Origin of the sequence: Marinomonas arctica (assembly GCF_003259225.1) — a bacterium.
Taxonomy (GTDB): Bacteria; Pseudomonadota; Gammaproteobacteria; order Pseudomonadales; family Marinomonadaceae; genus Marinomonas; species Marinomonas arctica.
In genome coordinates this window covers 1-104,119 of record NZ_QHJF01000028.1, presented here as the reverse complement: position 1 = coordinate 104,119, position 104,119 = coordinate 1, and the positions used below count along the sequence as shown (strand labels likewise).

General features: G+C 45.5%; 107 protein-coding genes and 2 tRNA genes. 31 read left to right on the top strand and 78 right to left on the bottom strand.

Going from position 1 to position 104,119, the window contains the following annotated elements:
* Window positions 1-49: 49 nt before the first annotated feature.
* Both DK187_RS16195 and DK187_RS16190 read right to left on the bottom strand, forming a co-directional pair.
* Window positions 50-829, bottom strand: a complete 780-nt coding sequence (locus DK187_RS16195) for a bacteriophage abortive infection AbiH family protein (RefSeq protein ID WP_111608369.1) — start codon at window positions 827-829, stop codon at window positions 50-52.
* Between the two features lie 60 nt (window positions 830-889).
* Window positions 890-1,273 (bottom strand): septal ring lytic transglycosylase RlpA family protein, encoded by a 384-nt coding sequence (locus DK187_RS16190; RefSeq protein ID WP_111608368.1) that lies wholly within the window; start codon window positions 1,271-1,273, stop codon window positions 890-892.
* Between the two features lie 252 nt (window positions 1,274-1,525).
* On the opposite strand from DK187_RS16190, the gene DK187_RS16185 reads away from it, so the two are divergent.
* On the top strand, window positions 1,526-2,605 hold the full coding sequence (locus DK187_RS16185) for an AbrB family transcriptional regulator (protein ID WP_111608367.1): 1,080 nt from the start codon (window positions 1,526-1,528) through the stop codon (window positions 2,603-2,605).
* A 46-nt stretch (window positions 2,606-2,651) separates the two neighbouring features.
* Here the strand turns inward: DK187_RS16185 and cdd are convergent, their stop codons facing one another.
* The 11 genes from cdd to radC form a co-directional block, all read right to left on the bottom strand.
* Window positions 2,652-3,068: a cytidine deaminase gene (gene cdd / locus DK187_RS16180; RefSeq protein WP_111608366.1), complete on the bottom strand. Its 417-nt coding sequence runs from the start codon at window positions 3,066-3,068 to the stop codon at window positions 2,652-2,654.
* Between the two features lies 1 nt (window position 3,069).
* The gene (locus DK187_RS16175; protein ID WP_111608365.1) at window positions 3,070-4,038 is read right to left on the bottom strand and encodes an ABC transporter permease; all 969 of its coding nucleotides are present in this window, start codon (window positions 4,036-4,038) and stop codon (window positions 3,070-3,072) included.
* Between the two features lie 9 nt (window positions 4,039-4,047).
* Complete coding sequence (locus DK187_RS16170; RefSeq protein WP_111608364.1) at window positions 4,048-5,145, bottom strand: ABC transporter permease; 1,098 nt, start codon at window positions 5,143-5,145, stop codon at window positions 4,048-4,050.
* On the bottom strand, window positions 5,142-6,698 hold the full coding sequence (locus tag DK187_RS16165; protein WP_111608363.1) for an ABC transporter ATP-binding protein: 1,557 nt from the start codon (window positions 6,696-6,698) through the stop codon (window positions 5,142-5,144). The genes DK187_RS16170 and DK187_RS16165 overlap by 4 nt, the downstream gene beginning before the upstream one ends.
* Window positions 6,699-6,791: 93 nt before the next feature.
* Window positions 6,792-7,784 carry a BMP family lipoprotein gene (locus tag DK187_RS16160; protein WP_111608362.1) on the bottom strand — a complete coding sequence of 331 codons (993 nt, stop codon included), beginning with the start codon at window positions 7,782-7,784 and terminating at the stop codon, window positions 6,792-6,794.
* A 253-nt stretch (window positions 7,785-8,037) separates the two neighbouring features.
* The gene (mutM, locus tag DK187_RS16155; protein WP_111608361.1) at window positions 8,038-8,856 is read right to left on the bottom strand and encodes a bifunctional DNA-formamidopyrimidine glycosylase/DNA-(apurinic or apyrimidinic site) lyase; all 819 of its coding nucleotides are present in this window, start codon (window positions 8,854-8,856) and stop codon (window positions 8,038-8,040) included.
* Between the two features lie 175 nt (window positions 8,857-9,031).
* Window positions 9,032-9,202 (bottom strand): 50S ribosomal protein L33, encoded by a 171-nt coding sequence (gene rpmG, locus DK187_RS16150; protein WP_011978459.1) that lies wholly within the window; start codon window positions 9,200-9,202, stop codon window positions 9,032-9,034.
* Between the two features lie 11 nt (window positions 9,203-9,213).
* On the bottom strand, window positions 9,214-9,450 hold the full coding sequence (gene rpmB, locus DK187_RS16145; RefSeq protein WP_072838851.1) for a 50S ribosomal protein L28: 237 nt from the start codon (window positions 9,448-9,450) through the stop codon (window positions 9,214-9,216).
* Between the two features lie 176 nt (window positions 9,451-9,626).
* Window positions 9,627-10,943, bottom strand: a complete 1,317-nt coding sequence (locus DK187_RS16140; protein ID WP_111608360.1) for a type II toxin-antitoxin system HipA family toxin — start codon at window positions 10,941-10,943, stop codon at window positions 9,627-9,629.
* A complete protein-coding gene (locus tag DK187_RS16135; RefSeq protein ID WP_111608359.1) occupies window positions 10,937-11,263 on the bottom strand; it encodes a helix-turn-helix transcriptional regulator in 327 nt (108 codons plus the stop codon). Before DK187_RS16135 ends, DK187_RS16140 begins: the two co-directional genes overlap by 7 nt.
* Window positions 11,264-11,438: 175 nt before the next feature.
* Window positions 11,439-12,113, bottom strand: coding sequence for a RadC family protein (radC, locus tag DK187_RS16130; RefSeq protein WP_111608358.1), 675 nt, complete (start codon window positions 12,111-12,113; stop codon window positions 11,439-11,441).
* Between the two features lie 106 nt (window positions 12,114-12,219).
* Here radC and coaBC point away from each other — a divergent pair, with 106 nt between their 5' ends.
* The 4 genes from coaBC to slmA all read left to right on the top strand — a co-directional run bounded on the left by coaBC (window position 12,220) and on the right by slmA (window position 15,840).
* Window positions 12,220-13,437: a bifunctional phosphopantothenoylcysteine decarboxylase/phosphopantothenate--cysteine ligase CoaBC gene (gene coaBC / locus DK187_RS16125; protein WP_111608376.1), complete on the top strand. Its 1,218-nt coding sequence runs from the start codon at window positions 12,220-12,222 to the stop codon at window positions 13,435-13,437.
* 45 nt (window positions 13,438-13,482) lie between these two features.
* The gene (dut, locus tag DK187_RS16120; RefSeq protein ID WP_011978451.1) at window positions 13,483-13,941 is read left to right on the top strand and encodes a dUTP diphosphatase; all 459 of its coding nucleotides are present in this window, start codon (window positions 13,483-13,485) and stop codon (window positions 13,939-13,941) included.
* 320 nt (window positions 13,942-14,261) lie between these two features.
* The gene (argB, locus tag DK187_RS16115) at window positions 14,262-15,170 is read left to right on the top strand and encodes an acetylglutamate kinase (protein ID WP_111608357.1); all 909 of its coding nucleotides are present in this window, start codon (window positions 14,262-14,264) and stop codon (window positions 15,168-15,170) included.
* A gap of 76 nt (window positions 15,171-15,246) precedes the next feature.
* The gene (slmA, locus tag DK187_RS16110) at window positions 15,247-15,840 is read left to right on the top strand and encodes a nucleoid occlusion factor SlmA (RefSeq protein WP_111608356.1); all 594 of its coding nucleotides are present in this window, start codon (window positions 15,247-15,249) and stop codon (window positions 15,838-15,840) included.
* Between the two features lie 43 nt (window positions 15,841-15,883).
* On the opposite strand, the gene pyrE is transcribed toward slmA, so the two are convergent.
* Window positions 15,884-16,531 carry an orotate phosphoribosyltransferase gene (pyrE, locus tag DK187_RS16105; protein ID WP_111608375.1) on the bottom strand — a complete coding sequence of 216 codons (648 nt, stop codon included), beginning with the start codon at window positions 16,529-16,531 and terminating at the stop codon, window positions 15,884-15,886.
* A 117-nt stretch (window positions 16,532-16,648) separates the two neighbouring features.
* Here pyrE and DK187_RS16100 point away from each other — a divergent pair, with 117 nt between their 5' ends.
* Complete coding sequence (locus DK187_RS16100) at window positions 16,649-17,425, top strand: exodeoxyribonuclease III (RefSeq protein WP_111608355.1); 777 nt, start codon at window positions 16,649-16,651, stop codon at window positions 17,423-17,425.
* A 101-nt stretch (window positions 17,426-17,526) separates the two neighbouring features.
* Here DK187_RS16100 and DK187_RS16095 read toward each other — a convergent pair whose 3' ends face one another.
* On the bottom strand, window positions 17,527-18,447 hold the full coding sequence (locus DK187_RS16095; RefSeq protein WP_111608354.1) for a D-hexose-6-phosphate mutarotase: 921 nt from the start codon (window positions 18,445-18,447) through the stop codon (window positions 17,527-17,529).
* Between the two features lie 206 nt (window positions 18,448-18,653).
* On the opposite strand from DK187_RS16095, the gene DK187_RS16090 reads away from it, so the two are divergent.
* Window positions 18,654-19,142, top strand: coding sequence for an ATP-dependent zinc protease family protein (locus DK187_RS16090; RefSeq protein WP_111608353.1), 489 nt, complete (start codon window positions 18,654-18,656; stop codon window positions 19,140-19,142).
* Window positions 19,143-19,230: 88 nt separating this feature from the next.
* On the opposite strand, the gene DK187_RS16085 is transcribed toward DK187_RS16090, so the two are convergent.
* The 5 genes from DK187_RS16085 to DK187_RS16065 all read right to left on the bottom strand — a co-directional run bounded on the left by DK187_RS16085 (window position 19,231) and on the right by DK187_RS16065 (window position 24,150).
* On the bottom strand, window positions 19,231-19,896 hold the full coding sequence (locus DK187_RS16085; RefSeq protein ID WP_111608352.1) for a methylamine utilization protein: 666 nt from the start codon (window positions 19,894-19,896) through the stop codon (window positions 19,231-19,233).
* On the bottom strand, window positions 19,886-20,776 hold the full coding sequence (locus tag DK187_RS16080; RefSeq protein WP_111608351.1) for a DUF4394 domain-containing protein: 891 nt from the start codon (window positions 20,774-20,776) through the stop codon (window positions 19,886-19,888). Before DK187_RS16080 ends, DK187_RS16085 begins: the two co-directional genes overlap by 11 nt.
* Window positions 20,777-20,805: 29 nt before the next feature.
* Window positions 20,806-21,768 (bottom strand): sensor domain-containing diguanylate cyclase, encoded by a 963-nt coding sequence (locus DK187_RS16075; RefSeq protein ID WP_111608350.1) that lies wholly within the window; start codon window positions 21,766-21,768, stop codon window positions 20,806-20,808.
* A 4-nt stretch (window positions 21,769-21,772) separates the two neighbouring features.
* Window positions 21,773-22,801, bottom strand: coding sequence for a response regulator (locus tag DK187_RS16070; protein WP_111608349.1), 1,029 nt, complete (start codon window positions 22,799-22,801; stop codon window positions 21,773-21,775).
* 164 nt (window positions 22,802-22,965) lie between these two features.
* Window positions 22,966-24,150 (bottom strand): GAK system CofD-like protein, encoded by a 1,185-nt coding sequence (locus tag DK187_RS16065; RefSeq protein ID WP_111608348.1) that lies wholly within the window; start codon window positions 24,148-24,150, stop codon window positions 22,966-22,968.
* 152 nt (window positions 24,151-24,302) lie between these two features.
* Between DK187_RS16065 and DK187_RS16060 the strand changes: the two genes are divergently transcribed.
* The gene (locus DK187_RS16060) at window positions 24,303-25,070 is read left to right on the top strand and encodes an IclR family transcriptional regulator (protein ID WP_111608347.1); all 768 of its coding nucleotides are present in this window, start codon (window positions 24,303-24,305) and stop codon (window positions 25,068-25,070) included.
* A gap of 24 nt (window positions 25,071-25,094) precedes the next feature.
* Window positions 25,095-26,000, top strand: a complete 906-nt coding sequence (locus DK187_RS16055; protein ID WP_111608346.1) for a DUF808 domain-containing protein — start codon at window positions 25,095-25,097, stop codon at window positions 25,998-26,000.
* Window positions 26,001-26,006: 6 nt separating this feature from the next.
* On the opposite strand, the gene DK187_RS16050 is transcribed toward DK187_RS16055, so the two are convergent.
* The 7 genes from DK187_RS16050 to ugpB all read right to left on the bottom strand — a co-directional run bounded on the left by DK187_RS16050 (window position 26,007) and on the right by ugpB (window position 32,579).
* Entirely contained in the window at window positions 26,007-26,825 is an 819-nt protein-coding gene (locus tag DK187_RS16050) for an HAD-IIB family hydrolase (RefSeq protein WP_111608345.1), read from the bottom strand.
* 7 nt (window positions 26,826-26,832) lie between these two features.
* Window positions 26,833-27,591 (bottom strand): DeoR/GlpR family DNA-binding transcription regulator, encoded by a 759-nt coding sequence (locus DK187_RS16045; protein ID WP_111608344.1) that lies wholly within the window; start codon window positions 27,589-27,591, stop codon window positions 26,833-26,835.
* 28 nt (window positions 27,592-27,619) lie between these two features.
* On the bottom strand, window positions 27,620-28,378 hold the full coding sequence (locus DK187_RS16040; RefSeq protein WP_111608343.1) for a glycerophosphoryl diester phosphodiesterase: 759 nt from the start codon (window positions 28,376-28,378) through the stop codon (window positions 27,620-27,622).
* 7 nt (window positions 28,379-28,385) lie between these two features.
* On the bottom strand, window positions 28,386-29,453 hold the full coding sequence (gene ugpC / locus DK187_RS16035) for a sn-glycerol-3-phosphate ABC transporter ATP-binding protein UgpC (protein WP_111608342.1): 1,068 nt from the start codon (window positions 29,451-29,453) through the stop codon (window positions 28,386-28,388).
* Window positions 29,454-29,455: 2 nt separating this feature from the next.
* Window positions 29,456-30,304: a sn-glycerol-3-phosphate ABC transporter permease UgpE gene (gene ugpE / locus DK187_RS16030; protein WP_111608341.1), complete on the bottom strand. Its 849-nt coding sequence runs from the start codon at window positions 30,302-30,304 to the stop codon at window positions 29,456-29,458.
* Window positions 30,301-31,179, bottom strand: a complete 879-nt coding sequence (ugpA, locus tag DK187_RS16025; RefSeq protein WP_111608340.1) for a sn-glycerol-3-phosphate ABC transporter permease UgpA — start codon at window positions 31,177-31,179, stop codon at window positions 30,301-30,303. The genes ugpE and ugpA overlap by 4 nt, the downstream gene beginning before the upstream one ends.
* A 98-nt stretch (window positions 31,180-31,277) precedes the next feature.
* Window positions 31,278-32,579, bottom strand: coding sequence for a sn-glycerol-3-phosphate ABC transporter substrate-binding protein UgpB (gene ugpB, locus DK187_RS16020; protein WP_111608339.1), 1,302 nt, complete (start codon window positions 32,577-32,579; stop codon window positions 31,278-31,280).
* A gap of 871 nt (window positions 32,580-33,450) precedes the next feature.
* On the opposite strand from ugpB, the gene DK187_RS16010 reads away from it, so the two are divergent.
* From DK187_RS16010 to DK187_RS16000, 4 genes are all read left to right on the top strand, one after another.
* The gene (locus tag DK187_RS16010) at window positions 33,451-34,164 is read left to right on the top strand and encodes a sterol desaturase family protein (protein ID WP_111608337.1); all 714 of its coding nucleotides are present in this window, start codon (window positions 33,451-33,453) and stop codon (window positions 34,162-34,164) included.
* Window positions 34,165-34,173: 9 nt separating this feature from the next.
* On the top strand, window positions 34,174-34,479 hold the full coding sequence (locus DK187_RS16005) for a helix-turn-helix domain-containing protein (RefSeq protein WP_111608336.1): 306 nt from the start codon (window positions 34,174-34,176) through the stop codon (window positions 34,477-34,479).
* A 98-nt stretch (window positions 34,480-34,577) separates the two neighbouring features.
* Window positions 34,578-34,742: a hypothetical protein gene (locus DK187_RS21135; protein WP_162623537.1), complete on the top strand. Its 165-nt coding sequence runs from the start codon at window positions 34,578-34,580 to the stop codon at window positions 34,740-34,742.
* A gap of 68 nt (window positions 34,743-34,810) precedes the next feature.
* Window positions 34,811-35,083: a hypothetical protein gene (locus DK187_RS16000; protein WP_111608335.1), complete on the top strand. Its 273-nt coding sequence runs from the start codon at window positions 34,811-34,813 to the stop codon at window positions 35,081-35,083.
* A 588-nt stretch (window positions 35,084-35,671) separates the two neighbouring features.
* Here the strand turns inward: DK187_RS16000 and DK187_RS15995 are convergent.
* Together DK187_RS15995 and DK187_RS15990 are read right to left on the bottom strand one after the other, a co-directional pair.
* Window positions 35,672-35,747 (bottom strand) — tRNA-Phe (locus tag DK187_RS15995).
* Between the two features lie 86 nt (window positions 35,748-35,833).
* A tRNA-Phe gene (locus tag DK187_RS15990) sits at window positions 35,834-35,909 on the bottom strand.
* Between the two features lie 120 nt (window positions 35,910-36,029).
* Between DK187_RS15990 and trmL the strand changes: the two genes are divergently transcribed.
* Both trmL and DK187_RS15980 read left to right on the top strand, forming a co-directional pair.
* Window positions 36,030-36,503 (top strand): tRNA (uridine(34)/cytosine(34)/5-carboxymethylaminomethyluridine(34)-2'-O)-methyltransferase TrmL, encoded by a 474-nt coding sequence (gene trmL / locus DK187_RS15985; RefSeq protein ID WP_111608334.1) that lies wholly within the window; start codon window positions 36,030-36,032, stop codon window positions 36,501-36,503.
* Between the two features lie 12 nt (window positions 36,504-36,515).
* The gene (locus DK187_RS15980) at window positions 36,516-37,619 is read left to right on the top strand and encodes an ion channel (RefSeq protein ID WP_111608333.1); all 1,104 of its coding nucleotides are present in this window, start codon (window positions 36,516-36,518) and stop codon (window positions 37,617-37,619) included.
* 23 nt (window positions 37,620-37,642) lie between these two features.
* Here the strand turns inward: DK187_RS15980 and DK187_RS15975 are convergent, their stop codons facing one another.
* The 12 genes from DK187_RS15975 to DK187_RS15920 all read right to left on the bottom strand — a co-directional run bounded on the left by DK187_RS15975 (window position 37,643) and on the right by DK187_RS15920 (window position 48,064).
* A complete protein-coding gene (locus DK187_RS15975) occupies window positions 37,643-39,379 on the bottom strand; it encodes a potassium/proton antiporter (protein ID WP_111608332.1) in 1,737 nt (578 codons plus the stop codon).
* A gap of 19 nt (window positions 39,380-39,398) precedes the next feature.
* On the bottom strand, window positions 39,399-39,650 hold the full coding sequence (locus tag DK187_RS15970; protein WP_111608331.1) for a YfhL family 4Fe-4S dicluster ferredoxin: 252 nt from the start codon (window positions 39,648-39,650) through the stop codon (window positions 39,399-39,401).
* Between the two features lie 67 nt (window positions 39,651-39,717).
* Window positions 39,718-40,203, bottom strand: coding sequence for a pantetheine-phosphate adenylyltransferase (gene coaD / locus DK187_RS15965; RefSeq protein ID WP_111608330.1), 486 nt, complete (start codon window positions 40,201-40,203; stop codon window positions 39,718-39,720).
* A gap of 170 nt (window positions 40,204-40,373) precedes the next feature.
* Window positions 40,374-40,916 (bottom strand): YggT family protein, encoded by a 543-nt coding sequence (locus tag DK187_RS15960; RefSeq protein ID WP_111608329.1) that lies wholly within the window; start codon window positions 40,914-40,916, stop codon window positions 40,374-40,376.
* Window positions 40,917-40,932: 16 nt separating this feature from the next.
* Window positions 40,933-41,760, bottom strand: a complete 828-nt coding sequence (proC, locus tag DK187_RS15955; RefSeq protein ID WP_111608328.1) for a pyrroline-5-carboxylate reductase — start codon at window positions 41,758-41,760, stop codon at window positions 40,933-40,935.
* 71 nt (window positions 41,761-41,831) lie between these two features.
* Window positions 41,832-42,560 carry a YggS family pyridoxal phosphate-dependent enzyme gene (locus tag DK187_RS15950; RefSeq protein ID WP_269808142.1) on the bottom strand — a complete coding sequence of 243 codons (729 nt, stop codon included), beginning with the start codon at window positions 42,558-42,560 and terminating at the stop codon, window positions 41,832-41,834.
* 156 nt (window positions 42,561-42,716) lie between these two features.
* A complete protein-coding gene (locus DK187_RS15945; RefSeq protein ID WP_223232289.1) occupies window positions 42,717-43,823 on the bottom strand; it encodes a GGDEF domain-containing protein in 1,107 nt (368 codons plus the stop codon).
* Window positions 43,824-43,939: 116 nt separating this feature from the next.
* Window positions 43,940-45,217, bottom strand: a complete 1,278-nt coding sequence (locus DK187_RS15940) for a dihydroorotase (protein ID WP_111608327.1) — start codon at window positions 45,215-45,217, stop codon at window positions 43,940-43,942.
* 1 nt (window position 45,218) lies between these two features.
* A complete protein-coding gene (locus DK187_RS15935) occupies window positions 45,219-46,223 on the bottom strand; it encodes an aspartate carbamoyltransferase catalytic subunit (RefSeq protein WP_111608326.1) in 1,005 nt (334 codons plus the stop codon).
* A gap of 237 nt (window positions 46,224-46,460) precedes the next feature.
* A complete protein-coding gene (pyrR, locus tag DK187_RS15930) occupies window positions 46,461-46,958 on the bottom strand; it encodes a bifunctional pyr operon transcriptional regulator/uracil phosphoribosyltransferase PyrR (RefSeq protein ID WP_111608325.1) in 498 nt (165 codons plus the stop codon).
* 75 nt (window positions 46,959-47,033) lie between these two features.
* A complete protein-coding gene (gene ruvX / locus DK187_RS15925) occupies window positions 47,034-47,492 on the bottom strand; it encodes a Holliday junction resolvase RuvX (protein WP_111608324.1) in 459 nt (152 codons plus the stop codon).
* Window positions 47,492-48,064: a YqgE/AlgH family protein gene (locus tag DK187_RS15920; protein ID WP_223232288.1), complete on the bottom strand. Its 573-nt coding sequence runs from the start codon at window positions 48,062-48,064 to the stop codon at window positions 47,492-47,494. The genes ruvX and DK187_RS15920 overlap by 1 nt, the downstream gene beginning before the upstream one ends.
* A 277-nt stretch (window positions 48,065-48,341) precedes the next feature.
* Here DK187_RS15920 and DK187_RS21125 point away from each other — a divergent pair, with 277 nt between their 5' ends.
* Window positions 48,342-48,497, top strand: a complete 156-nt coding sequence (locus DK187_RS21125) for a hypothetical protein (RefSeq protein ID WP_162623535.1) — start codon at window positions 48,342-48,344, stop codon at window positions 48,495-48,497.
* Between the two features lie 132 nt (window positions 48,498-48,629).
* Complete coding sequence (locus tag DK187_RS15915; RefSeq protein WP_111608323.1) at window positions 48,630-49,475, top strand: isopenicillin N synthase family dioxygenase; 846 nt, start codon at window positions 48,630-48,632, stop codon at window positions 49,473-49,475.
* Between the two features lie 101 nt (window positions 49,476-49,576).
* On the opposite strand, the gene DK187_RS15910 is transcribed toward DK187_RS15915, so the two are convergent.
* Both DK187_RS15910 and DK187_RS15905 read right to left on the bottom strand, forming a co-directional pair.
* Window positions 49,577-50,515 carry an AEC family transporter gene (locus DK187_RS15910; protein WP_111608322.1) on the bottom strand — a complete coding sequence of 313 codons (939 nt, stop codon included), beginning with the start codon at window positions 50,513-50,515 and terminating at the stop codon, window positions 49,577-49,579.
* A gap of 151 nt (window positions 50,516-50,666) precedes the next feature.
* A complete protein-coding gene (locus DK187_RS15905; RefSeq protein WP_111608321.1) occupies window positions 50,667-51,383 on the bottom strand; it encodes a GntR family transcriptional regulator in 717 nt (238 codons plus the stop codon).
* A gap of 192 nt (window positions 51,384-51,575) precedes the next feature.
* Between DK187_RS15905 and DK187_RS15900 the strand changes: the two genes are divergently transcribed.
* The 4 genes from DK187_RS15900 (at window position 51,576) to DK187_RS15885 (ending at window position 56,305) form a co-directional block, all read left to right on the top strand.
* Window positions 51,576-52,610 carry a TRAP transporter substrate-binding protein gene (locus DK187_RS15900; RefSeq protein WP_111608320.1) on the top strand — a complete coding sequence of 345 codons (1,035 nt, stop codon included), beginning with the start codon at window positions 51,576-51,578 and terminating at the stop codon, window positions 52,608-52,610.
* Between the two features lie 114 nt (window positions 52,611-52,724).
* Window positions 52,725-54,803, top strand: a complete 2,079-nt coding sequence (locus DK187_RS15895) for a TRAP transporter large permease subunit (protein WP_111608319.1) — start codon at window positions 52,725-52,727, stop codon at window positions 54,801-54,803.
* A 15-nt stretch (window positions 54,804-54,818) separates the two neighbouring features.
* The gene (locus DK187_RS15890; RefSeq protein ID WP_110574851.1) at window positions 54,819-54,941 is read left to right on the top strand and encodes a dihydroxy-acid dehydratase; all 123 of its coding nucleotides are present in this window, start codon (window positions 54,819-54,821) and stop codon (window positions 54,939-54,941) included.
* A 92-nt stretch (window positions 54,942-55,033) separates the two neighbouring features.
* On the top strand, window positions 55,034-56,305 hold the full coding sequence (locus DK187_RS15885) for a glucarate dehydratase family protein (RefSeq protein ID WP_111608318.1): 1,272 nt from the start codon (window positions 55,034-55,036) through the stop codon (window positions 56,303-56,305).
* Window positions 56,306-56,418: 113 nt separating this feature from the next.
* Here DK187_RS15885 and DK187_RS15880 read toward each other — a convergent pair whose 3' ends face one another.
* From DK187_RS15880 to DK187_RS15825, 12 genes are all read right to left on the bottom strand, one after another.
* Window positions 56,419-56,634 (bottom strand): NAD(P)-dependent oxidoreductase, encoded by a 216-nt coding sequence (locus DK187_RS15880; protein ID WP_111608317.1) that lies wholly within the window; start codon window positions 56,632-56,634, stop codon window positions 56,419-56,421.
* A 5-nt stretch (window positions 56,635-56,639) separates the two neighbouring features.
* Complete coding sequence (locus DK187_RS15875) at window positions 56,640-56,924, bottom strand: hypothetical protein (protein WP_111608316.1); 285 nt, start codon at window positions 56,922-56,924, stop codon at window positions 56,640-56,642.
* A gap of 22 nt (window positions 56,925-56,946) precedes the next feature.
* Window positions 56,947-57,885 carry an AEC family transporter gene (locus tag DK187_RS15870; RefSeq protein WP_111608315.1) on the bottom strand — a complete coding sequence of 313 codons (939 nt, stop codon included), beginning with the start codon at window positions 57,883-57,885 and terminating at the stop codon, window positions 56,947-56,949.
* Between the two features lie 89 nt (window positions 57,886-57,974).
* Window positions 57,975-59,561 carry an aldehyde dehydrogenase (NADP(+)) gene (locus DK187_RS15865; protein WP_111608314.1) on the bottom strand — a complete coding sequence of 529 codons (1,587 nt, stop codon included), beginning with the start codon at window positions 59,559-59,561 and terminating at the stop codon, window positions 57,975-57,977.
* A 56-nt stretch (window positions 59,562-59,617) separates the two neighbouring features.
* Entirely contained in the window at window positions 59,618-60,364 is a 747-nt protein-coding gene (locus DK187_RS15860; RefSeq protein WP_223232287.1) for a FadR/GntR family transcriptional regulator, read from the bottom strand.
* 68 nt (window positions 60,365-60,432) lie between these two features.
* Window positions 60,433-61,758, bottom strand: a complete 1,326-nt coding sequence (locus tag DK187_RS15855) for an enolase C-terminal domain-like protein (protein ID WP_111608312.1) — start codon at window positions 61,756-61,758, stop codon at window positions 60,433-60,435.
* A gap of 67 nt (window positions 61,759-61,825) precedes the next feature.
* Window positions 61,826-62,737 (bottom strand): 5-dehydro-4-deoxyglucarate dehydratase, encoded by a 912-nt coding sequence (locus DK187_RS15850; RefSeq protein WP_111608311.1) that lies wholly within the window; start codon window positions 62,735-62,737, stop codon window positions 61,826-61,828.
* 128 nt (window positions 62,738-62,865) lie between these two features.
* Complete coding sequence (garD, locus tag DK187_RS15845; RefSeq protein ID WP_111608310.1) at window positions 62,866-64,437, bottom strand: galactarate dehydratase; 1,572 nt, start codon at window positions 64,435-64,437, stop codon at window positions 62,866-62,868.
* Window positions 64,434-65,936: a tripartite tricarboxylate transporter permease gene (locus DK187_RS15840; RefSeq protein WP_111608309.1), complete on the bottom strand. Its 1,503-nt coding sequence runs from the start codon at window positions 65,934-65,936 to the stop codon at window positions 64,434-64,436. Before DK187_RS15840 ends, garD begins: the two co-directional genes overlap by 4 nt.
* An 18-nt stretch (window positions 65,937-65,954) precedes the next feature.
* Window positions 65,955-66,392, bottom strand: coding sequence for a tripartite tricarboxylate transporter TctB family protein (locus DK187_RS15835; RefSeq protein ID WP_111608308.1), 438 nt, complete (start codon window positions 66,390-66,392; stop codon window positions 65,955-65,957).
* Between the two features lie 69 nt (window positions 66,393-66,461).
* Window positions 66,462-67,511, bottom strand: coding sequence for a type 2 periplasmic-binding domain-containing protein (locus DK187_RS15830; RefSeq protein WP_111608307.1), 1,050 nt, complete (start codon window positions 67,509-67,511; stop codon window positions 66,462-66,464).
* 223 nt (window positions 67,512-67,734) lie between these two features.
* The gene (locus DK187_RS15825) at window positions 67,735-68,946 is read right to left on the bottom strand and encodes a Gfo/Idh/MocA family protein (protein ID WP_111608306.1); all 1,212 of its coding nucleotides are present in this window, start codon (window positions 68,944-68,946) and stop codon (window positions 67,735-67,737) included.
* Window positions 68,947-69,049: 103 nt separating this feature from the next.
* On the opposite strand from DK187_RS15825, the gene DK187_RS15820 reads away from it, so the two are divergent.
* Window positions 69,050-69,940 carry a LysR family transcriptional regulator gene (locus tag DK187_RS15820; protein ID WP_111608305.1) on the top strand — a complete coding sequence of 297 codons (891 nt, stop codon included), beginning with the start codon at window positions 69,050-69,052 and terminating at the stop codon, window positions 69,938-69,940.
* Between the two features lie 94 nt (window positions 69,941-70,034).
* On the opposite strand, the gene DK187_RS15815 is transcribed toward DK187_RS15820, so the two are convergent.
* Window positions 70,035-71,105: a TRAP transporter substrate-binding protein gene (locus tag DK187_RS15815; protein ID WP_111608304.1), complete on the bottom strand. Its 1,071-nt coding sequence runs from the start codon at window positions 71,103-71,105 to the stop codon at window positions 70,035-70,037.
* A 240-nt stretch (window positions 71,106-71,345) separates the two neighbouring features.
* Here DK187_RS15815 and DK187_RS15810 point away from each other — a divergent pair, with 240 nt between their 5' ends.
* The gene (locus DK187_RS15810; protein ID WP_111608303.1) at window positions 71,346-72,083 is read left to right on the top strand and encodes a GntR family transcriptional regulator; all 738 of its coding nucleotides are present in this window, start codon (window positions 71,346-71,348) and stop codon (window positions 72,081-72,083) included.
* 65 nt (window positions 72,084-72,148) lie between these two features.
* On the opposite strand, the gene DK187_RS15805 is transcribed toward DK187_RS15810, so the two are convergent.
* From DK187_RS15805 to araD, 5 genes are read right to left on the bottom strand one after another with little or no spacing between them, the layout of a single operon-like run.
* Window positions 72,149-72,901, bottom strand: coding sequence for a TSUP family transporter (locus DK187_RS15805; RefSeq protein ID WP_111608302.1), 753 nt, complete (start codon window positions 72,899-72,901; stop codon window positions 72,149-72,151).
* A gap of 60 nt (window positions 72,902-72,961) precedes the next feature.
* Window positions 72,962-74,248, bottom strand: coding sequence for a TRAP transporter large permease (locus DK187_RS15800; RefSeq protein ID WP_111608301.1), 1,287 nt, complete (start codon window positions 74,246-74,248; stop codon window positions 72,962-72,964).
* A gap of 3 nt (window positions 74,249-74,251) precedes the next feature.
* Window positions 74,252-74,800, bottom strand: coding sequence for a TRAP transporter small permease (locus DK187_RS15795; RefSeq protein WP_111608300.1), 549 nt, complete (start codon window positions 74,798-74,800; stop codon window positions 74,252-74,254).
* Between the two features lie 10 nt (window positions 74,801-74,810).
* Complete coding sequence (locus DK187_RS15790; RefSeq protein WP_111608299.1) at window positions 74,811-75,578, bottom strand: HpcH/HpaI aldolase family protein; 768 nt, start codon at window positions 75,576-75,578, stop codon at window positions 74,811-74,813.
* Window positions 75,579-77,300 (bottom strand): L-arabinonate dehydratase, encoded by a 1,722-nt coding sequence (gene araD / locus DK187_RS15785; RefSeq protein WP_111608298.1) that lies wholly within the window; start codon window positions 77,298-77,300, stop codon window positions 75,579-75,581.
* 196 nt (window positions 77,301-77,496) lie between these two features.
* Between araD and DK187_RS15780 the strand changes: the two genes are divergently transcribed.
* Window positions 77,497-78,957 (top strand): NAD-dependent succinate-semialdehyde dehydrogenase, encoded by a 1,461-nt coding sequence (locus DK187_RS15780; RefSeq protein ID WP_111608297.1) that lies wholly within the window; start codon window positions 77,497-77,499, stop codon window positions 78,955-78,957.
* Window positions 78,958-79,036: 79 nt separating this feature from the next.
* Window positions 79,037-79,801: an SDR family NAD(P)-dependent oxidoreductase gene (locus DK187_RS15775; protein ID WP_111608296.1), complete on the top strand. Its 765-nt coding sequence runs from the start codon at window positions 79,037-79,039 to the stop codon at window positions 79,799-79,801.
* 83 nt (window positions 79,802-79,884) lie between these two features.
* Here the strand turns inward: DK187_RS15775 and DK187_RS15770 are convergent, their stop codons facing one another.
* Complete coding sequence (locus DK187_RS15770) at window positions 79,885-80,961, bottom strand: lactonase family protein (protein ID WP_162623534.1); 1,077 nt, start codon at window positions 80,959-80,961, stop codon at window positions 79,885-79,887.
* Between the two features lie 265 nt (window positions 80,962-81,226).
* Here DK187_RS15770 and DK187_RS15765 point away from each other — a divergent pair, with 265 nt between their 5' ends.
* Window positions 81,227-81,895: a DsbA family oxidoreductase gene (locus DK187_RS15765; protein WP_111608294.1), complete on the top strand. Its 669-nt coding sequence runs from the start codon at window positions 81,227-81,229 to the stop codon at window positions 81,893-81,895.
* A gap of 69 nt (window positions 81,896-81,964) precedes the next feature.
* On the opposite strand, the gene DK187_RS15760 is transcribed toward DK187_RS15765, so the two are convergent.
* From DK187_RS15760 to ligA, 6 genes are all read right to left on the bottom strand, one after another.
* Window positions 81,965-83,269 carry a TRAP transporter large permease gene (locus tag DK187_RS15760; RefSeq protein WP_111608293.1) on the bottom strand — a complete coding sequence of 435 codons (1,305 nt, stop codon included), beginning with the start codon at window positions 83,267-83,269 and terminating at the stop codon, window positions 81,965-81,967.
* On the bottom strand, window positions 83,266-83,787 hold the full coding sequence (locus DK187_RS15755) for a TRAP transporter small permease (protein ID WP_111608292.1): 522 nt from the start codon (window positions 83,785-83,787) through the stop codon (window positions 83,266-83,268). Before DK187_RS15755 ends, DK187_RS15760 begins: the two co-directional genes overlap by 4 nt.
* A 3-nt stretch (window positions 83,788-83,790) precedes the next feature.
* Window positions 83,791-84,771, bottom strand: a complete 981-nt coding sequence (locus DK187_RS15750) for a TRAP transporter substrate-binding protein (RefSeq protein ID WP_111608291.1) — start codon at window positions 84,769-84,771, stop codon at window positions 83,791-83,793.
* A gap of 162 nt (window positions 84,772-84,933) precedes the next feature.
* Complete coding sequence (locus DK187_RS21255) at window positions 84,934-86,103, bottom strand: alpha/beta fold hydrolase (protein WP_204355636.1); 1,170 nt, start codon at window positions 86,101-86,103, stop codon at window positions 84,934-84,936.
* A 2-nt stretch (window positions 86,104-86,105) separates the two neighbouring features.
* Window positions 86,106-86,972, bottom strand: coding sequence for a class III extradiol dioxygenase subunit beta (locus DK187_RS15740; RefSeq protein ID WP_111608290.1), 867 nt, complete (start codon window positions 86,970-86,972; stop codon window positions 86,106-86,108).
* Window positions 86,972-87,394: a protocatechuate 4,5-dioxygenase subunit alpha gene (ligA, locus tag DK187_RS15735; protein ID WP_111608289.1), complete on the bottom strand. Its 423-nt coding sequence runs from the start codon at window positions 87,392-87,394 to the stop codon at window positions 86,972-86,974. Before ligA ends, DK187_RS15740 begins: the two co-directional genes overlap by 1 nt.
* A gap of 190 nt (window positions 87,395-87,584) precedes the next feature.
* Here ligA and DK187_RS15730 point away from each other — a divergent pair, with 190 nt between their 5' ends.
* Window positions 87,585-88,817 carry a LysR family transcriptional regulator gene (locus DK187_RS15730; protein WP_111608288.1) on the top strand — a complete coding sequence of 411 codons (1,233 nt, stop codon included), beginning with the start codon at window positions 87,585-87,587 and terminating at the stop codon, window positions 88,815-88,817.
* 28 nt (window positions 88,818-88,845) lie between these two features.
* On the opposite strand, the gene DK187_RS15725 is transcribed toward DK187_RS15730, so the two are convergent.
* The gene (locus DK187_RS15725; RefSeq protein ID WP_111608287.1) at window positions 88,846-90,306 is read right to left on the bottom strand and encodes a benzaldehyde dehydrogenase; all 1,461 of its coding nucleotides are present in this window, start codon (window positions 90,304-90,306) and stop codon (window positions 88,846-88,848) included.
* Window positions 90,307-90,615: 309 nt separating this feature from the next.
* On the opposite strand from DK187_RS15725, the gene DK187_RS15720 reads away from it, so the two are divergent.
* Window positions 90,616-92,397 carry a sigma-54-dependent Fis family transcriptional regulator gene (locus tag DK187_RS15720; protein WP_111608286.1) on the top strand — a complete coding sequence of 594 codons (1,782 nt, stop codon included), beginning with the start codon at window positions 90,616-90,618 and terminating at the stop codon, window positions 92,395-92,397.
* Between the two features lie 80 nt (window positions 92,398-92,477).
* On the opposite strand, the gene DK187_RS15715 is transcribed toward DK187_RS15720, so the two are convergent.
* The 5 genes from DK187_RS15715 to DK187_RS15695 all read right to left on the bottom strand — a co-directional run bounded on the left by DK187_RS15715 (window position 92,478) and on the right by DK187_RS15695 (window position 96,972).
* A complete protein-coding gene (locus DK187_RS15715; protein WP_111608285.1) occupies window positions 92,478-93,425 on the bottom strand; it encodes a SphA family protein in 948 nt (315 codons plus the stop codon).
* Between the two features lie 59 nt (window positions 93,426-93,484).
* The gene (locus DK187_RS15710; RefSeq protein WP_111608284.1) at window positions 93,485-94,252 is read right to left on the bottom strand and encodes a coniferyl-alcohol dehydrogenase; all 768 of its coding nucleotides are present in this window, start codon (window positions 94,250-94,252) and stop codon (window positions 93,485-93,487) included.
* A gap of 335 nt (window positions 94,253-94,587) precedes the next feature.
* On the bottom strand, window positions 94,588-95,181 hold the full coding sequence (locus tag DK187_RS15705; RefSeq protein WP_111608371.1) for a Crp/Fnr family transcriptional regulator: 594 nt from the start codon (window positions 95,179-95,181) through the stop codon (window positions 94,588-94,590).
* Window positions 95,156-96,130: a DMT family transporter gene (locus DK187_RS15700; RefSeq protein ID WP_111608283.1), complete on the bottom strand. Its 975-nt coding sequence runs from the start codon at window positions 96,128-96,130 to the stop codon at window positions 95,156-95,158. Before DK187_RS15700 ends, DK187_RS15705 begins: the two co-directional genes overlap by 26 nt.
* Window positions 96,127-96,972 carry an arylamine N-acetyltransferase family protein gene (locus DK187_RS15695; protein ID WP_111608282.1) on the bottom strand — a complete coding sequence of 282 codons (846 nt, stop codon included), beginning with the start codon at window positions 96,970-96,972 and terminating at the stop codon, window positions 96,127-96,129. Before DK187_RS15695 ends, DK187_RS15700 begins: the two co-directional genes overlap by 4 nt.
* A 484-nt stretch (window positions 96,973-97,456) precedes the next feature.
* Between DK187_RS15695 and DK187_RS15690 the strand changes: the two genes are divergently transcribed.
* Complete coding sequence (locus DK187_RS15690) at window positions 97,457-98,452, top strand: Abi family protein (RefSeq protein ID WP_111608281.1); 996 nt, start codon at window positions 97,457-97,459, stop codon at window positions 98,450-98,452.
* A gap of 173 nt (window positions 98,453-98,625) precedes the next feature.
* Here DK187_RS15690 and DK187_RS15685 read toward each other — a convergent pair whose 3' ends face one another.
* The 3 genes from DK187_RS15685 to DK187_RS15675 all read right to left on the bottom strand — a co-directional run bounded on the left by DK187_RS15685 (window position 98,626) and on the right by DK187_RS15675 (window position 101,691).
* On the bottom strand, window positions 98,626-99,129 hold the full coding sequence (locus DK187_RS15685) for a GNAT family N-acetyltransferase (protein WP_111608280.1): 504 nt from the start codon (window positions 99,127-99,129) through the stop codon (window positions 98,626-98,628).
* Window positions 99,130-99,301: 172 nt separating this feature from the next.
* A complete protein-coding gene (gene zigA / locus DK187_RS15680; RefSeq protein ID WP_223232286.1) occupies window positions 99,302-100,519 on the bottom strand; it encodes a zinc metallochaperone GTPase ZigA in 1,218 nt (405 codons plus the stop codon).
* 299 nt (window positions 100,520-100,818) lie between these two features.
* Entirely contained in the window at window positions 100,819-101,691 is an 873-nt protein-coding gene (locus tag DK187_RS15675; RefSeq protein WP_111608279.1) for a DUF4394 domain-containing protein, read from the bottom strand.
* Between the two features lie 280 nt (window positions 101,692-101,971).
* Here DK187_RS15675 and DK187_RS15670 point away from each other — a divergent pair, with 280 nt between their 5' ends.
* Window positions 101,972-102,214 (top strand): type II toxin-antitoxin system ParD family antitoxin, encoded by a 243-nt coding sequence (locus DK187_RS15670; protein ID WP_111608278.1) that lies wholly within the window; start codon window positions 101,972-101,974, stop codon window positions 102,212-102,214.
* The gene (locus DK187_RS15665; RefSeq protein WP_111608277.1) at window positions 102,211-102,510 is read left to right on the top strand and encodes a type II toxin-antitoxin system RelE/ParE family toxin; all 300 of its coding nucleotides are present in this window, start codon (window positions 102,211-102,213) and stop codon (window positions 102,508-102,510) included. Before DK187_RS15670 ends, DK187_RS15665 begins: the two co-directional genes overlap by 4 nt.
* Before the next feature lie 99 nt (window positions 102,511-102,609).
* Here DK187_RS15665 and DK187_RS15660 read toward each other — a convergent pair whose 3' ends face one another.
* Window positions 102,610-103,716, bottom strand: coding sequence for a TIR domain-containing protein (locus DK187_RS15660; RefSeq protein ID WP_111608276.1), 1,107 nt, complete (start codon window positions 103,714-103,716; stop codon window positions 102,610-102,612).
* Window positions 103,717-104,119: the final 403 nt, after the last annotated feature.

Sequence of the window (104,119 nt, the reverse complement as noted above, 5' to 3'; positions counted from 1 at the left end):
TTAAATCCAGAGCAACACAAAGACGCTGCTTAATTATTTTAGGCGACAACTACCTTGAAAGACGCCGGTACGGGAAATCAATATCACTTAGTGAGTGGCCAAAAATAATAACTCTATCTACATCACGTAATGAGTCAAAAAAATCCTGATGCAATGAGATACAATCCTGAGTGTTTTTTAAACTTCTATTATAGTATTTATAAGCATCTTCAACTGCACGTTCATAATTTTCTGAAGAGGCATCACAAAATGCAAAAAGCTGGTCCTTTGTATAATTAGAAGTATCTATTTTCTCAGGCTCGTAATCAGAAAATTCACATCCATGACCTATAATGATTGAGGTTGGATTATTATTGAGAGCACCATGTATATAACAAATATTAGAGGGAGAAACATCGTAGATACGTTCTAAAGTATTTGTATAATTAAAGTTAAGAAAACGACTATTAGAATCAATACTTAAAAGACTCTGCTTTTCAACATCTACTTTTTCAGCAATTGATAGATAAGCAGCAAGCTCTTGAACTAAGCCTTGGGTCAGATTATCTATCTCTATTTCGACTTCATTATTAAATTGATCTTCATGCGGATCGTCATCACCATAATCTCTCTTATGCTCGATTAATTCATCAACACTAAACTCAGACAAAGATTCTTCCAGTTTGCACCAACGGTCATCATAATTCTTGATATCGATTTCAAAATAATTTTCAAAAGCGTCAGAGAATGCAGAAAATCTATCTTTGGTAAAAACTTTAAAACCTGAAAAAGAAGTCGGCAAACGATGATATAGATCAAATCCATTACCAATGATATAAAGAGTAGCCATGATTTTCTAAACTCTAAAAAGATATCTAACATTCAACACGAAATGTACCAAAAAGACAATTTAACGCAGTACTTCTATCTCCACCTCAATCACGCCTAGGTTTGTATTACCAATACGCTGAAAAGCCGATTTGCTCAGATCAATAATCCGGCCACGAACAAAGGGCCCACGGTCATTGACTCGCACGACGACGCTTTTGCCATTATCAACATTAGTGACTTTAACTTTAGAGCCAAACGGCAAACGCTTATGGGCGGCCGTCATGGCTTTTTGATCAAATGGCTCTCCGCTTGCGGTTTTACGTCCTTGGTACTTCATGGCGTAATAACTGGCTTTACCGCTTTCTTCGAATCCGGCTGAATCGGAACGACTGATTGGGCCACTTGCACACGCGGTCAACACAAGAGACAAGATTACCCAACATAAGGTACTGATTATTCGCATCGTTTTATCGTTTCCTTTAAGCCACTTTGATGTTTACACACCATGATAACAGATAGCTCTCCCCAACAAACTCAAACTGAATAAAACCTTGGTCAGCGTCTTGTCAGATATTTGCGCTATGTTTCTTTTCCTCGGCTAAACGTACCAACATAAACTGAGAGTATGGTTAACATAACCAGAGACACCAATAATACCCGCTCATTTAAGGTATGCTTTGCGCCATTAAAACCACGATTTTTTTGATTTATACACATGGCTTCATCTTTTTTATCGCTTATCACCACCCCTTCTCGCTGGACGACACCGTGGCGACTCACGGTATTGCTCGTTGCCTCGTTTGTGTTGGTGGTGATATTCGAACTCTTTCGGCTACCGGCTGCATTACTGCTTGGCCCCATGATTACCGCCATTATTTTAGCCACCAGCGGTGCAGGCATGAAGCTACCGAAGCCCATGTTTTTAATGGCACAAGGCGTTTTAGGGATGATGATTGCAAACAGCTTACCATTAACTGTCTTCGCAAAAATTGCTCAAGAATGGCCACTGTTTCTCATCGGTACAGTTTCGACGATTGTCGCGTCTAGCTTTTTAGGCTGGCTATTGAGTAGAACTGGTTTGTTGCCTGGTACCACAGCCATTTGGGGCTCGTCTCCCGGTGCGGCATCGGCAATGACCATTATGTCGGAATCCTATGGCGCAGATATGCGACTGGTCGCCTTTATGCAGTATTTGCGCGTGGCCTGTTGCGCCATTGCTGCCACCGTCGTCGCCAGCGTGTTTCATGTGGATAATTTGGCTATCGAACCCGTAGATTGGCTAGGCGTGTCATCATGGTCGGCCTTTGGCATCACCTTAGCTATTATTCTAGCAGCCTGCGTGGCTGGTGTGATATTACGCTTACCCAGTGGTCCCATGTTGATTGCGTTAACGGTTGGCTTAATCATTAAATTTACTGGCATTCTGCCCATTGTGTTACCTAATTGGTGCTTAGCCATCAGTTTTGCGGTGTTAGGCTGGTCAATCGGCTTTCGCTTTACTCGACAAGCCTTGCAACACGCATGGCATGTGTTTCCACATGTATTAGGCGCCATCATTGCGCTCATTGCGATCAATGCTTGCTTAGCCATGCTGTTGATTACTTTTGCAGATATCGATCCTCTCACGGCTTTCCTCGCCACCAGTCCAGGTGGTGCGGATTCCGTTGCCATCATCGCCGCATCCACCAGCGCCGACGTTTCTTTCGTTATGGCCATGCAAGTAGCGCGTTTTTTATTGGTACTCATTGCTGGTCCTATGCTCGCCCGCTGGCTTTCAAGCCATAAAACTGCCTAAAACAAAAAAACCACCCGAAGGTGGTTTTTAAAATAACGATTGAACACTAACTGGCCTGTTCCAGATTTTCTGGGCCAAATGAAAAAGGCAATAATTCATTCATAGTGAGGGATTTTCTCACGCCTTCTGCACCACAAATATGGATTTTAGTATCCACAGAAGAGAACTCACGAATTTTCTGGCGACAACCACCACAGGGCGTCACCAAACCATCGCCTTTGCCAATGACGTAAATATCTTGAATCTGCGTTTCACCATCAAGCACCATGGCCGCAATCGCGCCAGCTTCAGCGCAAGTGCCCTCTGGGTAAGCCGCATTCTCAACATTACAACCAGAATAAAACTTACCTGTCTTAGTTAAAATCGCCGCACCAACAGAAAAGCATGAGTAAGGCACGTACGCCTTACTCATGGCATTTTTTGCCAGCTCTAACAAGGTTTCATTGTATTTTGCAGTAGACATATCAAGCCCGCTCTTTCACATAGGGTCGACCAATTGCCTTGGGCCCTATGGCTTTACCAATAAAACCAGCAAGCAACAAGACAGTTAACACATAAGGCAAGACTTCAATGGCTTGGACTGGCACTTGACCAATACCCGGAATCTCCACACCTTGCATACGCACAGCAACCGCGTCTAAGAAACCAAACAATAAACACGCAAGCAATACTGGGACTGGACGCCATTTACCGAAGATCAACGCGGCTAAAGCCATATAACCTTTACCTGCACTCATGTCCTTTAAGAAACCCGCGTTGTGGGCCGTCGACAAATACGCACCGGCAAGGCCACACAAAATGCCACAAATAATCAAAGCACGATAACGAATAAAAGATACCGAAATCCCCGCCGTATCCACCGCATGAGGATTCTCCCCTACGGCACGCAAACGCAAACCGAAACGCGTCTTATAAATCACCCAATAAGTAACAGGTACCATAGCAAACGCTAAGTAAACCAAGATGTTATGACCGCTGAGCAAATTCGAATAAATCGCACCAATCACCGGTACATCTTGTAAAGCGTCGGCAAAAGGAAAAGTGATGTCTAAGAAACGTGCGTCTCCAGATAACGCAGGGGTTTGCCCTCCCATCCCAAACCAGTGCATAGACAAGGTCACCGTCAAACCCGCTACGATGGTATTAATCGCCACACCCGACACAATGTGATCACCACGGTGTGTGATACAAGCAAAGCCATGAATCATTGCCAAAGAAACCGATGCTAATATACCAAAGCACAGGCCAATCCAAGCTGAACCAAACACCGCAGCGCCTGCAGCGGCAGCAAACGCACTGCCAAGAATTTTACCTTCCAAGCCAATGTCTACAATGCCCGCACGCTCTGAGTACAGTCCCGCCAACGCTGCCAAAATCAGCGGTGTAGAGACACGCATCGTCGCGTCTAACATGAGTATTAATGTTTCAAACATAATCTTCCCCTACGCGACCGCTCTGCGAATAAAAAAGCCTTCAATACGATCTTTAAACATATGTTCAAGCGCACCAGAGAACAAAATCACCAAACCTTGAATCACCACAACAATTTCAGGTGTGATCGTTGGGATTTCAAAAGCAAGCTCAGCGCCACCTTGGTACAGGGCACCAAATAGAATCGCAGCCAAAATAATACCAATTGGATGATTGCGCCCCATCAAGGCCACTGCGATACCAGCAAAACCATAACCCGCCGTAAAGTTAAGCAATAGATTATGATTTACCCCCATGATTTCGTTAAGACCCACGAAGCCAGCCAAACCGCCCGAAATCAACATCGCCCAAATGGTAACTTTTGCCGTATCAATGCCCGCATAACGAGCTGCGGTTGGATTCGTTCCTAATGTACGCAGTTGATAGCCCCAACGCGTATGCCAAATCAATCCCCATACAAACACACAGCACAAAAGCGCCCAAATAAAAGCAAGGTTCAATGGCGAGTCACCAATATCAATGCCCAACGGCGAAAAGAGTTCGTGCAAATAAGGCAACCAAGCATTTTCTTCGAACGTTCGGCTATTAGGTGCCATACGACCATCTTCTTTCAACCAATTGACGATGAGATACACCATTAGCGAAGACGCAATAAAGTTAAACATGATCGTGGTAATAACAATGTGACTACCGCGACGCGCTTGTAAGTAGGCTGGAATATAACCCCACGCAGCGCCAAACACAGCCGCACCAATAACAGCCAAAGGCGCAATCACATAAAAGGGCATGGTGTGGTCCAGTGATAAACAGATAAGACCCACCCCTAAACCACCAATATAGGCTTGACCTTCCCCACCAATATTGAACAACCCGCCTTTAAAAGCCACCGATACAGCCAAGCCGGTAAAGATAAGATTCGTTGCGTAGTACAAGGTATAGCCGATCCCTTCGTTATAACCCAACGCACCATAAATGAGGTAGCCTGCAGCTTCGATAGGGTTCTCACCAATGGCGAGAATCACCAAACCTGAAACCAGAAACGCCAACAAGATATTTAAGATAGGAATAAGGGCTATATTTACCCAAGCCGGAACTTTTGCCTGACTCATACGGACACCCCTTCTTGTTCTTTGTTGTGGGCATTGGCCATCATTAAGCCGAGAGTTCGTTCATCAGCGTCTTTTGCATCAAGCTCGCCAACAACCGCACCATCAAACATCACAATGATGCGATCACTTAGTGCCATAATTTCATCCAATTCAACAGATACCAGCAAAATGGCTTTGCCGGCATCACGTAATTTAACAATTTGTTCGTGAATATTTTCTATCGCCCCGATGTCAACACCGCGTGTCGGCTGACCAATCAACAACACATCAGGATTTTGCTCAACTTCTCGCGCGATAACGATTTTTTGCTGGTTACCCCCAGAAAAATTCGCCGTTTTCAAATGCGGGTTAGGCGGACGCACGTCCCAAGCGGCCATACGCTCATTGCATTCATCTAACATGGCTTTGCGATTCATCAATACCTTGCCGTTGTACACAGGCGAGTTGTGATATCCCAAGATAGCCGCTTCATACGCTTCAAAGCCTGTTACCAAGCCCATTTTATGGCGATCTTCTGGTACATGGGCCATTTTCAAATCACGCATTTGTGCGGCATTTTTGGGGGCTTTTGCACTGATCACTTGACCGGCAAAATGAATTTCCCCTTCGTCCATTGGCGTAATACCAGACAGGACATTTAACAGTTCACTCTGTCCATTTCCCGACACGCCAGCAATTCCCAGAATCTCACCGGCACGCAGTTCTAAACTAACCTCTTTTAAACGCTTCACCCCCTGACTGTCCAACTGCGATAAATGGTGAGCAGACAACAGCACATCACTGGGTTTTGCTTCGTCTTTATTAACCGTTAAACGTACTTTTTTACCCACCATAAGCTCAGCAAGTTCTTCCTTGCTGGTATGGAGCGTTTCACGGTGAGCCACCATTTCACCTTGGCGCATCACGGATACGTTATCAGTGGAAGCCATTATCTCACGGAGTTTGTGAGTGATGAGTAAAACCGTTACGCCCTGATCTTTTAGGGCTTTCAAAATACGGAACAAGTGATCCGCTTCTTGTGGTGTTAATACGCCCGTTGGCTCGTCTAAAATCAGAATGCGTGCGCCACGGTAAAGGGCTTTCAAAATTTCGACTCGCTGCTGTAGACCAACAGGCAGCTCCTCAACAATGGCATCAACATCAATGTCCAAGCTGTATTCTTTCGCGAGACGTTGCAGCTCAACTCTTGCTGCCGCTACACCGCCTTTTAATAGCGCGCCACCTTCAGCGCCTAGCATTACATTCTCAAGAACACTAAAGTTCTCGACCAACATAAAATGCTGATGCACCATACCTATGCCAGCATTGATGGCATCTTGGGAACTGCGAATATCAACACGCTTACCATCTACCTCAATATGACCCGTATCGGCTTCATAAAAGCCATAAATGATACTCATCAAAGTGGATTTACCAGCACCGTTTTCACCAATAATGCCGTGAATCGTGCCTGCTGGAACTTGTAAGCAAATGTCTTTATTAGCCTGAACGGCTCCAAAACGTTTACTAATGTCTCGCAATTCAATTGCGTGTGGCATGGTTTTATTCGTCATATCTAAAAGGAATTCATCTGCTTATGAGTAAAAAAGCTAAGGTAAAAAAAACAGTTGCCCGCTCTAAAGCTGACAACTGTTTTTTCATGCAACTTAGTAGTTACAAGTATTATCAGACATGTAATCGTGAACCTTAATGTCACCACTGATAATCTTAGCGCGAATATCATTCATCTTGGTTTTCATGTCAGCGGTAATCAAGCTGGCATTATTTTCATCTTGAGCCCAGTCAACACCACCGTCAGCCAAGCCTAATACCACCATACCTGGCTTCCAAGTACCTGCGGCCGAATCTTGATAAGTCTTGTACGCGGCTTCATCCACGCGTTTTACCATGGAAGTCAGCATGGTACCAGGCTGTACATGGTTTTGGTTTGAGTCAACACCAATCGCTAATTTGCCTTCGTCTTTCGCAGCTTGGTAAACACCGATACCCGTACCACCGGCTGCGGCGAAGACGACATCCGCGCCTTGAGAGAACTGGCTCTTAGCAAGTTCAGAACCTTTCGTTGGGTCGTTGAACGCTGCGCCAGTTGAGCCTGTCATATTCTGTAAAACCGTTGCGCTAGGGGAAGCGTATTTCACGCCTTGCTCATAACCACAACCAAACTTACGAATAAGAGGAATGTCCATACCACCAACAAAGCCTACCGTATTGGTTTTAGACGCCATAGAAGCAAGCGCTCCTACCAAGAACGACCCTTCATGCTCTTTAAAAACAACAGACTGAACGTTTGGCAGATCAATCACACCATCGATGATGGTGAAATTAATTTCTGGAAAATCTTTCGCTACTTTCTCGACCGCAGACGTCATGTTAAAACCAACCGTTACGATTGGAGAATAACCACGCTTAGCAAGACGGCGCAAACCTTGCTCTACTTGAGCTTCGTTTTTCGGTTCAAATTCTCGCACTTGAATACCGGTATCGGCGGTATATTTTTTAACGCCGTTATAAACGCCTTCGTTAAAAGATTTATCGTATTTACCCGCTTGATCATAAACCACCGCAGGTTCTGTTGCCGCGTGAGCCATGCTTGATGAGATGGCTAGCGCCGTCACTGATGCAAGAAAGACAGCTTTCATTCCAATTCCTCTTATGTGTGTAATTTAATCTAGGCATAATTTAACCTAGGTGCAATGTAACCTAGATACTATAAACCTTGCCTAACTGGTCAAAAATAAACCCATTAGCAGAATACCGCAATGTAATCTGCACAATTTAAGCAACATTTTTACCTATACTGCCCATCACAAAGCCATTTATTGAAGGACAATATATTCAACAATAACCATTAGCAATTCTCATGCCGCTCCCCATGCAAAAATAAACAAATGGTCAAGATTGGCAATTAGCGCAAAATACCGTACTACGCTGGGCCTGACGAATCTCTTTGAGAGGCGCCTCACAAACTAGACAAGGCTTTTCTGCTCGGCCATAAACGGCCAATTCCTGCTTAAAATAGCCTGGTTTGCCATCACCACCAACAAAGTCTTTTAAGGTAGTACCGCCCTGTTTAATGGCAGCCGCCAGCACCACTTTAATGCATTCAACCAAACGCGCCAAACGCGCTTTACTGATCTTACCCGCCAAACGATCAGGACGAATACCTGCCTTAAAAAGTGCCTCGTTTGCATAAATATTACCTACCCCCACCACGACTTTACTATCCATGATAAAGGTTTTGATGGGGACTTTACGGCCCTTTGCACGAGCATAGAGCATATCGACATTAAAAAGATCGGACAGAGGTTCTGGCCCTAGGTGTTTAATCAACTCGTGCTCGTTCCAATCATCCTTTGTCCACAGAATGGCACCAAAGCGACGAGGGTCCGTGTATCTTAACCAGACATCATCATCGGCAAAGCAAAAATCCACATGATCATGAAACAAGGGTGGCGTCTCTGTAGGCACAAAATACAAGCTGCCTGACATACCCAAATGAACAATCAGGGTACCTTTTGACGTATGAATACCAATGTATTTACCACGGCGTGAAAGGTGAGTAATTTCCTCGCCGACCATGTCTGAGCTTAGTTCTGGTGTGATCAACCAGCGTAATTTAGGCTGACGAATATCCACTCTCGCAAGCGTGCGCCCTATTAACTTGGGCTCGATGCCACGTAACGTGGTTTCTACTTCCGGTAATTCAGGCATAAATAATCTCCAGCAAAACCTCAAAAAAGGTCATCTCACCATCTCATGGGGTTCTGTATCATGTAAATACACAAGCAATACTGACCAAACGAACACAGTGTTTCTACTACTATCTTTATACTAGATATAAAAAAACCGACTCAATGAGTCGGTTCCTTTTGACAAAGATCGAAAATTATTTAATTTTCGCTTCTTTGTACATAACGTGTTTACGTACAACTGGATCAAACTTTTTCATTTCAAGTTTGTCAGGAGTATTTCGCTTGTTCTTGTCAGTTGTGTAAAAGTGACCAGTACCAGCAGAAGATACCATGCGAATTAGATCGCGAGCGCCTTTAGAAGCCATGATTCAGATCCTTATACTTTTTCGCCGTTAGCGCGCATTTCAACAAGAACTGTTTCAATGCCCTTTTTATCGATAATACGCATACCTTTAGAAGATACACGTAAACGGATGTAACGGTTTTCACCTTCGACCCAAAAACGGTGCCAATGAAGGTTAGGAAGAAAACGACGCTTAGTACGGCGTTTTGAGTGGGAAACGTTATTACCTGTAACAGGACGCTTCCCAGTAACTTGACATACGCGAGACATAATTAAATACCTTTTGCTATCCAGAAAGATTATTGGAAGTGTTTCACTTCCTCAGGCGGAGCATGATTCCTTATGAATCAAAAAAATCCCATACCGAGGATATAGCGGCGCGCATTTTCCCATAACCCAATCCATTGAGCAATTCTTTTGTTAAAAAAATGATCAGTTCACATAATCTAAAGGCTAAGTCTTAAGTTAGATTGGATTTCCTCTCTAAGAGACCGAGGTACATTCCACTCTTGGGCTAAAGATCGCCATTGAGATACGCACGCAATCGTTTCATCAATGACGTTATCGATTTTGCGCTTACTGAATAAAGGACTCAGCTTCTGTAAGCTATAAAAATCCGCTCTAGTAAAGCCATCTCTTTTCCCATTCAAACTCATCCAATGACTACTGACCCATTTACTTCCGGGTTTGTAGCTGTAGGCTAAATCGTAGGCTGGCGCTAACGACCACCTATCATTTTTCAGAATAAAAGCAAAATTCTTGGCATGATCATCATGGTTTCTAGCAATGATGTTAAATGCCATGCGCTTTAATATCTGCTGGGCATCAGTTGCAGGCAGCTTTAATTGCCGAGCCACACTGAATATTTCTGCATAGGAAAATGAGCCTGGTTTATTGTAGTCAACATGGGCCAACCCATTGAGCGTCTGGACATGGACTTTGGTATTACTTACGCGATCAAATCGCTGCGTTATAAAATGCCGCCTGTCACCTTCTTCAAGCAACCTACAGGGCATCATTTCAATACCACAACTTTCGGCCATCAAATAATAAACAAATTCCATAGCTCCGTAACCTAAGGGATCCCCAAATGTCTCTTGGTTCTGATTGTGTTCATTTACACCATCAAATTTCATTAGATAATGCGTAAAGCCTTCAGGAACGGTCGTTTGTCCGGAGCGAACTTGAGTAAAGTCTTTATTAAATGCCAGTACAGCCTTAGGCCTTGCTCCGCCAGCACTCATACCAACAGAGAGTAACGACAACATTGCTTCTCTTTCTTCTCGTCCATCCTTATTAAGCTCTACCTCAAATACACCACGAGAGTCTAAAATTTCTTGCGCAATTGAAACAAGAGATTGAATTTCAACTTGTTGCGATGCATTCAGGCTACGCAGCTTTGTAGCGGGTGAATACTCCAGAGCCCCCATACCTCTTTTCCCAGTGTATTGAAGCCGTTGTAGAGGAGAAATGTCATTAGGAGACTTACCTTGACTTGCCACCCAAGCATTAAGAACTGAGTTACCAAAATTATCGGGAAGAGAGTCTGCAATTAAGCCTGGTAAGCCTTTAAAGGTATTAAAATCAAGTTCAGGAAAACTAAAAATCCGTCTGGATAACGGCATTTTAAGAGGGGAAAGCTCTATCCCTTTTTTTATAAAGCTTGCTGTATATTCAAAAGCTCCAATGCCTTTATCGACATCAAAGCTTACAGCCCCAACATCATGACCTTGATAAGAGACCTTAATAACTTCCATTACCATTCTAATCTCCCTTTATTCTTTTCTCGATGCACTCCTGACGCTCGCTGCCGTTTTTTGCCCTCTAGCTTAGCCAGTTGCAATGGTGATATTTCTTGTTTTGGCAGAAATAAATTCAATTGATCCGTTAAATTCAATGCAATCATGATTGCCACAAACACTTCTAATTGCACTTTACCTTTTTCGGCATTTAAAACCGTTTTGCGAGCAACACCGGCAAGCGCCGCGACCTCGGACTGAGTCAGGTTCAGATTCAACCTAGCTTGCTTTAAACGCTCTCCAAGCTCCTCAGAAAGAGCAGCCGAAGATTTTTCAATAGTCATACAAAGTTCCAATATGATTACATTATGAGGTTAAATCACCTCTTATGTCCTAAATTTAGAACCTTTCTAAAATGTCGTCAAATAAAATCAAACAAAATCCCTAAATAGTCACTTTAACTAATAATTAACCATCAAAGTAACCAAATGGGAACTTTATCCTATATCAAAATACAAGCTACACCAATCCCCTTTCAGCCAAGGAAACAGGCGAGCCATCGCCCACCACAAAGTGATCGAGCAATCGCACGTCAACAAGGTCTAACGCGCGTTTGATTTTGCCCGTGATGCTGATATCCGCCTGACTGGGTTCCGCCACGCCGCTTGGATGGTTGTGGGCGAGAATCACCGCAGCGGCGTTATATTGCAGCGCTGCTTTGACCACTTCTCGAGGGTAAACCGCCGCGGCGTCTATGGTACCCATAAAGAGCTCTTGATAACGAATAAGCCTGTGCTGGGTATCTAAAAAGAGCACCGCGAATATTTCTCGTTGGGAATGGCGCAATTGCGAAGAAAGGTAGGTTCTGACGTGCTCGGCGCTACTAAAGACGGTTTCGCGCATCAGTTGCTCTTGCAAATGTCGTTTCGACATTTCTAGCACGGCTTGCAGTTGCGTGTATTTTGCGTCACCCAGGCCAAAACCTTGGCAAAACTCCTCGCGGCTGGCTGACATTAATGCACGCAAACCGCCGAATTGTGACAACACCTGTCGAGCCAGCTCAACGGCGCTGATACCTTGTGTACCAGTACGAAGAAAAATCGCCAACAATTCGGAATCACTCAGCGCACTCGCGCCCTGATGAATGAGTTTTTCTCGAGGTCTTTCTTGCTCTGGCCAATGTTTAATACTCATGATCTACTCCTTGATCCATGTTAATCTTGCATTTAATGTCAATGAGACTGGCGTCCTGCCTACTTTACTCACTTTATCGACCACAGCACGAATTGAGAAGTTTTTTATGTCAAATCTCGCTCAAAAACGCATTTTATTAGGCATTACCGGTGGCATTGCCGCTTATAAAAGCATCGAACTGATTCGTTTGCTCACCAAGGCAGGCGCTGACGTTCAGGTCGTGTTGACCGAGGGGGCAAAAGCCTTTGTCACCGAAATGACGCTGCAAGCGATTTCTGGTCACCCAGTACGCAGCACCTTATTAGACCCGAATGCCGAAGCGGGAATGGGACACATAGAACTGGCAAAATGGGCGGATTTAATTGTCATTGCACCCGCCTCTGCCGACTTCATGGCGCGCTACGCTCAAGGCATGGCAAACGACTTGTTAAGCACCTTGTGCCTAGCCACCGAATCGCCCGTATTACTGGCGCCGGCCATGAACCAAGCCATGTGGCGTCATCCTGCCACGCAAGCCAATACCAAGCTTCTTACCGAACGCGGTGTGCTCAGTATTGGCCCAGCCGATGGCGCTCAAGCCTGTGGCGACATTGGCCCTGGGCGCATGAGCGAGCCGAGCGACATTTTCAACACCATAATGACGCACTTCGACAAGACTCAGGTTAAACAAGATTTGGTTGGCCAACATTGGGTCATCACCGCCGGTCCAACCATGGAAGCCATCGACCCCGTTCGTTTTATTAGCAATCACAGCTCAGGCAAAATGGGTTACGCTCTCGCTACCGCAGCCATCGCCCGTGGCGCGACAGTCACTTTAATTAGTGGCCCGGTGCAAATCACCGCACCGGCTGGCGCGAAAATCATTTTGGTGAAAAGCGCTGATGAGATGCTCGCCGCTTGCGAGCAAAGCATGATCACACAAGCGGATGTATTCATTGGCGCCGCTGCCGTGGCCGACTTCAAAATGAAGGCCGCCTGTGATCAAAAAATGAAAAAGCAATCCGACACCGATGAAATCACCCTGACCCTCGTTAAAAACCCAGATATCATCGCCACCCTGGCCCAACAAAAACGCGCAAAAACCCTGGTTGGCTTTGCGGCAGAAACGCAAAACGTGATCGAATACGCAAAAAGCAAACTCGAACGAAAAGGCTTGGACATCATCATCGCGAACGACGTGTCACGCGCGGATATTGGTTTTAACCAAGACGACAATCAAGTCACCGTGATTACCAAAGACAAGACGTGGTCACCGGACAAAACCACAAAAAATGCGCTTGCAGGACAACTCGTTGAATTTATTCAACAACAGACCCAATCCTAGTCTGAAATAGTATTTATCCAATTAAAAGAAAATGAGATAGTCACCATGAAACAAGCAATTCAATTAAAAATCCTTAGCGACAAAATCGGTAAAGAGATTCCTCTGCCAACCTACGCTACAGAAGGTTCTGCTGGCCTAGATTTACGCGCTTGCCTTGACCAAGCAATCGACCTAGCACCAGGCGAAACAACGCTCCTACCAACTGGGCTGTCTATTTACATCCAAGACCCAAACCTGGCCGCTACGATATTGCCACGTTCTGGGTTAGGACATAAGCATGGCATTGTTTTGGGCAATTTGGTGGGGTTGATCGATTCAGATTACCAAGGCGAACTCATGGTGTCTTGCTGGAACCGTGGCAACACCACCTTCACGATCGAACCAGGTGAACGTGTTGCCCAGCTGGTTTTATTGCCGGTTGTGCAAGCCGAGTTCAATATCGTTACCGAGTTCGAAAGCACCGAACGCGGCGAAGGCGGCTTTGGTCATACAGGCACCAAATAAGCAGAAAATTGGCTAAAAAGGTGAGAATATTTCATCTTTTTAGCCTTCGTTACCACATTCACTCACCCATCGTTTCCCGCGAAACTGAAATTTACTTTCATAAGTCCAAACTTCGTAATTTTCATACAAATTTCTATAGTTAATCCGCCAAGATCACGTTATTATTTTAACCATAAGTGGTTGCTTACACTCGTTGTCAGCCTTGACTGTCATCGTTTTGCCACAGCAACCCGATAATCTAGTGAAGAATAGAATTGTTTTCTATTCATACAGTCTGTTTTTTTATGCGACCCATTTTGGTTTACAGGAGTACGTAAAACGTGGCTTTTTCTCGTGAGTCTGCTTTAGATGTTGCTAAGGTTTTAAGCGAATCGCTTCCTTACATTCAACGCTTTGCTGGTAAAACGCTGGTTATTAAATACGGCGGCAATGCCATGACAGATGAAACTCTACAAGCGGGTTTTGCAAGAGACATCGTTTTAATGAAAGCCATTGGTATTAACCCTATTGTTGTTCACGGTGGTGGCCCACAAATTGGTGAAATGCTGGCGAAACTGAACATTGAATCAAAATTCATCAATGGTATGCGTGTCACTGACACTGCGACCATGGATGTGGTTGAGATGGTACTCGGCGGCCAAGTAAACAAAGAAATCGTTAACTTAATTTGTGAAGCAGGCGGCAAAGCCATCGGCATCACGGGTAAAGACAGCCGTTTTATCAAAGCTAAGAAGCTATTTGTAAAACACCAAGCGGAAGGCATGACCGCTCCAGAACAAGTGGATATTGGCCACGTTGGCGAAGTCGCCAGCGTCGACACCAGCTTCCTAAAGTTCTTTGAAAATAGTGACCTGATTCCTGTTATTGCACCAATTGGTGTAGACGATGAAGGCAACTCTTACAACATCAATGCCGATCTTGTGGCGGGCAAAGTGGCTGAAGCGGTTGGTGCAGAAAAACTGATGCTGCTGACCAATATTTCCGGCGTACAAGATAAGCAAGGCAATGTGTTAACTGGATTGAGCACGGCCCAAGTCGATGCCTTGATTGCAGACGGCACCATTTATGGTGGTATGTTACCTAAGATTAGCTGCGCTCTGTCTGCCGTTAATGCTGGTGTAACAAGCGCGCATATTATTGATGGCCGTGTACCACATGCGACTTTATTGGAAATCTTTACCGATACGGGTGTAGGCACGCTTATATCCAACACGAAAGCAGGCGAATAAACACTGCGCTGTTATTGATATTATCACTTAGCGATACTGGCAATTAACAATACTGGTTAGTAACTGGGTACGACAAATGAGCAACAAGAAACACGACCGTCGCACAGAAATATTGCAGGCACTGGCGCAAATGCTAGAAAGTAGCCCTGGAGCGCGTATCACAACATCCGCTCTAGCGAGGCAAGTCGGTGTGTCGGAAGCGGCTTTGTACCGCCATTTTCCCAGTAAAGCGAAGATGTTCGAAGGCTTGATTGAGTTTATAGAAGAAACACTTTTCACACGCATCAACCGTATCGTACAAGATGAAAGCAATGTAGTGACTCGCATCGAAATGATCATGACATTGGTTTTGGGGTTTGCAGAGCAAAATCCAGGTATGTGTCGTTTATTGACGGCAGATGCTCTGGCTGGTGAGACCGAACGGTTGCGTGTTCGTATTGCGCAAGTATTTGATCGCATCGAAACCCAATTGAAACAAGTAATGCGTGAAGCCGATTTGAAACAAGGATTGAGACCAGCCATGGGCGTTGCACCTTGTGCCAATTTCCTGATCGCTGTGATCGAAGGCAAAATACGCCATTATGTACGCAGTGAATTTAAAGTGAAGCCAATTGATATTTGGCAAGAACAATGGACTGTCTTGGCACAAAACTTGATGTTAAATCGCTAAGGCTTGAGACTATCCCTCAAACCTTAGCTTTTTTAACACTGAGTTAAATACCATACTGAAGACGATACGCTTTAACGGCATCAAGATGTTGAGCAAACTCAGGAGAATCCTGTTCTGCCAAATACGTCATGATGTCATTTAACGATACGATACTTATAACGTGCATACCAAAGTCACGTTCGACTTCTTGGATAGCCGATAATGCACCTTGGCCTCGTTCCTGACGATCCAAGGCAATCAGAACACCGGCAGGAAGGGCATTGGCTTGCTGAATAATAGCCATCACCTCTCGAATGGCTGTTCCCGCAGTAATAACGTCGTCAATGATCATGACGTTGCCCGCTAACGGAGCACCAACAAGAGAACCGCCTTCACCGTGAGTTTTTGCTTCTTTACGGTTGAAAACGTATGGTGTGTCTACATTATGGTGATCATAAAGGGCAACGGCGGTGGTGGTTGCCAATGGAATGCCTTTATAGGCAGGGCCGAACAGAACATCAAATGGAACATTTGCTTCCATTAATGAGGTTGCGTAAAAGCGTCCCAACTTAGCTAATGCTTGGCCTGAACTAAACAAGCCTGCATTAAAAAAGTATGGGCTCACACGGCCTGATTTAAGCGTAAATTCGCCAAAGCGCAACACGTTTTGTTCAATAGCGAATTCAATAAAGTCTCTTTGGTAAGGTTTCATGCCAACTCCAGAAAGATAAAATAGTACACAACAAAGCGCCGCCAAGAACGAGCGAAGCCATGCCAACATTGGATAGGCGCTAATATAACACACGGCTAGGAATTGTAGGGACCAGAAATGAAGGTCATCAGCCTTAATGTAAACGGTATAAGACAAGCAGCAGATCGCGGCTTTTTTGAATGGATGGTTCGTCAGAACCCAGATGTTGTATGTCTGCAAGATATACAAGCAGATGAGCGCAGTCTAAATGACAGTGTTTTCTTTCCTCCAGAGTTCAATACGTATTTCTTTGACTCGATGGAAAATCCTGAACAAGCAGGCGTTGCCATTTATTGTAAAACCATGCCCAAAGCGATTATGACAGGTATGGGGTTCCCTGAATGCGACTTCGAAGGGCGCTTCATCCAAGCTGACTTCGATAAAGTCAGTATTGGTGCTTTTTTGACACCTCATGGCTCAAATCACGAAGAGTCACTACAAGAGCACAAATATCGCTTTATGGAAGGCTTTAAAAACCATTTGATTAAAACCCGCCGTAAGCGTCGCGAATTTATTTTTTGCGGCACAGCCAATGTGGCTCGCTCTCCTATTGATGTGAGCAGCTGGTTTGTTAATCAACGCAACTCTGGCTTTTTGCCAGAAGAGCGCAAATGGATAAACGAAATTTTCAATGAAATGGAATACGTTGATGCATTCCGTCAGGTAAACAAACAAGACAAGCAATATACTTGGTGGCCTGACTATGAGCGCGCTTGGAAATTAGACGAAGGTGGTCGTTTGGATTACCAAATTACCACACCTGGTATTAAAAACCTGATCCAAGGTGGCACTATTTACAAAGGTCAGCGTTTCTCTGATCACGCCCCTTTGATCATGGAATACAATATCGACTAAGCGTTATCCAGACTTTCATCAAGTCATTAACTAAAAGGCCCGCTCGTATAATCACTGGCGGGCCTTTTTATTGTGTAAGTCTATCAACTCAACGAATACGCTTATGCATTCACGAGAGGCTTATGCTTCACTTTTAGCTTCAATTGATGAATGCCACCAGGGGGAATCTCATACGCATCACTGAGCGCATTAGCCGCTTCCACACAAACAAAACGACGATAATCCTCATCTTCCATATCTGCACGCTGCTTGGCAATGTCAGCACCTGGGTTCCAGAGCACGGTACTATTACTGCCTTCGGTATGAATAATCAGTTTTCTTTGTAAACCCGCATCCAGGATTTCGCAGGTTTCTGGCGCCGATAAATAGACTCGATCCATATGATCGCAGGGGGACACGATACCTTGCTGTAATTGACGGCTGCCATTATCAAACTTATCAACATAACTAATCTGATCCAAACCCTGTACAGCGGCAGTTTGGTTATCTGATACATGGAAGTAAGTATGAAGCGCTTCACTCACCGGCATGGGTTTATCCGATAGATTAGCCGCCGAGAAATTTATCCGAAAGCCTTTACTCGAAAAACGAAATACCTGACGTAGCTCAAAAGCCAAAGGCCACATCTCTTCAATTAAAGGGTGGTCCTCCGAAGCCAAACGAATCACAATTTTTACATCACCATTTTTGAAACGACCTGCCTCAATAAACTCCCAGCGAAAATAGCGCGCCAAGCCATGAGCAGGGTAATCATTTTTCGTCTCGTGAGCACCAAACCAAGGCCAACATACTGGCACACCAAAATGTCGACGACCAAAGCGCCCTTCCCCACCAGGATTACTAGACTGGAACAACAGATCTTCTTGACCCGCAGGAATAAAGCTTTCTAAATGCCCACCCCATAATGCGATCGTCGCACTAAAACCGGGTTGATCAATGATAATTTCATCGCATTTTTTTAAGCTTGCTGGACGAATTTCGCCCCCCAACTCTTCAAGCTCTCTCATCAGTCGGCCATTCATCTACAACTCCGTCAAAGTAATTTCGTCCCCCCATATTAGCTACAGATTACATGATTACAATAGCTTGAGTTTATATCGACAATTCAACAAAGCAGATAACCGAATAAACACTTAACCTGACCTTGGTTTTACGTTATAAAACACAGCAATAACGAACACTTTGCTAACCGACTTCTGTTTTCATTTTAAAAGGTACTCTCTTCTTTATGAATCAACACAACGAACCAAAAATGATCATTGGTTGCGACGAGTGGTGCGCATTTCCTTCCCTTGACATTCCAGCCATCAAAGCACGAGTAGACTCCGGTGCAAAAACCTCGTCTATGCACGCAATCAATATTGTTCGCTTCACCCGTGATGATGAGCATTGGGTGAAATTTGACGTACATCCATTACAAAAAAATCGCAAGGTGACAGTGCATTGTGAGGCGCCCCTTATTGACCAACGAGTCATCAAAAGCTCCAGCGGTGACAAGGAAAAACGTCCTGTTATCCGCGTCCCTCTTTCTCTTGGCGGGACCACATGGGAAGCAGAGGTTACGCTAACCAATCGTGACAGTATGGGTTACAGAATGCTGTTGGGACGAGAAGCAATGAACGGTCGAATCTTAATTGATCCAGAGGGAATGTGCTTGTTAGGGGATAAAGCAAAAAGCACGTTGCAATCGCTCTATAACACAACCAAAGCGTCATGATAGGTCGAAATTAAACGGCTTAGTAATACCTCAGAGTCATTCAGAGGCCGATGTCTTTTTGACAGAACATCGGCTCACCTGAGTGAGGTCAATATGGGGTTTGCATATGATCGACAGACTCACCCGTCACATCAGTATAGGGATCAAAATCCAGCACTTCTGTGGACACAGCAAATGTCTGATTTTTCGTTACTGTGATACGTTGCCCACCATTAGGAAAGTCTATTTGCCTTCTGTCCCATACTTTCAGTTGGTAGTCTCCGGTAGGAAGATCAACCGTGACACTCCCTGATTTGTCAGTTAAAGCAAAATAAGGGGTATCAACCACCACGACCCAAGCGATCATAGTGTCATGAATGTTACACCCTAGCGCCACCACACCAGATCGATCAAATAATTCACTGGAGGGCGCCTGCCCAAGGTAAAGCTTGATATCGAATGTCTTTGCTTCTGAAAACGAATACACATGGTGACGAACCGTATCAAGGTTAGGGAATTCAACTCGCGTCCCAGTTTGCAACACCGTAATAGCCGGTAAAAACATTTGTCTTTTTTGAGCAATCACCACCGCGGGTAAATCTTTACTCACCGCTTTTGCTTTAAACGAGAGAGGCTCAAAAAACACCGCACTATGATCCAGCGGCGTTCCGTCTGGCGACGTTAACGTGACTGATACCGTATGCGCCCCAGCATAGGGCAACCACAACCCGCCAAGAGCCACCCAAAAACATAAAAAAACACCTTTAAGGTTCAATGGCAATTCCTACAATGGGTTGGCCTGAAGCGATCTCTCCAATTTTCATTAGCTGCGCATTGCCCAAGTTGATCTTATACAAGATATAAGATGAATTCTCTTGAGCACTCAATGCCACATACGCCGCATTGGTCACATCAGCAATGTCAAAATGCGCATCTGCCACCGGCCCAGTTGCCAATTTACCAACGGTATAAAGCCGACCAGTATTGGGTGATACCTGCTCCTTATCTGTTTCACGTGTACCCTGAGTAACCAAAGCCCCCTGCACAGCATCAATGGCAAAATTGGTCGTCAATTTGCTGTTTTTTGCGTTGTAAGTATAGGCAGCGGCAACCAAATGCGGTGCGACACCATACGACACATCATCAAGACTGTACTGCAATGAACCATCAAGCTGCACACCCGCCAAGTCTGGGTTATTATCCACGTAAAGACCCGTTTCAGGGTGCATTCGGCTATTTACACTCGCATCAGTAACGACTCGAATACGATCGGCAGCTGGATTAAAGTCTACTCCATAAAGAGCACCCTCTAAGACAACCTGCTGCGACGGCTCACCCATCGGAGTCACCTGACCTGAGTCAGTATTAACCGTGTACACCTGCCCTGTATTAGAAACGGCATACAAGACACCGTACGCCACACGATAGTCAATGCCGACAACGCGTTCATCTTGTTGCTTAAACCCCTGTAATGATACGCGACTGATGATCGAATCTGGGTGTGCCACGTTAAACTTGATCAACCTATTATTAGACAACAGAGCCAGCATGTTTTCTGGTAGCTCCGCATCAGGCGCTATCTCTTGTATGGATTGTGCCTGCAAAGTACCGGACAACATGAGCATGACAAAACATAGGGAACGAATTTTACGCATTATATATTCTCTTAATTTATTGGAGCCTATCAAATACCGCTCACGACTACGGATCGATTTCGACCGCCTTCTTTTGCCTTATATAAAGCGTCATCGGAGCGACTTAACCAATCATGTACATCTTTATCTGAGCTGCACGCTTCTGATATACCAAAACTTATCGTCACAGAAACGATGGCATCAGCGGCTTTTATTTTGATCTCTGCGATTTTCTTACGCACGGTTTCACAGAAAAAAAGCGCACCAGCCGAGTCTGTATTGGGTAAAACAATAACAAACTCTTCGCCACCATAACGCCCCACAAAATCCGTTTTTCTGGCCCCAGAAGACAACACTTTAGCGACCGCTTGCAATACTTGATCGCCAACAGGATGGCCGTATCGATCGTTTACTTGCTTAAAGTGATCAATATCAGCCATCACCAAAGCATGCGAACCATTACTTTGCTTAAATACCTCGAAAGCATTATTCAACACCTTATCTAAACTGCCTCGATTATGCAGAGAGGTTAGAGGGTCTGTTTTACTTAAATAATCCAATTTACGATTGGCATTAGACAACGATTCTTTATTAACCGCGACATCGGTCACATCGTAAACCACCATACAAACATACTTAACCGTTCCGTCGGCATTGGTAATGGGTCGTAAAGCAACATTCTGGTACATCTTTTCAGCCATCCCCGTTATCGGGCGATAGCTTTTAAAAGGAAATAGGTGCGGGCGTTGCTCCCAGGAAATAAAAATGGGCGTTCTTAACGCAATCACATTGTCTAATTTTTGCTGTAACCAATTACTATTAATCGTCGGAAAGATATCAAATAAAGACTGCCCTTTAGCAATAGAAGAGCTCACACCACTGTGATTTTCTATAAAACTATTCCAGAGCTTGATTTCATACTTATCATTTAAAACTACTAAGCCCACATCAATATGCTGAAGCATATCGAATAGCCAATGCAGTTCCATGATATCTTCTGGGTTGCTGCTCATTTATTTAATCTTCCTCAACCAAATAGGACAGTAAATTTTCTAGCTCCGATACAGAATCCTCAGTGAACAGCATCATCAAGTCACAGCTAATTTGATAATTTTCTACTTCATAAACAATCTCAACCACCAGCGTGCGTTTCCACTTCGCTTTTTTAATATTTACTAAGTCCGCCACCTTAGCATGTTGCGCAAATAAAGCTGGGTGGCTATGGCTAAAGTCGATATTCAATTGCTTGCCAAACGCATCGATAAATGGACCAACCAATACAGATGAAACGTCCATCAACAGCTCAACTTCTACGACTGAATCGATGGTTTCCGTCATACTGAGCAGTTTTGCCATATCTGGAAAGCTCGAATCGCTAAAAATCAGTAAGGTCTCAAAGGCAATCCCAGAGCCGACAAAGCCCTGTGAGACAGCGGAACAACTATCGTCTTTGACACTATACTCTAGCGCCATTTGCAGCTCACTGACCTCCAAGATATTGACTCGAGGAACAGGAAGCTTAATAAACACATTGAGCATATCCGCCAAAACGCTCGCAGCACGTCCCATGGCAATGTTAGAAATTTCTTGCAAGCACTCATTGAGAGTAAACTGCTCAGCTGCCGTTGCCTGCTCAATAAGAGCAGACTGCTGACCATAGCTATGATCGGCACCCTGAACAGAAAAAAGCCCCAAGGATAATAATAACGCTCTCAACTCCTCCGCAGAGGCGGGCTTTTTATGAAAGGCCACAGCACCCATTTCTTTTACGCGTTGTATTGCCTTAGGCTGAACATCGCCAGAAACGACAATCACGGCAGGAGATGAATCAAAAGACTGAAGCGCTTCAAGTGTCTCATAGCCATCTTTCACTGGCATATTGAGATCCAGAAATAAAATATCAAAAGCAGAAGCCGACAATTTATCCAGTGCTTCCTCTCCATGCTCGGCATATTCAACGTCAATATCCCAATCCGCTGGTAACACTCGTGTTAATTGCTTGCGCGCAATTTTTGAATCATCACAAATCAGTACTCGTGTACTCATTAACGCTCTCTTTTTGATAAGTGCCACAGGTGCATACTATGACACCTAAGGTAGTGTTTCTAAAACCACAAAAATGTTATTTCACGTAACTAAAATCAACATAAATGCTATTAATCCCCTCGCTTTAATCTAATCCAGACCTCTTTATTATCCGATAGGGTGAACTAAACAAACGATAACAACGCTTTCGCCACTAAACGTTCATCATATTTATACTGTTTATCCGTAATTAATGGGGTTCTAATCACCGTAACATTCATTGCGGCTAAAGCAGCAATATCGATGTCACCATAATCATATTTATCGTCAAGTAACAGATAATCTAAAGCAGAGAAATGCTCAACGGATGGATCATCAGCGCGTACTGTCTCTATTAAGCGCTTGACTCTTTCCATTAACGACAAGCCTTGCTGCTCTGGATCCTCCCCCAAATTGGGTAAATATACTTTTGGATTAGCATTCTGACGAATAGAACGACCAACACCTTCTGGTAAAAGATTCGCAAGCAAGCTGCTGTAAAAACTACCAGGCGGATAACAAATCAAATCTGCGCCTTCAATGGCGTCTTTTCGATCATCCGCAATATAACGATTCGTCGGCACGATATGACGCAAGCCCTTATTTAACCAAATTCGCTTTATCGGACTTGGTAATGAGTGCGTTTCTTTGCCCGTAATGTTGTGCTGCCCTAAGACAGTCTCTCCATTCTCAAGTTCAACCCCCAAATGCAAACTGGCATCCAGCGTGGTTTTTACGTCTCCTAGCGCTTTTACTAAGCGCGAAAATAAAAAAACAATCGGGTCCAACTGTTGCTGATTATTTAAATACCCACCCGCCATAATCAGATTGCCAATACTGGCACCACGTAGATCAAAATCTTCATGAATGCGTGCTTGAGTCACAGCCAAATGCATTTGAATTAAAGCTTTCATGGGATTAGGAATACATTCAATTAACGAATGCTCTCCCGCAACCAATTGCTGTAGCTGAGCTCTTAATACGGACAGCTCCGCTTGCTGAGGAAGCCGATGAGTAAACAAATTGTACACTTCTGGTTGCCCCATAACCGTTTCATCCGCCAATGCCATCAAACGACTACGCAAATCCCCAACGGCCGGAATATCAAACTCAGCACGTAATCGCGCAGAGCTGCCACCCGAATCAAACGGCGTCACAAGATGAATTGAATGGTGTGTGTACTCTTTAAAAACGCGACTGATTTTATTTAATGCCGAACCGCCACTAAAAAACAACACTTTTGGCCCTTGTTCCGGCAAGCTCTGATAACGATGAACACGAACAGGATCTGGCATGACCATACGACGCCAAACACGCAGAGAGCTTGTCATAAAAACCTCATACAAATCAAAATAGTCGCCAGTCAGCGTAAGAAAACGCTAAAAATTGGCTTGATGTTATCTTCCCATGATACACAATGCTAAAATGCTCGCCATGCAAAAAGTCATTAAAACAATAGCACGTATTACTTTCAGGAAGCGCCATGGAAAACAAAAATTCTGGGTCATCTCTTAGTAAAGCACTCAACATGCTGAACCACGTTTGCACTTCACCCGTACCACTGAGGTTTGCGGAACTGGTCGAACTTTCCGAGCTTCCTAAAGCCACCGCTCATCGTCAATTAAACACATTACTTGAGCATGGCCTAGTACGCTTTGATGAACACAAGCAAGCCTATTATCCGGGTTATGGGTTGCTGGCTCTCGCACATCGTACTTGGGCTAATTTAGACATTCGCGACGTGGCAGCCGCCCCGATGCGAGATTTATGGTCAAGCACACAAGAAACCATCCACCTCGCGGTCTTAGATGGCGCAGACGTGATTTATATCGACAAACTGGAAAGCCCTAAAAGCTTACGGCTTTATTCGGCGGTGGGAAAAAAAGGCCCTGTCTATTGCACCGGCGTTGGTAAAGCCATGTTGGCGTTTTTACCTGATGATAAACAAAAAGACATCATCGATCATCAAGCCTTTTTCCGCCACACAGAGCATACTCTAACCACGCCAGAAGCCCTAAAAGTCAACTTGGCACAGATTAGAGAAAAGGGAATCTCCCTCGATTTAGAAGAGCACGAGATGGGCATAAAGTGCGCAGCGGCACCCATTTTCAACTCACGCCATGAAGCCGTGGCAGCCATCAGTGTTACCGCTCCCGCTTTTCGCACCAGCGATGATGTCTATGAGGCCATGAAAAACCAAGTAAAAGACGCCGCCAACGCCATATCAAAACGCCTTGGGGCGTGTGATTAACCCATCATTACAAGAGAGAAAAATATGGCCACCGGTTTATTAGCACTGCTTGATGACATCACCACACTGCTGGACGATGTCGCGGTTTTTTCTAAAGTAGCGGCAAAAAAAACCGCCGGCGTCTTGGGTGACGACCTTGCGTTAAACGCCGAACAAGTGTCTGGTGTTAAAGCAGACCGTGAATTGCCCGTGGTCTGGGCCGTCGCCAAAGGTTCTTTTTTAAACAAATTGATTCTCGTGCCGCTGGCATTAGCCATCAGCGCCTTTATCCCTTGGCTAATCCAGCCCCTATTAATGGCTGGCGGCCTGTATCTGTGTTTTGAGGGAGTAGAAAAAGTCCTTCACACATTTAAAGACAACCATGAAGAAAAAGAAAACCTAAGAAAAAACGTCAAACAGGCGAACTCAGCTGCAGAGCTAGTTGCATTGGAAAAAAGCAAAGTGAAAGGCGCGATTCGTACCGACTTTGTGTTGTCAGCCGAGATTATCGTTATTTCCCTTGGCACCGTGGCGGAGCAAAGCTTATTAACACAAGCTGTTGTTGTTAGCTTCATTGCTTTCGCGGTGACCGTTGGTGTGTACTTGTTAGTCGGTTTAATCGTTCGTCTTGATGATATTGGCCTACGCCTACATCAATCGAGCAAATACTTGGTTAAACGATTTGGTCTGGTGATATTAAAAGGCGCTCCCATCTTGATCCGACTGCTGTCGATTGTCGGTACCATTGCCATGTTTTTAGTGGGCGGCGGCATTTTTGTTCACGGCTTACCCACCTTACATCACCTTGCTGATATGGCCGTGTCTGGTGAAATTGCCCAAATTCCACTTGTTACAAGCTTAATAAACACAGGCATTAGCTTCTCAGTTGGCTTAATTCTGGGGGGTGTTGCTGTTGCTATTGCGTCTCTTTTCAATAAAAAGAAAGCCTAAGAACACTTAGGCTTGTCGTGCAGACAAAATAAACTCGGCGAGTTCGGCAAAACCCAAGCCGCCGGGTTGCGTCGTCTGATAACGAGGATGGTGACGCATAATCGACAAATGCTCGGCAATATTCGCCACCCCGACACTCAGCGGAAAACGCGCAAACATGCTTTCATCGTTAGGTGCATCACCAACGTAAAGCACTTGCTCTTGCTGCTGCGCGTCACTTAATCCATACACCTCGCCTAACACGCGCTGCGCCATAGAAAATTTATCGTAACCTTGAGAGCACACGTTAATATGGATCGAACTTGCCTTCGCATTTAAGCCCAGAGCAATGAGCGCCGCCAAACACGCCTCTTTATCTGCTATCGCAGCTGGCTTCACATCTTGCGCATAATCGATCGCCACATCGGTAAGACGATAGGCCTGATCTCGCGCCAAACGCAAACGCGGAAACTGCCTTAACACCTGATTCACCTGAGCCAGTAAAAGCGCCTGTTCCGCTCGCATCGCTGACTCTTCTCGCCAGAAAGAATAGGTCAAATGACGGTCTGCCGTTCTACCAATAAAGCAGGCACCACCTTCAGTAATCACGCCATCCACAGGCAAGGCCCTAGCAATCATGTCTGACCAACCAGCACAGCCACCGGTGACTGGAATCACTTTAATACCATTGGCCTGTAACCGTGCCAAAGCCTGCAAAGTATCGACGGGCAATTGACCTTCCCACGTCAGCGTGTCATCAAAGTCCGTTAAAATAAATCGTAAGTTTTGACAGGCGTTGTCCTCTAAAGCAGACAAAGGCTGCGCAGAAAAAGCGGATATCGACATATTCGTCCTACGAGCAAAGTTTAATATGAACACCATGAGAGGTGAGTAATTGGGTTTGCGACTCGGTGAGTGCATCACTAAAAAACCAATCAATCGATGAAAAGGGCTGCACTCGCGCCATCGCTTTACGCCCCCACTTGTGTTGATCCGCCACCAACAAGCTATAACGACTTTGCTCCACCAGAACGCGACTTACCGCCGCCTCTTCTGGGTCAAAATCTAATATTCCTTGCTCTTCATCCATGCCACCACAGCCCAATACGCCATAATCAAAATAATATTGACGCAACCCATACAAGGTCTCTTCGCCGACCAAATCATGGTGTTGATGACGCAATTTACCGGCTAATACCCGCACACGAATATGCGGATAATTCCCCAAAATACTCGCGACCGTCAGATTATTCGTGAACACCTGCAAATCATGGTGAGAAACCAAGGCTTTTGCCACGTACTCCACCGTTGTACCAATGCCCAAAAAAACCGACGCACCACTCGGAATCATCTGCGCTACTTTCGCCGCAATGGCCTGTTTCGCATCACTGTTCAAAAACTGACGATGATCAAACGGCAGATTTTCGGTACTAGAAACCGGGGCAATACCGCCATGGGTACGACGAACTAAATGACGCTCAGCCAGCTGATTGATGTCTTTACGAATGGTTTGTGATGACACATTGAAACGTGCCACCATCTCCTCCACTAGCAAAGCGTCTTCCTGCTGTACCCAGTTTAAAATCTGATTTTGTCGCTCGTTTAAACTCACAAAACAACCTTAATGCCACAAAGTATGGTTATTCCGACAAGAACGCGAACTTCGTCGGATCGTCGGTAATAACGGCATCCATGCCCCACTCCCAATGTGCTTCCACTTTTTGTGGATCATTGGCGGTATAACACAGCAATTTATACCCCGCGGCTTTCACCGCACGCGCTTGCGCTTCGGTCAAACGGGAGTAATCACAATTCAGACTGTATGCTTCAATACCTGCAAGCTGCTCTTGCCAATCGTCTGGAATCTCTTCATACAAAGGCGCAAGATGGCGCTGAGGATCAATCTCGTAACACAGCTCTAACGCCGCCAGATTAAAACTGGAAATCATCAACTTGTTGTTGTCTCCCCAGTGATCACGCAACATCGCCATCACCGCTGGTACGATATTTTCCACATCGGCGCTGTCGTGTTTAATCTCAAGATTCAAACCCAGATTCAACGACTGAATGCATTCCAACGCTTCCAACAAGGTTGGCACTTTCTCGCCCGCAAACGCATCAGAGAACCAAGACCCTGCATCCAATTCCGCCACTTCGGTTGGACGCGCTTCACGTGTCACACCCGATCCATTCGTGCAACGATCAAGGCTGTCATCGTGGAAAATGATTAACCCACCTTCGGCGATCAAATACACATCAATTTCCACCCACGTCGCACCCACATCGGCCGCGGCACGAATCGACGCCAAGGTGTTTTCTGGCGCCAATAATGCCGCCCCTCGATGACCCATTACTTTTGTCTTCAAAATATCCTGCTTCACAAGCGTGTCATTTTGCATACCAATCTCACAATCTCTGTTGAGTTACTGCGTCGAATAAATGCCAGTATTGAGCTGGCGCCTTGAGCCACATAAGGCTATTAATATCCGGTAAATGCGGTCCAGAAAGACGTACCACCATAGCGTCGCCTTGACCAGAGGTCGTTTCCACCTTACCGTGAATTAACGTCTCGGCTCCTAACGATTCTACTGCCTGAATACGCAAAGCGAAATCGGCATTATGCTCGTCACTGACGTCTAAATGTTCAGGACGAATCCCCCAGACAATCGCCCCTCGGTGCGGATGAGACAATGGTAGAGTTAATTCATCGGATACCGTGATGCCTTGCTCAGTCAAATGAGCATCAAGCAAATTCATCGAAGGCGAACCAATAAACGCCGCCACAAATGGCGTAGCCGGTTTATTGTACAAATCCATTGGTGTACCGATCTGTTCAGCCTTGCCTTTGTTCAACACCACCAAGCGATCTGCCAAGGTCATGGCTTCTACCTGATCGTGGGTCACGTACAAGGTCGTGGTGCCTAACTTACGCTGCAATTGACGAATTTCAACACGCATCTGCACACGCAACTTTGCATCTAGATTCGACAAAGGCTCATCAAACAAGAACACTTTCGGATCTCGAACCATGGCACGTCCCATGGCAACACGCTGACGTTGACCACCGGATAACTGACGTGGTTTACGCTGCAGCAACTCCGTTAACCCCAACATAGCCGCCACATCACTGACTTTTTCCGCAATCAGGTCTTTTGCCATGCCTCGATTTTTCAAACCATAAGCCATGTTGTCATAGACCGTCATGTGTGGGTATAAGGCATAGTTCTGAAACACCATCGCAATGTCACGGTCCGCAGGCTCTTTTTCATTCATACGCTCGCCACGAATGCGCAGCTCGCCTGTGGAAATACTTTCCAACCCAGCAACCATACGCAGCAGAGTAGATTTACCACAGCCAGAAGGGCCAACCAACACAATAAACTCGCCTTCTTCAATCGATAAATCGACGCTTGGAATCGCGTGATAACCATTAGGGTAGGTCTTGCCCACTTTTTCTAAAATAACGTCCGTCATGACTACTTCTCCGAATCCACTAAGCCTTTTACAAACAGCTTCTGCATACCAATCACTACCGCAACCGGTGGCAACATCGCTAATAAGGTGGTGGCCATAATCTGGTTCCACGCAATATCACCGTCTGTTACTGACAACATGCGCTTAATACTCATTACCAAGGTGTAATAGGCATCGTCTGTGGTGATCAACAAAGGCCAGAGGTATTGATTCCAACCGTAAATAAACAAAATAACAAACAACGCGGCGATATTGGTTCGAGACAAGGGTAACAAGATGTCAAAAAAGAACCGCCATGGCCCAGCACCATCCATCCGAGCCGCTTCGACTAACTCCCCCGGAATGCTCAAGAAACACTGACGAAACAAGAAAGTCGCTGTCGCACTGGCAATCAGTGGCAAAGTTAACCCCGTGTAACTGTTAAGCAGATCCAGATTCGCCACCACCTCGTAAGTCGGCACAATGCGCACCTCAACGGGTAACATTAGGGTCATGAAAATGATCCAAAAACACAGGTTTCGAAATGGAAAGCGGAAGAACACAATGGCGTACGCCGACAACAACGAAATAGCAATTTTGCCAAAGGTAATGCCCAACGCCATAATCAGGGAGTTCAGCATCATAAACCACACTGGCACGTCGACACCGTTACCGGCTTTGTCGAATAGCACAGCGCCCCATGTTTCTGCGCCAGCATCACCAAACCACAGAGGAATATGCCCAACACCAAACGCCGACGCAGGATGAGTCGAGGCCACCAAGGCCATCCACACAGGCAATGCCACCAAAGCAATCCCCGTCAATAACGTCGCGTGGCTTACAAAGGTTAACCAAGGTCGATTCTCGATCATGAGTACTGCACCTTACGCTCAATAAAGCGAAACTGAATGACCGTCATCAGGCCAACAATGCCCATCAACACCACAGACTGCGCCGCCGATCCACCAAGATCCAAGCCAACAAAACCGTCATCAAATACCTTATAAACTAAGGTCGTCGTACTTTGCCCTGGGCCGCCTTTGGTGGTCGCATCAATCACCCCGAAGGTTTCGAAGAAAGCGTACACAAGGTTAACAACCAACAAGAAAAACGTCGTCGGAGACAACAACGGAAAAACAATGGTCCAAAAGCGTTTAAACGGACTCGCACCGTCAATCGCTGCCGCTTCAATCAGCGAACGCGGCACGGCTTGCAAACCCGCTAGGAAAAATAAGAAGTTGTAACTGATTTGCTTCCAAGTGGAGGCTATCACCACCAATATCATCGCTTGGCTACCATCAAGATAATGGTTCCAATCGACACCCGCAGACTTCAACCACAAGGCAATCGGCCCCATGCTCGGATCAAATAAAATCCACCACAACACACCCGCCAATGCCGGTGCCACCGCGTACGGCCAAATCAATAAGGTTTGATACGCCAACTTGCCGCGAATCACCCGATCCGCCATCACCGCCAACAACAAGGCCACCGACATGCCCACAATGGCCACAGAAAAACTGAACACCAAGGTGGTTAAAATAGATTGGTAATATAAGGGGTTTGAAAATAAATCAGCAAAGTTTTCCAAACCAATAAATTCACGACTCAGACCAAACGCGTCTTCTTGATAAAACGCTTGCTCTAAGGCTTGCTCAGCAGGCCAAAGAAAGAAAATGGCGGTTATCAGCAACTGGGGCAAAAGCAATAACCAAGGTAAACCCTTTTGGGGAAAGGTAACTGTCATCGGACAATCCAAACAAAAGAAAAAGACAAATAAAAAAACACACCATCGCAGCAATAAAAAGTGCCCTCACGCATGACACATGAGGGCACTGCTTTTATTTAATCATTCGCTTTTTCAAAACGGCGAAGTTGCGCATTACCACGCTCAACCGCCGTATTAAGAGCCGTTTGAGCATCCACATCTCCGCTCCATACAGACTCTAATGCTTCATCAATGATGCCACGGATCTGTACAAAGTTACCCAAACGCAAACCCTTAGTATTTGCCGTAGGCGTGCCCGTTGTCATTTGCATGACACCCGTTTCTGTACCTGGGTTTGCTGCGTAGAAACCTTGTTCTTTGGTCAAATCATACGCCGCCTTAGTAATTGGCAAGTAACCTGAAAACTGGTGCCAATCCGCTTGTACAGACGCTTTAGACAAGTAGCTCAGGAAAGACGCCACACCTTTGTATTCTTCTTTAGAATGGCCTTGCAATACCCACAAAGACGCACCACCGATAATGGTATTAGAAGGCTGCTGCACCTTACCTTCCCAATAAGGCAACTCGGACACACCGAAATCAAAAGTCGCATTACGCTTGATACCAGCGTAACCCGCTGACGATTCGGTAAACATGGCACATTCTTGGCTGTAGAACTTCGCCGCACCATCGTTGGTACGACCAGAATAACTAAAAATGCCGTTCTTTTGCCATTCGCCCATTTTCTCAATGTGAGCCACTTGCAATGGACCATTGAATGTGAGCTCGGTTTTCACTCCCGCAAAACCGTTTTCCAACGTCGCAAACGGCACGTTATGGCGAGCACTTAAGTTTTCTAACTGAACCCAAGACTGCCAAGCCGTGGTGAAACCACACGTCACACCCGATGCTTGTAACTTTTTAGCCACACTTTCGACTTCTTGCCAAGTTTTAGGCGCTTGATCGATGCCCGCTTTTTTGAACAAATCTTTGTTGTAATACAAAACTGGCGTTGAACTATTGAAAGGCATGGAAAGCATCTGCCCTTCGCTGTTGGAGTAATAACCGGTAACAGCGCTTAAATACACACTTTCATCGAATGGCTGACCTGAGTCTTTCATCAACTGATACACAGGATAGATCGCGCCTTTGGCCGCCATCATACTGGCTGTACCCACTTCAAATACTTGTACGATAGCTGGCTGTTGCTTAGCGCGGAACGCCGCAATCGCCGACGTCATGGTTTCCGTATAGTTGCCTTTATAAACGGGCTTAACTTCGTAATCGCTCTGAGAATCATTGAAGGCCTTCGCCATTTCATCAACCTTCTCACCATTGGCACCACCCATAGCGTGCCACCACTCTATTTGTGTCGCCGCAAAGCCCGAACTTGCCATAGCCAACCCAACAACCACCGACGCTAACTTCAAATTATGCATTTCCGTGTTCCTCACAATGAGTTTTTATTAGAAAAGAAAGAACCACTATAGAAAGAAAATATTTCACTTTGATGATAGTTAGGTTTCATTTGAAATACAATTACCATTCAAATGAAACTTTTAGCGGAAAAAGAGTAGATAAAAAGGGGGAAATAGCTGAGATGAAAGCCTAATAGGCAAAAACGAAAAGGCGATAAAAGGTCAATTAGATAGGAATTAACGCAAAATTTCTTGATTGAGAGCAATGACCAAAGCACCGAACTCCTCTCTCAAGGCTTGATAACGATTAGGCAACTGGCCACTGCTGCTTTGTATAGTCAATCCTTCCATTTTAGCACTCTCTCCTAAGGAAGCCATTTTGTAAGTATCATTATTAACTTGTCTTGTGAAATAGGTTTTGCAATATTTAGCAATAAAGAATCGAGAAAAATACCGAGCGGCGCTTGTTTAAGAAAAAGATAGATGCTGCAACTGCCAAGCCATGAGTAGGCTAAATAATCGTTGAGTAACCTAGCGAAATCACAACAGCCAACCACACCAAGGCTAAAATACCCCATCGTAGTTAAGGCGACGACCGTCATCACTCCCATCATATCCACTTGCTACATCATAGATGGTCTAAGCATAGCCAAAACAACGAGTTTTGAAGATTTAATATTGGTTACGTTATGTAATAAAAGAAAGTGAATGAAGCACAAGGAAACCGTCTACAGAGAAACCTAAACTAGAAAGGAGAGCATAACATTTGCAGCAAAAACCGCCAAATTTGACGCTAAGTTTTTATAAAATGTACATTGTACGTTGCAAAAGGCATGATTAAAAAAGATCGATAGTAGTAGCCTCAAGTCTCCATTATGAAAGGAGATTTGAAATGTTCATTACCAACCTGATTGCAATACAAGCAATTTTTTTCTTGATTAGCTTTCTACTAGAAAGGATCTTTCCCAACAAACAGTGGCAAACACAAAAGGGGTTTAGCTCCATGCTGTGTTTCTTAATGAGTATTGGCGCAATATTCGCCCAAATAATGTTTTTTGGGTGGATAAATATTGCCGGAATAGGCATAGAAATAAATGAAGACCCCCTTATAGAAGGTATAATCTTCTATCTTATCTATTCGCTTGTTAACTACTGGGCTCACAGAGCAAAGCACGCGATGCCAACAGCATGGAAATATCTACATAAAATGCACCACAGCACTTCTCACATGGACAGTCGCGTGGCATTTTATAGGCACCCATTAGAAATGGTGGTAAACACCGTCATATTGTTTGCATTGGGTAAAATTATTTTGGATGTCAGTGCCAATGCCGTCGCAATGGCTCTAGTGATAGAAGGCATATTAGAAACCTTCCATCACGCCAATATTAAACTGCCTCGCTGGATACGCCCACTTGGCTATATTATTCAAATTCCAGAACAGCATATTATCCACCACCAGAAAGGGCTGCATAAATACAACTACAGCCCGTTAGCCCTTTGGGATTTAATTTTTGGCACATTACGATTCCACCACAGTGGCTTTAACGGACTAGGATTTAAAGACTCAAACAAAGCATGGCCATATTTACGATTCGACAAATAGGAGAACATCATGGGAACCCAAGAGAAGGAAAAAACAGGCGTTTCATTTGATTTAAACATTACCACAGAGTACCACGCTGTCGGTGTTGAGGAGCTTGAAGAACAACTCAGAAAGAAAATCACCGAGTTCACCTCGAGCAGCAGCATCATTAACGGCAGAAAACGCAAAGGAAGCTATCGCCTATTAGCGGAGTATACGGATATAAGCCAAGCGTACATTCACCAATTTCATAGTGAAAAGCGAGCTATCTGTATCACCAATATGAACAAGCTCGCAAACTACTTTGGCGTAAAGTACGTTGTTAGCAACTTCTAACGATATTTTTTGTATATTAAAGTGTACAAAAATTGACAAAAAACAAAAACCGTTCAATATAGGGGATCAGATAAAAGGCTAAACGAGGGTGGAGCCTGATGAGAAACAACAAGGTGCGTAATTTGATTAGAATGTCTTCGGATATCATAGATCAAAAAACAACGGTCACGAGCGAACAAATTAGCTCGTTGTTGGCATGTGTTGTTGAAGGTATGGAAGACTCTCAAGAAAGCCTAGTTGTCGCATTGCAAGAATCTACCTAAAAGGCTCCTCTTTCATGAGGGGCCTTTTTATTTGCACCCTAACCTGCAACTAAGAAAAGGAAATCTATATGGAACGTATTCAAATACAGCTACTCGCAGAAAAAATTCTCGGACTTACTCCAGACCAAGCAGACGCATTGGTCGATAGCGGCGAAGATTACGACACCCCGCTTAAAGAACGCTTTGGTGTCGACCTAGAAACCTTTGGCAAAATAGCCAATGCCCTTATCTCACTAACACCTATCATTCAAGAACCCAACACAGAAAAATTCGTTCATGCTTTTATCGAATTTCAAAACGGGCAAGGCAAAATACTGGCCAAAGAAGCTATTGATAAATAACCTTTCTCAAAATAAAAAGCCTTCATGAGGGCTTTAAGGTATTTTTTCGTTATTGGTGGAGTTTGGGCTTAAACGAATCGTAGTAGACACTTTTGGGTTATCGGCTTTCGGCCAACCACGGCTGTGAGCCGCTACAATATTGGACAAAACTTCACTTGCAGGCTTAGCGCGTTTGAATTTGTGGTCAGATCAAAAACTAATCTGTCAGGGGGCAGCGTTATGCATGCCCTTCAAACCCTCAGTGCAATCAAGTAGATATGTAAACCTAGTTTCTTGATCTGACCCCAAGACTTAAAGGCTGCTTTCTAAAATTTGGAAAGGCATGACATTTCAGCTCTAATTGCTTGGTGTGAGAGGCCTATACAGCATCAAACATAGTCACTTTTTGCTTACCTGTAAAGTTACTTGTCACTAGGCAGGATACTGACTTGCAGCTAGTGTACACACATTGTCTTTGCTCTGTTGCCCACAGAGGCGGTCTGCACAGGTGCTTTAAGATGAGTTTGGAATTTTGAAATGCTCAATGACGAATACGTCAAAATGCAAAAATGAAGAGTAAGCATTCGGGAAAAGTTGGAAATATTACAATGGTGCCCAGAGACGGAATCGAACCGCCGACACGAGGATTTTCAATCCTCTGCTCTACCGACTGAGCTATCTGGGCAAACAAGAAGAGACCGGTTTTATGGATAAGAAACCGATTTAACCAAAAAAAAGCCTGCTAAAAATAGCAGGCTTTTTATTTGATCATGGTGCCCAGAGACGGAATCGAACCGCCGACACGAGGATTTTCAATCCTCTGCTCTACCGACTGAGCTATCTGGGCAAGTGGGGCGTATTATAGAGAAACCTTTTTAAGGGTCAATAGTTTTTTTGAAAAAAAATTAAAAACTTAGTTTCTTCTGTTCCTCTGGTATTATTCTCCTTATATCAAGGAGATAAACCTATGCTGCATGTTGTGCTTTACCAACCTGAGATTCCACCCAATACGGGCAATGTTATTCGTTTATGCGCCAATACTGGCTTTCATTTGCACCTGATCGAGCCTCTCGGCTTTGATCTAGACGACAAGAAGCTACGTCGGGCAGGGTTAGATTATCATGAGTTCACTCGTTTAAAACGCTATCCAGACTTTCAATCCTTTGTTGATCAGAACGAGATTGCCACGATTTACGCTCTAACCACTAAAGGCAGTCGTACGCACAGCGAAGCGCGCTTTGTTGAAAACGATGTGCTAGTTTTTGGCCCTGAGACACGTGGCCTGCCTGCTGAGTTTATTGAAGCGCTACCACCAGCCCAAAGACTGCGTTTGCCCATGCAAGCCAATTCACGCAGCTTAAATCTATCGAATACTGTCGCGGTGATGGTGTATGAGTCTTGGCGTCAGTTAAATTACGCCATGCCAATCGATAATGAATAACACAGAGGTCCGATGAACTCTCTCGCAATGATGCTAAGGCGAAATAAAAATCGTCATCAGTTTCGCAAAAAAGTTCACTTGCATGAGACGAGTGATTTAAAAAAGCGCCTCGTCTTATTTGCTGGTGTCATTGCCCTACACAGCTTAGCGATGGTTTTTTTCGAAGATTTGGATTGGTGGCAAGCCTTCTGGCTGACCATGACATCGGCCAGTACAACGGGTTATGGAGATATCTCAGCCATTACTTTTTGGGGGCAGTTTTCGACTATTCTGCTAATTTATGGAATGGGGATCACTCTGCTCGCTCAAATCGCCAGTGACTATGTCGAAATCAGGCTAATACGCAAAGAGATGCGCATTAAAGGCCGAATGAAGTGGGACGATATGCAAGATCACATACTTATTGTTAATACCCCTAAATACGATGCAGAACGCTACCTAGGCTTGCTGATCAATCAAATTAGTGTCACACCAGAGTTGATCGATATTCCGATCCAAATCTTAACCACGGCCTTCCCAGAGGGCTTACCGCTGGATTTAAGATCACATGGTGTGGTACATCACACAGGCGATGCCTTAGAAGACGGCATGCTCGAGTCCGCAGGTGCACATAAGGCCAAATACATCATTGTACTTTGCCAAGATTCGCAAGAGAGCCATTCAGACAGTTTGAGCTTTGATATTCTGCATCGAATTCACGAATTACAATCGCCAGCGTTTATCATCGCGGAAGCGATTAACGATACGAATAGACCGAGATTTAAAGCCGCTGGGGCAAACGCTATTATCAGACCTGTTCGTGCCTATCCAGAAATGCTTGTACGCTCGTTAATTGCTCCAGGGACAGAGCAAGTGTTAGAAGATTTATTCCGGCACCAAGGAGACCACACGATTCGTTTGAATGTACGTTTAACGGGAGTGACTTGGGCCGAGGTGGTCACCACCCTGATCCAAAAAGACATTGGCACCGCGTTGGGCTATGTGCGTAAAGATGGTGAGATTGTCACCCACCCACAAACCTTCTCCTCCATAGAGGCTGAAGGCTTGATTATTCTAATAAACGACGATCAAGTCATTCCATCGTTAGAAGAGATTGGTCGGCTTTTTAATAAATAAACCGTTATAAAAAGCCACCGGGCTTAGACTTGCTTATCCTGCAACTTAAGCCCGATGATCTCAATTTGGTTGCCGTCCATTTGGCGAATGGTTAGGCGAATGTTACCAAAGCGCACCCTATCCCCCACCACCAAGTGCTTACCAAGCTGACGTTGTAGCAGCTCGGCGGCCGTGTCTTCAGGCGCGATGCCCTCTAGCGGCACACCGTATACTTTCGCGAGGTCGATCAGAGGCGCATCACCACGAATGGCAAACTCACCGAAGAAGTTCTGCAACAAGAAAGAGCCAGACGCTTGCTGAGAAAAAATCTGCGCGACATCGTTCACATCTTCTGGATGCAACAGCATCCAAATTCTATCCCCTAGCTGCAATACAGTATCCGCGTTCACTACGATGGGTTTTTGATCACGAACAAGCGATACCAACTGCGGTGTAGACACGGTTGCACTGGGTACATTTTGCACAATCGAAGCGGGAATACGTACTTTCTCAGTCTGCACAAGAAACTCGTACAATTCTAATGAGTGGTGCGAATCGGCATCATCAATCAAAGAAAAGCGCGTCGTTGGCGCAGGAGCTGGAGGCACGACAACTTTCAACCAGCGCGCCACCAATGGCACTGTCGACCCTTGTAGTAACAAAGAAATCAGCACCACGGTAAAGGTAATTTCAAACAATAATTCCGAATTAGACAAGCCAGCAATAATCGGATAGAGCGCCAATACAATGGGAACCGCACCTCGCAAGCCAACCCAACTAATGTAAAAGCGTTCGGGCCAACGGAAATCAAATGGCAGCAAACAGACCATTACCGCCAAAGGACGTGCAACAAAAATCAAAAATGCGGCAATCGCAATCGCTTGCCAACCATGGGTTAACAAACTGGATGGCGTAACCAATAGACCAAGCAATAAGAACATGCCAGCTTGTGCCAACCAGGCCAAACCGTCCATCACCTGAGAGATAGCGTCAAGCTGTTTAATACGCCCATTCCCAACCGTCAAGCCCACTAAGTAGACGGCCAGAAAACCACTGCCGCCAATCATATTGACACCAGAAAAAATAGCCAGACCAAAAGAAATAATGAGAAGTGCGTATAAACCTTCAATCAAAGGCACACGACGCAGTATCATTAATAGCAGTTTACCACCTAGCAGACCAAGCACACCGCCCACAGCAAATTGCTGCAGCATTTGCCCTAAGAAAGACAAAATACTCAAATGATCCGCACTTTGCAGCAAGCCCGTGAGCATTACCACCAGCAAGATAGCCATGGGATCGTTGGCACCGGATTCTATTTCCAATGTGCCGCCAACACGCTCATTAAGCTTTACGCCACTGTTACGCAACAAGCTAAAAACGGCTGCCGCATCGGTTGAACCGACCGTCGCCCCCAGTAGCAAGCCATAGATCAACTGTACATCGAGCAACCAAGCCGCAAACATTCCGACGGCCGCGGTGGTAAAGACCACTCCCAACGTAGCCAAAGACAAAGATGGCCATAAAGCCACACGGAACGTACTGGTTTTGGTTTGCATGCCGCCATCCAGAAGAATGACGGCGAGGGCAAGGTTGCCCACAAAAAAGGCGAGGCTTGGGTTGTCAAAGTCCAGTTGGCCAATTCCCTCTTCACCTGCCAACATCCCCATTCCGAGGAAAACAAGCAACAAAGGTAAGCCAACGCGTACCGTAAAAGAGCTGGCCAGAATACTGACTAACAGCAATATTCCGGCTAAAAAGATAAAACTATTTGTGTCGATAGCGGTAACACCCTATTGGTTATAGCTGACCTGTGAGCACCAGGTATTTTTCCATTAGCTGCTCTTCCGTTTCTTTATGATTGGGGTCCAAAGGAATGCAGTCAACAGGACACACTTGCTGACATTGAGGCTCATCAAAATGGCCTACGCACTCTGTGCATTTGGATGGGTCAATCACATAAATCTCATCTCCCTGAGAAATCGCTTCGTTCGGGCACTCAGGTTCACACACATCACAGTTGATGCATTCATCGGTAATGATAAGAGACATTCTTCTCTCCTAAGACCGCTGCGATATTGGCACAGGCGCTAAGCAGCAGAGCTAAATAAAACAGACATTAAATCGTTTGGTAGTGCTCTTGCAGAACACGTTTTACTTCTGGATTTACAAACTGACCAAAATCACCATTTAGAGACGCAATTTCTCGCACTAAGGTCGACGAAATATAAGAATGTTTTTCAGAAGGCGTCAAAAAGATGCTTTCAACATCCGGTGCAATCGCACGATTCATATTGGCTAATTGGAACTCATATTCAAAATCTGACACAGCACGCAGGCCACGAATCACGACTTTGCCGTTAACGGAACGCGTAAACTCGGTCAATAGGTTATCAAAACCGACCACTTCCACATTAGGCAAATGCCCCAATACCTTTTTCGCCAATGAAATACGCATTTCATGGGACAGCGCTGGGCGCTTTTTAGGGCTCGCAGCCACCGCTACGATAACCTTGTTAAATAGCTTTGATGCGCGTTCAACCAAATCCGTATGGCCGTTTGTAATAGGGTCAAATGTCCCCGGATAAACCGCAATCGTACTCATAGCTTTCATCCAAAAAATTAATAAGGGAGAAGGAAGCGGGCAGCTGACGTTTTTTTGTCCGCTCAAATTCCCGTTTAGGGGTCGCATCATATAGGAATACGCCCCTGTTCTCAATTCACCGAATAATATCCAGTATTTTTATTGCCTTATACGCAATGCCGCTGACAACACTAAATACTATAGGGTGCTAACACTTGCTTCAAAAACGAAATCGCCAGAAAGATAAAAATGGGGGATAAATCCAATCCGCCCAAGGTCGGAATCACTCGCTGACAAGCACGGTATAGAGGTGCCGTAATTTGCCCAACCAACAGAGCACCTGGGTGACTCGCCGTAGGCGCGACCCAACTCAAAATGACCGAAATAAGCATGGCCCAAAAATACAAATCCAACAAATGGTATAAGGTGCCTGCCACAGTAAAAATAGCATAGCTTACTGGTGAAATACCCACACCGTTAATCAGTACCACCAAAAAGACGGTCAGCAATTGCACACCCAATGCTAACACCAGGGATGCAGTATCCAAACGCCCAATCGCTGGAATAACCTTGCGCAAAGGCAAGACAATTGGGCTCGTCGCTTTAACGATGCCTTGGCTAATCGGATTGTAAAAATCCGCACGAGTCAGTTGAAGCACCAAACGTAACAACACAATAAATAGATAAAGGTTACAGACCACCTTTACTAGCATGACAAATGGATCCGAGTACATGTTCAATAGTCCTTAATTAAGGTTTCTTTGCAGAAAAGCTTTGCGCCATTTCTTTAGAGCGGTTAATACAAGCCGTCATTGCATCGGCTACCATTTTATCAATATCGGATGCCTCCAAAGATAACAACGCCTGTTCCGTTGTCCCCTTAGGTGAGGTGATGTTCTTGCGCAATTGAGCAATAGGTTCATCCAACTCGATTACCATACGTGCTGCGCCTAACATAGTTCGACTGGCCAACTCACGGCTGGTCTTTTCATCCATACCTTGTTGCTGTGCATGTTTGATCATGCTCTCAAGGAAGCGAAAAAAATACGCAGGCGCACTGCCCGATAAGCTGGTCACCGTGTGCATGTGCTCTTCATTGTCCACCCAAACAGAGTGGCCAATGCTAGAGAACAATTCACTGACCCATGTTTTTTGCTCATCGCTGGTGTACTGGTTCGCGATTAATCCTGTCATCCCCACACCTAGTTGCGAAGGTGTGTTTGGCATGCTGCGAACCAAAGCAACAGGCTTACCTAACCAATGGGCCATCGCGTCTAGCTCAACACCCGCGGCGACTGAAATGAACAGCTGATCTTCTCGTACAGAAGCCGAGAAGGCTTCAATCACCTCTTGCATTTGTGCCGGTTTAACGCACAGCACGACTACATCCGCTTGAGTCACTGCGGAGTCATTATCGGCCAACATGGCAATACCATACTGTTGCTGATAATAATCACGTTTTTCTGGCGTTCTAGACGTACCGATCATGTTTTCAGCTGGGTAGCCACTCGCCAGCATGCCACTAAAAATCGATCTTGCCATGTTACCCACGCCAATAAAGGCGATATTTGGTGTCATTTTATATCCTACTCTGTTCATTATTTAAGCAGACATTCGCCTACCTATTTAAAATACACTGTCGTTGTCTCTCACGCTTTCGCTGAGTAATCGCGCTCACCAAAAATAGCGGTTCCGACTCGCACCATGGTGCTGCCAGATTCAATCGCGGCAGCTAAGTCGCCAGACATACCAATCGACAGCGTGTCTATCATGCTATCGGATGTTGATAAATCAACAAAAGCCTCCACCAGTGGCGCGTACACGGCGCATTGCGCGGCATGGCTTTCCTGCGGTGCTGGGATGGCCATCAGGCCTCTAAGACGTAAATTCGGCAACGAATTTATCAAAGCCACCATATCACCCAACTCCGACAAAGCGATACCCGCTTTGCTCTCTTCACCACTAATGTTCACCTGAATACAGACATTTAATGGTGGTAATCCTTCTAAACGCTGCTCACTCAAACGACGCGCAATTTTCTCACGATCAATCGAATGCACCCAATGCATTGTTTCCGCAATCAGGCGTGACTTGTTGGACTGAATAGGGCCAATAAAGTGCCACTCTATGTCGGTTAAATGCGATAAAGCGTGGTATTTGTCGACCGCTTCTTGCACATAGTTTTCACCGAACGCTCTTTGCCCTGCTTCATAGGCCGCACACAACGCGGACACGGGCTTAGTCTTACTGACTGCCAATAAACGTACGCAGCCTGCCGCTCTATGACATTGTTGAACGAGCTGGTCAATCTGTCCCGTAACCTGGACTAAATTGGCTTTGATATCGGCCACTTCGAGGCTTTCGATTTTCATCGACATATCGCATTATGCTCCTAATATTCACCCACCGTAGGCTCATTTTTTGTCTGCATGCATCAGCCCAAACACACTGAACACGCTTAAAAACCCTTTAGAGGAAGCATGATATCATTATTTTAAGGGACAAATAAAAGTGACGTGACGACTTATTGGGCTTCACAAGGTATAAAAACCAGCGCTAGACTCATAGCACTCTCCGTGAAACTCAAGGCGATATCCAGTGATATTTTTCAATGAATGCGCGGCAAACGAAGCGGCCTGATAAAGCGATTCCAATGACGAATGTTCAGGATAAAAAGCAATACCGATGGACAGCCCGCCTCGTACCAATCGATTTTTCGAAAACTCAGGGCAACTTAACGATTTTAATAATTTTGCCGCCACTACTTCTGCGTCTTCTAAATGTTGGATACGTATGCCCATCACCAGTTCATGCTCATCGTAATGGGCAATAAGATCATTATCACGAACGGTATCGCTCATGACGTCAGCCAGTGCTTTTAACTCAGCGTCATTCACCTTTGAACTAGAGTGCAACAAAATGGACAGCAAAGCCGCTCGCTGAAAATGGCGACGAGAGTCTTTTAGTACAATACCAAAACTGTTTTCAAAACTGTAACGACGTAATAACCCAGTGGATGGATCTCGATGACTGTCTTCCAGCAACAGATGATCGGCTTTTTCACGCTCAAAAATGGCACATAGCCAAGCCTCATACGCATCAAGTGCAAGCATCATCAGCTCATCTTCTAAGCGATTTTTTTCTCGCTGAAACGCCAACATAAGATAGATAGAACCTTGGTCATCCGACACACTGACCATAGATACATCGGTAAAACCGTGATCCTGCAAAAAAGGCTGCCAATGTTTCCAGCTGGACACGGTTTGAATATCCACATCATGGCGCTTAGGACACGAAGGGCTAGCCGCAAAAGTAATCAAAGCTTGAGGAATGCTAATAAGTTGACCGTTCACATTAAGCAAACGGTCATTAATCGAATCAGTATATTGTAAACGCCACTGCAAACACTCCTTGTCACACACAATAAAAAGGCAATACGCATTGGGCAATTGAGATTGTAGCTTATGTTTAGAACAATTCAGTAAAGTACTTAAAAGAGCCCCTTTTGCCAGTAGCTGCAACATCTGAGGCATATCACCGTAGAGCTTTTTTACAAAATCTCGCTCTTTTTCAAGAAAGACTACACGCGACTGCAATGCCTGCTGTTCCCTGAACAATGAGTTTGAAGAATCGATAGACATAAAATACTAAAGCCAAAATAATCCGTGATTCAAACTAGATTAACGGCCTAATATTAAAAGTAAAGGAATAGTAAGACCAAGTAAGCGAAAAACCCTACTTAGCCTTACTTATTGACTCAAACTACCTGATAAACCCGTTGGCCTGAGATGTAAGTCGCCATAACGCGACCGACAAACTCTTCACCGAGGTAAGGAGAATTGTGGCCTTTTGTCTTGCGGTTCTCAGAAGACCATGTCCAACGTGCCGTACTATCAAACAAAATGAAGTCTGCGAAACTGCCCACGGATAAAGAACCTGCCTCTAAACCAAAACAGGCTGCAGGCCCTGAGGTCAGGCAAGTTAACAGCGTCATGAAGTCTAAGTCGCCTTCATCGATCAATTGCATCGCCAAAGGCAGCAATATTTCTACGTTCGCCATGCCCGGTTCGGTCGCAGCAAATGGTGCGATCTTGGCCATTTTTTCATGTGGCTGATGATCAGAACAAATGGCGGAAATAACCCCCGCTTTGATGCCCTCAATCAAGGTCAATCGATCTTCATCGCTACGCAGTGGCGGCAATACATGATAATGACCGTCAAAACGATTCAACAGCTGATCAGTCAGCAACAAATTGTGTACCGCCACGTCCGCAGTGACATCCAAGCCGGATGCTTTGGCATCGGCGATCATCTCAACCGATTTCGCACAAGATAAGCGAGCAAAGTGCGCACGCACTCCTGTTTTTTGCACCAGCAATAAATCGCGCATCAACGCAATGGTTTCTGCTTCTTCAGGAATGCCTGGCAAACCATGCATGGTCGACATCAAACCTTCATGGGCGCACCCCCCTTCTGAAAGACTGGTCTCGTCAGGATGAAATACCACCAACAAATCGTGTGTTGCCGCATACTCAAGCGCACGTACCAACACCTTAGTACTCGCCATAGGATGACGATGGTTGGATAGCGCCACGCAACCCGCGTCAGTCAACGCCACCATGTTGCTAAGCTGAGCGCCTTCTAACCCCTGTGTTAGCGCACCAAGAGGAAATACGTTCGCCATTCCTGCATCGTCAGCCTTATCTTGGATCAAGGCCGCCACCGCTGGCGTATCAACAATAGGGCGAGTATCAGGCGCGCACACCAAAGTGGTGACACCACCAGAAACCGCCGCACGACCTTCCGTGGCAATGTTCCCTTTTTGAGTCAAACCAGGTTCACGTAAAGACACCGCCAGATCCACTAATCCAGGCAATACCCATTGTCCTGAGGCGTCCACGACGTCAGCGTCATCAAACCCTTCTGGCGCCTCACCAATCGCGACAATTTTTTGATTTTCAATAAACAATTCTGTGACAGCATCGAGACCCTGACTAGGATCGATCACACGACCATTTTGAATACGTAATTTCATGCTATTTATCATCCCCCGCTGCTGACGATTCGGCACTTTGCAACTGCCCACTCATCGCCATAGACATCACCGCCATACGCACCGCAATGCCGTTAGTTACTTGGTTCAAAATAACCGAATGTTTGCCATCGGCAACTTCTGAGGAAATTTCCACGCCACGGTTAATTGGACCTGGGTGCATGACAATAGCATCCGGCTTGGCCCAAGCGAGCGTTTCTTCCGTTAAGCCGTACAAACGATAAAACTCACTTTCACTTGGCAACAACCCGCCCTTCATGCGCTCTTTCTGCAGACGCAACATCACCACGACATCGACGTCTTTTAAACCCGCTTCTAAATCATGGCAAATCGTAGCCCCCATTTCCGCAAAGAAACTGGGCACAAGAGTCTTGGGGCCGACCAAACGCACATCACTGACACCCAATGTCGTCAGCGCCTGCAATTGCGAACGCGCCACACGAGAGTGCAAAATATCGCCCACAATGGCGATTTTTAACCCTTCAAAGCCCCCCTTGTGACGACGAATCGTCAACATGTCTAGCATGGCTTGCGTTGGATGGGCGTGACGTCCGTCCCCTGCATTAATAATGGCCACGTTAGGCGTACAATGCTCAGCAATAAAATGTGCCGCACCACTGTCTGAATGGCGCACAATAAACATATCGCTTTGCATGGCTTCTAGATTTTTTAAGGTATCCAGTAAGGATTCACCTTTGGATGTGGCAGAGGTTTCGATATTGAGATTGATAACGTCAGCCGATAAACGCTTCGCAGCCAACTCAAAGGTTGTGCGAGTTCGAGTAGAATTTTCGAAGAATAAATTGACCACGGTTTTGCCGCGTAGCAAGGGGACTTTTTTAACCGATTGCTCTCCCATCGAAAGAAAAGATTCTGCCCGATCAAGAATCTCAGTCAAAATGGTTTTATCCAAGCCATCCAACGTTAGGAAATGTTTAAGCTGCCCGTGTTCGTTTAACTGTAATGCCCGAGGTTCGGATCGCATCATGGTTTGCTTTCCTCAAACTGCAAAGACGGTATCGTCTTTCTCTTTTTGCTTAATAGAACGTCTAGATAGGAAAATGCCCGGTTCAGACATACTGTAACCGGGCATTCATGACATTAAACAGCCCTCTCACCGTATTTTCTTGGCGAGAAATTATTCCTGTAACCGCTGTAGCGTCAATTTTATCCATGCGCTAATTGTCGTATGTGTTCGCTAAAAAATAAAGCGTTGTTGTGCATATTAATGGGTATCAATGACAGAAAAACCCAGCGGTTGCGGCCCTGTTAGCTTAACTCTTTGGTCAGGATTAAGCGTCAACTGCTCGCCAACAATGTCCGCCGCAATCGGTAACTCATGCTGCCCAAGATCATAAAGAATCGCTAAGGTGATACTGGCAGGTCGACCAAAGTCAAATATTTCATTCATGGCGGCTCGAATCGTCCGGCCAGACATCAATACGTCATCGACTAAAATAACGTGCCTGTCTTCAATCGCTGGTAACAGGGTTTGGTTTACCTTAGGGTTTAAGCCCGCTTTGGTAAAGTCATCACGGTAAAAGGTAATATCTAAGGTGGCGAGTGGCTCGTTTGTTGGCACAGCAGACATCAAATGCTCCGCCACCCAAACACCACCGGTATGAATTCCTACAACAATGGCATCTTCAATCTTTTTCTTTTCGCAGTAAGACGCTAATTGTTCCCTCATAGACGCCAGCGAGCGCTCTAAATCTAACTTCATTCTTTCCTCATACCTTGTTGTTAAATTCATCATAAAACAGGACGTAATCTCTGTCTTCTATTAGCGATAAAGTCTCTAGAAAGATTCCGCAAACCAAGTTTCCACAATCATCTGGGCCGCCAAACCATCCACAGAATTCTCTTTAAAGTTACGGTTACCACCACGTGCAATAACCTGCCCTTTTGCCTCATAAGAGGACAATCGCTCGTCCATCATATGGTAAGGAAGGTTGAAACGTCCATGCAGTCGCTTGGCAAATTTACGCGCCCGTTGACACATCTCATTTTCTGAACCATCCATATCAAGCGGCAGACCAACAACAAAAGCGTCTGGCTTCCATTCTTCCACAATACGCGTTATCTCATCCCAATTGGGAATGCCTTCTTTTGCCTTAAGAGGGTCAAGCGGCTGTGCGGTTCCCGTAATACTCTGGCCAACCGCCACGCCAATCCGTGTCGTACCAAAGTCAAAGCCCAATACTGCGCGTGCAGTATTGGGCTTCTGGCTAGCATTCAAAGACGATGTTACCGTCATTAACCATGTCCTATATCCGGTGAAAGTCTTGTCATATCAATTCCCAGCACACGAGTCGCGGCGGTAAACTGCATATCACTTGGAGTATGAAATAATACGTCTAAATCCGCTTCACATACCAGCCAATCATTATTGGCTATTTCGTTTTCGAGCTGTCCTGCATCCCAACCAGCGCATCCCAGCGTAATTCGGAATGCCTCAGGACCGTTACCTTGGGCAATGTCCTCAATCGCTTCTAAGGAGGCAGATAAAGACACATCGTCGGTTACCTGTAGGGTTCGTTCCCAAGATTTATCTGTGGTATGCAAGATAAAACCGCGTTCAGCTTCCACAGGCCCACCATTATAAATGGGTTCAGCGCCCAAATGCGGGCTGATAATGTGAATGCCAAGATGGTCGGCTAACTCGGTAAAGTCAACATTGGATGGACGATTGATAACAATCCCCATCGCACCCGCTTTTGTATGTTCGCAGAGATAAATAACCGTGTGTTCAAAGTGGGGGTCGTCTAGATGTGGCATAGAAATCAGAAAGTGATTTTTAAAAGAATCGAAATATGCATTCATAGTCATGAGCCCTCTTTAAATTGATGACAACGCAGTGAGCGCGTTGATTATTTACACTTAAGAAGTACTTGGAGCTAAAAAAACAACATGCCAAAAGGCAGAATAGACGGTAGAACTGTAAAGAAGATCAAAAAGAAGACGGTAAATTTATACAACCGACTTATGCAGTATAGAGGAAGATAAAAATTAACCCACCCCTAATACACAAATTATTACTAAATCCCTTCAAAACACACATTTCAAGCAGTAAACTAACGATGTTTTCACATTTGAGATAGCTAACATGTCCATGACTTCATCATACAACGCTCATCAAAGCTCGGCTCAGACCAAGCTATTTGGTTGCGTTCAGACGATGAGCTTGGCGCAATGGCTAGAACATTATCAAGCAGAAACCGTCGACTTACGCTATTTTTTCCACAGTGGTTGGTCCTCTTAGTCTTACGCATCTTGCTCTAAAGAATCCATTGTTTTCTGAATCCGGCCCCATGAGGCCGATTGAAAATACATGAAACAACTTTGCACTATTCGATGAAGACGAGACCGCCAATAACTGGCAAAAGGAAAAAACATGCAACTACAAGCCATTGACTACAACAGCCCTACCGCTCAAGAAGACTTCGTTAAATCCTTACGCGAAACAGGGTTTGGTGTGCTTAAAAACCACCCCATCAAAAAAGAATTGGTTAGCGCTATCTACCAAGATTGGCAGGAATTCTTCGCGGATGACAGTAAATACGACTACCGCTATAACGTCGGTCCACAGGATGGTTATTTTTCACCTAAGGTAGCGGAAACCGCCAAAGGTCATACCAAACGTGACATCAAAGAGTATTTTCATTACTACCCTTGGGGTCAGTGCCCTGAAAAACAAAAACCCTTGTTAGAACAATACTATGGCGAAGCATCTGCCTTGGCAAAAGAGTTACTCGCTTGGGTAGAAAAGCACTCTCCAGCAGACGTAGCGAAACATTATTCACAATCGCTCTCCAGCATGGTAGATGGTAGCCAACAAACCTTACTTCGCGTTTTACACTACCCACCACTCAAGGGCGATGAAGAACTAGGGGCGATCCGCGCAGGTGCCCATGAAGACATCAATTTGCTCACTATCCTGCCTTCCGCCAATGAGCCTGGTTTACAGGTTAAATCCAAAGACGGCACCTGGATGGACGTGCCCTGTGATTTTGGCACGCTTATCATCAATATTGGCGACATGCTACAAGAAGCGTCTGGTGGTTATTTTCCATCCACTTCCCACCGTGTGATCAACCCAGAAGGCGCAGACAAAACCAAATCGCGCATCTCATTGCCTCTGTTCCTTCACCCTAAACCGGAAGTGGTGTTGTCAGAACGTCACACGGCAAAAAGTTATTTGCATGAACGCCTTGTTGAGCTAGGCGTATTGCCAGCCTAGTAGAAAAAAACACGGTCATAACCGTGCCTAAGAAAATGCCCGACATAAAAACGCGCTTCACTGTCTCCATGTGAAGCGCGTTTTTTTATTGTGACGTTTAGCTAGCTGCCCGTTACCCAAATAATCAACGGAATCCCCACCACAATCACCACAGAGGACACTAATGTCGTACTGGCAATCGCGTTTGCCGTTGATTTACCATCGTCGCCTTTTGCTACGGCTGTGACGTAGGCAGAGGCCGCCGTAGGAGCCGCTAAAAAGATAAACAAAAACAACAATTCTTTTTGACTAAAGCCCAATCCATACCCAATCGCCGTAAACAAAAGAGGACTCAATAGGACTTTACATAACATCGCCATGGAAAAGTGTTTTGGTAATGAAAAACCACTGGTCGCCAATGATCCCCCAATACAAACCAATGCCAAGGGCAAAGACAAACCACCAATTAAAGAGCCAGTTTTCATCACAAAAGCAGGCAATGTCAGTCCTATCATATTGGCCCCGACACCAAGCACGATACTGACAATAAGCGGGTTCTTCAGAAGGCTTTTCAGCACTGGAACCAAACGCAATTGACCGTGGCTATAACGTGTTAATATCACTTCGGCTAGAATATTAAACAGCAACACACTCAAGCCAGACATCACGCCACCCAGCGCCACGCCTTCCTGACCAAACATATTGACCACTAGCGCAACACTGAAAATCCCACAATTGCCTCGAAAAGCAATCTGAACAAACACGCCACGCTGCCGTTCTGGTACATTAAGCTTGACCGCTAACCACCACGACAGTAAAAAAGTAAGCCCTATCGCGGCCAAAAAATAGGCCGCTAAATTGAGGCTGATCAAACCACTTAAATTATTGCCCATCATGCCGAAGAAAAACAAAGCGGGCATCGAGACTTGAAAGACGAATCGCGAGCTCACCAAAATAAAACCATCATTGATTAGATGGATACGGCGCAAAAATGCCCCCATCGCAATCATCAACAACACTGGCGCGGCCACATCTAAAATCACGCTTTGTGTTTCTAACAAGTTGAACTCCCTAAAACAAACACTCTACTAGCCAGTTTGGCCAATAGAGTGTTTTCTTATCAATTGAAAAGACTTATTTATACCAATTTCCCATTCACCAATTGAGGAATGTTTAAGGGGTTTTTAGCTTGAAACAAAACATGCATAACAGTTAGTTAAAATATTCAGGAAACTCCTCCCGCAAAATACGTACTCGTGAAATAGTACCCGCCAAATGATCGCGCATAGTCTCAAAGGCCTTGTCTTGCGAACCGCTCTCTATCGCATCAATAATCGCCTTATGTCCAGCCAGAACACTGCGAATCTTACCTTCAGAAGGCAAATGCAAGCGTCGCACACGATCCATATGCCCAGATCTTGAACGCACCAACTTATACAAAGACTCATGCCCTATTGCAGTAAACATTGAGCGATGAAACAGCTCATCCAGTTTAGCAAACATGATAATGTCCTCACTATCTGCTGTAGAAACCTGCTCCTGCATTGCAACAATTTCTCGCAGTTGAGACACAATTTCCTCGTTTGGAATCTGCGTTAGCTGTCGCACTACTTCAAACTCCAGCGCCTCTCGAAGAAAGTGACTCTGCTCTAATTGCTTTACATCAATGTAAGATACTTCTGTACCAGACTGAGGTTTAACATTCACTAAACCTAGCTGTTCAAGTCTCAACAATGCTTCTCTGACGGGTGTTTGACTGACTTTATATTCACTACATAACTCACCACGAACAAGCTGTGATCCTGGTGGGAGTTCTAAACTAACAATACGACGTAATAAATCATCATACACACGATCAACAGCAGTACGAGGCAAGTCGTTACTCTGCTCTAAATAATTTTTAATCAAATAATTATTCTTCTGGTTCATAAGATTGAAGCCATATTTTGCCTTAAATAGTTAAGTCATTATCTCAGAGCCGTTTGCAGCACGAAAGAAAAAAGACTTGCGCATCGAAATTAATATATTAGTATATGAGCGGCAGAACAACTAATATATTAGTATATAAGAAACCATAAAGAGCAATTCCTAACAATAAATCTAAAAATCAGGAGAAGAACAATGCCCCTCACATCTATACCTAAAACGCTTACTGCAACTCTACTTACAGCAGGGTTAGCCTTTTCGGTTGCACCAACCTACGCTCAAACACTCAAGGTCCAAACCAGCTTTAATGCGTCACACATCAGTTTGACTCGCTTGAATCAAATATGGATACCTAAACTAAAAGAAATGACTGGAGGCGACCTGCAAATAGAATTGCTACCTATTGGCTCTGTCGTTTCACATAAAGAAACGCCTGTAGCGGTTTCTATGGGAATCTTGGATGGCGATTTAACAGCAACCAGCTATTTTGCAGGCAAAGACCCCGCTTATGCGTTGATGGGTGACCTAATTGCAGGCTATGACAATCCAGCCCAAGTTGAAGAATTTTGCATGCAAGGCGGTGGTAAAGAACTACTACAAAAAATGTACAACAAATACGACCCCGGCGTGCATGTCATTGGTTGCAGCTCTGAAAAACGCGAAGCCTTCGTATCAAAAGTACCTGTTCGTGGTGTCGCAGATATGAAAGGGCTAAAAGTTCGCTCCCCTGAAGGCCTTGCTGCAGATGTATTCCGTCGTGCTGGCGCAGCTCCTGTTTCGCTGCCTGGTTCAGAAGTGTACACCGCCCTAGAGAAAAACGTGATTGACGCGGCTGACTCTTCAGCGTACGCAAACAATGACGCCAGCGGCATGCACAAGGTCGCCAAATATCCAATTTATCCTGGCATTCATTCAATGCCTTTTATGCAATTTACCATCAATGAAGCCACCTGGAACAAGATCGATAAAGAAGACCAAGCGGCTCTAACAGAATGGTTTTTGAGTGCTTACGCTGATCTACGCACCTACCTAGATGCTAAAGATAAAGAACTGGTCGCACGAGACAAAGCCAAAGGCGACATTACCGTCATCGACTGGCCTCAATCCGAGCGTGACGATTTCCGTAAGGTAGCAAAAGAAGCATGGGAAGCCTTTGGTAGTGCATCTCCCCTGGCCACAGAAGTATACAAAGCACACGTTAAATTCATGACCGAAAAAGGCTTACTCTAGCTCAAGAGTGTTTTACCACTAGCGACGGCTGGGACATAGTCCCGCCGCCGTACCTTCTATATAAAAAATAAGCTACCGATGCAATGCAGTAGACTGATAAATCAGGTGAACACTATGACCAAAACTCAAAGCCTCAATACTGATGACATTGTCGAAATTGCCGACGACAACCCGATTGAGCATGCACAGCAGCATGAAGAATTCGAATACACTCCCATAGATCACTTTAGCCACTTTTCAGGCATTGGGGTTTCACTGCTTTACCTTGTCGCTGCCGGTGCGACTTTATGGGAAGTCGTTGCCCGCTATGTGTTTAATTCGCCAACACAATGGGCATTTGAAGTAGTGATGGTGCTGTGTGCCGCCACATGGATGCTTTCTGCGGGTTACATAACACTAAAGAATCGCCATATTGGTATTACAGTGATTCATAATATCGCTTCTCCTAAAGCCCAATGGCGTCTTGACCTATTTGCATCCTGCATTGGTATTGTTGCGCTATTCCTGCTGCTATCTGATGCATCCATGCGCGCTTACATGGCAATAGACCATATAGAGCGGACTGGCAGTGCGTTTAACTCGCCCATGCCGATGGTATTAAAAACCTTATTGATGCTGGGTGGGTTTATGTACCTCGCTCAGCTAACCGTTAACCTTTGGCGTCATGTAAATAGTAGATGGGCCAAAACCATCGTAAAGTTAATCGGTCTATTTATGGCTTTATACTTTATTAATGGTGTACTGGCTTATATTTCTGGGCCTGGATCAATTTTCGACGGTGTAAGTGGCTACTTTTCAGCGGTTGGTCAAAGTCTAGATCCAAGCACCGCACTAAACATGCGCTCATACAGTTTAGGGGTAATATCCTTAATCATGGTCACGATGCTGGTGTCTTTGATGATGACAGGTATGCCGCTAGGTATAGTGACCTTGATCGTTTCTGTCGTCATGGCGATTGCCTTTTTTGGCCCTCGTGGCTTATATCTAGTATCCGCCAACACCGCAACATTGCTTGATCACTACACTCTTATTGCCATTCCCTTCTTCGTATTAATGGCAACGATCTTAGAAAAATCAGGTATCGCAGAAGATTTGTTTGATGCCATGTCAGTATTCGCAGGCAACCTTCGTGGCGGCGTAGCGGTACAAACCGTTGTTGTTGCAGTCATTCTCGCGGCGATGTCTGGTGTAATGGGTGGCGAAATAGTGATGCTTGGGCTAGTCGCCTTGCCGCAAATGCTCCGTTTAGGCTATGATCGAAAAATGACCATAGGTCTGATTTGTGCGGCAGGCGCCTTAGCCACGTTGATTCCACCTTCCATCATCATGATCGTCTACGGCCTATCTGCAGAAGTCGCCATTGGCGACCTTTTCATGGCTGGTGCTGTTCCTGGTCTTATGCTAGCCATATTTTATGCTTTGTATGTTTTGATTCGTGTACACATTAACCCTAAATTAGCACCAACGGCGAAAGAAGTGGCCGAGCTAACAGGCGAAGAGCGCAAGCTATCAAAATCGCGTCTGAGCGCAGTATTCTTGAGCATTATGCTAATCGGCTGTGTAATGGGGTCCATCTATGGCGGTATTGCTTCGGTTACCGAAGCGGCGGCAGTGGGCGCCTTGGGTGCCATGATTGTTTCTGCAGTACGTCACGAGTTTAAATGGGCCATGCTGAAGGCATCTTTAGTAGGTTCTATGGCAACAGTGGGTACCATCATTTGGTTAGTACTGGGGTCCGTATCTTTTGTCGGTATCTTTAACTTAATCGGTGGAGCGGACTTTATGCGCTCACTCTTTATGAACCTTGGCATTCCAGCTATTGGCGTGATCTTGGTAATGATGCTGATTTTGGTGATCTTAGGTACTTTTATGGAATGGATCGCCATCGTTCTAATTACGGTTCCTGTTTTTGCTCCTGTTGTTATGACTCTAGCACCTGAACTTGGACTGACACCAGATCAAGCAAAAGTCTGGTTTGGTATTCTGTTTGTTCTCAACATTCAGATTTACTTCTTATCACCACCGTTTGGTCCTGCCTGTTTTTGGCTCAAATCAGTCGCACCAAAAGACATTTCCCTACAAGAAATTTTTATCTCTGTATTGCCATTTATCGGCTTACAAGTTGTCGGGTTGATTCTCGTTATGAGCTTCCCTCAAATCGCCCTTTGGCTTCCCGAAGCACTCGGAAATTAACCTAGGAGAATCTTTATGATTGGTCACGATAATCAGTCTGAAATTGACCGTTATGGCGTTGCACCTTGGATTGCGGGGGGCATTGTTGCCACCATTCTAATCGTCTGTATGTTTGCTCTAGCCGCAGGTTTTGCCTAGCGCTTTAGGATATTAACCATTTACATTTTTTAACCTTCTTATTGATGGCAAAAAGCCATCGATAAGACTCCCTTTTCTCAGGAGATAACTGTATGTCACGTATTAAACAAATTGAAATTACGCCTATTGCGTTCCGCGATCCTCCACTACTCAATGTTTATGGCGTTCATGAAGCTTGGGCCTTGCGCACCATTATTGAAATAAAAACCGAAGACGGTAATTACGGTTTAGGCGAAAGTTATGGCGACGAACAGACAATCAGCCAATTGCGCCAAGTCGCGCCACATCTTTTGGGTATGGATGTTTTCAATGTCAATGCGATCCGAAACAAAATTGAATCCGTTGTCACTCTACCCGATCCAAATTCAGGGCTAGACATCGCCCCAGGTACATTGGGTGCAACTACAGTGCCACGCATTTTTTCTGCCTTCGAAGTGGCTTGCTTAGACCTGATGGGCAAGATTACAGACCGTCCTGTGTGTGATTTATTAGGCGGCAAAGTACGCAATGAAGTCGCCTACAGTGCATATTTATTCTACAAGTTTGAACGCCATGGCTTTACCAATGATCCATGGGTAGATACTTGGGGCGAAGCGATAACACCAGAGCAAATCGTTGCGCAAGCGAAAAAGATGATTGATCAATACGGCTTCCAATCGATCAAACTAAAAGCAGGCGTGTTCGAGCCAGAAAAAGAGATCGAAGCTCTGGAAGCACTGCGTGAAGCCTTCCCAGATGTACCGCTGCGTATTGACCCAAACGGTGGCTGGACGGTTGAAACCACCAAGCGCTTATTAGACAAATTTGGCAATGGACTACTGCAATATTTAGAAGACCCTGCCCACGGCCAAGAAGCCATGGGACAAGTAAGCGCCATGACCGACATTCCATTAGCGACCAATATGTATGTCATTGGATTCTTTGACATTCCAAAGGCCATCGAGCTGGATTCGGTGCAAGTCATTTTGTCGGATCACCATTACTGGGGCGGCCTAAGAGCCACACAAGAACTGGCACAACTGTGCAAAACATGGGATATCGGCTTATCGATGCACTCCAACTCTCACTTAGGCATCAGCTTAATGGCCATGACTCACGCAGCCGCAGCGATTGATAACCTAACGTACGCTTGTGACACACATTACCCTTGGCAAGAAGAGGAAGTCATTGTCGGCGGTAAGATCCCATTCAAAAATGGTGCTGTCGTGGTCCCTGATAAACCGGGCTTAGGTGTGGAATTGGACCGAGATGCCTTGGCAGTGCTAGCTAAAAACTACGAAAACTGTGGTATTCGTGCCCGTGATGACGTTTCAGAAATGCGTAAGTACCAACCAGACTGGAAAGGGACCGTACCACGTTTCTAAAGAGGATGATCCTCTAAGGTCTTATTTACTTAGAGGATCATCGTTAAGGCAAGAGTTATGTCCTAGTTTGCTCGAATTTTCCACTGGAAATTCGAGCTTTTCTATCTAGGAAATCAATAAATAACAGGAGTAAGCAGTGCTTTATCTGCAAAATATGCAGCGAGATTATCCACTACCAATTGCGCCATTGCAGCACGCGTTTCATAAGTGCCGCTGGCACAGTGAGACTGCAAAACCACGTGATCCATATACAATAGTGCTTTAGGAACATTAGGTTCGTCCACAAATACATCCAAACCCGCACCTTTGATCGCGCGCTGTTCAAGCAAGTCAACTAACGCTTTTTCATCAAAACATTGATAAAGTAGCTGTTTTCACCCAACGCGCTCAAAACCTCACGGCTAATTAAGCCTTCTGTCGCTGGACCACCGGGAATGACCGGCGCCAAAACATCCACGTCTTTTGCCACCGCACGTATCTTGTCGCCGACAGCATCGATCATGGCGGCTTTTTCTTCCACAGAAGCCTGGTCGTAACGATGCAATTCATAAGTATCTGCCAGTATTTGCATTTGCTCTGGCCTGTTTGGCCAAACGACTAATACATCGATTTTACTCATGTAATAATTTCCTTCTATCCGTTTAAAGTATCGCAAGCAGCACTGGCGTGACAAATACGATCACCAGCGAGCCAACTAAGGTAGATGTAGCAATGGCATTAGCCGTTACTTTGCCGTTACTGCCATGCGCCACAGAAACGACGTAGGCTGACGCCGCAACGGGTGCTCCAAAGAATAAGAAAAGATACAGCTGCTCGTGTTCTGAAAAGCCTAGTAACGCAGCTAAGCAAGTTAAAATCACGGGGCTAAGAAAAACTTTCACGGCAATCGCTAACGAAATACGGCACGGCAAAATAAAGCGACTGGTAGCCAACGAGCCGCCAATACATAACAACGCCAAGGGCAGTGTCACACTACCTAGATATTTACCTGTGGTAACCACTTGGCTCGGAATCGGTAAGCCGATGAAATTCACGATAATGCCAGCCACCACACCAATAATCATTGGGTTGCGCATAATAGTGCCAAGCAGTGCTTTATGGCTAATAGTATGGTCTTTTTGAAATCGAGATAACGCAATTTCTGCCAACACGTTAAACATCACAGAGGTGATACTGGCCAAAACACCGCCTATTACGACGCCTTCGTCACCAAACATGTTGACCACAAGAGCCAAACTAAAAACACCGGTATTACCTCGAAAGGCTATTTGGATAAAGATGCCACGCTCGTGTTCTGACACCTTCACACGGCCTGACAACCACCATGCGAAACCAAAGGTAAGCAGTATACCTACCGCAAAAAAAAGCGGCATTTGCCATGACATTAAATTACTCGGACTCGCCCCAAGCATGCTAAAAAAGAGTAGCGTAGGCATGCCGACTGCAAAGACAAAACGCGAGCCAGAAGCTACAAAGCTGTCATCAATGACGCCTCGATTACGCAGAAAAGCCCCGACCACTATCAGTAATAAAACGGGGATGGACACATCCAAAATAGCCATAAAAGCAGTCACTTCCATCGATCTCTCCCAAATAGCACAGCAACAAATAAAAAGGGGCACCGAAGTACCCCTTGAAATAGCAAGAATTGGAGCTTAATAAGTGTGACTTAGTTAAACTTTCCATCCACCAATTGCGGCACATTCAAAGGATTCTTATCTTGAATAGCGTCTGGAATCAATGAGCTAGGAAAGTCTTGGTAACACACTGGTCGTAGGAAGCGATCAATCGCCGCACTACCAACAGACGTTGAACGACTATCGGATGTCGCAGGGAAAGGACCGCCATGTACCATGGAATGACACACTTCGACGCCAGTTGGGTAGCCATTGCATAGGATGCGACCGACTTTACGCTCTAACGTTGGTAACAAAGCTCGAACGGCTTCCACATCCGCATCTGACATTTGCACCGTGGCGGTCAACTGACCTTCTAAGTGCTCAGCCACCACTTTATATTCTTCTAAAGTATCGCATTCGATGATCAAAGACGTTGAACCAAATACTTCGTCTTCCATCGACGCATCAGCCAAGAAAGCTTTCGCACTGGTAGCAAACACATGTGGACAACACTGGTTTGGTTGATCACTGTCATTACCTTTCGCCAAAAGTTGTGTTGCTGAATTATTATTCAGCTTCTCAACACCGTCACAATACGCTTGGTAAATACCCGGTGTTAACATGGTTTGCGTACCCAAAGCTTGCACTTCGCTGGCAACCGTTGCTTTAAAGCGATCCGCCGCTTCGCCTTTCAACAGCACAACCATGCCTGGGTTTGTACAGAATTGGCCTGCGCCCATGGCAAGTGAAGCAACAAAACCCTTTGCAACAGCTGGAGCGTCATTCGTCAATTTATTCGGCATGATAAAGACAGGGTTAATACTGCTCATTTCGGCATAAACAGGAATAGGCTCCGGGCGATTTGCCGCGATGTTCATCAGTGCGACACCGCCACTACGAGACCCTGTAAAACCCACGGCTTTAATCGAAGAGTGCGCCACTAAAGCACTGCCGATTTCACGACCAGAACCATACAAGAGAGAAAACACACCAGCAGGCAGACCGCACTTTTTCACCGCAGCCGTAACAGCACGACCCACCAGTTCAGACGTACCAGGATGAGCAGAATGTGCTTTTACAACAACCGGACAGCCCGCCGCCAATGCCGACGCGGTATCGCCACCCGCAACAGAGAAAGCCAACGGGAAGTTACTTGCACCAAAAACCGCCACTGGACCTAAGGCAATTTTTTGGAAACGCAAATCAGAACGAGGCAATGGCGTGCGATCTGGCATAGCAGGATCAATGCGAGCATCGGTCGCTTTGCCCAAACGAACCACGCCTGCAAACAAACGTAATTGACCCATAGTGCGGCCACGCTCACCTTCGATACGCGCTTTGGGCAAACCCGATTCCGCCATAGCACGCTCTACCAACACATCACCGAGCGCTAGAATTTCATCGGCAATGCATTCTAAAAAAGCCGCACGTTTTTCTGTACTGATGGATCGATAGGCATCAAATGCTCGCCATGCCGCACTGACAGCTTGCTCAACGTCCGCTTTGGTACCGCCATGATACGCAGGCTCTAGCGTTTCGTTAGTAGCAGGATTAATTGCGTGAATGGCTGGTTGAGTCCCCGTAATATCGTTACCGGCTACCAATAAAGTGCCTTTAAGAAGCCCTTTCGTATCCATGTTTCCCCCTCAGTTTTATCGAAAATTAAAAGTGAGCCAAACTCACTTTTAATACGTTATTCTAGATCAAACTTGTTATCGCTCTGGTAGCGTTCGTACAGATGGTAGGCACGATACAAATGATTATGCATGGCCTGCTTTGCACCTTCTGCATCTTGGTTTTTGATGCAAGTGAGTATTTCAAGATGCTCTGATCGAATGCGGCGCAAATATTCGTCTGTCGCCACCTGCTTCAAGTTTGTGTTTATTAATTTTGCTCTGGGGATAACGTTCTTATTAAACTGCTCATAAAACTGTTTAAGGAAAGGGTTACGAGTCGCGGTGCAAATCGCCAAATGAAAAGCGTAATCTTCTTTTCTGGCCAATTCGCCACGGCTTAATGCCTCGTCAAACTCATTGAAATGCTTCTCAAGGATGGCAACGTCTTCGTCTGAACGACGCAACGCCGCCAATTCACAAGCCGTTGTTTCCACGCTCAAGCGCATTTCTAAGATATGTAGAATATCGGCAATCGCCGTAGGATCGATTCGATAAGCAAATAAGGTCTCGCTTGATTGAGCACGAATCACAGTCGTACCCACACCGCGTTTTGTCTCCACCAAGCCTAACGATTTCAGCTGAGTGATGGCTTCTCGAATAACAGTTCGACTCACGCCAAATAGATCGCATAACGCATTTTCTGTCGGCAATTTATCTCCCACAGAAATGTGCCCAGCCGAAATTTGCTTTTCAAGCTGTTTTGCAACATTGCTTGCCAAGCTATCGCCTTTGCCTACTCGTTCTATTTGTAGTGATTTAGCCACTGTTTTCACCCTATCCATATCTTATTGCGCCGTTTATTCTAAAACCCAGAACATTACCCCAGTGCCACTTATCTAACAAGCGCTGGTTTTTTGGCATTAAACGTCCAGCCAGGAATCAAGAACTGCATCGCCAAGCTGTCATCACGCTGACCTAGGGTAAGCGTTTTATACAGCGCATGGGCTTCCATCAGCTTTTCACGATCCAATTCAATGCCTAAGCCCGGTTTCGTTGGCACAGTAATTTTACCGCCACGGATTGTTAACGGTGCTTTTGTCACTCGTTGACCATCTTGCCAAATCCAATGAGTATCAATCGCGGTCACTTCACCGGGGCAAGCGGCCGCAACATGCGTCATCATTGCGAGCGAAATATCAAAATGGTTATTACTGTGAGAACCCCATGTCATGCCCCACTCATTGCAGAGTTCGCCCACGGCAACCGCACCTTGCATGGTCCAGAAATGACAGTCGGCAAGTGGAATATCAACCGAATCAAGACGCACAGCGTTTTTCAGCTGCTTCCAATCCGTCGCAATCATATTTGTCGCGGTTTTCAGACCTGTTCTACGTTTGAATTCCGACATGGTTTCGCGGCCAGACCACGCGCCTTCTTGACCACAAGGGTCTTCTGCGTAACTCAACATATGCTTCACTGGCGTCAAGTATTCAACCGCTTGATCCAGCGTCCACGCGCCATTTGGATCCAGCGTTAAACGCGCATCTGGAAAAGCCTCGTACAAAGCCGCAATACATTCGGCTTCTTGATGACCGTCCAAGACGCCGCCTTTTAATTTAAAATCTTTGAAACCGTATCGTGCATAAGCGGCTTTCGCCAATGTCGCAATGGATTCTGGTGTGACGGCTTCTAGACCACGAACCCGATCCCAATCATCTACTGGGTTATCATAGGTTGGGTAAGGCAAATTTGTTTTGGTGCGGTCGCCAAGGAAAAACAAGTAACCTAATGCTTCGACTTCGTCACGCTGCTTGCCATATTGACCCAGTAAATCAACAACAGGTAAGCCCATATTCTGGCCTGCCAAATCGAGTAGTGCCGATTCAATCGCCGTAATGACATGCACTGCGGTTCTTAAATCGAAGGTTTGATTACCGCGAACATCATCCGCTTTACCGGATGTCGCGCTGCGCACATCGCTGATAATACTTTTCCACTTACCTACGTTTTTGCCTTCAACCAGCACGCGGCACTCTTCAAGTGTAGAAATAATTTTATCCGTCGCTGGCACTTCACCTAAGCCGATATTGCCGTCGTTATCTTCCAGTACCACCACTGTACGAATAAACCAAGGTGCATGTCCGCCACTTAGATTCAGTAAAAAACTATCGTAGCCAGCAACGGGTATTACCTGCATCTTTTTTATTGTTGTAAACATAATGCGAATCTCTGCCTTGTAAAAAAATGAGAAGGTGAGGCTATCCGACCTAACCTTCTCTAAGGTATCAAGAGTTTTTCTTAATAATTGCTTCTAACTCCGCCACTTCACCTGCTGTCGGCATAGTGAGTGGTGCACGCACATTACCAGCCGTGTGACCCATCAAGGTGGTGCCCGCTTTAATTAGGCTCACGGCATAGCCTTTTTTGCGATCACGCAAACGGCAGAATGGGATAAAGAAATCTTTAATGATTGCCGTCACCACCGCCTGATCTCCTGCACGCAGCGCTTTGTAGAACTTGTTGGCCATTTCTGGCATAAAGTTAAAGACCGCAGAAGAATAAGTATTCACGCCAATCGACAAATAGGCTTCAGCGAAAATTTCCGCCGTTGGTACACCACCTATGTACACCAAACGATCACCGACGGTTTTAATCGTATCGTTCAATGCCGCGATGTTACCCACGCCATCTTTTAGCGCCACCATATTGGGGTTCGCTGCCGCCAAGGCTTTCACACTTTCAGCGGTCAGAATGCCATTACCACGGTTGTAATAAATAAAATGTGTTTTGCTAGAGGCCATGATTTGGCTAGCGTACTCAACAATACCGTCTTCAGGGCATTCTGTTAGAAAAGGAGGCATCAACAAAATACCGTCACAGCCAGCTTCATCGGCAATCGCTACAAACTTCTTAGCATCAGAAACGCTGCGGCCCGCCGATGCAATAACTGGAACACGGCCTTTTACGGTCGCAACAGACAGCTCAACAATTTGACGATAGTCGTCTTCGTCGAGAGAAAAGAACTCCCCCGTACCACCCGCCACAAAAATAGAAGACACGCCATGTTTGATAAAAGACTCTAGGCGTTGACGGAATGTCTCTGCGTTAAATTTACCATTCGCATCAAAATCCGTTACTGGAAAGGACAACAGTCCGTCGCTCAATGCTGATCTCATTTGTTCAACCGAAAAAGCCATGCTTTTTTCCTCTTTATTATATTAATAACACCTTCCTTAGTTCGGAAGATTTCTGACATAACTTGTAATACATCATACAACTAAAAAGACGAATTACAAGCCAAATTTGCTTTTATAATAGTATCGGCTTAAGTCACAGGGGCTGGGTTAAACAGCACAAGATCGTTATGCAATCCTAAACGGTCAGCCGCCACCTGTTTGCGTCCGCTTGCCACATCCAATATCAGATGAAACAACTCCCAGCCCGCTTCTTCTAACGTGATTTCCTTGGTTGCCATGCGCCCAGCATCCATGTCGATCAAATCATGCCAGCGATTCCCTAATGAACTATTGGTCGACACTTTAATCACAGGCGCCACTTCTAAGCCGTAAGGTGTTCCTCGCCCTGTAGTAAAAACTTGCACATTCATACCAGAGGCAAACTGAAGCGTGCCGCATATAAAGTCACTGGCGGGTGTCGCCGCGAAGTTCAAACCACGTTTACGGATACGTTCTCCAGGGCTTAACACATCCACAATTGGGCTATTACCAGACTTGGTAATCGATCCTAAGGACTTCTCTACAATATTATTTAACCCGCCTTTTTTATTACCCGGCGTGGTGTTCGCACTGCGGTCCGCTTGCCCCTGATTGAGGTAATCGTCGTACCACTGCATTTCACGCAGCAAGGCTTTGCCTACTTCGACGGTTTCGGCTCTTGGGGTTAACAAATGAATCGCGTCACGTACTTCGGTGACTTCTGAAAACATCACCGACCCACCCGCACGCACAATCAGATCCGAGGCATAACCCACAGCAGGGTTTGCAGTAATGCCAGAAAACGCATCACTGCCACCGCACTGCATCCCAACAACCAACTCAGAAATAGGACAAGGCTCACGACGACGTAAATTTAAGCGTTTAAGATGCTCTTCGGCCATCTCCATAATATGGTCGACCATATCTTGAAAGCCGTGATGTGATTCGTCTTGCAAACTCACGATGCTGTCTTCAAGTCGTTTCGCCGCCGCAGAATTAGGCAGAATATTCACCGCTTGCGAATCATCAATCTCAAGCAAACGATGAGGCTGTAGTTTTTCACAGCCCAAACCAATCACCATGATTTCACCACCAAAATTGGGGTTCTTCGCCATATTTTGTAACGTCCGAATTGGCACGATCGCGCCCGGAGCATTGATCGCCACACCACAACCATAGGAATGGTTCAGTGCCACCACACCATCCACATTCGGGTATTTTGGCAGCAAAGTCTGCTTGATCAGCTTGACCACATAGTCTGTGATACCGGCCACACACTGCACACTGGTGCTGATACCCAAAAGGTTTTTTGTGCCAGCAGAACCATCGGCATTTTTATAACCGTTAAAGGTATAACCCTCTAATGGTTCAAATTTAGGCTTTTCTCGAGTCGCCAACGGCAACTCGTCAAGGTTTGGTGGCGTCGGCATCCGCACCACCTGCTCAGACACCCAGCATCCAGCGTCCAAATCTTTATCCGCATAACCAATCACTTCGTTATACCGAATGATCTTTTCGCCTACTTTTATTACCTGCAAAGACACTTTGTGACCTTGTGGTACCGCCTCTTTTAGCACCAACCCATTATCTAACTCGGCACCCACTGGCGCACCACCTTGATTCAAGATGATCGCAACATTGTCATTGTCATGAATTTTAATTAACACATAAGATGAACTCATTTACTCTCCCCTGAATGCTGCTTGCTTTTTTTATGTATCATGAATGAGACAACAATAGACAAGACAATCAATCCCCAAAGCACCATGGCAATCGGGCTTTTAGTAAACAATACGGTGTATTCTCCGTAGGACTCTAAACTCTTCACAAAGTACACTTCCGCACTGCCACCCAAAATAAAACCAATCACCAACGGCGCTACTTCAATGCCAATCTTGGTAAAAATCCAACCCGCCACACCAAAAATAAACAAGGTCCAGACATCGAACATAATGCCGTAATTAATGGCGTACGCTCCGACGGTACACATCATTACTATGATGGGATAAAGGATAAACTTAGGGATCAACACCACCTTAGCGATGTAGCGAATGGCATAAAACATCACCACAAACATCACCACATTGGCAAACATCAAGGCCGTTATCATGGAATACCATGTGTCGATGTTTTCCCCGATGAACAAAGGACCGACTTGCAACCCTTGCAAGGTAAACGCACCGATCAATACGGCCGTGGTACTGTCACCTGGAATCCCTAGAGACAGTAACGGAATTAAAGCGCCCCCCGTCAAACCGTTATTGGCAGACTCTGACGCCACCAATCCTTCTGGCTCACCGGTGCCCATTTTGTGCGGCTGCTTGGAGAGATTTTTTTGTTGGGTATAGGCCAAAATCGATGCTGCACTGCCCCCTATGCCCGGCAACATCCCAATAAAGGTACCAATCGATGAAGAACGCAATAAATTGCCCACTTGCCCTTTGAAAACAGAGAAGCGAAATGGCTTACCTTTTGTTAAATTCACTTTATCTTCCTGGGACGACTCTTTTGCCCCCTTTTCCGCTTCTTCTATGATGGTCGATATTCCAAACAAACCGATCAGGACAGGCAACAAGGAAAATCCGAAGGCAAGGTAAGGCTCCATAAACGGCAGCATCAATCGATACTCACCATTACCACCATCAGACACATCGTAGGAGCCAATTAAACTGAGCAAGACCCCCAATAAACCGCTAAACACCCCCATGACAATATTCTTCGATAAAGAAGCAATCACTGTCAGAGCAAAGAAAATCATTAAGAATTTTTCAACATAGGAAAACTTAATGGCAAAATCCGCCAACACTGGCGCAAAGAAAAACAACACCAAGGCACTAAAAACACCGCCGACCAAAGACGCCACAATGCATATTTTTAAGGCGCGTTCAGCTTCTCCTCGCTGCGCCATTGGGTAGCCATCAAAGGTCGTTGTAATAGACGAAGGGGTTCCTGGGATATTGAGCAATATGGCAGGCACCAAACCTCCCGAAATACCACCAACATACAAACCTAGCAACAAAGCCAAGCCTTCTTGCAGCCCCAATGTATAGGTCAATGGTAAGCAAACCGCGACCGCCATGGTTGCGGTCATTCCAGGGATAGCCCCAAAAACAATACCAATAATCGCCCCTGCGGCGGCTAACAAGAAAAAAGCCGGCGAGAGTAATTCTAAAAACTCCATAACATTTACTCCTGATAGCTAAGGCATAGACACAAGGAAAAGATGGTAAAGCACGCCCCATACGACAGTAGGCGCAATCACAGCATTGGCAGTAATGATGGTGACATTCCGGCGAGTTCTTTCATGGCAATAAAGCATCGACATCAGAAACACAAAAGGAATCGACGCCAGCAAAAAGCCCAATCCCATATTGGGCAGCTCTTCGCCTATCGCATCCATCGACCAGAAATACACAGGAATCAGCACTAGGGTTACCAGCAAGCGGAAGAAATCCGCATTACGCACAAAAAACTGATAACGACCAGAACGCATTGCTCGCCAGACAGGACGAATGTTAGCAAGAAGAATCAAGCTCCCTAACACCAGCAACAGCGTAATGATAATTCGAGGAAAGAACTGATGAGACGTATCAAAATCGATCGTCACGGAATTCAACGATATAAACCAATCAAACATATTGACCCTCACACGCGAGATACCATGGCGTCACAGGCACGCAATACCTACGACGCCAATCTAAGAAGATTATTTGTGCAAACTATTAATAATCTTCGCGTAGCTGTCACTTTTCGCTTTTAAGTGCTGCTGAGCTTCAGCAGAGGTTCGGAAGTTTGGGATGAAAAAAGACTTTTTGAGGGTTTCTTGCACTTCACCATCGGCAAACACTTCAGCCAAGGCATTATCTAAAAACTTGATAGCTTCAGGCGACATACGTTTGTTATATAAAAAGAAAAACTCTTTATCGAAGGTAAAATCGTTATCGGCATCCATGGGAATATTTACCCCAAGACCAGACGCATATTGCATTAACTGATCACGAGAAGTTTCCCCCATGCCATTAGGATTGGCTTGACCAATCGTCGACGCCTTTGCCGTTAACCAGACAAAATCCATGGCTTTTTGATCGTCTGCTGGTAAACGAGTGTACTGTTCGTTTGCTTGCACACTGCCATTAATGACATCGGCTAGACCATCAAACAACGCTTGGTTTTTGTCAGACTGAGAACCTGTGTTCAGCGCCACCAAATTGTCTTCTTGACCAGGATAAGCCAAACGCACCGCGTTTTTCATTGCGGTATAACCGATTTCAGAGACGCCACCTGGCTGAATGGCAACTCGCACAGTTTTGCCGTTGCCTGCCGCGTTTAGAATTTCATCCATGTTTTTGTATGGCGATTTTTTTGAAACCAAGTAGCCGTTACCGGGGTTGATGGCAAAAGACGGCCCAATATTCCATTTTGCAAACGGATCTTCGTAACCTTTTTGTCCATATAGATAACCAAGATAGGCTTGGTCATGAAAAATCATCAAGGTATTGCCGCTTGGCACTCGCTCAAGCGCCTGATAACCGGCTGAAAAACCAACCGCATCGACCTTAATATTTGTATCGATTTTCTTGGCTAACGCTTCAGTAATAATAGCCGCTGCCTGATAAGTATCACCACCCGTAGATGTAGAGCCAATCACCACACGAATATTACCTCGAATTGGGTTCTCAGCCGCGTAAGTCGCTGCCGGAGCTAAGGCACAAGCTGCCATCAATACAAGGCTAGAGCTCTGAAATAATTTTTTCATAACCGTATTCCTATCGTTGTTTTTGTAGTTAGGAGGTATTTTTATGACCCCATGAAGGAGCTAAAAAACATCATACATCATACAACTAACATTTCAACTCAGAATTGAATTTTTTTATCCTCCTGTAAACATCCAAGTATTTAGTTTCATTTGGCACAACGCAAAAAAAAAGCTCAAGTTTGCTAAACAAACTTGAGCTCTAGTTTTGGCCTTATGTCATTTATTACAGCTCAATCCCTTTGGATTTAAGCAGTTCAGCCACGTCGATAATCTTGCCTGTTTTTACCGATTCTTCCGCAGCACAACCCACCACAACAGACCAGAAGCCTTCTTCGACTGTTGCGCTGTTGGTTTTTTTGCCTGCCATTTGATCGGCAAATGCAATGTGCTCGAACCAAGTTGCACCGTTATGACCAGAGGCTTCGATCAATTTTGGGTAGCCCGGCTGTGAGGTTTTAGAGGGGCGATTCTGACCACAGAAAACTTCCATTTCGGTACGCAAACGTGCGTTTTCGCTGAAGTCTTCAATCTCAGCGGCTTTCACTCGACCTTCATCACCACACACCAACAACTCTTCATGGAACATAGGCGCAAACATGCAAAGATTAAAGCCAGCACGAACGCCATTGGCGTATTCAACCGTTACGAAAGCGCTGTCCAGAATGTCAGATTTTTCGCCCTTGAATTCGAAATCACGGAAGTTAGTAGACTGGGAACCATTGGCATAAACACGTACCGGACGAGACTGAGCAAACAGGTTCATCAAATCAAAGTAATGGCAGCATTTTTCCACCAGCGTTCCGCCAGAGAATTTAGAGAATTTGTTCCATTGGTTTACTTTATCTAGGAAGGGGATACGGTGTTCCATGATGTTGATCATTTTCACTTCACCAACCGCTTTGCGCTCTAGTACTTCGTGGATCGCTTCAGCATAGATGGATTTATAGCGGTACTGCAAACCGATTTGCAAAACGGCGCCGTACTCTTTCGCCATTTTAGTGATTTCGTAGGCATCTTCTAACTTAGTCGCCATCGGCTTTTCCATGAAGATATGCTTGCCCGATTTGATCGCCACTTTTAGCACATCAAGATGCGTAAAGTTAGGCGTACAAATTAAAATGCCGTCAACTTCAGGATCATTACACGCCGCTTCTAGGCTGTCGTAGACTTTAAAGTCTTCATCGGTAATTTTGGCAAATTCTTCTTTTGCTACTTTCACACTGCGCTCATTGAGATCAAACACACCATGAATAGCTGAACGGCCAACACGAGTCGCCACACGCATGTGCTCCATACCAATCATGCCGCAACCAATCAGATTCACACGAAACTGCGCCGGCTCTTTGGCAAAGAAGTGACGCTCTTCTTCATTGATGTAATGAAAGGCTGGGCCGGTATAACTAAATAACTGTCCGTCGATTTTTTCTCTGCTCATGGTGTCTCACCTAACTTAGAATTATTTTGTCAGGCTAAGATAGGAAAAGCGTATCATTATGTCTAATATATGTTAATCACATGCTTAATATGAAAAAGATATCATGCGCTTTAGAAAACTGAATTATTTTATTACCGTGGCGGAAGAGCTGCATTTTGGACGCGCTGCGGCTCGCTTACATATTGCACAGCCGCCGTTGTCACAACAAATCAAAGCCATTGAAGATGAACTTGGTGCCGTACTGTTTGAGCGCAGCAGCCAAAAAGTGTCGCTGACACCAGCCGGAGAAGTGTTTTTACCTCAAGCCAGAGCGCTATTACAGAACTGGGAAAAAATCCAGGAACAAGTCCGCAGTGTGGCTAACGGTACGGCAGGTAACCTATCACTTGGTTTTGTTTGGGCAGCGGGTACTCCGCATTTTTCTAAGGGCATCGCGCAATTCAAACAAAACAACCATGGTGTGACACTCAATCTAGAAGAAATGACCACGACCCATGCCCTGGATGCTTTAAGAACAGAAAAAATCGACTTAGCCATGATCTTTCTTAACCCACTGATGGATATCACAGATCTCGAACACCAAGAGTATGAAATACAAAAGCACCTGCTCGCTTTACCTGACAACCATCCTCTTGCGCAAAAAGACAGTGTGCCTTTAAGTGATTTGCACCAGCTGCCGTTTATCTCCTTTGTTCGACAAGCCCACCCATCGTTATACGATCAGATTATGCACTCTCTTCATGCGGCTGGAGTAGAACCCAACATTGTACAAATTGCTCGATTGACCCAAACCACTCGCACCCTAGTCGCCGCAGGCGTCGGTGTGGCGCTTGTGCCTGAATCCACCCAATTCGACCAGCGGGAAGGCTTAACCTATCGCCCGATTGATGGCGTACTACCAGAACTCGCCATCCACTTTGTATGGCGCAAAAACAGCCTAACGCCCTTGATGGAAAGGTTAATCACTCATCTTCAAGCGCAAGTACCAAGATAATTAGGCTCGAACATTCCTAAAAAACAGCAGACAAAAAAAAGCCAGTGCAAGCACTGGCCAACGGAAACTCTCGCATAGACGGAGTCGCAATATATTAACTTTGCGCGTTATAAGTATCGTTAATGGACCCTTCACACGCCTTCACTGCGTTTTCGGTTACTTCTACCCACTTAGCGCCATATTCATTAACGAACCAATCACGAACAGGCTTCGCGGCTTCTTGGAACTGCGCTTTTTCTTCAGCCGTTGGCGCATAAACCGTACCGCCAGATGCTTTAAACTCATTATAGGCATCAATTTGACGGCGTTTTGGCATGACGGTTGTCACTTCACGCAAAGCATCAAAACCGTCCATCATGATGTGCTGAAGATCTTCTGGCATATCTTTCAAGGAGTCATTATTCATCCACCACATAGACGCCATATAACCGTGTCCATCAAGGGTCATGTATTTAATGTGTTCGTTAAACTTCATGCCCATAATGTCGGTAATGCCGTTTTTCGTGCCTTCCACCAAGCCAGTTGCCAATGAGGTATACACTTCTGGCCAAGGCACGGCCGTTGGGCTACCACCCATGGCTTTCACAAGCTGCATTTGAATAGGGGAATTGATCGTGCGGATCTTCAGCCCTTTTACGTCAGCTGGCGTTTTAATCAATTTATTGGTTGTAGCGAAGTTACGCCAACCGCCCGTATTACCAATCGTCATTAAACGCATGGTACCAGTGCGATCCAATAGTTCTTTACGAATTGGCCCAACTAGCATTTCATTGTTTAAGGCACATTCCGCAACCCGATCTGTTGGGAATATGTAAGGAATATCAAGCGCTTGAATTTCTGGAAAGACATTCGCTAAACCTCCTGTTGTGGTATTAAAGACTTGAATGAGGTTGGCTTGTAACGCTTCAATACATTCTGTTGGATTACCACATAACTGACCGCCGGAATAAATATTTACCTGAATACGACCATTCGATTGTGCTTCAACATAGTCTTTTAGAACAACAGCACCGTCGTAATCTTCATCGCTGGTATTAGAAAGATGAACAATATTGAATTCATAATCTGCCGCAAGCGCAGGTATAGCAGCAAGAGACAAACTCGCCGCCATAAGCGTTGGAACAAAAGCGGCAGTGGTCTTTTTGAGTAAATCGGTGTTTTTCATTTCGAAGGCTCCGTATTTTTTATTCTTGGATCACGTATTTTTATTCTTAAATCACCTAAGTGGCGAAACAAGCCAATCGGACATTCATTGATCATCAACGCGATTATCGGTAGTAAATGCACTCTTATCTTGTTATAACTTGTTTTATATCTTATATAAGACACAAAGTGCAAGAAAAGAACAGATTTTTTTATTTCATTTGCGTATTCTAAGAGCAATAAACTCACAGCAGGTTAAGCCATGACAGACAAAGCACCGCAGCCATCACCGATCTTCAAACCTCTGTACAAACAAGTCCAAGAGCTGATCACAGAGAGAATTATTGAAGGTGTTTGGAAGCCCGGTGAGATTTTACCCAGTGAGTTTCAACTGGCGGACCTGCTGGGTGTCAGTCAAGGAACGGTTCGAAAAGCGCTCAATGCACTCACCGAAGACAACGTATTATTTCGTCGCCAAGGCGTGGGGACTTTTGTGTCGGAACACACCTTACAAAAAATGATGTTCCACTTTTTTCATTTTAAGAGTGACAGTGGCGATATTCCCGAATTACCGTACGCACAATTGCTCGAAACACGATTAATTACACCAGACAACCGTCTACGAAGCATTTTTAATATCGCTGCAGACGAAAAAGTCATCGAAATTCATCGTGTTCGATCCATTAAAAACACGGCCTCCATTCGTGAACTGATCTATCTGCCACATCGTTACTTTATGGATTTAGACAAAGAAGAAAAACTGCCGCATTCCCTGTATCACTACTATCAACAGCATTTTAATATTACTGTCCACAAAGCCACAGACAGACTTAAAGCGGTGCTGGCCGATGAGCAAGACCAAAGCATCTTAAACGTAGCCGCAGGAGAGCCCTTGTTAGAAGTGACACGAACGGCTCGTGCCTTGGACGGACGTACTGTGGAATACAGAATCAGCCGAGCCAATAGCCAAGATCTGCATTATCTTGTTGAACTGAATTAATACACAGCTTCTGAAAACACTAAAAGAGCGCGCTGAGCCAAAAGCCAGCGCTCTTTTTTGACTTGCTAAAATCCCTGCCACATCAAGCTCATGCCCGACAGTAGCAATAAACTAAACGCAATAAAACGCATCGCTCGACCAGAAATAGGCAGTGGAAACTTCCTGGCGACCAACGTCGCCACAACGACGACCGGAAAGCCAAACGCACATAACAACCAAGTATCAGTATCGACGCCTTGCGTCAGGCTAACCGATCCCACACGCAAGGCCGCCGTACAACAAAAGATTCCTAATAAGGTCGCGCGAATTCTGGCCTGATCGTCTGGCTGGCGATACATCATAAAAGTAATTGGCGGACCAAAGGTCGCAAACATGCCACCCATGACCCCACCAATGACACCACTGACAGCAAAAGCCCCTGCAGAAGACGCTTTTCTCACCTTGTGAGCTTGAAGCATCATCACCAGACTGCTAACGACAATGCACAAGCCTAAGCTAAATTTCAGCCATCCCAGTGCATTTTCACCAAGATAGCCAAGCAACCATACGCCAAGAAAAATAGCTGGCAGACAAGGCAAAATAAAACCCCAAAAAGCACGGCGATTTATCTTTTTCCACCCCCCGCCATAAAGCCCAATACCAGCATTAATAAGGCTTAACACACTCACTGCAAACGCCGTCACCTCAATAGGCGCTAAACCTAAGGCCGACACGCTACTCACGACAATCAGCCCAAAGGCAAAACCAGTCGTCGCTTGAATGTAACTGCCGAGAGCAAAAAACAGTAATAGAAGCAGGCTCGAACTATCCATAAGCATAAAAGCCTCCCTCGTTTGTTACCTTCTTAAATACTCCGAGAACTAATTGCTTACGTCCCATCAGGAGGCAAAGCCAAGTAAACGAGGTAAAGTCATCGTCAAGGCTGGAATGTACGTAATCAGGAGAATAACCAGAATATGCACTGCCAAATACGGCAACATTTCACGGCTAATCGTCTCAACTCGCTCACCACTCACACTGGACGCAACAAACAGCACCAAGCCCATTGGAGGCGTCGTCAAACCTATGGTCAAGTTCACACACATCACGATGGCAAAATGCAATGGATCAATACCAAATTGCGTCACGATTGGCCCAAGGATCGGTCCTAAAATCAGAATCGCTGGGCCTGCATCTAAAAACATGCCAACAAATAACAACAAAATGTTAATAATCAATAAAAGCAACAACGGGTTTTCCGTTAATGTCACCATGATACTGGCTATTTTCTGTGGCGCACCGGACAAACTAATTACCGCCGAAAATGCCACAGCACTACCGACTAGGAACAAGATCACCGCAGACGATTTCGCTGTTGCATAGAATAAACTCGGCAAACTGCTCATTGTCATGGTTCGAGACAAAAGACTGACTAGCAAAGCATATGCCGCCGCAACCGCGGCGGCTTCGGTTGGTGTAAACACCCCAGATAAAATCCCACCGAGCAAGATAACTGGCGTCAGCAGAGGCCAAAAAGCCTGCTTAACCGCCGTACCACGTTCTTTCCATGTGGCTTTTTCAGAGGCCACTTTGTATCCGCGGCGACGCGCCAAAAACCAAGTCATGATCATTAAGCTTACGCCAACCAAAATACCTGGAATAATGCCTGCCGCAAACAAACCACCGACCGATACGTTCATCACAAAGGCGTACAGAATCATGATGCCACTGGGTGGAATAATCGGACCAATCACCGAAGAGGCCGCCGTCACGGCCGCCGCAAAACGGCGCGAATAACCGTTTTTTTCCATTGCAGGGATCAGCATTTTCCCTAAGGCCGAACAATCTGCCACGGCTGAACCACTTAAACCGGCAAACAACATGGAAGACAAAATATTGATTTGCGCCAGACCACCGCGCAAATGACCGATAAAGGCTTGGCTTACCTGTACCAGCGACAAAGTAATACCACTGCGGTTCATCACCTCACCCGCCAACATGAAAAACGGAATAGCCATTAGAGGAAAGCTATCAATACCGTTGTATAAACGCTGCGTGAGCAAGAGATAGAACATCTCTTTGCCTTCCAGAAATAGACTCAGACCCGGCGCAAACAACAAGGCAAACGCGACAGGCATGCCCAAAAACATGACAGAAAGCAAAATCCAGAAAAATGAAATGCCCATGGGTTATGCCTCGCTTTCGCTATCAGACAACACAAACTTGTCGCCATTAGATTCATTAAAAAGACGCGTAATACCAATCAAGAAAAGCTCGGTATACACCAACATCATGACGCCAAAGCCAACCGGCATCGCCATATAAGACCAAGCTTTGGTAATCGGCAGCGCCGTGGCTAACATACGCGTTCCCTTTAGGGCGAAATCTAAGCTTTTATTAAAGGCGTAATACAAAACAATTCCGACCAACACATACAACACCAGCTCAAGTAACAAGCTCAATCGTTTGGGCAAAGACCCCAAAATAATATCGAGGGCCGCATGTTGTTTCGTACGGGATACCACAGGCAGCATCAGAAACGTCATCCATACCATCAAATAGCGGGCAAGTTCTTCCGACCAAGGCAAAGAATCATTCAGCACATAACGACAAAAAACCTGGACTAAAATGGTCGTTGTCATAATGGCCACGGCACCGATCGCCAAATACTTAAATACCAATATCAAGGCCGAATTCAGCCGCCCTAATAGCGTTATTATTCTTATTAATAAAAGCATAGAGACACCTTTATGAGTTTTTCATTTGCGCTAAATGCGCCTTACACTGTCCCAACATATTAGCTAGATCATTGGCAATCGACACAAAACTAAAGCCAATTTCTAACGCCCACTTCGCATCATCAGGGGTTGGCATCACGGTTCCTACGGGAATTCCAGCTTGGTTACAGGCGGTCACACAGGCCACGATTTTGGCACGCACATCAGGATGATTAACTTGTCCTGGCAACCCCATGGTCATCGACAAATCTCCTGGGCCAATAAATACCGCACTGACGCCATCAAGCTGACCTATCTCGACCGCCAACGCTAACGCTTCAACGGTTTCCAATTGGGGAATCAAACACACTTGCTCATTGGCTACCGCAGGGTAATCTTCACGAGTGGTATAACGCGCCGCACGATGCATTTTGGCAAAGCCACGTTTGCCCAATGGCGGATACATGCTGGCCTGAACAATGGCTTTAGCCTCTTCCACCGATTCCACAAAGGGGAAATACAAGGTCATACCGCCTTGATCTAATACCTGTTTAATAGCAATCGGATCATGGCTTGGCATACGAACCACGGCGGCTGTTGGTGTTTGCTCAATCGCACGTAAAATGGGCGTCGTGTCATGTACACTGGCAGGGCTGTGCTCTAAATCCACCACCAAGTAGTCATAATTCAAAAACGCCATCGCTTCTGCCACCGTCGGGCTACCAGACAGAGTCCAGCCACCAATCAACTTCTGACCGTCCAGTAAACGCTGTTTAAATGGGTTAATCGTCTTGCTCATTCAGAATATCTCCGGTTCATCGATGACAGCGTCACCTTGTAAAAAGTCAAAATCGCACCCTTCATTGGCTTGGGTGACATGAGTTGAAAACATAGCGCCATAACCACGGGCAAACTTTGGCGGTGGTGGTGCCCAAGCCGCTTTTCGTGCGGCCATTTCTTCGTCACTGATTTCTAAATTCAGCGTGCGTTTTTCTACGTCTAAGGCGATCCAGTCACCGGTTTGAACAAAGGCTAATGGCCCGCCAACATAAGATTCCGGCGCAACGTGTAAAATACAGGTGCCATAATGGGTGCCGCTCATGCGCGCATCTGAAATTCGCACCATGTCACGCACGCCTTTTTGCAAAAGCTTTTTCGGAATCGGTAACCCGCCCCATTCCGGCATGCCAGGACCGCCTATTGGCCCAGCATTTTTCAGTACTAAAACGGTGTTTTCATCTACATCAAGGTTAGGGTCGTCGATCTGTGCGTTCATTTGCGCATGGTTTTCAAACACCAAGGCTTTACCACGATGATTCAATAGATGCGGGGACGCCGCAGACGGTTTGCACACCGCCCCATCTGGACAAAGGTTTCCAGTGATCACGCCAATGGTGCCGCGGTCATTGACTGGGTTCTCTAGAGAACGAATCACGTCTTCGTTGTAAATTTCCACACCTTCCAAGTTCTCACCCAAGGTACGACCGTTCACGTTACCTTGATCAAGATGCAGAAAGTCTTTTAAACGCGTTAATAAAGCAGGCAAGCCTCCCGCGTAAAACAGATCTTCCATTAGATATTCGCCCGCAGGCATGAGATTGGCGATGACCGGCACTTTACGCGCCCATTCATCAAACAACGACATAGGTAGATCAATACCCGCACGCCCTGCCATGGCGATCAAATGGATAATGCCGTTGGTGGAACCACCCAGCGCCACATAAGTGACAATGGCATTTTCAAACGCTTCTTTGGTGGCGAGAGATTTAGGTGTGAGGTCTTCAAACACCATTTTGGTAATGCGCTCTCCCGCAAGCGAGCACAGACGTTGATGAGCCGAATCGGCCGCCGGAATGGTCGCAGAACCGGGTAAACAAAAGCCCAAGACTTCCGCCATAGAAGTTAACGAAGACGCGGTGCCCATGGTGTTGCACGTTCCCACCGAGCGCGTCATTTTGGCTTCCAATTCAAGCCAGTCTTCATCACTTAAATTACCCGCACGCTTTTCATCCCAATATTTTCGAGTATGAGTGCCCGTACCAATTTTTTGACCTTTGAAGTTGCCGTTTAGACTCGCGCCTGCAGGAATATAAATAGCAGGAATATTCATACTGATGGCGCCCATTAATAGGCCCGGTGTGGTTTTGTCACAACCGCCCATTAAAATCGCGCCATCAATCGGATGACTGCGCAGCAGCTCTTCGGTTTCCATCGCAAGGAAATTTCGGTACATCATGGTGGTTGGCTTCACCATCACTTCGCCAAGTGACATGGCGGGCATTTCCAATGGATAACCCCCCGCGCGAATAATGCCTTCTTTGACAAACTGGGCACGCTCTCTAAGGTGAGTGTGACACGTACTGATGTCGCTCCACGTATTGATAATGCCAATCACTGGGCGGTTCATGAAATCGCTACGCTTGTACCCTGTCTGCTGCGTACGCTGACGGTGTGCAAACGCACGCATGTTATCAGGAGCAAACCAACGCTGACTGCGCAGGTCTTCGATACGTTTTGCCATGGTGCGGTCCTGTTCTTTTTACTGTTTATTTTTATCATTTGCCGTAATAACCCTTGCGTCTTGTTTACGGCTTCTTAAAACTTGTGATATAACTCTTATATAAGACATAAGAGAAGTCAAGAACTATCCCCTTATCGATTAAAAATAGTCTCTTGAAATAACGACCTAACAACAAAAACCAACTAGAGGTACCGCAATGCTTGAACTAAAGAACAAAGCACTCCTGCAAACAAAATGTTTAATCAATGGAGAGTGGGTCGAATCTTCAGAAGGCAACACGCTCGATGTATTCAATCCAGCAACAGGTGAATTAGTCGCAACCGTTGCAAGCGTTGGTCCTGCTGAAACACAACAAGCGATTGCTGCGGCTGAAGCCGCGCAAAAAACATGGAAAAAGAAAACCGCCAAAGAACGCGCTGCATTATTACGCCGCTGGCATGACCTATTAATGGCAAACCAAGAAGACCTTGCAAGGCTAATGACTGCTGAACAAGGCAAGCCATTAGCCGAATCTCGTGGCGAGATCGGTTATGCCGCCTCTTTTATCGAGTGGTTCGCCGAGGAAGGCAAACGCATTTATGGCGATATGATTCCAACCTACGCACCAGACCGCCGCATCCTAGTGATGAAAGAACCGGTTGGTGTGTGTGCGGCGATTACGCCGTGGAACTTCCCTGCGGCCATGATCACACGTAAAGCCGGCCCAGCCCTTGCTGCGGGCTGTACAATGATCATCAAGCCAGCTTCCGAAACGCCATTAAGCGCCTTAGCCATGGGTGTTCTTGCCATTGAAGCCGGCATCCCAGCAGGCGTGATTAATATTGTTGTGGGTAAAGCGAGCCACATCGCCAAAACGCTAACGGACTCATCCGTTGTACGTAAGCTCACGTTCACAGGCTCTACGCCTATTGGCAAATTGCTGATGAAAGACTGCGCCGACACCATGAAAAAAGTCTCTCTTGAACTGGGTGGCAACGCGCCTTTTGTGGTGTTTGATGATGCCGACATCGACGAAGCCGTTAAAGGTGCCATGATGTCAAAATACCGCAATGCCGGACAAACTTGTGTTTGTGCCAACCGCATTTATGTTCAAGCTGGCGTATACGATACCTTTGTTGAGAAATTCGCGGCGCAGGTAGCCGCCATGAAAATCGGCCACGGAACTGAGGATGGCGTTGAACAAGGCCCACTGATTAACCGCGCCGCCGTCGATAAAGTCGACGAGCATGTACAAGATGCCATTAGCAAAGGCGGCAAAATCGTCACCGGTGGTAAACGTCATGAACTGGGCGACAATTTCTATCACCCAACGGTTATTGCCAATGCTACGCAAGACATGCTGTTTGCCAAAGAAGAAACCTTTGGCCCCTTAGCACCTATCTTCAAGTTTGAAACAGAAGACGATGTGATCGCGATGGCGAACGACACAGAATACGGTCTAGCGTCTTATTTCTACTCTCGAGATATTGGTCGTATTTTCCGTGTCGCGGAAGCGTTAGAGACAGGTTTGGTTGGTGTTAACGCTGGCGTCATCGCCACAGAAGTGGCGCCATTTGGTGGTTACAAAGAATCGGGCTTGGGTCGTGAAGGTTCTAAATACGGTATTGAAGACTACATCAACACCAAGTACGTTTGCCTAGCAGGTTTGGATAAGTAACGGATAACTCAAAACCCTATGCAAGGTATGCCCATTCAGACATGGGCATACCTATCTTTTGTCGACCGGAGAATAATACATGCCGACATTAACCAACCAATATCCTTCTTTAAAAGACAACGTCGTTTTTATTACTGGCGGTGGCTCAGGGATTGGCGAATACCTTGTTCATCACTTTATAAAGCAAGGCGCACGAGTTGCTTACATCGATATCGATGAAGCCAGCTCCGCTGCCTTAAATCAGAGACTCAGCGACGAATTCAACGTTACTCCTTGGTTTAGAAAAGTCGACGTCCGTGACATTGCCGCCTTACAATCTGCAATAAACGACGCCGCTCAAGAACTGGGCCGCTTAGATGTCTTAATCAATAACGCGGGCAAAGATGATCGTCATACAATCGAAAACGTCACGCCAGAGTACTGGGACAACTGCCTCAACATCAATATGCGCCCGCATTTCTTTGGCATGCAAGCGGCCGCAAAATGGATGAAAGAAGGCGCGAGCATCATTAATATGGGCTCGATCAGTTGGATGCGTGGCCGTGCTGGTATGGTGGGCTACACTACATCAAAAGGTGCGATCCACACAATGACACGCACCATGGCGCGCGAGCTTGGCCCACGTGGCATTCGCGTTAACTCGATTGTTCCTGGCGCCGTGGTCACAGAACGCCAAAAAGCACTCTGGCTAACACCAGAATTGGATCAAGAATTTATCGATGTGCAATCCCTTAAATTCCGCATTCAGCCAGACGACATTGTTGCCATGGCGTTGTTCCTTGCTTCTCAGGACAGCCGAGCCTGTGCGGGACAAAACTTTATTGTTGATGCTGGCATTGTCTGATCCCTCTGATAAAAAGCAGCCCCTTCACACTCTGCAAAAAAACAGAGGCGTATCAAAGGGGCTTCTGATCGCTTCACCAATCATCAAAACGCGACAATCTCTACCCAGTTTGCCCCGATACCGACTGGCGCTGTATCGATTTTCGTCAGTGCACCCGACGGGATATCGACAGCATACAAGCCGACATTCGTGTCTTTTTCACCTGATACCACCATGAAACGACCATCGACACTGAGGGCAAAACCTCGTGGCTGCTGTTCAACTTGCGTTATATCTTGATAACTTGGCAGCCCGGTCATGGGGTCAATCCACAGTGTGACCATGGCGCTTGTGGTTCTTTCCGACAAATACAAGAAGCGACTATCGACGGACACATGCATGTCTGCCGTCCATATTTTAGGGTGATCATTATCGGCTGTCATAAAGGGCGGCACGCCGTTCTCTAATGACAAGGCTTTCGCTGGAACCCCTTCGCTTACGCCTTTAAGGGTTAATAACCCAGTCTTGGCATCAAGAGCATAGGTGGTTACCGTACCTGATAACTCGCCTAAAACGTAAACGTATTGACCATTTTTAGAAAATACAAAATGCCTAGGGCCAGCATATTGCTCGGTTTTCACTGCGGCTGGCGTATTCGGTGTGAGATGTCCACTTTGTTCATCAAATCGATATTGTCGAATCTCGTCGTCACCCAAACTGGTGGAGAAGACAAAATGATTATCGGGACTGGTATGGATAGCATGCGCATTGCGACCACTGGGCAATACTTGCTGAGCATCGGCCATCACCACACCTTGTTCATTCATCGGACTCACACTGATTAAATCACCACCATAGGAAGCTGCAAGAAGGAAACGCCCTGATTTATCCGTATCTATGTTGGCCATACTCACCGGCAAACTGGCTGTACCTTCTACTAACAAATCCCCTGATGCAGAATCAATGCGATATGACACCACACGAAAAGGTTCTGAACGAATGGCTGCGTACAAATGCGATTTATCAGGACTCACGGCCAAAGGCATCACATTATCACCCGCGGGTGTGCGCCCAAGAAAAACGAGTTTACGGTGATGATCATCTAATAAATATCTGACAATGGTGCCATCTTTGGCATTGGACACGTACACATACTGACGGGCTTTGTTATGCTGAGACATTCTTTTTATCCTATTGCATCCGTGAATCATATCACCCATAAAATGGCGTTAATGTATGACACCACACAACAATTAAAACAACAACTGACGTTTAGTGGCGTTTGCTTGAGTCTATATCCTGTCGACTCACTCAATATTGTGTAAATTATGAGCAACGATCCGCACTATTTTATGGCTTCTCTTTTAATTCACCACGCTGCCCCAATCTCTTTTTCTAATACGAACTTTTTAAGTTTTGCTTTTCACTTTAAAGATGGAAAATACCATGAAAGAACCATTGGATATTCAATTTATCTCCGACGTTATGTGCCCTTGGTGTGTGGTCGGTTTGGGAAACCTTAACCAAGCCCTAGAACAGTTAAGCGATACAGTCGATGCGACCGTGACCTTTCAGCCGTTTGAACTGAACCCCAAGATGCCCCTAGAAGGTCAAAATTTAGACGAGCACATCACCGAAAAATACGGCATCAACAAAGCTCAATCTGAACAAAACCGCGCCATGATTCAAGCGCGCGGCAAAGAGATCGACTTTGATTTTAACTTTACAACGGAAAGCCGCATGCGCAATTCATTTGACGCGCATCGTTTGTTGCATTGGGCACAGTTAGAAGGCAAGCAGGCGGAACTCAAAAGCGCGTTGTTCAAAGCGCACTTTACCCACAATCAAGACATCAGTGATCACACCATTCTCGCCAACTTAGCGGCCAGTGTGAACCTAGACCCTGCTGCAGCAAAAGGCATTTTAGAAAATAACCACTTTGCTGATGACGTGCGCCAACAAGAAAAGATCTGGCAACAAAACGGCATCACATCTGTACCAACCGTCATCATCAACAATGCCTACGCGATTTCAGGTGGACAACCTGCAGAAGTCTTTAAAAGCGCGATTGAAGAAGTTCTAGAGAAACTAAAAACAGAACAAGCACCAGCTTAGCATTGGTTGTTTCAGTTCAAATAAAAATGCCCATGTTGTCATAACATGGGCATTTTTTATGCACAATGATCAGCCAAACATGGTATTTGGAAGGAAAAGTATAATCTGTGGAAAAAGAATCAACAAGGCAACCGCCAGTATCATCATTAACCAAAAAGGCAGCACACCACGGAAAATATTACCCAATTCCACATTCGGCGCGACCGATTTAACAATAAACACATTAATGCCCACAGGCGGTGAAATCAGCCCCATTTCGAGCGTCAGAACCGTCAGTACGCCAAACCAAATTGGATCAATGCCAAGGGCCATAATAATAGGAAAGAAGATTGGCAAGGTCAGCACCAACATGGCAAAGCCTTCCAAAAAACAGCCCAAAATTAGATAAATAGCCAGAATCAGAATCAGTGTTCCCGTGACACCCAATCCTAACCCAGACAATACGTCTCCGACCGCGGATGGAATGTGACTGAGCGCCATAAATGGGTTGATCAAATGCGCGGCAATCAAGATCAGCATGACCGTCGCCGTTGTCACCACCGCATCGCGAGCGGCCCGCCACAATGCCTGTAAGGATAAGACACGCGTGAATAAGCCCACCAGTATCACCACGCCAGCACCGACAGCGGAGGCTTCAACGGGCGAAAATAGCCCACTGTAAATGCCCCCTATGGTCAGTAGTATCACTGCAATAATTGGCCCCGCCCCTAATAGCGCTTTGCCTTTATTGCGCCAGCTCGTGGCAGGCCCTGCTGGACCAAATTCGGGACGAAACCAACAAATTAGCATGATCACAAAGATAAACAAAAGCAGCAGCATGATGCCTGGCAAAACACCCGCTAAAAACAAACGTCCGATACTCTGTTCAGTGAGAATCGCATAGATAACAAAACCAGTAGACGGCGGAATCAAAATGCCCAAGGTGCCGCCTGCCGCCACCACGCCAGTAGACAAGCGCGTGTTGTATTTAAAGCGGTCCATCTGCCCTAGCGCCACTTTCCCCATGGTCAAAGCCGATGCCACAGAGGAACCAGACAACGCAGCAAAACCACCACAACCAATCACGGTCGCCGAGGCCAATCCGCCACGGAATTGACCGATAATGGCATAAGCCGCATCGTACAGTTTTCGACTCATGCCCGTTTCTGAGGCGACATTCCCCATCAGTATAAACAGCGGAATAACCACCAGCTCAGGCGACGATGCCAAAGTAAAGGTTTCCGATGCCAACAAGCTCAGTGCAGATCGACTACTGTCTAATATAGTAATACCGACAAAACCCACCGAAAACATAGCAAACGCCACCGGCACCCGCAGCACCAACAAAACAAACATCACCAAGATGCCAATAGTACCAATCATTGCGGGGCTCATGCTGTGTCTCCTGTATCCGTGTCTACTTTACGAACGTCACGACCTGAGAAGGTCAGCTCAATGGCACGTAGCGCCATTCCTGCCGCCGTCAATAAGGCCAAAATAGACAAACCATTTTGAAACCACGCTTTAGGCAGACGCAAAAGGTTGGTTGATAAATTCAGCATCATTGAGATTTTAGCGCTTTCATTAACGGCGTAAGCAATACCGAAAAAAATAACCGCGCCCAACAGCGCCGAAAGAATATCAATCATACGATTAAGCCATGCGGGATAACTGCGTTCAAAAAGATCAACGGAAATATGACCCCCTTGGCGATCACACAACGCCATTGCGCCAAAAACAACGATCACCATGGTCATGGTAATCATGTCTTGCGAGCCGTAGATTGGCGCGCCAAAGGCACGACCAATGACATCGGCTAGTAAGATGATGACCTCAACGATCAGCCCTAAAGCCCCCACTGCAGCGGACAGGGCAATAAGCCTGTCCGCCAGTTTCCGTGTTGCGTTAAGCATAAGTTACTTGCCTTGCATGGCGTCAAGCGTAGCAGCACCATCGACACTTTTGACGTAGGACTGAATCACTCCAGACACGGCTTGCGCAAACGCCACTTTTTCAGCGTCCGTTAGTTCTGTGATGGTGTTGGCACCATCTGCTCTCGCCGTTTCAAGCGCGGCGGTTGCCGTGCTCATCCAAGCGTCTTCAGCACTCTTCGATAATCCGGCTCCACTGGCTGCATCCACTGCGGCTTTTTCTTCCTTACTTAACCCGTCATAAACACTACGGTTTAATACCGTATAAAAAGCCAAACGACCTAATGGTGCTCCTAGCGTTAGCGCATCCGCCACCTCATCGAGCTTGAAATCTGTCAATGTCGACGCGCCCGTGATAACGCCATCAATCAAACCAGTTTGCATGGCGTTATATATTTGACTTGCAGGCATTTGCACAGGCGTAGCGCCTAATGCCTTCGCCACCTCAGCCGCGGTAGTTCCCGCAACACGAATTTTAAGGCCAGCAAGATCAGCAGGCGTGCGAATTACCTTGTTGCGCATGATGAAAATATTGGGTTCAGAAGTCCACAGTGCCAATGGTTTGGTACCTGGAAACTCTTGGCTTAGGTGTTTATCGTAGGCACGCCATAACGCTTCATATCCGGGCATATCTTCAGGAATTGCCCCAGGCAGCTCAGCGATCATAGTTTTACCAAATTGTGACGAGGTATAGCCTGGTAAGCCCCAAGACATATCTGCAGCACCTTGTAACACACGAACATATTGTTCCGCAGGGCCGGCTCCGAGTTCCCCGCCATGATAACCACGCACGGTTAAATTGCCATTTGTGGCCGCAGAAAGATCCGTATTTAGCTTCTCAATGACGGACGCATTAATGGTATGAAATGGCGGAGTAAAGCTGGCAAATTTCAACTCCTCTGCAAATACTTGGCTGGATAGCGTGATCGCTGCTGAAGCCGCAATAACCAATTTATTGAATGTCATGTCGTTTCTCCCAATGCTACTTTAGTGCCTCTGAAGGCTTTGTTATTTTTGTAACGGACAGACCGAATCAACGGAGCGCCCTGATTCCATAGAAAATTCTGTATCCACTGTTCTCAAGCATGAGCTTTCAACCCATTACCTAACCTTTCAATGCCCCCTTATTCAACATGCAGAGCCTTTGTAGTGTAGTTCAATCGAACCTTGTCTTTTGGCAATCAGCCATTCACCTTCAATCATTTTTAGTTCATCCACAAAACGACCAATGAACACATCCGCATTGGCTTGCACCATGCTCTCAATGTGATCCACTTTTTTATTCGCGGCAAACAACACCACGCGCGATGTCACAACAGCGTGTTTTGCATCGATAATCTGGGTTTCTTGATTGGCCAATACATGGCAGGTTTCTTTGGCCGGACGCGATGTAAAAGACGCTAAAATCGCCTCACGCCCTTCAATTTTGACAGTCGGTGCACTGGGACGAAACAAGACGCCATCCTCGGTATAACAATTGGCTAACGCTTGCCAACGCCCTTGATCTAACAGGTTAATCGAATGCGTAACGCGTTTCTGACATTGCCACTCAATCAACATGTTTTCTATTGTTTGATCACTTTGGGCTTGGCGGCTTTTTTGTAGCCAATGTGTCAAGGCATTAGCGACTTGTACCGGCTCTTCCACTGGGGCCATGTGCCCAGCACCGTCAATCACCACCAGTTCGCTACCAAGGATCTTTTGTTGCATTTTTTGATGCTGCTCAACAGGGCTCCACGTGTCTTCTGTACCAGACAGCAACAGAGTAGGCACGGATATCTGCGCAAGCTGTTCTTCCGCATTCGGTCGATTAAGTAAGGCATGAATCTGCTTTTCGAAATCCTCAAGCGAATAGGATTCCACCATGTGCGTTAGCGTCACCATCAGTTCCGCATTACAGCGTCCTTTGGGTGACATCATGGGAACCAACCATTGCTCAGCCAAGGCTGACATGCCTTGATTTTTTGCCGCTTCCAGCAACCGCATGCGCCCTGGAATTTCTTTATCAGATTTAGGATGAACACCTGTATTTAATAATGCTAAATGCGTGACACGCTGCGGCGCAAGACGATGAATTTCTAATGCCACACGCCCGCCCATAGAGTGGCCAGCCAAGGCGAAATTACCCTCCACGTTTGCCAATACATGCTGCGCCATGGCGGTCAAATCATCAAAGCCTGCGAAGCTTACAACCTTAACGTCAGCCTCTTTTTCTAATTGAGCGGCAATGCTTGCCCACATCCGTTGATCACACAATAAACCAGCTAAGCACACCAATTGGGGGTTAGACATCAACATAGTCACTCTCCACCCTCGCAGGCCGCTGCATCCGTGTTTTCGTAGATCAAATGCCCCAACGCCGTGTTAGATACCGGCACATAGTAGTGGCGATGGATTTCTCTCACTTCATGGTTCAGAGCACCGCGCATAATCAACCACATTACCATTTCACTGCCTTCTGTACCGGACTCACGGATATATTCCACTTGGGAGATCTTAGCTAACGCCTCGTAGTGGCTCTGTAAGTCGTCCATAAACGCGAGATCCCATTCCCGATTGATTAGGCCAGCACGCTCGCCTAATAACTGGTGACTCATGCCGCCCGTTCCCCAGACTTGAACATTTAGATCTTCTGGAAATTGCTCTACCGCCGCTCGAATCGCTTTCCCTAAAGCAAGGCAACGCTCTCCCGTTGGTGCGGGATACACGACGGTATTCACCGCCAAAGGAATCACTTGGCAAGGCCATTCCTCTACCTCACCAAACACCATAGACAAAGGCACAGTAAGACCATGATCCACGTCCATCTCATTCACGATGGTCATGTCAAACCCTTGCTTAATCAGCGACTCAGTAATGTGCCATGCTAATTTAGGCGCGCCTTTTACTGTCGGAACGGGGCGTGCGCCGTAACCCTCATCCGCTGGGCGATATTCTTCCCCACAACCAATGGCAAAGGTCGGAATGATTTTCATATCAAACGCCGTGGCATGATCGTTGTACACCAAGATCACCACGTCCGGTTTTTGCTCTTTAATCCAACGTTTGGTGAACTGGAAACCATCGAATATCGGTGCCCAGTTTTCAGCGCGACTCTCGCCTTTATCAATAATGTGTCCAAGCAAGGGAATATGAGACGTCCCCAATCCTGCAATTATTTTGGCCATTACTGCTGCTCCTTGGACGATTTTTTGTCAGATTCTCTGTGATCAGTAAAGCGATTACCCGCTGGTGAACGACCGCCATTACGCATCATTTCCATGTAATCTTCAGGAGATAGGTCGGTCATAGTGGAAACGGCGGCAGCAACACTAAGCCCGTCGCTTGAACTGAGTTTAACGAGGTAATAAATGTTGCCACCAAGGGCGATTAACTGGGTGAAATCCCGCGCGAGCACGGCGTTTTTCTGCGCTTGCGTCATTGGCCATTGATCTAAATAGGCACGCTCATCCTGCTTAAACGCGTCACGGTTGGAGGCCTGCATGAGCGACATACAAAATTGATTGAGGTGAAAACCGACTCTGACCATATCCCCGTCAAATACGGTTGTACCGGGAATATTGCTGTAAGGTTTATTGTTATTATTCATTCTCACCTCGCCTGCACTGAATGTGTGAAATGAACTGCGTAGACTGTGTTTTATATAAAGATACACAGAAAAAAACCGGCCATCATATGCACAATTAAAAACATGGCTTTAATTTTAGTTATATCTTACGTTATGAGTTTGAAAACATTATCTTAATAAGACGGACAACACGCTTCTTTAAAGGCTTCAAATGAACAACCCTATTGCCAGCTTTCCACTGTCGCTCAAACAGTGCCGTGTGATCACTGAGATTATGAAAAAAGGCACAGAAAAAGACGCTAGCGTTTCGCTTAACCTGAGCCAGTCCAGCGTGTCTCGTGCTCTGTCTCAAGCAGAACAAGCCTTACAAATGAGTGTGTTCACTCGTGGTTGGAGCGGCGCAGAGCCAACCGCTAAAGGAGAAGTGGTGATTTCATCGTGCAACAGTCTCTTACAAGCCATTGCCGATACAGAGCGCCATTTACAAGAAAATACCACAGCATTGCTCAAACTAAGAGCCTACGTGGAATGGCGTCATCTAGTGACGATTGAAACCGTGGTGAGAGTCGGTAGTGCCTCGCTGGCCGCACAAACCTTGGGCATGACACAACCCGCGGTCAGCAAAACGCTAAAAGAAATCGAAAACATGGTGCAACAGCCACTTTTCTCACGTGCACGCCATGGGCTGATACCGAACACAGCCGCGAAACAACTCGCTTCGTTATGGCTAAGAATCTCTCCTATCGCCCAATCCCTTCAGCAAACATTGCAATCCTTACCCAACGAACTGACAGGAAGGTTGTCTGTCGGTATGCTGTCCTTTTCCTGCCAAGATATCGTTCCCATCGCGTTTGCAGCTATCTTTAAAAAACACTCTGGGATTCGTTTACAAGCCATGCAAGGCCCTTATCACATGTTGGCAAATGCCCTGCGCCAAGGAGAAATAGACTGTTTTCTCGGTCTCATGAGAAAAGGCCCGATTCATCCAGAATTAATCGAACTGCCCTTGTTAGACATTCAATATGCCTTAATCGCACGGGCTGATCACCCCGTACATGACTACGCCAAAACCCTCAATGATTTAACCAACGAACGCTGGATTGTCGCACGCCACGGCACCCCCATTCGGGATTATTTCGAAAGCTTATTTTACAGTATCGATAACAAACCACCGATCCAAGCCCTCGAAATGCTCACCTTTGCCTCGTCAGAGGAACTGGTCATTCACAGCGATGCCATAGCGCTCCTTTTCTACGATGACTGGAACATCAAGCAACTCAATCCACGCTTAAAGCAAATCCCCATTTGCTTACCCAACCCAGAATGCACATTGGGCATCACACTACACAGGGAACACCAATCGACTCTCATTCAAATGTTTATTGAAGAATTACAACTGTCTATTAACAACAAACTAACAAGTAAAAAAAATAGCCCCGCATGATGAATGTGAGGCTTTACTATTTGTTTGATTAAAAAGGATAAGGCGTAGCAGATGGCTTCACCGTTACCCATTGCCAATGGGTATAAAGATCCCAACTCGCTGGGCCACACACCGCGCTGCCATTGCCCGACGCGCCACAACCACCAAATGGGTTGATGCATTCGTCGTTCACGGTTTGATCATTGATGTGCAGTAAACCAACATGCAACTGAGCACCAATGCGTTGAGCACGAGAAAGGTCGTTCGAGATCACCGCACCCGCTAAACCATATTGGGTGTTATTCGCCATTTCAACGGCTTCGGCGTCGCTTTCAAAGGTGACAATATTCACCACTGGACCAAAGATCTCTTCATCAAATGAACGCATACCGGGTTTGACATTACTCAATACTGTTGGAGCATAGAAGGGCCCTTCATACGTCCCGCCCGCTTCTAGCTTGGCGCCAGCCGCTACAGAGTCTTGAACAATAGAATGGACTTTTTCAAGTTGACGAGCATTAATCAACGGCCCCAAGGCTACTGTCCCAGAGACTGGATCACCTACAGGCAGGTGTTGGGCTTTTTCAACGATTTTTGCTGTCAATGCTTCCGCAATGCTTTCTTGAACGAGAATACGGCCTGATGCCATGCAAATTTGACCTTGGTGGAAATACGCACCCCACGCAATATTACTGGCCGCCACATCTAAGTCGGCGTCTTCCAAGATGATCAGCGAGCTCTTACCACCTAATTCAAGAGAGACTTTTTTCAAGTTACGTCCGCAAGCCTCGCCCACTTTTCGGCCTGCTGCTGTCGAGCCAGTAAAGGCCACCATACCAATTTCTGGCGCATTACAAAGCGCTTCACCTGCTTCAACGGCCCCCGGCAGAACCTGATATAAGCCTTTTGGAAAGCCTGCTGCTTCTAACGCTAGAGCAAGAATAAAACCACCAGTGACTGGCGTTTGTGGGTCGGGTTTGGTCACCACCGCATTGCCTGTCGCCAAGGCGGGGGCAATGGAACGAATAGACAGAATTAATGGAAAGTTAAACGGAGAAATAACACCAATGACACCGATAGGTTTGCGTGTTGCGTAAGACATTCTTTCTGGTACAGAAGGCAAAGTTAAACCATTTGGCTCCAAGGTCATATTGGCCGCCAATTGTAAAATGACAATAGCTTCTTTTATTTCGTGCTGACCTTTGGGGATGATCCCGCCCGTTTCTCGCGCCACATACAGGGCCAACTCATCAAAATTGTCTTGCATGAAAGCCGCGGCTTTGTGGAATAACGCCGCTTTGTCTCTAGGAGGGACATTGAGCCACTCTTTTTGCGCCTTCGCCGCCTGCTGACACGCCAAATACACGTCGTCTGCCGTAGCAATCCCCACTTCGCTCAATACTTTCCCGGTTGCTGGTTCCATAACGTCTTGTTTGTTTGAAGTAGCAACCCAGTCGCCCGTGAAAAACTTACCCGACCATTTTTTTGATTCAAGTACAGATATCGTCATGTGTATTCTCCTGTTTATTTTTATTAGGTTTCCACATCAATCACTGATCTCGCCAGTTCAAGAGAGCGACTTAGTAGATAACAAAACCAGAGCAATACCTATGCCGATATGTTGTTTCTGTTTCTATCAAAATAAAAACAACACCCAATCTATTGATATATAAATAATTAATTACAAAAGGGCAAAAATATAACGGGTAGTGACGGATAAAATTCAATCAATAGACTTGACGATATCGTTAAATTTAATCAAAACTAAAGGAAAAGCAGTTAACCATTTCATCAATTAGGTGAAAGAGGAAAAATAATAATGACAAACTTGCAGCGCATCTCATTGGCCGATATGGCGAAAGAAAATACCAAAATACTGCTCAAAGGCAGCTCCCGCGAACTCGATGGTCACAACTCCCCCACCGTAGAGGATCTGACAGAATGTCTATTTTTCTCTCCCGGTGATGGTCGTATTTGGTTAGAAGATCAACGCATGTTGCTGATCCATAGTTCATCCTTTGGATTGCTGCGCAGAGAACTCATTGATTCTCTCGGTTTAGATAAAGCTCGTGATATTTTGACTCGTACTGGCTACTTATCTGGCATGCGCGATGCCGACCTCATTCGTAACCGCTGGCCAGACTCCGATCCCCCATCCATATTTACTGCTGGCACTCATCTCCACGGTCTGGAAGGGGTTGTTAAAGTCGAAACCATCCATTTTGAATTCGATACCGAAAAAGGCCTGTATGACGGCGAATTTTTATGGCATCACAGTAGTGAAGACGAAGAACATATTGCCGCCTACGGCATTGGCAGCTCACCGGCATGCTGGATGGAACTGGGCTACGCCATTGGTTATGTCTCTGGTCTCGTGGGCTCTTTGGTGATTTTCCGCGAAGTAGAATGCCAATCTATGGGACATGCTGTTTGCCGTGTTATTGGCAAATCCGCCGAACTATGGGGCGACATCCAAGACGATATTCGCTTTCTTAACGTTACCGCCAATGAAACAGAGAATACAACCCAACCAGACCCTCAACTCAATGAAATGGAGCCCAATCAGCCAGAAGATCAACTTAGGATGATTGGTGTCTCAGCCGCCTTTACCGCTGCCACACATTCACTAAAAAAAGTGGCCCCGACCAATGCCACCGTGTTATTCACAGGAGAATCTGGCGTTGGCAAAGAGCTTTTTGCCAGTATGCTGCATAAGTTCAGTCACCGAACAGGTCCATTTTTAGCCTTTAACTGTGCCGCTATTCCGGAAAATCTCATGGAATCCGAGTTATTTGGCGTCGAAAAAGGCGCCTTCACTGGCGCCACTCTTAGCCGTCCGGGACGTTTTGAACGAGCCAATGGCGGCACGCTTTTTCTTGATGAAATTGGTAATTTAAACCTAGCAGGGCAGAGTAAATTGCTGCGTGCTTTACAGGAAAGAGAGATAGAAAGAGTCGGTGGAATCTCTCCTATAAAAGTCGATGTGAGAGTCATAGCCGCCACCAATGTAGACTTACGCAAAGCCGTTGAAAAGGGCGAATTTCGTGAAGACTTGTTTTTCCGCTTGAACGTATTTCCTATTCATTTACCGCCACTAAGAGAGCGTAAAGCCGACATTCCGTTATTGATAAATTATTTCTATCATCACTTTTGCACACTGCATAACAGATCCCCTTCTGGCATGACACAAACCGCTCGTCGGGCCTTATTTAACTATGCTTTTCCGGGCAATATTCGTGAGTTACAAAACCTAATGGAGCGTGGCGTGATTTCTTCAGAAGAAGGCGAACCCATTGATCTTCACCATCTTTTCAGAAATGAATTTATTCCGGACGAGATTATTTATTCGGTCAATAACCAAGGAAATTTGAGCCATTCAAAGACGAAAATAGAACCCACCAATTCATTACTAGAACACATTTCTCAATTCGTGGGCACAACGGATTCTATCGATATTGAAATGCTAGAACGCAACCTTTTACAAGAAGCAGTAGACAATGCGCAAGGCAACTTATCTGAAGCCGCCAGACGAGTCGGTCTAAGCAGACCACAATTGGCGTATCGCCTTAAGAAAAACAAACAAAACAACGCAGAGGAATAGCGCATAAAAAGCCCCGTGATGGACTACACATCACGGGGAAAAGGTGATAAAACTATTCTTAAGTGTTCTTTTCAAATCCATTAAAAATGGTGATTGAACCTCAACACAAATCGATTACCTTCGGAACGGTTTTCGGCATCTTGCTCAAAGTACATATTGGCAAAAACAGAGTTCTCTTGATCTAGCTTATACACAAGACCTGGCCCCACGGCCCACACTTTCTCTCTGCGTCCTTTTACGTCTTTACCATCCACTTTGGTGTCGGTAATTTGATTCAACCAGTAACCATTAACGCCAACACTTAAGTTGTCTGTCAGTACGTACGCACTGGCAAAGTTAGCATGTAAGGCCTGCCCTGCTTGACTGTCGTTTTTGGCGTTAAGCGCCGTTGAAGGATCATCATTTTTGCCATTCCATAAATAGGAAATACGCGTAGACGCTGTCCAACGTGGGGTTAACCAGTAAGTTAAAGAGTAATAAGGGTTAATATTAAAGGCATTGCTGCCTGGATTAATGGCATTGCCCGCATCATACTCGCCAGTCGGCAAAGTGACGTCCAACTCAATACGCTGAGAATAACGTGGGCCATTTTCTCCCATAACGGGATCAAACTGTAAAAAAGCCCCCAAAATGATATCGCCGATACCACTTTGTGCGCTTATTGCTGCGTTATTTAAACCATCATCCACATCTTGTTTCGCCATCCAAGGTAGAAGCAGGGTATAACCCAATCGAGTGTTCTCAGTAAAATGCCCCTCTGGCTCGTAAACAATCTGAGTCAAAGGAATAAACAAATCCACATCTTGTTTCGGCAAAGAAAGCGGATCACCATTACCATCATTCAGCGTATCGGATGAGAGGTATTGCAAATACTCGATAAGATACCAACCCGGCCCTTGCGGACCTGGAGCCCCATCATAAAAACTGGTGCCACCTAAGTTAACACCGGGCAAATCATACGCCATTGCTGTAACAGGTAGGGTTAGCAGCACACACGCATAAGTTCGCTTTAACGTTAATATTGTCATTGTGAAAATACCTTTTTATTGTTGTTTTATATTTTTAAGACATTGATGAGATTAAGTGCTTACAAATAGGTAGACGCCAAACCGCCATCGACCGGAATATTGACACCACACACCCAACGGGAAGCATCAGAACAAAGAAAAGCGATGACTTCTGCAACCTCATCGGAATAAGCAGGACGCAGCATACGCTCGGCGTCTTTTTGAACTCTTTCCTCGCCCAACATGGACACAAAATCGCCTAAAATGGGCGTAAAGACAGGACCTGGAGCCACGCAATTCATACGCACACCATGATCACGGAACCAGGTAAAAGCTTGCTGAGTAGACCAAACAATCAAGGCTTCTTTGAAATATTGGTAACAGGTTTCTTGAGGGACGGGATTTTTCTTTAACCAAGCCACACCTTCTTCAAAATACGACGTGTCAGCCAGTGCTTTGTGTTTTTCTAAACGCTGAGGCCATTCAATGCCCAATACAGAAGCCACATTCACGATGCTAGCATTCTTGTTGAATCTCGGTATTAGTGCTTCGGTTAAGTGACGTAATCCTAAATAATTTACTCGGCCTACTAGCTCCACATCCGCCGTGCCAGGCACACCGGCAATGTTACACAAAGCGTCGATTTTTTCAGGTAAAGCCGCCAGTGCGGCATCAATCGCCGTAGGATTACCTAAATCCACTTGAATGAAATCATCCAATGTCATGCTAGGCTGATTACGATCAATGCCAATCACTCGTGCCCCGTGAAAACGAGCAAGTCTAGCAACATCCGCACCGATACCAGAGGATACGCCGGTAATTAAAAGGGTTTTATTCGCTAACATCATAGTGTTTCTCCTTATTTTTTTTATGAAACGGTAAGCCGTCACTAAATAGACACCACGTCTATTTGACAGAGAGGGGAGCCCAGTAAAATAGGTAAAGTGCGCTAAATAGGTTATTTCTCACAATAAGGGGAATTGCATGGAGCATGCCCAAATATAAAAAGCACTAAAATAAAGGTTTAAAAATCATTTAAGACATTGACCTATAAATTATTTTTATTTTTTTAAAAAAGACAATGGGGAATAAAGTCATACACAAGCACATGTATTCACTTTACCAAATGATGAAATGACGAAATGACAAATGACTAAAAATTGATTATTTCAAGAACCCGCATTCAACGACGACCTAACTTCAATTTTTGTCGAATTCGACTCAATGCTACTGGCGTAATACCAATGTAAGAGGCGATTTGCTGCTGTGGTATGGTGTTTTTCAGCTCAGGATAAGTCATACAAAAATCGAGATAACGCCGTTCTGCGGAGTACTTTACAAAAGCATTCTCACGCTCTTCTTTCGTCATGAAAATGCGCTCTAAAAATTTAGCGTAACACTCTAAAAAGCCAATATCCTGGCGCATTTGGGCATAAAAAGCCTGCCAAGGGTAAGAAGACACCATGCAATCTTCCAACGCTTGGATACCGAATAAAACAGTCGATCCTGTTACCATCGCCTTGGTCGAACCAATGATTCTCGGGCTCTTTGCAAAGGTTTGTGTGAACTCTTTCCCCTCATCAGACACACTGACATAACGCACTAACCCAGAATGCAAAAAATACAAACGATTCGCAAAATCCCCTTGCTGAAATAGGTAATCGCCTTTGCGAATCACATGTACATCCATTGGCACCGTCAATCTTTGCCAATCAATCTCGTAGCCCCATTCGTTAAAATAGGCTTCGAAGCTATTTTTCAGTTGCGTTCGATCCATAGGCGAGCTTTACCTTGCTTACATTGCCACCAATAAGAAACAGTGCAATACCTAACAATACAATGCCAGAAGCGAAAGGCCAATCGACCAAGCTTAATAAACGCGATTGTGTCAGCGCGGTAAATAACGCCACCCAAACCGGTATGGTATAAGATATCGCCAGCAAGCGACTTGCTCCCACCGTCATCACCAAACGTTGCTGCAACACAAAGGTAAACAAGGTAGTAAACACAGTCAGATATAACACATTGACCCAAAAACCTTCTGACAACCATTGTACCTGATCAAGCTCTCCCCAAATCAACGCGATAGGCAGCAGCCAAAGTGTTCCAAACAGCATAATCATAAAAGCGCCAGACAAAGCGCCTAATGAACGACCCCATTTCTGTACCGACACCACGTGCAAGGCCAATAAAAAGCACGATCCAAGAAAAATATAATCCCCCGAGTGCCACTGAAATCCGTCGTTGCCCTGAATAGGAAAGTCTTGTGTAGAAAAGCCTTGTGTAGAAAATAACACGGTCATCGCGCCGATAGAACCAAGAACAAAACCAACCACTCGCCATAAAGGCGCCATTTCTTTAAGCCAAATTCTCGTTATCATCACACCCATTAAGGGAACCAAGGTATATAACACAGAGGTATTCAACGGCGTAGTGGACTGTAACGCCACAAATAAACCAATAAAAAACCCCACCAGCGCACCGCTGATCACCACATAATGACAAAGCCGACGACGCGAAGCGAATAACGCCTTAAACTGCTCGGTTTTATTCAGCTTAGCTCGCTGCCAACTGAACAATAGCGCTGGCAACATAATGAACATCGCCAATAAAAAACGAAACGCCGACGTTGCAATCGGACTGGCATATTCCACCATATGACCCGAGACAATAAAGGAAGACGCCATCAACCAAGCCCACAATAACAAGGTAAATAGCGAGCTCATGAACTTACCCCGACGTCATCCACCGCCAAGATTGGCGCCACAAAGCGAATAAAAAGATGTTCAACCACAGCAGGCTCAAGAGCAATATCAAACTCAGTGATCAAAATATGTCCGAGTGACTCAGGGCTTTCAATCCACTGCTTGTGCTCGCCTTGTCGATCTCTGCTAGTAAACTCAGCATTCACCAAAGCAACCGTCTGATCTTGCTTTTTCAAAGTCACCATAAGATTTTTTGAAAACACCGCCTGCGAATGTTTATGAGAATAAAAATGCCCAAGCGCACAATCCGCATCCGTGTAAGCGGCACTATCAAAGCGATAAAGCGTAAAGGCATCCTCGCCCTTCATGACCTGAAGATCGTACTCACCATTGCCTTTCGCCAACATACGATAACGATCTAAACCAGCCATTTGCTTCGTATTGCTATCTAACCGCAATGGCGCAATCGGCCCATTGCCACCAAAGCCGGTATCCACTAAATAGCTCACACCTTCTAAGGCTAACAAGGTCACGCGATGGGTTCGGCCCGCTTCACGCTCGAAGTTATTATTCAGCACTCGTGCTAGCTTAAGCTGCACGTCATAACCCAAGGCTTTTAAAAGCTCAAACGTTAACTTATTATGCTCAAAGCAATAACCGCCTAAACCACGAGTGACGATCTTTTGGCTGATATCCTCCAGTTCCAACGAAATTTCTTCGCCCAACACCACAGCCAAACTATTAAAGCTATAACGCGCCACATGGGCCGACTGCAACGCCTGCACGAACTCAATACTAGGCGTTTCAGGCACAACCAACCCAAGATCAGATAGATAATTTTGTAGACTGGATGATAACGACATACTGCGCTCCCTAATACTCAATCAATACGGAATATCGTTAAGCTTACAGGAGCACAGAAGAGAAGGAATTAACCTAGGTTAATTGGTAACGGTTTTAATATCAGTAGAAACCAACACAGTATTTGCTGAATTGGAGGTTTTTCCTCCAACATTGCTGGAACCAAGGCATAGAAGAATTATCGGTATGAAACAGAATCAGGAAATGCAAACACAAAAATTAGGACATAAGATATATGGTTCTGGCACTAAGTAGGCTCATACTTTAATATGCCTAAAAACGAAACCCCGAGAGGGATGTAAACATCTATCTCGGGGCTCTGTATAGATTGTTGGTAGTGCTTAGTTGATTAATCAACCAGAGGGACTTTCCAACTGCTCTAATAAGGATTTTAGTAGCTAATGGCTGAAAGTCAAACGCCGTATACATCCAAGCTGGTTAACAGAAAAAGCTTTGTAAGATATATGACTAAGGAAGGTTTTTAATATGACTTATGATCGCCCATGGAAGTCGTTTAGTGAGCAGCTCACTTTGCTCAAAACACGGGGTATGTCTGTAACCGATGACAAAGCCGCTATAAATTATTTAGAGCGTGTTGGCTACTATCGACTCAGTGGCTATTGGTATCCTTTTCGCCAGTTCACCATTCACCAAGACCCACAAACCAAAGCCTTGCAGACCAACGTCAGCGATCAGTTTCACTTGAATACGCATTTTTCTGATGCCGTCGAACTGTATTTATTTGATAAAAAACTACGGCTGCTTGTTTTGGATGCTTTGGAAAGAGTGGAGGTCGCTCTTCGTGTCGACATTGCTCATTTATTGGGAAAAAGAAGCGCATTTGCTTATTTAGATCAGAAGCAATTTCACCCCAAATTTTCAAATAAAAAGTTCTATGGTGTGCCCGCATTTGAAGCATGGCAACGAAAATATCTGGGACTGGTGAATCGCTCAAAGAAGAAAGAAGAGTTTGTGAAGCATTATCTCAGAACTCATGGTGAAAACTTACCTATTTGGGTCGCAATAGAAGTATGGGATTTCGGTGCCATGTCCCAGTTGTTTACCATGATGAAAGTACCAGATCAGGAGAAGGTTGCCGCTAAATACGGGATAAACGATTTTAAGGTTTTTGCCAGCTGGCTTCGTTCATTGAATCATTTACGTAATATAGCAGCGCACCACAGCCGTTTATGGAATCGCAATATCATTGATCAACCAAAGTTACCCGAATTAGGTGAGATAAGGTGGTGTGACGATTTCATTGGTAAATCAGATCTGATCGCTAAGCCCTTTCTTCTATTCGCTATATTGCGTCATATCGTACGAGTGGTTTGCCCAAATACTCTGTGGCATCATCGGCTAGCCGTGCTCTTAGAGAATTTTCCAACAATACAGTCAGACAATAAGCGAACCATTTCCGACATCGGTGTGGTTGAGGGTTGGGGAGCTTGGTGGACTGATGTAGACGAAAACGGGCAATAAAAAACCCCCGCGTAATCTCGAAAGAGACAAGAGGCAGGGGCCGTATTAAGAATAATAGTAGGTTTATAACCGTTAACTCGTCAAGCGTTAAAAAGAAAAACAAGTCAAATCAACTCATTCTTCTTTTTTCGACATGCGAAATCTGCAGAAAGCGTAAGTTCTTTGATAGCTGCCTAACCTCCCACCTCTTTCTCGAACCACTCCACGTCCCAGTATTGGCCAAATTTTCGGCCCACTTCGAGGTAAACACCCACGGATTCAAAGCCGAACTTTTCGTGAATAATACGGGAGGCCTCATTGGGTAAGGTGATGCCAGCATAGGCGCGGTGCACGTCTTCAGTTTCCAGTTGCTCAAACAATTCAAGGTACAAGGCGGTTCCCAAGCCTCGGCCTTTTGTCTCGGGTTTTAGATAAATACTGACTTCCACCGAGGTTTCATAAGCGCGTTTGGGTTTGAACGGTCCACTGCAAGCGTAGCCAAGGATGTTGCCGTCTTGTTCCGCTACCAGTAAACGATGTCGACCTGTGGTCGCAAATTGTGCGAACCAAACCGCTCGACCTTCTAATGTGTAAGGCTCTATATCAAACGTTGCTGGCGTGTTCACAATGTAATGGTTATAAAGATCCGTTAATGCGGGTAAGTCATCAATGACAGCAGGACGAATTTCAACGCGCATTTTCTCTCCCAATGGCTATTATCTAAGGCTGAAGCGATGCTCTGTTTTTACCACGCTTCACATAGCGGTTGTAGATAATTCGCGTCAACACAGCATTAAATTAATGTCTGCATCCATCATTGGGGTTATCTTTGCGCAGCACGCCTTACAACCAGTAAAGCGTGCAACAGGATCAAACCCATTCAGGAAAAGGGTTTGTCCAAGTCTTCCAAACGCTGGCACCTAGTGCCATTTCGTCATCAGTTAATAAGCAGGTATCTAGGTTGGCTCGCAGGGCGGATTCGTCCATGTCCATACCGATTAAAACCAGCTCTTGGCGCGCATCGCCCACCTTGTCATGCCATTTTTCATGAATCCACTCGACCGACTCTTCATCTTGTGGCCACTGAGCCTTGGGAATAGACACCCACCAATATCCGGCAGGGCCGTGTCTTGCGGCCGCGCCTGCTTGCGACCAATTACCCGCTTTAGTGGGATCACATGCTAACCAAAAATAGCCTTTGGAACGCACCACACCGGGCCAATCCTGATTCACAAGCTGGTAAAAACGACTCGGATGAAAGGGTCTACGAGCGCTGTAGACAAAACTACTGATGCCATATTCCTCGGTTTCTGGCACATGGGTTCCGCGAATTTCTTGCAGCCAAGCGGGCGCTAAAGACGCTTGTTCAAAATCAAACAAACCTGTATTTAAAACGCGATCTAATGGCACCTTACCAAATTGAGCCATCTCAATTTTCGCCCTTGGATTCAAGCTACGCAGCATGGCAATCAATCGATCTCGATCTTCTTCCGTCACCAAGTCCACTTTGTTAATGACCATCACATCGCAAAACTCAATTTGCTCAATCAATAGATCCACCACGGTGCGGTCGTCTTCTTCGCCTAACGATTCGCCGCGCGTTTGCAAATCGTCGTGCGAACTGTAATCACGCAAGAAATTAAACGCGTCTACCACAGTGACCATGGTATCAAGTTGCGCCACTTCATTCAGACAGCGGCCATCTTCGCCTTCAAAAGTAAAGGTTTCCGCAACAGGCAATGGCTCTGAAATACCCGTCGATTCAATCACCAGTTGATCAAATTTTCCCTCTTTGGCTAAACGTTCCACTTCAATCAACAAGTCTTCTCGTAACGTGCAGCAAATACAGCCGTTGCTCATTTCGACCATTTTTTCGTCCGTACGAGAAAGCTCTGCCCCGCCCTCTCGGATCAGCGCCGCATCAATATTTACCTCACTCATATCATTCACAATTACCGCAACACGTCGACCTTCGCGATTATTCAAAATATGGTTTAACAAAGTGGTTTTACCCGCCCCCAGAAAACCAGATAACACAGTGACGGGAAGCTTTTTACTCGGTGGATTATTCATTAGCTGTTCATTCATATAATGCCCTACATGATGAGGAGTAGTAGTTGACTGGTCTGACACTAACGCTATTTCAAAGCGTTCATTACAACAGATTAAATATGTTATAACATAACAATTAAATCTAAAACAAATATCTCGATAATTTGATAAAAGAGTAATGAAAGAAGGATGAGGGGTTTAAGGAAGAAGTGCTTTTGACTACCGCCTTAATTTTGACTCCTTAGATTGGTAAACAAGCTCACAAGAAAAAGGCAATCTATTGCTAGACTGCCTTTGGTTTTTTCTTACGGTGAATGTAAAAACACCCTTTGCAATTATTGACCGCCTGAGACGGCAAAGCCGCTAAAGCCACCCATTGGTAAATTGGCCATTAAGGTTGCCGCGCCTGTCGTCAGGTCTACAGCATAAAGCCCAGCTTTTGATGCCCCTTCGAGCTGTAATATGGCATAAGCGGCGTCAGAACCTTCCTCTTCAGAAACAATATCGAAGCCACCCATGGATGAGAGGTCAACGGCCTTACCATTGATAGTGATCTTAGCGACGGTTTTTAATTCGCCTGTATTATTCGCAAGGCTGACCAATGAGTCTGTTCTACTGTCTAACGCAAACTGAAAAGTGCTCGACGCTTTTGCACCTGCAATGGCGTTAGTGTACGCGTTCGCAAAAATTTCAGGCGTCATGCCTTCGTTGCTGTCGCCTTGTACATAGAATGTGGAGGTGAATTTTAATACGGAATTAGCACGCTTATCTTCATTACCAAAACCGATTGGGAAATACACCAAGTTTGTCCCATCAGAACCCACCATACGAACAGCATCGATGGCGTTATTAAAATCCATCGCGGTGGCTGACGCATCTTTGGAAATCATGGCACCATTTGTGAAGGTCGCACCAAGATCGGTTAGCTTGCCAGTCTTAGTATTCACAGCATAAACCGCGCCGTTGGAGTAGCCCAACAGCTCGCCAGTGACGGGGCGGTAAGCCACGGCATCCAGCTGATTGCTTAGCGTAAAAGTCTTCATTTTAGCGGGAGACGCGATAGATCCCATTGTGACCAAGGTCGTTCCGTTATTAGCAAGCGCGTACCCAGCGATAGGGCTATCTTGGTCCGATGTTCCGTAAAAGCCAGTTGAACAAGCAGAAATAGCGAGAGCAGTCGTGGCAGCAATAATCGTCTTTTTCATCATAATCATCCTATATGAGTTGTATTAGTAAACTAGGTGTCACCCAATTGGGCGGCTCATACAGAGATACTCATCTTGTCAAAAAAGGTTTCAGATAAACGATATTTTTTAAAAATAATTTTCTGGGTGATGAAAAGGTAGGCATTAATGAAGGGAGGTGATCATAGAAACGCCATAAACGGCCACCCATAACGAATCGGCTTAGGTTGTTTGTCATCCTCCACTTGCGATAAAACCAACCAAATACCATAATTAGGTATTATTTGGTATTCAGGAGATCGCAATGGCGAAAAATACTAGCATTACGCTTGGTGAACATTTTGATAGCTTTATCAGTAGCCAGGTCCAAAGTGGACGCTATGGTTCAGCAAGTGAAGTGATTCGTTCCGCTTTACGTTTACTTGAAACACAAGAAACGAAAATGAACACCTTACGACAGCTGCTCGTTGAAGGTGAAGAAAGTGGTATGGCAGATTATGACCTCGATTCGTTGATCAATGAACTCGATAACGAAGAGAAAAAATGAAACCATTCCGACTTACCATCAAGGCAAAATCCGATTTAAAAGATATTGCCGTATTTACCTCCCGTCGGTGGGGGCGAGAGCAGCGAAATATTTATCTAAAACAATTCGATGAGTCATTTTGGCTATTAGCTGAAAACCCTGACATTGGCAAAGCGTGTGATGAAATCAGAGATGGCTACCGAAAGTTTCCGCAAGGAAGCCATGTTATTTTTTATCAACAAATTGGTAGTCAAAATATTCAAATTATCAGGATTTTACATAAGAGTATGGATGTGAATCCAATGTTTGGGGCATGAAGCCCAATTAAGGTGTGAAGCAAGTTTAATTTTTATCTGACCCTAACGCCAAAATCAGGTGCGCATCAGCGTCACCTGAATTTTCTTGTTAGGCATTTTTCAAATGATACTTTCCCTTTCTAAAACTTGACGAATGTCTTCAAATACAGCGCTTATGTTTCCTTTAGGGTATCTAATCTGACCCAAACCTTGAATGTTGCTAAACTCCTCACAACCCTCTTCAAGTAGCACGATAGCCCTTTCAAAACCAAGTCGTCCTTGAAATAAACCAACCTCATGAATCACATTCATCCTAGCGTGATGATTTCCATCAGCTTGTTCATCTTCAGCACTCATAACCAAAAACGCAATACATGCTTGATCAAGCATTTGAGCTAATCGAGTAATATTTGTAAGCCCTGCAACTTGTACCCGATTGAACTCATCCCAAGGAAGATTTAGCCTTTCACTAACGAAATCCTTCAAATCTCTCCAGTCATGCGATCTACCATGACCAATAAATATGTTAGTGCCTATTCTTTCTTCTATAGCCATCTTACTTTCCAGATTCTGTAAATACTTTGATATTCTTTGAACAATTTTGTATAAGCTCCCAGCTGCTAAGAATGCAGAAGTAATCCCATAAACTGTACATTCGACTACTTTGTGAGGAGGGTTGATAATTTTATGCTCCACTCTTTGATCTCGAGTAGATAGTTGTCCTCTCGGGAGGCTGCTTTTCAAAAAGTCATCTTTGCTTGGTACCTTTACAGATTCCATTTCTTCAATCAGCTTCTGAAGAAAACCATCATTCTCTATCAACCCTTGAGAGTGAATGAGAGCAAGAGTATTGTGTTTAACATCGTCTATAGCCTCTTTCGCCTTTATACTGTCTTTCGATGGTTCAGATAAATCAGGATTTCCAGCTTGCTCTTGTATGTAGTTAATTACATCCTTGAAAGCATACTCAACCCAATCTCCAGTACTTCCCATACCAAGAGCATCATAACGACTATAAAGTCCCCATTCCGTGCTGAAATGGGCACCAGCTGGAGGCGTTTCCAAATTGTTATAATAAACACACGAATGGTAACCTAACCATGAGCCCGACCACGATGGAGCGACCTTTCCGGCTTCATCTAGCAACCTGCTAACTTCGGAATAGTCATATTCTGCAAATTCTTTAAGCCGATCTGCTTCTAAAATTAGCTCTTTATATATCGACAACTATTAATTCCCTATTCTAAATTTGATCTGATTCCATGCCTAACATTTTAATAGTACGCATGAGCATCTACACTGTTTTTAATTTCCATATAAATCCCTATAAAAAACTGATTCTATGGCACTTTTTAACCTTTCCCACAGGCTGGTTAGTTGGAAATCCGAGCATGCGGGTTTACACATTTATTCACAGCCTGTTATTTCGTCTGCCAATATTCTTATCCATTGATACTAAAGGTCTTTCTGGATTGCTGCCAGTGCAAACAGGCAAAATTATGATTATTTATTACACAAAACAAGCCAAAAATTGGCAACCTTAAAAATAAACTGTATATTTGCAAGGGCTATCCATTTAGAGCAACCAGACACTACATTTAGTGTTTATCTGGTTTTAATGCCCTTATAG

Coding starts and splice junctions, on each gene's coding strand:
- DK187_RS16195 (WP_111608369.1), bottom strand. CDS start 829: ATGGCTACTCTTTATATCATTGGTAATGGATTTGATCTATATCATCGT.
- DK187_RS16190 (WP_111608368.1), bottom strand. CDS start 1,273: ATGCGAATAATCAGTACCTTATGTTGGGTAATCTTGTCTCTTGTGTTG.
- DK187_RS16185 (WP_111608367.1), top strand. CDS start 1,526: ATGGCTTCATCTTTTTTATCGCTTATCACCACCCCTTCTCGCTGGACG.
- cdd (WP_111608366.1), bottom strand. CDS start 3,068: ATGTCTACTGCAAAATACAATGAAACCTTGTTAGAGCTGGCAAAAAAT.
- DK187_RS16175 (WP_111608365.1), bottom strand. CDS start 4,038: ATGTTTGAAACATTAATACTCATGTTAGACGCGACGATGCGTGTCTCT.
- DK187_RS16170 (WP_111608364.1), bottom strand. CDS start 5,145: ATGAGTCAGGCAAAAGTTCCGGCTTGGGTAAATATAGCCCTTATTCCT.
- DK187_RS16165 (WP_111608363.1), bottom strand. CDS start 6,698: ATGACGAATAAAACCATGCCACACGCAATTGAATTGCGAGACATTAGT.
- DK187_RS16160 (WP_111608362.1), bottom strand. CDS start 7,784: ATGAAAGCTGTCTTTCTTGCATCAGTGACGGCGCTAGCCATCTCATCA.
- mutM (WP_111608361.1), bottom strand. CDS start 8,856: ATGCCTGAATTACCGGAAGTAGAAACCACGTTACGTGGCATCGAGCCC.
- rpmG (WP_011978459.1), bottom strand. CDS start 9,202: ATGGCTTCTAAAGGCGCTCGCGATCTAATTCGCATGGTATCTTCTGCT.
- rpmB (WP_072838851.1), bottom strand. CDS start 9,450: ATGTCTCGCGTATGTCAAGTTACTGGGAAGCGTCCTGTTACAGGTAAT.
- DK187_RS16140 (WP_111608360.1), bottom strand. CDS start 10,943: ATGGTAATGGAAGTTATTAAGGTCTCTTATCAAGGTCATGATGTTGGG.
- DK187_RS16135 (WP_111608359.1), bottom strand. CDS start 11,263: ATGACTATTGAAAAATCTTCGGCTGCTCTTTCTGAGGAGCTTGGAGAG.
- radC (WP_111608358.1), bottom strand. CDS start 12,113: ATGAGTATTAAACATTGGCCAGAGCAAGAAAGACCTCGAGAAAAACTC.
- coaBC (WP_111608376.1), top strand. CDS start 12,220: ATGTCAAATCTCGCTCAAAAACGCATTTTATTAGGCATTACCGGTGGC.
- dut (WP_011978451.1), top strand. CDS start 13,483: ATGAAACAAGCAATTCAATTAAAAATCCTTAGCGACAAAATCGGTAAA.
- slmA (WP_111608356.1), top strand. CDS start 15,247: ATGAGCAACAAGAAACACGACCGTCGCACAGAAATATTGCAGGCACTG.
- pyrE (WP_111608375.1), bottom strand. CDS start 16,531: ATGAAACCTTACCAAAGAGACTTTATTGAATTCGCTATTGAACAAAAC.
- DK187_RS16100 (WP_111608355.1), top strand. CDS start 16,649: ATGAAGGTCATCAGCCTTAATGTAAACGGTATAAGACAAGCAGCAGAT.
- DK187_RS16095 (WP_111608354.1), bottom strand. CDS start 18,447: ATGAATGGCCGACTGATGAGAGAGCTTGAAGAGTTGGGGGGCGAAATT.
- DK187_RS16090 (WP_111608353.1), top strand. CDS start 18,654: ATGAATCAACACAACGAACCAAAAATGATCATTGGTTGCGACGAGTGG.
- DK187_RS16080 (WP_111608351.1), bottom strand. CDS start 20,776: ATGCGTAAAATTCGTTCCCTATGTTTTGTCATGCTCATGTTGTCCGGT.
- DK187_RS16075 (WP_111608350.1), bottom strand. CDS start 21,768: ATGAGCAGCAACCCAGAAGATATCATGGAACTGCATTGGCTATTCGAT.
- DK187_RS16070 (WP_111608349.1), bottom strand. CDS start 22,801: ATGAGTACACGAGTACTGATTTGTGATGATTCAAAAATTGCGCGCAAG.
- DK187_RS16065 (WP_111608348.1), bottom strand. CDS start 24,150: ATGACAAGCTCTCTGCGTGTTTGGCGTCGTATGGTCATGCCAGATCCT.
- DK187_RS16060 (WP_111608347.1), top strand. CDS start 24,303: ATGGAAAACAAAAATTCTGGGTCATCTCTTAGTAAAGCACTCAACATG.
- DK187_RS16055 (WP_111608346.1), top strand. CDS start 25,095: ATGGCCACCGGTTTATTAGCACTGCTTGATGACATCACCACACTGCTG.
- DK187_RS16050 (WP_111608345.1), bottom strand. CDS start 26,825: ATGTCGATATCCGCTTTTTCTGCGCAGCCTTTGTCTGCTTTAGAGGAC.
- DK187_RS16040 (WP_111608343.1), bottom strand. CDS start 28,378: ATGCAAAATGACACGCTTGTGAAGCAGGATATTTTGAAGACAAAAGTA.
- ugpC (WP_111608342.1), bottom strand. CDS start 29,453: ATGACGGACGTTATTTTAGAAAAAGTGGGCAAGACCTACCCTAATGGT.
- ugpE (WP_111608341.1), bottom strand. CDS start 30,304: ATGATCGAGAATCGACCTTGGTTAACCTTTGTAAGCCACGCGACGTTA.
- ugpA (WP_111608340.1), bottom strand. CDS start 31,179: ATGACAGTTACCTTTCCCCAAAAGGGTTTACCTTGGTTATTGCTTTTG.
- ugpB (WP_111608339.1), bottom strand. CDS start 32,579: ATGCATAATTTGAAGTTAGCGTCGGTGGTTGTTGGGTTGGCTATGGCA.
- DK187_RS16010 (WP_111608337.1), top strand. CDS start 33,451: ATGTTCATTACCAACCTGATTGCAATACAAGCAATTTTTTTCTTGATT.
- DK187_RS16005 (WP_111608336.1), top strand. CDS start 34,174: ATGGGAACCCAAGAGAAGGAAAAAACAGGCGTTTCATTTGATTTAAAC.
- DK187_RS21135 (WP_162623537.1), top strand. CDS start 34,578: ATGAGAAACAACAAGGTGCGTAATTTGATTAGAATGTCTTCGGATATC.
- DK187_RS16000 (WP_111608335.1), top strand. CDS start 34,811: ATGGAACGTATTCAAATACAGCTACTCGCAGAAAAAATTCTCGGACTT.
- trmL (WP_111608334.1), top strand. CDS start 36,030: ATGCTGCATGTTGTGCTTTACCAACCTGAGATTCCACCCAATACGGGC.
- DK187_RS15980 (WP_111608333.1), top strand. CDS start 36,516: ATGAACTCTCTCGCAATGATGCTAAGGCGAAATAAAAATCGTCATCAG.
- DK187_RS15970 (WP_111608331.1), bottom strand. CDS start 39,650: ATGTCTCTTATCATTACCGATGAATGCATCAACTGTGATGTGTGTGAA.
- coaD (WP_111608330.1), bottom strand. CDS start 40,203: ATGAGTACGATTGCGGTTTATCCGGGGACATTTGACCCTATTACAAAC.
- DK187_RS15960 (WP_111608329.1), bottom strand. CDS start 40,916: ATGTACTCGGATCCATTTGTCATGCTAGTAAAGGTGGTCTGTAACCTT.
- proC (WP_111608328.1), bottom strand. CDS start 41,760: ATGACACCAAATATCGCCTTTATTGGCGTGGGTAACATGGCAAGATCG.
- DK187_RS15950 (WP_269808142.1), bottom strand. CDS start 42,560: ATGTCGATGAAAATCGAAAGCCTCGAAGTGGCCGATATCAAAGCCAAT.
- DK187_RS15945 (WP_223232289.1), bottom strand. CDS start 43,823: ATGTCTATCGATTCTTCAAACTCATTGTTCAGGGAACAGCAGGCATTG.
- DK187_RS15940 (WP_111608327.1), bottom strand. CDS start 45,217: ATGAAATTACGTATTCAAAATGGTCGTGTGATCGATCCTAGTCAGGGT.
- DK187_RS15935 (WP_111608326.1), bottom strand. CDS start 46,223: ATGATGCGATCCGAACCTCGGGCATTACAGTTAAACGAACACGGGCAG.
- pyrR (WP_111608325.1), bottom strand. CDS start 46,958: ATGAAGTTAGATTTAGAGCGCTCGCTGGCGTCTATGAGGGAACAATTA.
- ruvX (WP_111608324.1), bottom strand. CDS start 47,492: ATGACGGTAACATCGTCTTTGAATGCTAGCCAGAAGCCCAATACTGCA.
- DK187_RS15920 (WP_223232288.1), bottom strand. CDS start 48,064: ATGACTATGAATGCATATTTCGATTCTTTTAAAAATCACTTTCTGATT.
- DK187_RS21125 (WP_162623535.1), top strand. CDS start 48,342: ATGTCCATGACTTCATCATACAACGCTCATCAAAGCTCGGCTCAGACC.
- DK187_RS15915 (WP_111608323.1), top strand. CDS start 48,630: ATGCAACTACAAGCCATTGACTACAACAGCCCTACCGCTCAAGAAGAC.
- DK187_RS15905 (WP_111608321.1), bottom strand. CDS start 51,383: ATGAACCAGAAGAATAATTATTTGATTAAAAATTATTTAGAGCAGAGT.
- DK187_RS15900 (WP_111608320.1), top strand. CDS start 51,576: ATGCCCCTCACATCTATACCTAAAACGCTTACTGCAACTCTACTTACA.
- DK187_RS15895 (WP_111608319.1), top strand. CDS start 52,725: ATGACCAAAACTCAAAGCCTCAATACTGATGACATTGTCGAAATTGCC.
- DK187_RS15890 (WP_110574851.1), top strand. CDS start 54,819: ATGATTGGTCACGATAATCAGTCTGAAATTGACCGTTATGGCGTTGCA.
- DK187_RS15885 (WP_111608318.1), top strand. CDS start 55,034: ATGTCACGTATTAAACAAATTGAAATTACGCCTATTGCGTTCCGCGAT.
- DK187_RS15875 (WP_111608316.1), bottom strand. CDS start 56,924: ATGAGTAAAATCGATGTATTAGTCGTTTGGCCAAACAGGCCAGAGCAA.
- DK187_RS15870 (WP_111608315.1), bottom strand. CDS start 57,885: ATGGAAGTGACTGCTTTTATGGCTATTTTGGATGTGTCCATCCCCGTT.
- DK187_RS15865 (WP_111608314.1), bottom strand. CDS start 59,561: ATGGATACGAAAGGGCTTCTTAAAGGCACTTTATTGGTAGCCGGTAAC.
- DK187_RS15855 (WP_111608312.1), bottom strand. CDS start 61,758: ATGTTTACAACAATAAAAAAGATGCAGGTAATACCCGTTGCTGGCTAC.
- DK187_RS15850 (WP_111608311.1), bottom strand. CDS start 62,737: ATGGCTTTTTCGGTTGAACAAATGAGATCAGCATTGAGCGACGGACTG.
- garD (WP_111608310.1), bottom strand. CDS start 64,437: ATGAGTTCATCTTATGTGTTAATTAAAATTCATGACAATGACAATGTT.
- DK187_RS15840 (WP_111608309.1), bottom strand. CDS start 65,936: ATGGAGTTTTTAGAATTACTCTCGCCGGCTTTTTTCTTGTTAGCCGCC.
- DK187_RS15835 (WP_111608308.1), bottom strand. CDS start 66,392: ATGTTTGATTGGTTTATATCGTTGAATTCCGTGACGATCGATTTTGAT.
- DK187_RS15830 (WP_111608307.1), bottom strand. CDS start 67,511: ATGAAAAAATTATTTCAGAGCTCTAGCCTTGTATTGATGGCAGCTTGT.
- DK187_RS15825 (WP_111608306.1), bottom strand. CDS start 68,946: ATGAGCAGAGAAAAAATCGACGGACAGTTATTTAGTTATACCGGCCCA.
- DK187_RS15820 (WP_111608305.1), top strand. CDS start 69,050: ATGCGCTTTAGAAAACTGAATTATTTTATTACCGTGGCGGAAGAGCTG.
- DK187_RS15815 (WP_111608304.1), bottom strand. CDS start 71,105: ATGAAAAACACCGATTTACTCAAAAAGACCACTGCCGCTTTTGTTCCA.
- DK187_RS15810 (WP_111608303.1), top strand. CDS start 71,346: ATGACAGACAAAGCACCGCAGCCATCACCGATCTTCAAACCTCTGTAC.
- DK187_RS15805 (WP_111608302.1), bottom strand. CDS start 72,901: ATGCTTATGGATAGTTCGAGCCTGCTTCTATTACTGTTTTTTGCTCTC.
- DK187_RS15800 (WP_111608301.1), bottom strand. CDS start 74,248: ATGGGCATTTCATTTTTCTGGATTTTGCTTTCTGTCATGTTTTTGGGC.
- DK187_RS15795 (WP_111608300.1), bottom strand. CDS start 74,800: ATGCTTTTATTAATAAGAATAATAACGCTATTAGGGCGGCTGAATTCG.
- DK187_RS15790 (WP_111608299.1), bottom strand. CDS start 75,578: ATGAGCAAGACGATTAACCCATTTAAACAGCGTTTACTGGACGGTCAG.
- araD (WP_111608298.1), bottom strand. CDS start 77,300: ATGGCAAAACGTATCGAAGACCTGCGCAGTCAGCGTTGGTTTGCTCCT.
- DK187_RS15780 (WP_111608297.1), top strand. CDS start 77,497: ATGCTTGAACTAAAGAACAAAGCACTCCTGCAAACAAAATGTTTAATC.
- DK187_RS15775 (WP_111608296.1), top strand. CDS start 79,037: ATGCCGACATTAACCAACCAATATCCTTCTTTAAAAGACAACGTCGTT.
- DK187_RS15770 (WP_162623534.1), bottom strand. CDS start 80,961: ATGTCTCAGCATAACAAAGCCCGTCAGTATGTGTACGTGTCCAATGCC.
- DK187_RS15765 (WP_111608294.1), top strand. CDS start 81,227: ATGAAAGAACCATTGGATATTCAATTTATCTCCGACGTTATGTGCCCT.
- DK187_RS15760 (WP_111608293.1), bottom strand. CDS start 83,269: ATGAGCCCCGCAATGATTGGTACTATTGGCATCTTGGTGATGTTTGTT.
- DK187_RS15755 (WP_111608292.1), bottom strand. CDS start 83,787: ATGCTTAACGCAACACGGAAACTGGCGGACAGGCTTATTGCCCTGTCC.
- DK187_RS15750 (WP_111608291.1), bottom strand. CDS start 84,771: ATGACATTCAATAAATTGGTTATTGCGGCTTCAGCAGCGATCACGCTA.
- DK187_RS21255 (WP_204355636.1), bottom strand. CDS start 86,103: ATGTTGATGTCTAACCCCCAATTGGTGTGCTTAGCTGGTTTATTGTGT.
- DK187_RS15740 (WP_111608290.1), bottom strand. CDS start 86,972: ATGGCCAAAATAATTGCAGGATTGGGGACGTCTCATATTCCCTTGCTT.
- ligA (WP_111608289.1), bottom strand. CDS start 87,394: ATGAATAATAACAATAAACCTTACAGCAATATTCCCGGTACAACCGTA.
- DK187_RS15730 (WP_111608288.1), top strand. CDS start 87,585: ATGAACAACCCTATTGCCAGCTTTCCACTGTCGCTCAAACAGTGCCGT.
- DK187_RS15725 (WP_111608287.1), bottom strand. CDS start 90,306: ATGACGATATCTGTACTTGAATCAAAAAAATGGTCGGGTAAGTTTTTC.
- DK187_RS15720 (WP_111608286.1), top strand. CDS start 90,616: ATGACAAACTTGCAGCGCATCTCATTGGCCGATATGGCGAAAGAAAAT.
- DK187_RS15715 (WP_111608285.1), bottom strand. CDS start 93,425: ATGACAATATTAACGTTAAAGCGAACTTATGCGTGTGTGCTGCTAACC.
- DK187_RS15710 (WP_111608284.1), bottom strand. CDS start 94,252: ATGATGTTAGCGAATAAAACCCTTTTAATTACCGGCGTATCCTCTGGT.
- DK187_RS15705 (WP_111608371.1), bottom strand. CDS start 95,181: ATGGATCGAACGCAACTGAAAAATAGCTTCGAAGCCTATTTTAACGAA.
- DK187_RS15700 (WP_111608283.1), bottom strand. CDS start 96,130: ATGAGCTCGCTATTTACCTTGTTATTGTGGGCTTGGTTGATGGCGTCT.
- DK187_RS15695 (WP_111608282.1), bottom strand. CDS start 96,972: ATGTCGTTATCATCCAGTCTACAAAATTATCTATCTGATCTTGGGTTG.
- DK187_RS15690 (WP_111608281.1), top strand. CDS start 97,457: ATGACTTATGATCGCCCATGGAAGTCGTTTAGTGAGCAGCTCACTTTG.
- DK187_RS15685 (WP_111608280.1), bottom strand. CDS start 99,129: ATGCGCGTTGAAATTCGTCCTGCTGTCATTGATGACTTACCCGCATTA.
- zigA (WP_223232286.1), bottom strand. CDS start 100,519: ATGAATGAACAGCTAATGAATAATCCACCGAGTAAAAAGCTTCCCGTC.
- DK187_RS15675 (WP_111608279.1), bottom strand. CDS start 101,691: ATGATGAAAAAGACGATTATTGCTGCCACGACTGCTCTCGCTATTTCT.
- DK187_RS15670 (WP_111608278.1), top strand. CDS start 101,972: ATGGCGAAAAATACTAGCATTACGCTTGGTGAACATTTTGATAGCTTT.
- DK187_RS15665 (WP_111608277.1), top strand. CDS start 102,211: ATGAAACCATTCCGACTTACCATCAAGGCAAAATCCGATTTAAAAGAT.